General features: G+C 42.8%; 95 protein-coding genes, 3 rRNA genes, 4 pseudogenes, 2 CRISPR repeat arrays and 3 riboswitches (2 of these 107 only partly in view). Of the genes and pseudogenes, 19 read left to right on the plus strand and 83 right to left on the minus strand.

Annotated features, from left to right (window positions below):
- Both FNL97_RS15925 and FNL97_RS15930 read right to left on the minus strand, forming a co-directional pair.
- Positions 1-667: the 5' end (the start) of a TIGR02556 family CRISPR-associated protein gene (locus FNL97_RS15925; protein WP_143416154.1), read on the minus strand. The gene continues 1,304 nt to the left of window position 1, outside the view; only the first 667 of its 1,971 coding nucleotides appear in the window; it begins with the start codon at positions 665-667; the stop codon falls past the left edge of the window.
- Between the two features lie 297 nt (positions 668-964).
- On the minus strand, positions 965-2,146 hold the full coding sequence (locus tag FNL97_RS15930) for an IS701 family transposase (RefSeq protein ID WP_143416155.1): 1,182 nt from the start codon (positions 2,144-2,146) through the stop codon (positions 965-967).
- Between the two features lie 172 nt (positions 2,147-2,318).
- Positions 2,319-2,682: direct repeats of the CRISPR family, unit length 30 nt; unit sequence GTTTCAATTCCTCATAGGTAAGATAAAAAC.
- Between the two features lie 171 nt (positions 2,683-2,853).
- Between FNL97_RS15930 and FNL97_RS15935 the strand changes: the two genes are divergently transcribed.
- The gene (locus FNL97_RS15935) at positions 2,854-3,744 is read left to right on the plus strand and encodes a transposase (RefSeq protein WP_143416156.1); all 891 of its coding nucleotides are present in this window, start codon (positions 2,854-2,856) and stop codon (positions 3,742-3,744) included.
- Positions 3,745-3,809: 65 nt separating this feature from the next.
- Positions 3,810-4,637: a CRISPR direct-repeat array (repeat unit 30 nt; unit sequence GTTTCAATTCCTCATAGGTAAGATAAAAAC).
- Positions 4,638-4,911: 274 nt separating this feature from the next.
- Here the strand turns inward: FNL97_RS15935 and FNL97_RS15940 are convergent.
- The 5 genes from FNL97_RS15940 to FNL97_RS15960 form a co-directional block, all read right to left on the minus strand.
- Complete coding sequence (locus FNL97_RS15940; protein ID WP_012749048.1) at positions 4,912-5,949, minus strand: DmpA family aminopeptidase; 1,038 nt, start codon at positions 5,947-5,949, stop codon at positions 4,912-4,914.
- Between the two features lie 344 nt (positions 5,950-6,293).
- Positions 6,294-7,571 carry a TIGR02679 family protein gene (locus FNL97_RS15945; RefSeq protein ID WP_143416157.1) on the minus strand — a complete coding sequence of 426 codons (1,278 nt, stop codon included), beginning with the start codon at positions 7,569-7,571 and terminating at the stop codon, positions 6,294-6,296.
- Positions 7,568-11,698 (minus strand): TIGR02680 family protein, encoded by a 4,131-nt coding sequence (locus FNL97_RS15950; RefSeq protein WP_143416358.1) that lies wholly within the window; start codon positions 11,696-11,698, stop codon positions 7,568-7,570. The genes FNL97_RS15945 and FNL97_RS15950 overlap by 4 nt, the downstream gene beginning before the upstream one ends.
- On the minus strand, positions 11,688-12,854 hold the full coding sequence (locus FNL97_RS15955; protein ID WP_012749045.1) for a TIGR02678 family protein: 1,167 nt from the start codon (positions 12,852-12,854) through the stop codon (positions 11,688-11,690). The genes FNL97_RS15950 and FNL97_RS15955 overlap by 11 nt, the downstream gene beginning before the upstream one ends.
- Entirely contained in the window at positions 12,844-14,355 is a 1,512-nt protein-coding gene (locus tag FNL97_RS15960; protein ID WP_143416158.1) for a TIGR02677 family protein, read from the minus strand. Before FNL97_RS15960 ends, FNL97_RS15955 begins: the two co-directional genes overlap by 11 nt.
- Before the next feature lie 144 nt (positions 14,356-14,499).
- Between FNL97_RS15960 and FNL97_RS15965 the strand changes: the two genes are divergently transcribed.
- The 4 genes from FNL97_RS15965 (at position 14,500) to FNL97_RS15980 (ending at position 18,106) form a co-directional block, all read left to right on the plus strand.
- Positions 14,500-14,940 (plus strand): hypothetical protein, encoded by a 441-nt coding sequence (locus FNL97_RS15965; RefSeq protein ID WP_143416159.1) that lies wholly within the window; start codon positions 14,500-14,502, stop codon positions 14,938-14,940.
- Positions 14,941-15,408: 468 nt separating this feature from the next.
- Positions 15,409-16,299: a glycine betaine ABC transporter substrate-binding protein gene (locus FNL97_RS15970; protein ID WP_205729504.1), complete on the plus strand. Its 891-nt coding sequence runs from the start codon at positions 15,409-15,411 to the stop codon at positions 16,297-16,299.
- A 29-nt stretch (positions 16,300-16,328) separates the two neighbouring features.
- A complete protein-coding gene (locus tag FNL97_RS15975) occupies positions 16,329-17,456 on the plus strand; it encodes a betaine/proline/choline family ABC transporter ATP-binding protein (protein WP_143416161.1) in 1,128 nt (375 codons plus the stop codon).
- Positions 17,457-17,470: 14 nt separating this feature from the next.
- A complete protein-coding gene (locus FNL97_RS15980; RefSeq protein ID WP_012749040.1) occupies positions 17,471-18,106 on the plus strand; it encodes an ABC transporter permease in 636 nt (211 codons plus the stop codon).
- Positions 18,107-18,193: 87 nt separating this feature from the next.
- Here FNL97_RS15980 and FNL97_RS15985 read toward each other — a convergent pair.
- From FNL97_RS15985 to gatC, 9 genes and pseudogenes are all read right to left on the minus strand, one after another.
- Positions 18,194-19,175 (minus strand): annotated as a pseudogene (locus tag FNL97_RS15985) (pre-toxin TG domain-containing protein).
- On the minus strand, positions 19,172-19,486 hold the full coding sequence (locus FNL97_RS15990) for a DUF5082 domain-containing protein (RefSeq protein WP_143416162.1): 315 nt from the start codon (positions 19,484-19,486) through the stop codon (positions 19,172-19,174). Before FNL97_RS15990 ends, FNL97_RS15985 begins: the two are co-directional and overlap by 4 nt.
- 520 nt (positions 19,487-20,006) lie before the next feature.
- On the minus strand, positions 20,007-20,855 hold the full coding sequence (locus FNL97_RS15995; protein ID WP_012749036.1) for a MurR/RpiR family transcriptional regulator: 849 nt from the start codon (positions 20,853-20,855) through the stop codon (positions 20,007-20,009).
- A 43-nt stretch (positions 20,856-20,898) separates the two neighbouring features.
- On the minus strand, positions 20,899-22,281 hold the full coding sequence (locus tag FNL97_RS16000) for an aspartate aminotransferase family protein (protein WP_062755904.1): 1,383 nt from the start codon (positions 22,279-22,281) through the stop codon (positions 20,899-20,901).
- Between the two features lie 131 nt (positions 22,282-22,412).
- Positions 22,413-24,401, minus strand: coding sequence for a TRAP transporter permease (locus tag FNL97_RS16005; RefSeq protein ID WP_143416163.1), 1,989 nt, complete (start codon positions 24,399-24,401; stop codon positions 22,413-22,415).
- 161 nt (positions 24,402-24,562) lie between these two features.
- Positions 24,563-25,576 carry a TAXI family TRAP transporter solute-binding subunit gene (locus FNL97_RS16010; RefSeq protein WP_143416164.1) on the minus strand — a complete coding sequence of 338 codons (1,014 nt, stop codon included), beginning with the start codon at positions 25,574-25,576 and terminating at the stop codon, positions 24,563-24,565.
- A gap of 357 nt (positions 25,577-25,933) precedes the next feature.
- Positions 25,934-27,364, minus strand: a complete 1,431-nt coding sequence (gene gatB, locus FNL97_RS16015; RefSeq protein WP_062755908.1) for an Asp-tRNA(Asn)/Glu-tRNA(Gln) amidotransferase subunit GatB — start codon at positions 27,362-27,364, stop codon at positions 25,934-25,936.
- 13 nt (positions 27,365-27,377) lie between these two features.
- Positions 27,378-28,838, minus strand: a complete 1,461-nt coding sequence (gatA, locus tag FNL97_RS16020; protein WP_143416165.1) for an Asp-tRNA(Asn)/Glu-tRNA(Gln) amidotransferase subunit GatA — start codon at positions 28,836-28,838, stop codon at positions 27,378-27,380.
- A 13-nt stretch (positions 28,839-28,851) separates the two neighbouring features.
- Complete coding sequence (gatC, locus tag FNL97_RS16025) at positions 28,852-29,142, minus strand: Asp-tRNA(Asn)/Glu-tRNA(Gln) amidotransferase subunit GatC (RefSeq protein WP_012749030.1); 291 nt, start codon at positions 29,140-29,142, stop codon at positions 28,852-28,854.
- 192 nt (positions 29,143-29,334) lie between these two features.
- Between gatC and FNL97_RS16030 the strand changes: the two genes are divergently transcribed.
- Complete coding sequence (locus FNL97_RS16030; protein ID WP_143416166.1) at positions 29,335-29,856, plus strand: coiled-coil domain-containing protein; 522 nt, start codon at positions 29,335-29,337, stop codon at positions 29,854-29,856.
- Positions 29,840-30,637 carry a VOC family protein gene (locus FNL97_RS16035; RefSeq protein ID WP_143416167.1) on the plus strand — a complete coding sequence of 266 codons (798 nt, stop codon included), beginning with the start codon at positions 29,840-29,842 and terminating at the stop codon, positions 30,635-30,637. Before FNL97_RS16030 ends, FNL97_RS16035 begins: the two co-directional genes overlap by 17 nt.
- On the opposite strand, the gene hutU is transcribed toward FNL97_RS16035, so the two are convergent.
- From hutU to FNL97_RS16205, 33 genes and pseudogenes are all read right to left on the minus strand, one after another.
- Positions 30,563-31,393: a urocanate hydratase gene (gene hutU / locus FNL97_RS16040; RefSeq protein ID WP_502707771.1), complete on the minus strand. Its 831-nt coding sequence runs from the start codon at positions 31,391-31,393 to the stop codon at positions 30,563-30,565. The genes FNL97_RS16035 and hutU overlap by 75 nt on opposite strands.
- Positions 31,394-31,475: 82 nt before the next feature.
- Positions 31,476-33,002 carry a histidine ammonia-lyase gene (hutH, locus tag FNL97_RS16045; protein ID WP_143416168.1) on the minus strand — a complete coding sequence of 509 codons (1,527 nt, stop codon included), beginning with the start codon at positions 33,000-33,002 and terminating at the stop codon, positions 31,476-31,478.
- 113 nt (positions 33,003-33,115) lie between these two features.
- The gene (hutP, locus tag FNL97_RS16050; RefSeq protein WP_012749025.1) at positions 33,116-33,565 is read right to left on the minus strand and encodes a histidine utilization transcription antiterminator HutP; all 450 of its coding nucleotides are present in this window, start codon (positions 33,563-33,565) and stop codon (positions 33,116-33,118) included.
- Positions 33,566-34,019: 454 nt separating this feature from the next.
- Positions 34,020-35,243, minus strand: a complete 1,224-nt coding sequence (locus FNL97_RS16055) for an erythromycin esterase family protein (protein WP_143416169.1) — start codon at positions 35,241-35,243, stop codon at positions 34,020-34,022.
- 94 nt (positions 35,244-35,337) lie between these two features.
- Positions 35,338-35,721, minus strand: coding sequence for a DUF5367 family protein (locus FNL97_RS16060; RefSeq protein ID WP_143416170.1), 384 nt, complete (start codon positions 35,719-35,721; stop codon positions 35,338-35,340).
- A gap of 449 nt (positions 35,722-36,170) precedes the next feature.
- Entirely contained in the window at positions 36,171-36,797 is a 627-nt protein-coding gene (locus tag FNL97_RS16065) for a hypothetical protein (protein WP_143416171.1), read from the minus strand.
- Positions 36,790-37,659 carry an ABC transporter ATP-binding protein gene (locus FNL97_RS16070; RefSeq protein WP_143416172.1) on the minus strand — a complete coding sequence of 290 codons (870 nt, stop codon included), beginning with the start codon at positions 37,657-37,659 and terminating at the stop codon, positions 36,790-36,792. The genes FNL97_RS16065 and FNL97_RS16070 overlap by 8 nt, the downstream gene beginning before the upstream one ends.
- Positions 37,643-39,667, minus strand: coding sequence for an ABC transporter permease (locus FNL97_RS16075; RefSeq protein WP_143416173.1), 2,025 nt, complete (start codon positions 39,665-39,667; stop codon positions 37,643-37,645). Before FNL97_RS16075 ends, FNL97_RS16070 begins: the two co-directional genes overlap by 17 nt.
- Before the next feature lie 744 nt (positions 39,668-40,411).
- Positions 40,412-40,513: pseudogene (locus FNL97_RS18590) on the minus strand (hypothetical protein); the annotation flags it as partial.
- Positions 40,514-40,591: 78 nt separating this feature from the next.
- Complete coding sequence (locus tag FNL97_RS16085) at positions 40,592-41,056, minus strand: PH domain-containing protein (protein WP_044895066.1); 465 nt, start codon at positions 41,054-41,056, stop codon at positions 40,592-40,594.
- Between the two features lie 368 nt (positions 41,057-41,424).
- A complete protein-coding gene (locus FNL97_RS16090; RefSeq protein WP_044895065.1) occupies positions 41,425-41,823 on the minus strand; it encodes a thiol-disulfide oxidoreductase DCC family protein in 399 nt (132 codons plus the stop codon).
- 37 nt (positions 41,824-41,860) lie between these two features.
- Positions 41,861-42,637, minus strand: coding sequence for a CPBP family glutamic-type intramembrane protease (locus FNL97_RS16095; RefSeq protein WP_143416174.1), 777 nt, complete (start codon positions 42,635-42,637; stop codon positions 41,861-41,863).
- Positions 42,638-42,805: 168 nt separating this feature from the next.
- Complete coding sequence (locus FNL97_RS16100) at positions 42,806-43,405, minus strand: sporulation delaying protein family toxin (RefSeq protein WP_052659530.1); 600 nt, start codon at positions 43,403-43,405, stop codon at positions 42,806-42,808.
- 117 nt (positions 43,406-43,522) lie between these two features.
- Positions 43,523-44,479, minus strand: a complete 957-nt coding sequence (locus FNL97_RS16105; protein WP_044895063.1) for a sporulation-delaying protein SdpB family protein — start codon at positions 44,477-44,479, stop codon at positions 43,523-43,525.
- A complete protein-coding gene (locus tag FNL97_RS16110; protein ID WP_044895062.1) occupies positions 44,467-44,985 on the minus strand; it encodes an SdpA family antimicrobial peptide system protein in 519 nt (172 codons plus the stop codon). The genes FNL97_RS16105 and FNL97_RS16110 overlap by 13 nt, the downstream gene beginning before the upstream one ends.
- 239 nt (positions 44,986-45,224) lie before the next feature.
- A complete protein-coding gene (locus tag FNL97_RS16115) occupies positions 45,225-45,896 on the minus strand; it encodes a response regulator transcription factor (RefSeq protein WP_143416175.1) in 672 nt (223 codons plus the stop codon).
- Between the two features lie 25 nt (positions 45,897-45,921).
- Complete coding sequence (locus tag FNL97_RS16120; protein ID WP_143416176.1) at positions 45,922-48,186, minus strand: ATP-binding protein; 2,265 nt, start codon at positions 48,184-48,186, stop codon at positions 45,922-45,924.
- A 6-nt stretch (positions 48,187-48,192) separates the two neighbouring features.
- A complete protein-coding gene (gene comX, locus FNL97_RS16125; RefSeq protein ID WP_013144165.1) occupies positions 48,193-48,348 on the minus strand; it encodes a competence pheromone ComX in 156 nt (51 codons plus the stop codon).
- A 19-nt stretch (positions 48,349-48,367) separates the two neighbouring features.
- Complete coding sequence (locus FNL97_RS16130) at positions 48,368-49,039, minus strand: polyprenyl synthetase family protein (protein WP_286173408.1); 672 nt, start codon at positions 49,037-49,039, stop codon at positions 48,368-48,370.
- A 483-nt stretch (positions 49,040-49,522) separates the two neighbouring features.
- Positions 49,523-50,434 (minus strand): hypothetical protein, encoded by a 912-nt coding sequence (locus FNL97_RS16135; RefSeq protein WP_035502515.1) that lies wholly within the window; start codon positions 50,432-50,434, stop codon positions 49,523-49,525.
- A gap of 6 nt (positions 50,435-50,440) precedes the next feature.
- Positions 50,441-50,923 (minus strand): hypothetical protein, encoded by a 483-nt coding sequence (locus FNL97_RS16140; protein ID WP_003253294.1) that lies wholly within the window; start codon positions 50,921-50,923, stop codon positions 50,441-50,443.
- A gap of 444 nt (positions 50,924-51,367) precedes the next feature.
- Positions 51,368-53,125, minus strand: coding sequence for an ABC transporter ATP-binding protein (locus FNL97_RS16145; protein WP_143416177.1), 1,758 nt, complete (start codon positions 53,123-53,125; stop codon positions 51,368-51,370).
- Positions 53,122-53,376 (minus strand): annotated as a pseudogene (locus FNL97_RS16150) (MerR family transcriptional regulator); the annotation flags it as partial. The pseudogene FNL97_RS16150 and the gene FNL97_RS16145, both read right to left, overlap by 4 nt.
- A gap of 45 nt (positions 53,377-53,421) precedes the next feature.
- Positions 53,422-54,504: an RNA-guided endonuclease InsQ/TnpB family protein gene (locus FNL97_RS16155; RefSeq protein WP_015863580.1), complete on the minus strand. Its 1,083-nt coding sequence runs from the start codon at positions 54,502-54,504 to the stop codon at positions 53,422-53,424.
- A 316-nt stretch (positions 54,505-54,820) separates the two neighbouring features.
- A complete protein-coding gene (gene pruA / locus FNL97_RS16165) occupies positions 54,821-56,368 on the minus strand; it encodes an L-glutamate gamma-semialdehyde dehydrogenase (protein WP_143416180.1) in 1,548 nt (515 codons plus the stop codon).
- 135 nt (positions 56,369-56,503) lie between these two features.
- Entirely contained in the window at positions 56,504-57,751 is a 1,248-nt protein-coding gene (locus tag FNL97_RS16170) for an RNA-guided endonuclease InsQ/TnpB family protein (protein ID WP_143416181.1), read from the minus strand.
- 176 nt (positions 57,752-57,927) lie between these two features.
- The gene (locus FNL97_RS16175; RefSeq protein ID WP_089096766.1) at positions 57,928-59,091 is read right to left on the minus strand and encodes a CamS family sex pheromone protein; all 1,164 of its coding nucleotides are present in this window, start codon (positions 59,089-59,091) and stop codon (positions 57,928-57,930) included.
- Positions 59,092-59,101: 10 nt separating this feature from the next.
- On the minus strand, positions 59,102-61,114 hold the full coding sequence (gene ligA, locus FNL97_RS16180) for an NAD-dependent DNA ligase LigA (protein WP_143416182.1): 2,013 nt from the start codon (positions 61,112-61,114) through the stop codon (positions 59,102-59,104).
- Between the two features lie 17 nt (positions 61,115-61,131).
- Positions 61,132-63,330 carry a DNA helicase PcrA gene (gene pcrA / locus FNL97_RS16185; protein ID WP_143416183.1) on the minus strand — a complete coding sequence of 733 codons (2,199 nt, stop codon included), beginning with the start codon at positions 63,328-63,330 and terminating at the stop codon, positions 61,132-61,134.
- 60 nt (positions 63,331-63,390) lie between these two features.
- The gene (pcrB, locus tag FNL97_RS16190) at positions 63,391-64,077 is read right to left on the minus strand and encodes a heptaprenylglyceryl phosphate synthase (protein ID WP_097354049.1); all 687 of its coding nucleotides are present in this window, start codon (positions 64,075-64,077) and stop codon (positions 63,391-63,393) included.
- Positions 64,078-64,170: 93 nt separating this feature from the next.
- On the minus strand, positions 64,171-64,506 hold the full coding sequence (locus FNL97_RS16195; RefSeq protein WP_062755932.1) for a YerC/YecD family TrpR-related protein: 336 nt from the start codon (positions 64,504-64,506) through the stop codon (positions 64,171-64,173).
- A 13-nt stretch (positions 64,507-64,519) separates the two neighbouring features.
- Positions 64,520-65,467, minus strand: a complete 948-nt coding sequence (locus tag FNL97_RS16200; protein WP_286173409.1) for a DUF3048 domain-containing protein — start codon at positions 65,465-65,467, stop codon at positions 64,520-64,522.
- Positions 65,468-65,552: 85 nt separating this feature from the next.
- Entirely contained in the window at positions 65,553-67,298 is a 1,746-nt protein-coding gene (locus FNL97_RS16205) for an adenine deaminase C-terminal domain-containing protein (protein WP_143416184.1), read from the minus strand.
- Between the two features lie 93 nt (positions 67,299-67,391).
- On the opposite strand from FNL97_RS16205, the gene FNL97_RS16210 reads away from it, so the two are divergent.
- Entirely contained in the window at positions 67,392-67,637 is a 246-nt protein-coding gene (locus FNL97_RS16210) for a YgaP family membrane protein (RefSeq protein WP_041269786.1), read from the plus strand.
- Positions 67,638-67,687: 50 nt separating this feature from the next.
- Positions 67,688-67,792, plus strand: a complete 105-nt coding sequence (locus FNL97_RS18780) for an EYxxD motif small membrane protein (RefSeq protein WP_353620314.1) — start codon at positions 67,688-67,690, stop codon at positions 67,790-67,792.
- Here FNL97_RS18780 and purD read toward each other — a convergent pair.
- From purD to purE, 12 genes are all read right to left on the minus strand, one after another.
- The gene (purD, locus tag FNL97_RS16215) at positions 67,746-69,038 is read right to left on the minus strand and encodes a phosphoribosylamine--glycine ligase (RefSeq protein WP_143416185.1); all 1,293 of its coding nucleotides are present in this window, start codon (positions 69,036-69,038) and stop codon (positions 67,746-67,748) included. The genes FNL97_RS18780 and purD overlap by 47 nt on opposite strands.
- A 15-nt stretch (positions 69,039-69,053) precedes the next feature.
- Complete coding sequence (purH, locus tag FNL97_RS16220; protein WP_012749009.1) at positions 69,054-70,592, minus strand: bifunctional phosphoribosylaminoimidazolecarboxamide formyltransferase/IMP cyclohydrolase; 1,539 nt, start codon at positions 70,590-70,592, stop codon at positions 69,054-69,056.
- Complete coding sequence (purN, locus tag FNL97_RS16225; RefSeq protein ID WP_108430249.1) at positions 70,592-71,176, minus strand: phosphoribosylglycinamide formyltransferase; 585 nt, start codon at positions 71,174-71,176, stop codon at positions 70,592-70,594. The genes purH and purN overlap by 1 nt, the downstream gene beginning before the upstream one ends.
- Entirely contained in the window at positions 71,173-72,213 is a 1,041-nt protein-coding gene (purM, locus tag FNL97_RS16230) for a phosphoribosylformylglycinamidine cyclo-ligase (protein WP_143416186.1), read from the minus strand. Before purM ends, purN begins: the two co-directional genes overlap by 4 nt.
- A gap of 16 nt (positions 72,214-72,229) precedes the next feature.
- Positions 72,230-73,642, minus strand: coding sequence for an amidophosphoribosyltransferase (gene purF / locus FNL97_RS16235; RefSeq protein ID WP_143416187.1), 1,413 nt, complete (start codon positions 73,640-73,642; stop codon positions 72,230-72,232).
- Positions 73,618-75,846, minus strand: coding sequence for a phosphoribosylformylglycinamidine synthase subunit PurL (purL, locus tag FNL97_RS16240; protein ID WP_143416188.1), 2,229 nt, complete (start codon positions 75,844-75,846; stop codon positions 73,618-73,620). The genes purF and purL overlap by 25 nt, the downstream gene beginning before the upstream one ends.
- On the minus strand, positions 75,830-76,516 hold the full coding sequence (gene purQ, locus FNL97_RS16245) for a phosphoribosylformylglycinamidine synthase subunit PurQ (RefSeq protein ID WP_012749004.1): 687 nt from the start codon (positions 76,514-76,516) through the stop codon (positions 75,830-75,832). Before purQ ends, purL begins: the two co-directional genes overlap by 17 nt.
- On the minus strand, positions 76,513-76,767 hold the full coding sequence (purS, locus tag FNL97_RS16250) for a phosphoribosylformylglycinamidine synthase subunit PurS (RefSeq protein WP_012749003.1): 255 nt from the start codon (positions 76,765-76,767) through the stop codon (positions 76,513-76,515). The genes purQ and purS overlap by 4 nt, the downstream gene beginning before the upstream one ends.
- Complete coding sequence (purC, locus tag FNL97_RS16255; RefSeq protein WP_143416189.1) at positions 76,755-77,483, minus strand: phosphoribosylaminoimidazolesuccinocarboxamide synthase; 729 nt, start codon at positions 77,481-77,483, stop codon at positions 76,755-76,757. The genes purS and purC overlap by 13 nt, the downstream gene beginning before the upstream one ends.
- Positions 77,484-77,560: 77 nt before the next feature.
- Positions 77,561-78,856: an adenylosuccinate lyase gene (purB, locus tag FNL97_RS16260; RefSeq protein WP_062678387.1), complete on the minus strand. Its 1,296-nt coding sequence runs from the start codon at positions 78,854-78,856 to the stop codon at positions 77,561-77,563.
- A complete protein-coding gene (gene purK / locus FNL97_RS16265; RefSeq protein WP_205729477.1) occupies positions 78,853-80,007 on the minus strand; it encodes a 5-(carboxyamino)imidazole ribonucleotide synthase in 1,155 nt (384 codons plus the stop codon). The genes purB and purK overlap by 4 nt, the downstream gene beginning before the upstream one ends.
- A complete protein-coding gene (gene purE / locus FNL97_RS16270) occupies positions 79,991-80,479 on the minus strand; it encodes a 5-(carboxyamino)imidazole ribonucleotide mutase (protein ID WP_012748999.1) in 489 nt (162 codons plus the stop codon). The genes purK and purE overlap by 17 nt, the downstream gene beginning before the upstream one ends.
- A gap of 115 nt (positions 80,480-80,594) precedes the next feature.
- A riboswitch (purine riboswitch) is annotated at positions 80,595-80,696 on the minus strand.
- Positions 80,697-80,844: 148 nt separating this feature from the next.
- Here purE and FNL97_RS16275 point away from each other — a divergent pair.
- A complete protein-coding gene (locus tag FNL97_RS16275; RefSeq protein ID WP_012748998.1) occupies positions 80,845-81,282 on the plus strand; it encodes an Hsp20/alpha crystallin family protein in 438 nt (145 codons plus the stop codon).
- Between the two features lie 368 nt (positions 81,283-81,650).
- On the opposite strand, the gene rrf is transcribed toward FNL97_RS16275, so the two are convergent.
- The 5 genes from rrf to FNL97_RS16300 form a co-directional block, all read right to left on the minus strand.
- Positions 81,651-81,767: ribosomal RNA gene (gene rrf, locus FNL97_RS16280) — 5S ribosomal RNA — on the minus strand.
- 309 nt (positions 81,768-82,076) lie between these two features.
- Positions 82,077-85,011 (minus strand): 23S ribosomal RNA (locus FNL97_RS16285).
- A 509-nt stretch (positions 85,012-85,520) separates the two neighbouring features.
- Positions 85,521-87,079 (minus strand): 16S ribosomal RNA (locus FNL97_RS16290).
- The 16S, 23S and 5S rRNA genes sit together here, the layout of an rRNA operon.
- 494 nt (positions 87,080-87,573) lie before the next feature.
- Positions 87,574-89,004 (minus strand): HAMP domain-containing sensor histidine kinase, encoded by a 1,431-nt coding sequence (locus FNL97_RS16295; RefSeq protein ID WP_003253339.1) that lies wholly within the window; start codon positions 89,002-89,004, stop codon positions 87,574-87,576.
- Entirely contained in the window at positions 88,991-89,692 is a 702-nt protein-coding gene (locus tag FNL97_RS16300) for a response regulator transcription factor (protein ID WP_003253340.1), read from the minus strand. The genes FNL97_RS16295 and FNL97_RS16300 overlap by 14 nt, the downstream gene beginning before the upstream one ends.
- 332 nt (positions 89,693-90,024) lie before the next feature.
- Between FNL97_RS16300 and FNL97_RS16305 the strand changes: the two genes are divergently transcribed.
- From FNL97_RS16305 to FNL97_RS16320, 4 genes are read left to right on the plus strand one after another with little or no spacing between them, the layout of a single operon-like run.
- Positions 90,025-90,723: a lantibiotic protection ABC transporter ATP-binding protein gene (locus FNL97_RS16305; RefSeq protein ID WP_012748992.1), complete on the plus strand. Its 699-nt coding sequence runs from the start codon at positions 90,025-90,027 to the stop codon at positions 90,721-90,723.
- 14 nt (positions 90,724-90,737) lie between these two features.
- Entirely contained in the window at positions 90,738-91,484 is a 747-nt protein-coding gene (locus tag FNL97_RS16310; protein ID WP_003253344.1) for a lantibiotic immunity ABC transporter MutE/EpiE family permease subunit, read from the plus strand.
- Between the two features lies 1 nt (position 91,485).
- Positions 91,486-92,274, plus strand: a complete 789-nt coding sequence (locus tag FNL97_RS16315) for a lantibiotic immunity ABC transporter MutG family permease subunit (RefSeq protein ID WP_143416190.1) — start codon at positions 91,486-91,488, stop codon at positions 92,272-92,274.
- Positions 92,275-92,326: 52 nt separating this feature from the next.
- Positions 92,327-92,770 (plus strand): NisI/SpaI family lantibiotic immunity lipoprotein, encoded by a 444-nt coding sequence (locus FNL97_RS16320; protein ID WP_012748989.1) that lies wholly within the window; start codon positions 92,327-92,329, stop codon positions 92,768-92,770.
- Positions 92,771-92,876: 106 nt separating this feature from the next.
- On the opposite strand, the gene FNL97_RS16325 is transcribed toward FNL97_RS16320, so the two are convergent.
- From FNL97_RS16325 to FNL97_RS16350, 6 genes are all read right to left on the minus strand, one after another.
- Complete coding sequence (locus tag FNL97_RS16325) at positions 92,877-93,419, minus strand: GNAT family N-acetyltransferase (protein ID WP_143416191.1); 543 nt, start codon at positions 93,417-93,419, stop codon at positions 92,877-92,879.
- Positions 93,420-93,505: 86 nt separating this feature from the next.
- A complete protein-coding gene (locus tag FNL97_RS16330) occupies positions 93,506-94,831 on the minus strand; it encodes an NCS2 family permease (RefSeq protein ID WP_143416192.1) in 1,326 nt (441 codons plus the stop codon).
- A gap of 98 nt (positions 94,832-94,929) precedes the next feature.
- Positions 94,930-95,031, minus strand: a riboswitch (purine riboswitch).
- A 94-nt stretch (positions 95,032-95,125) separates the two neighbouring features.
- Positions 95,126-96,664 (minus strand): glutamine-hydrolyzing GMP synthase, encoded by a 1,539-nt coding sequence (gene guaA, locus FNL97_RS16335; RefSeq protein ID WP_143416193.1) that lies wholly within the window; start codon positions 96,662-96,664, stop codon positions 95,126-95,128.
- A gap of 61 nt (positions 96,665-96,725) precedes the next feature.
- Positions 96,726-96,827: riboswitch (purine riboswitch) on the minus strand.
- A 40-nt stretch (positions 96,828-96,867) separates the two neighbouring features.
- The gene (locus FNL97_RS16340; RefSeq protein ID WP_012748985.1) at positions 96,868-99,054 is read right to left on the minus strand and encodes a DUF4129 domain-containing transglutaminase family protein; all 2,187 of its coding nucleotides are present in this window, start codon (positions 99,052-99,054) and stop codon (positions 96,868-96,870) included.
- A complete protein-coding gene (locus FNL97_RS16345; protein ID WP_143416194.1) occupies positions 99,048-100,238 on the minus strand; it encodes a DUF58 domain-containing protein in 1,191 nt (396 codons plus the stop codon). Before FNL97_RS16345 ends, FNL97_RS16340 begins: the two co-directional genes overlap by 7 nt.
- Positions 100,239-100,246: 8 nt before the next feature.
- Entirely contained in the window at positions 100,247-101,197 is a 951-nt protein-coding gene (locus tag FNL97_RS16350; RefSeq protein ID WP_062677493.1) for an AAA family ATPase, read from the minus strand.
- 152 nt (positions 101,198-101,349) lie between these two features.
- Between FNL97_RS16350 and FNL97_RS16355 the strand changes: the two are divergent.
- A pseudogene (locus FNL97_RS16355) lies at positions 101,350-102,027 on the plus strand (Nramp family divalent metal transporter); the annotation flags it as partial.
- A 263-nt stretch (positions 102,028-102,290) separates the two neighbouring features.
- Positions 102,291-103,280 (plus strand): cation:proton antiporter, encoded by a 990-nt coding sequence (locus FNL97_RS16360; protein WP_286173410.1) that lies wholly within the window; start codon positions 102,291-102,293, stop codon positions 103,278-103,280.
- 260 nt (positions 103,281-103,540) lie between these two features.
- Here FNL97_RS16360 and groL read toward each other — a convergent pair whose 3' ends face one another.
- Entirely contained in the window at positions 103,541-105,160 is a 1,620-nt protein-coding gene (groL, locus tag FNL97_RS16365) for a chaperonin GroEL (RefSeq protein WP_143416195.1), read from the minus strand.
- Between the two features lie 82 nt (positions 105,161-105,242).
- A complete protein-coding gene (gene groES / locus FNL97_RS16370; RefSeq protein ID WP_043903404.1) occupies positions 105,243-105,527 on the minus strand; it encodes a co-chaperone GroES in 285 nt (94 codons plus the stop codon).
- 282 nt (positions 105,528-105,809) lie between these two features.
- On the opposite strand from groES, the gene FNL97_RS16375 reads away from it, so the two are divergent.
- The gene (locus tag FNL97_RS16375; RefSeq protein WP_143416196.1) at positions 105,810-106,544 is read left to right on the plus strand and encodes a CPBP family intramembrane glutamic endopeptidase; all 735 of its coding nucleotides are present in this window, start codon (positions 105,810-105,812) and stop codon (positions 106,542-106,544) included.
- A 46-nt stretch (positions 106,545-106,590) separates the two neighbouring features.
- Positions 106,591-106,731 carry a YdiK family protein gene (locus tag FNL97_RS16380; RefSeq protein WP_375781777.1) on the plus strand — a complete coding sequence of 47 codons (141 nt, stop codon included), beginning with the start codon at positions 106,591-106,593 and terminating at the stop codon, positions 106,729-106,731.
- Positions 106,732-106,745: 14 nt separating this feature from the next.
- Here the strand turns inward: FNL97_RS16380 and tatC are convergent, their stop codons facing one another.
- The 4 genes from tatC to moaC are packed head-to-tail and all read right to left on the minus strand — an operon-like array spanning position 106,746 to position 108,832.
- A complete protein-coding gene (gene tatC / locus FNL97_RS16385) occupies positions 106,746-107,492 on the minus strand; it encodes a twin-arginine translocase subunit TatC (protein WP_012748977.1) in 747 nt (248 codons plus the stop codon).
- A 20-nt stretch (positions 107,493-107,512) separates the two neighbouring features.
- Entirely contained in the window at positions 107,513-107,668 is a 156-nt protein-coding gene (locus tag FNL97_RS16390) for a twin-arginine translocase TatA/TatE family subunit (protein ID WP_012748976.1), read from the minus strand.
- Positions 107,665-108,321 carry a redox-sensing transcriptional repressor Rex gene (locus tag FNL97_RS16395; protein ID WP_062677489.1) on the minus strand — a complete coding sequence of 219 codons (657 nt, stop codon included), beginning with the start codon at positions 108,319-108,321 and terminating at the stop codon, positions 107,665-107,667. Before FNL97_RS16395 ends, FNL97_RS16390 begins: the two co-directional genes overlap by 4 nt.
- On the minus strand, positions 108,311-108,832 hold the full coding sequence (gene moaC, locus FNL97_RS16400) for a cyclic pyranopterin monophosphate synthase MoaC (RefSeq protein ID WP_012748974.1): 522 nt from the start codon (positions 108,830-108,832) through the stop codon (positions 108,311-108,313). The genes FNL97_RS16395 and moaC overlap by 11 nt, the downstream gene beginning before the upstream one ends.
- A 124-nt stretch (positions 108,833-108,956) precedes the next feature.
- Between moaC and FNL97_RS16405 the strand changes: the two genes are divergently transcribed.
- The gene (locus FNL97_RS16405; protein ID WP_012748973.1) at positions 108,957-110,891 is read left to right on the plus strand and encodes an ABC-F family ATP-binding cassette domain-containing protein; all 1,935 of its coding nucleotides are present in this window, start codon (positions 108,957-108,959) and stop codon (positions 110,889-110,891) included.
- Between the two features lie 245 nt (positions 110,892-111,136).
- On the opposite strand, the gene FNL97_RS16410 is transcribed toward FNL97_RS16405, so the two are convergent.
- The 5 genes from FNL97_RS16410 to tsaE form a co-directional block, all read right to left on the minus strand.
- A complete protein-coding gene (locus FNL97_RS16410; protein WP_143416197.1) occupies positions 111,137-112,384 on the minus strand; it encodes an RNA-guided endonuclease InsQ/TnpB family protein in 1,248 nt (415 codons plus the stop codon).
- A 385-nt stretch (positions 112,385-112,769) separates the two neighbouring features.
- Complete coding sequence (tsaD, locus tag FNL97_RS16415; RefSeq protein WP_097354104.1) at positions 112,770-113,783, minus strand: tRNA (adenosine(37)-N6)-threonylcarbamoyltransferase complex transferase subunit TsaD; 1,014 nt, start codon at positions 113,781-113,783, stop codon at positions 112,770-112,772.
- Positions 113,780-114,232, minus strand: coding sequence for a ribosomal protein S18-alanine N-acetyltransferase (rimI, locus tag FNL97_RS16420; RefSeq protein ID WP_143416198.1), 453 nt, complete (start codon positions 114,230-114,232; stop codon positions 113,780-113,782). Before rimI ends, tsaD begins: the two co-directional genes overlap by 4 nt.
- Complete coding sequence (gene tsaB, locus FNL97_RS16425; RefSeq protein ID WP_081189578.1) at positions 114,192-114,932, minus strand: tRNA (adenosine(37)-N6)-threonylcarbamoyltransferase complex dimerization subunit type 1 TsaB; 741 nt, start codon at positions 114,930-114,932, stop codon at positions 114,192-114,194. The genes rimI and tsaB overlap by 41 nt, the downstream gene beginning before the upstream one ends.
- Positions 114,929-115,343, minus strand: partial view of a tRNA (adenosine(37)-N6)-threonylcarbamoyltransferase complex ATPase subunit type 1 TsaE gene (tsaE, locus tag FNL97_RS16430; protein WP_012748968.1) — the 3' portion only. 44 nt of this gene lie beyond the right edge of the window; the window shows 415 of its 459 coding nt (coding positions 45-459); its start codon lies beyond the right edge, outside the window; its stop codon occupies positions 114,929-114,931. Before tsaE ends, tsaB begins: the two co-directional genes overlap by 4 nt.

The following is a 115,343-nucleotide window of genomic DNA, read 5'->3' on the forward strand; positions in this document are numbered from 1 at the left end:
CAAAGGCTTCTTTGTTCGTAAGGGCGCAAACTCCCTTTTTCGCATCTTCAAATACGCTTAGTTTTTCTGCGATAACAAGCCGTTCATATTCTGGCTGCGAAACTACGAGCTGTCCATTAATGGCGAGGGAATACAAAAGAACATCCTTTATATTGACATTAGCCTCTTTTTCCATAAAAGCTTGAAATTGTTTCGCTACTTCCTTAACGGCCTTTTTCCCCTCTGTTTCGGTCAACTCACCGCCGACATATGCCGGATTGAAAACATAACGGTATCGTTCATCCGATTTTTTTGCCGCGCCAAGATCCAGAAAAAAAATGTCTCGTGCTTCCTTTAGGAGAGAATAGTAGGAATCCTCTTGATTCCAACGCTCAAGGAGATTTGGAATTGTTTGACTAAGCAAATATTCGACGTTGCTCACCGTTCCATACCATTGTGGACTCGCTGCTCCATCAGCCGTACCAATCCATAACAATTCTAAAGATGTCGACTCTCCTATTTCTTTTGGTGTTAGTCTTACTCTTTTATCTGCAATAGAAAAATCAATATGAATGACATATTTGGTTGCACCATCTGACTTTGCGATCGGTAAGGTAATCGCTTGAATCATAGATGGGTTTTCCTCTGTTAAATATTTACTTCCAAGAGTGTAGATTGTTTTAATCACCGGCTGCACCTCCTTTAAAAGAAAGTATAAGTTTTTCTAAATCCGTGACTAACTTCGCTACAATTATTAAAAATGCCTACACTTCAACGTTTCGGCTCATTTTCGTCTTTTCATTCAATAGGTGAGGAAGAAACATGAAACTGCTTGGCTCAATGGACTTCTTGAGGAGTTGAGCAATATTTCATCACGGATTTAAGTATTTATTTAAATTTTACCAGAATTTACTGTTATCTCACTGTAGTTGAGCAATTTTCATTACAATAATTACCATGTAAAAAGAGACAAACGGAGTACCCCTTATGCCACATGAAGCTGTTTTTTAACGACATCAATGGGAATATCTTGTTTCGCTGCATCGTAAATAAACTCCACGAGGCTATGTCCTTTCTTCTTTCGAAGGAAGTCAAGCCCGGTAGAGAAATCGCTGTTGGATTCGACCATACTGTACACATAAGCGAGTTGCACCAAGATCCAATACCGTTTCACCGCCCGACGTTGACGAACGCGGTACCCATCGAGCTTCAGCTGGTCTTTCGCTTGTCGAAAAAAGCATTCGATCGACCAGCGTTGGGCATAGTGGAGCAAGATGTCTTCATCGCTTAGCTCCCGGTCGGTGCTCAAGACGCAGTGAAGATGTTCCGATGTCATCGGCTGATTGGCTTTCCAAGCGAGCAGCACCACCGCATGGTCGAGACCGTTGAGCGCTCCTTCGTAACGATAGACGCGATAATGCTCTTCTCCCACCGTGACGAGGTGAGTGTCATTCGGTTCGATGGAGCGGGCCAACTGCTTCGCTTGGACGGCAACGCCGTTCGGATAGAGAATCCGGTTCGTCTTGAGCATCGCGATGACGTGGAATCCTTTTTTCAGACAAGCTTCCACGAGCGCTTTCGATGGATACCACGAATCCATCGGCACATAAACGGGACGGCGTACATCCAACGAAGAAAGCATCTCGATCGCGAGTTCCCCTTTGCTTTTTCCCGCCGTCTTGTCGTAGAGGCGGAAGGCAAAGGGAAACGCCTGGGTTGCAGTATGAACCATGAACCAAACAAGAGAATGGCCCCAAATCGATTTTTTCTCTGAGTGAGAGTAGTGCCAATCACATCCCTGAATCGCGTGTGTTGCCCGTGACGAAGGCTTGGTTTTTTGGCAAATCGTATCATCGATCGAAACAAACAAGGGTTGATTCTCCTGTTTGGCGATGCGTTCGACACGACGAAGGATCCACTGCTGGAGTTTGCGAAGCAGTGTCTCTTCCTCCCACGGACTTTTCGTGAAAAAATGGCTGAGTGTCGTGCGGTGGTTCGGATGAAAGCTCCCATGATGAAGATCGGTCAATGTTCCCGAAAAGCCCTTCGTGATCATCGCATCCACGATATGAACGAGATGCTTCATAACAGGTTTTGAAAAATAAAGGGCCAACCCCAACATCGTGAAAAACTTGTGAATTCCTTGATGATGTGCTAATCTATTCATGAGACATGAACCTCCTTGTGAATGGTTTGGTGACACATCTATTCTAATCAAGGAATCGGGTTCATGTCTCCTTTTTTTGTATGGATGTAAATTTATGTTAGTGAATTTGCTCATCTACAGATAGGTAAGATAAAAACCTTTTCGCAAATTCCTTTTGCGAAGGCGGTCTAAAGTTTCAATTCCTCATAGGTAAGATAAAAACGTTTTTTGTTCCACACAATACGTCTGGTCACACCGGTTTCAATTCCTCATAGGTAAGATAAAAACACGGCTAATGCAACAAAAGCTGTCTCGTCGTGGACGGTTTCAATTCCTCATAGGTAAGATAAAAACGACATATATCGAGATGAAAAAGAGATGGGAGAAAGAAGGTTTCAATTCCTCATAGGTAAGATAAAAACGGCGACGCCGAGACTCGAGCAGAAGCGGATATGGTGTTTCAATTCCTCATAGGTAAGATAAAAACCCCAATTCCTTTTTACCTACATATTACCACATTTATATAGTTTCAATTCCTCATAGGTAAGATAAAAACAAGAAAATTTACTGCTAGAAAATCAGATTCAAAGATGTTTCAATTCCTCATAGGTAAGAACGTGTTGCAAAACGCATAACGAATGCATAAATGCACATAAAAAATCCACCACCTTGGAAATCATATACAGTGATCAAAAAAAAAAACAACTCTCCAAGGGGTGGACACTATTATGATTTCCAATTGGAACAGCGAACATGCATGGACTTATGAAATTGACCCAATTTTAGAAGCATTATTTCGGTATATCGACTCGCTATCATTGCCGGAAACACCGTATGTGACAGGAAGACCGCCGGTGTCGAAAAAATCGTTGTTGAAATGTTTCTTTTTGAAAACCTATTTTTCCATTGATTCCTTGCGAAAATTAGTGCGCATCCTGCAGCGTTTTCGCTGTTTTCAACGGGCCTGTGGGCTTGGTGAAGTCCCTCACCTTTCTACGTTTTCCCGTGCGGCGAAGTGGTTCCGGGAACAAGGATTTCCTGTTTTTCATGCACAGCTGCTCAAAGATCTAGAAGTACGTTATCCGCAAATCGTGCTGATCGACAGCACAGCCCTTCGAAGCAGTCTTTACGATTCACAGGCGAAGTGGGGAGTGTCCACCCGATATCACTGGTTTAAAGGATATAAATTCCATCTCTGCACCACCGCCGAGGGAATCATTTTATCTCATGTGTTGACCACAGCGAATCGAAATGATGCGGCAGTAGCACCAGAATTGCTTGTTTCTTTAAAGCAGTGGGATATCGAATTGGTATTGGGCGATGCCGCGTATGACAGTGAAAAGGTTCGTCAAACAGCAGAGCAGTCAGGAATCCTATTCATTTCCCCTATCAACCGCCGCAATAGCGAGGAACGAAAAGATGCCTATGGCCGGGTTCTTCCTGTCTTTTTGAAAACGAGATTTGGCCAATGGCTGTTTGGACTTCGTTGTGAGATTGAACGAGTATTTAATGAGTTAAAGAGTGACGGGTTGGAACAGCCAAGATGGTATGGATTTCATCGATATGTACTGCATGTGTTATGTTGCATCCTTATGCATAACTTCGAGTTTTTACTCTAGTTTTGCAACACCATCAGGTAAGATAAAAACTGTAGCTCTTTAAAACTGTCAAAATCGTCAACCGTGTTTCAATTCCTCATAGGTAAGATAAAAACATTCTCGCTCGTTATTTCTTCAATCTTTTTGCCGGTGTTTCAATTCCTCATAGGTAAGATAAAAACGCACAGGACGCGGCACAAATCAAATTGACGTTCGGGTTTCAATTCCTCATAGGTAAGATAAAAACCCTCATCTTGCTTCAGACTGTCAGGCAGTATATCGACGTTTCAATTCCTCATAGGTAAGATAAAAACCGTTCCGACTGGCGCGACATTAAGTGTAAAGGCTTGTAAGTTTCAATTCCTCATAGGTAAGATAAAAACTGCTCCAGCAATCGTTGCAGACCATTCGATGTCCGGGTTTCAATTCCTCATAGGTAAGATAAAAACTCTCGTATGTTTTGATCGCTTCCGTCACACGTGAATCCGGTTTCAATTCCTCATAGGTAAGATAAAAACCATGGATGAAGCAATGCGTGAAGCGGCTTATGCGTTGCGGTTTCAATTCCTCATAGGTAAGATAAAAACTATCAGCGAAGTCATCTACACTCTTGCCGGTTGCTTGTTTCAATTCCTCATAGGTAAGATAAAAACAAAGTATTAGCAATGGTTATCACGCGTCGATTACACGTTTCAATTCCTCATAGGTAAGATAAAAACGCCAACAAGCTTGTCTAGTGCCACAACAATGCCGGGTTTCAATTCCTCATAGGTAAGATAAAAACTCCATCAATAGTGCGATTTTCCAAAGCTAATGCCAGTTTCAATTCCTCATAGGTAAGATAAAAACTAAACAATGCATCGAAAGATTGAATGAATTGCAAAGTTTCAATTCCTCATAGGTAAGATAAAAACCCCAAAAAATCATTGATAAATCAACATTTTTCAAAATAGGTTAAGTCCAGTATAAAACATTTATAAAATTGCGTCAATAGAGTGGATCCTTGATGCCTGTAAGCAGGAGGGCGAAAAATAAAGTGTCGTCGATCCCCCGCACTTTTTGCATGATTGGAGGTCGACGGCAACAAAAACAGACGTGGTGATTAACTAAACTAATAAAGACTAATTTCGATTTGTTCACCGGCCAACATGCCGATGTTGCCGATTCGTCTAGACATACCCTTTGTTGTCATTGAAAAAGGTCATACGGAATAGCCTCACCAATTCGCCCGTTCCGTCCGGTTGTCGTCTCTGCCATTGTCAACGAATTTAAGATGGCTTCCTCCGTTGACTCGATGGCTGCTTGAAACAGCTCATTCATCAATGGATCATCATCGCGAATGAGCGGCGGAAGTTGATAATAAGATGACTCAGAAAAGTGGGGGATAGTGTATCCGTTCGAAAATGCGATGATGATATCTCCGCTTCCATGGTGAATATGGCTTCCTGTTCGAGCGAGCCCGAAGGCTGCACGTTTTGCCAGCCGCTTCAATTGACGAGAGCTCAAAGGAGCGTTGGTTGCGACAATAATCATAATAGAACCATTCGGAATTTCTGTTTCATCAAATGATGGTTTTCGATACTGTGCAATGCACAACTCTTCCCTTTTGCCAAAATTGCTAAGAACCAATGCGCCAACGGTGTAAATCCCTCCATGGATGATTCGCGAAGAACTGCCAATTCCCCCTTTATAGCCGAAACACATCGTACCAGTGCCTGCACCCACCGCACCCTCTTCGACATCAAAAACAGCCTGCTCTATCGCTAGTTTTGCATGTTCTTTTTCGATGACAGGAAAATGAACCGTGTTTAGATAGCTGTCATTGCATTCACCTACTACGATATTCACTGAACTAGTCGTATCCCCTATTTCTTGATTTTGTTCCATTAAATATTCCAATGTTCCTTGCCAGACTGTGCCCACACTGAACGTATTCGTAAGCATAATCGGTGATTCCATAACCCCTAGCTCTTCCACTTGCACTAATCCCGCTGTTTTCCCAAATCCATTTAAAACAAAACACGAAGCAGGCACCTTTTGCAAAAAAATATTGCCTCCATGAGGAAGAATAGCCGTAACTCCTGTTCGAATGACCGTCTTTTCATCCAACTCTTTCTTTAATGTTACATGTCCTACCTTAACTCCAGGAACATCAGTGATCTGATTATGCTTTCCCGTTTCCAGCGATCCAATTTCAATGCCTAATTCCCGAATCTTTTTTCTCATCCTTTTATTCCTCCTGTTGGTTTCAAGGAACAACCAGTATCCATTTCATTTTCCATAATACCCCTGATATCTGTTTTCGTCGAGGTCAGCTGAAACCCTTGCGTGCAACTATTCTTTATAAGAAAATATTGATGGATGTAAGCAAGAGGGAGAAAAAGAAACTGTCGTCGATCCCCCGCACTTTTTGCACGATTGGAGGTCGACGACATTTTTCACCACGAATGATAGTTTATATATACGATCGCATATCGTTATCCGTCTGTATTATAGGTTACTAAACATCCTAAAAGCTATATCCCATTTTTGATGCCTGTAAACTTTCTTTGCAAAGAAAGACGGAGTGATTAACTTAACTCCGCCTTTTCCTTCTCTATATCTTTCCGAAGCACCGGCAAAATCGCCTCCTGATACCCCGCTTTCTTGCACCGCTCGATCTCCTGCTTTACTGGCTGCAGTTTGGGAGAGGAAATCGATTGGAGCTTAGCCAGCCGCTCCTCAGAAAGCGACACACTCGGCATCGAGGCAAAGTAGTCCTCACACGTGAAATGCCAAAGGGAAAGATTCTCGCCGTATCGCCCGGCAAGCCGATCGGCCATTTTCAGACCTTCTGGATCAAAGTCGCCCGAATAATAAAGATGAGCGCCCGACTCCACAAGCAAGTCAAGAAGCAATAGCGTCGCCAAATTGAGTTGGCCGTTTGTGCTGACAAGCGGCATCGCTTCGTCTAGCAGTTCAGAAAAAACGCCGGCGTTTTCTACGACAAAGACGGCATTTCCTTTCGCTGGATACGCGCGGGTTAGTGCCACTATCTCCCTCAGCGGCACATTCAGCGCCATATTCGTTTCACAAGCGGCGGAAAATACGGGATGAATGCCCTCTTTCGTTTCTGCCAAAATTCCCGCGCACGTCACGAAATTGAGGATGTCTTCGCGCAATATGCCGAACGATTGCAATAGTTCATTGACTTCTTCTACAGACGAAAGCTGATATTTTTTTCGAGAGTAAAATTCCAATGCGGATAGCAGCAGTTTTCCTTGAAATGTGTGTAAATCAAACGCGTGCGGGTCTCCGGTTACTTTTTGCGCGAATAGCGGCAGGCGTTCGTACGTTCCTTGCTTCGGAAGCTGGCGAAGCGCTTCGCAAACTGCGCAAATGGAAGCATACAGCTCATCGCGCTGCTGGGCGTACGCTTGGTGAAGAAGACGGTATTCGTTCGGATGCTCCAGCGCTGCCGTAAGCCATTCCGCCCCACTCGGGTAAGCGGCGATCAGCCGCTGGAAAAACGCCGCTTTTTCCTGCTGTTCCGCTTCACGCCTTTCTTTGTTTGCGACGAGTGGTTCCCCAAAATAATGGACTAACAGCTCTTCCAGCGAAATACCTGCAAATCTTGTCTTATCCAGTTGTTTAGCAAACGCCTGTAGCGAAACGCGCGCCATTTCCTTCCCAAAAAACGCCGCAATCGCTTCTTTTTCTTCTTTCGTAAAATTCGTAAGGGAAATGGTGCCGCCAATGCGGCCGAGCGATTCGTACTTCTTTTTCATTTCGCAAAAAAGGCGGTGAAATCCAGCTTCACCGCGAAAAAATTGCACCGCTTCCGCCGCTAGTTCCGGCAATGATTTCATTGTTTCACCACCATTTCTTGTTCGTCCCAATCTGTCACAAGCCGCTTCATCGTTCCGTTCCAATAATAGCGGATCACGGTGACGTGCGAAGCGTTTTTCGGGCGCACAAGCTCGCAAATCGAAAGAGCCGGCACGGTGTCGTAATCTCCCCACAGCGCCTGCGAGTTCATGATGTAATTAAAGCCGAGCGATTCAACAAGATCGAACATATCGCGAATATTATTTTCATCCACACCGGCGAACGCTTCATCAAGGGAAATGATGTATGGCGCCTCCTCACTTGCTTCTTGATAGCGGGCATACGCGGCCGCAAAGAGCGGAATGTACATCGCCATCGCTTTTTCTCCGCCGCTAAACTGATAAAATCGCTGGTTCGTTAATTCCCGTTTTGGCTCATTTGTTTTTTGATAATAGAGCGTAAACGTAAACCATTTCCGGTAATCGAGCACTTCTTTAATGACTTGATGGAGCGTGTTTCCTTGCCCTTTCTCCTCTAACATTTCACGGGCGCGGTTAATTTTGGACCGGAAGTGCATCGTGACCCGCTGCAAATCTTCTTCTTTTAACAATCGCGAATTCATCCGCAACAATTCAACAAGCTCTTTCGTATCCATTTCTTCTTCTGTTTCCGCTGTTTTCGGTTTCCATTGAATGGACAACAATAATCCGGAAGAAGCATCTCGCTGTTGCATGAGCGCGTTCATGTCTTTCACCCAGCGTTCGGCACGCTGAATGCGGCTGCGCAAAATACGTCCGACCGTTTTTAAAATAATATCTTCGTACAACTCGCGGTCTTGTTCATTAATGTATTCCCGCTGAAGGAGAATGTCTTTTTCCATTTCCTTTAATAAATAGAACGGAGTGACGCGCTGTCCTTTGTAATCAAGCAAAAGAATGATCCGATCCCGTTTTTCTTTCCAATCGCTCACCTTTAACTCCATTTCTTCGTCCAAATCGATACCAGCAAACGGATTTTCCTCTTCTAATGCGACAGGTTCTTGAGATAGGCGGTATTCCACTAAATTCGCGCTTTCTTGGAAGAATACGCTATTCAATTTAGCAATCACGGATGAACGCGTTTGTTCTTTTCCGATTGATCCGTAGCGGCGAACAACATCTTTTGCTTGTTCATGCGGATCTACATTCTCCGCTACTTCGACAAGACCGTGTTCCGCTTCTGCGATAAACGATCGCTTCCATACTGCTGCAAGCGTGCTAGCAAATTGAAGTTTTCGCTCTAACTCTTCTAGTTGACGGTGAGTGGATTTGATCGTTTGTTCGATGTGAGCTTGTTCGTTTATCTTTTCCGGCAACGCCTTGTTTACCCATTCAAGGCGATCGCGAACGCGGGAGATTTCCGCGCGAATGTCATCCGCTCCCATCTGTTTTAACATTTGTTCCATATGTTGTATTTCTAAAAGGAGGCGTTGTTGCTCGCTGGCTAATATATTGATTTCGCCTTTTGCTTCATCGATTTCCGCTTGGACGGTTTCAAGCTGGTCTTGATGATAGCGACTGACTTGCAATTGATGGAGAAACGAACGGTGTTCCAGCACCAATTCCGTTAAATGGTCCGTATACAATTTCATCCATCGCCGCGCCTCTTCATACCGCTCTTTTGTAAATTCAAGATCGAGTCCTTCCGCTTTTTCGCGAAGCGTTTGTTTTACTTGTTGCCAGTCGCGGGCGATGCTATTCAATTTTTCGCTTTTTCGTTCCACTTCTTGTTGTTTGCTTGTGATGGCGCGTTTTGTACGGTCCCATTCGTCAAAGGCCGCGCGAACATCGCGGTCAGACGGGAACGTTTGAAACGCTTCATGGATCGAGGCAATTGTTGCTTCCACATGCGCAAGTTGTTCCTTTTTTTGCTGAAGAAGTTCATCTAGTTGTTGAAGCTTTTCCTCGATTTGCGCGATTTGGGAAAGGCGCCACCGCTTGCGGGCGTTGCGGCCGATAAAGATCGCTTGTTCTCGTTTCGGAGCATGGCCTTGAAGGAGCCCAAACGAATAATGGCCCGACTCGTCCATCGCAAATCGTCCTTCTTGCGCCTCATCAGAAATAAGAATGCTGCGAAGAACAGATTCAATGCGCTCGGCGGAAACACCGAGGTCTTCATCCACATCGGGACGCAAATATTCGGCAAGCGTATGTGCCATTTCCACAGGATTTGGCTTGAGAATACGGTCATGCACGATGGAAACGTCTGTTTCGGTCACTAACGCGTCCAATAGCCCTGCGTGGTATAACGATGACTCGATTCGTTCGCGCAACGATTCTGGCACGTGGTCGTAAAACTCGACGCTTGCGTAAAATGGCACGTACGCAACCCCTCGTGCTTGTAAAGCCGCGCGGGCTTGTGCGGTTTGTTCGTCATGCTCTAATTCAGGGTCTTTTTGTTCTTTCCAGCGGCGCAGCTCTTCTTCTGTTTCTGCGATTTCTCGTTTTACTAGCTCGATTTCGTGTTCCCATCTCACTTTTTCCGCTTTTTTCTGGTCCAACGCCTCATAATATCGGTCGGCAAACGGTTTCTTTACATCTTCAAAATGATAGCGTTCATATAGCTCGTTTAAATAACGCAAAAACGATTGGATTGTTTCTTCATCGATCGGAATATCAGGATGTGCTTCTTTCCAGGCAAACACCGCTTCCTGCAGGCGCGATTTTTCCATTTCCAATAGCTCGTGCCATTTTTTCGCGTCATTATGGAGATTGTCTAGTAAACGCTGCTGTTCTCCAAGCTCGTGGTATGCGTCTTCGTATCGGTGCTTGAGGTCATCATGGCGCGTCCAAAGCGACAATATTTCCTCTAACCGTTTTTCATACGCTTCCGCTTCTTTTCGCCAAAGCGTAAAGTCAAACGGCTCGTTTCGATGCCGCTGAAAGTCTTCTTCATTTAGTTCATGTGAGGCAAAGGCGCTTTCAAGCGCGGCATAGCGCAATTCTTCCAGTTGTTCGTCGATCGTTTGCGCAGACTGGTGAAGAACGTCTTCGCTTTTGGCAATCTCTTGTTTCAACTTGCGCTCTTGTTGTTGTTTATCATCAAGATAACGTTCTTTTTTCATTATTTGATCTTGCACGTTCGCAAGGCGCTGTTTCGTTTCCCGATATTTTTCTTCGGCCCGAAACACTTCGTGGCTCGCTAAATCCAGCTCCCGTTTGCGAAGCACCGCTTGCTCATTTTGTAAGCCCTGAATTTCCGTTGCCAGCTCTTCTTTTCGTGCTGCATACCGCTCTTGATCGCGGAGGCACTGCTCGCGCTCTTCCGTTAATTTTTCCTCTTGTTTTGCTGCTTTGAGCCATTCGTTCGCTTTTTCCCATATCATATATTCGTTATATTGCTGATAGTGCTGGCAGAGTCGACGCAGCGACGCTTCATCCCGTTCCAACTGTTCCAGCTGCTGCTTTGCTTGGTCCATGTTTTCAATCGTTTCCGATAAATGTCGCAATTCGTCATCCGTCAACGCCGGCAGCGAGCTTTCGAGAATTTCGTAAATGACTGTCGGCTTGAAATCTTTCGATAATTTCGGACTGCGAAGCTGAATCAAAAGCTCGATCAATTCTTGAAACGCTTCGAGCGATTCGAAACGGAAAATATATTTATTGACAAGCTCCATATACTCTTTTTGCGTATCGACAACCGTTCCGCCGTCGCCAAGCACCGTGATTAATTCTCGTTTTGTCAGCGGGATTTTTTCGCCCGTTTTTTCCTTTTTGTACAATGTAATATCTTTACCGATGCGGCGGTTGTCAAAAATGACAAATCCCCAAAAATCCATGCCTTTCTGGCGTTTCGCCCTTAAACCGATTCCGGTTGTGATATAATGGTCGCTATGTTTTCGTTTATATTCTAAAAATAAATAGCCTGTCCGTTCATCACGATCAACTAATTCCTTTTCCCCAAGCAAATAATCTTCCATGCGGCGCGCCCGTGACCCAAACGGATCAAGGCGGTCAGGGGTTTTCTTTCCGTCAAGCAAAACAGGAATCAAGCTTTGCATCGTCACTGATTTTCCCGAACCGTTGCTGCCGCGGAGAAACAGCCTGCCGTCCGCAAAATGGAAATATTCTTCATCGTAATACCAAAAATTTAATAGTCCCGCGCGATGGAGCACCCATTTATTCGTCATCATCATCCATTCCTTTCTTCATAAAATCGGGAGGATAATGGCCAACTATCCGTCCGAGCAGTGGATATAGCATGATCATTCCCGTTTCTTTTTCCACATCCGCCATTTTCCACTGTTTTAATTCCTCCAACAGCACCGATGTTAGCTGCGCTGGAGTCATGTCGCGATACGTTTTTCCCCATCCTTCTCCATAGCGCTCCTTGCATATTGTAAGCAGCCGCTGAAAATCCGCTTGTGTCATTCTGATTTTCCCGTATTCGTCTGGTGGATAATCTAGAAGATGTTCACGGACAATAGAAGCGAAATGAAGAATAATATCTGACGTTCCTTTTTGGTTGGGAAACAGCGTATATACGTTTTCCCGTTCCGGAAGGGTGAGCAAAGCGGCGTTTTTATACAGTTCGTAGCGAAAATCGCTATGCGCTTCAATATCTTCGCGCAATCGATGGCGAAAGTTGCGCAAGTAATAAAAGTCAGGATCGTCTTTTTGTTGTCGATAAACAACTGGAGATAAAAACAGTTGCCGATAAATGCGGTGGCGCCGATAATCTTGCGGAGCGGTTTTCCACTCTTCTTCTAACAATTCTTCCATCGTTTTGTACTGCGTCAAATCTTTCGGATAGGAACGCATAAAATAACGGGAAAGCACGGGGACTTCATATAGCGCTTCATGGTCTTCCCGCTGGGCGAATCCTTCGATTTCGCCGTCCACCCGCTTCACGACCCCAAGTTCTTCAGCGGTTTTTAATACACGGATCAGCGCGCGCCGCTGCTGGTAGTTCGTCCAATCAAGCGGAACTTCCCCTGGATACATCGCTTTTATTTCCTCACAGACATCCGACAGCAAAAATTTTTCTTCCACTTCCTTTCCTTCTAAATATGCCATCAAGCAACAAAACAACGCGTAATCAAGCGGTTCTTGAAATGATTCAATTCCCATCCATGCCTCAGGTTCCGCCGGTATTTTTTCAAGTTTAGCAAAATAACGGTGAACAATGAGGCGATAACCGAATTTTTCTTGCACATAACGTTTTACGATATTTTCTCGTTCGCGAATCAGCTGAAACAATTCCGGGTCACGCTCGCGGGTAATCCAAAAGTTTTCCAGTAACACTTTTAGTGCTATTTTCGCCTTTTCATCAAAATCACGCTCCACTCACTAGCTCCTCCCTACTCTCAAGAAAATGAATTTCGTAATTCGGCATGATCATCGTTCCGTCTTCCGCGTGTAATTCAATAAATGAATCGTCTTTTTTGACAATTTTCACCTTCCAGCCAATTTCCGTTTTCACGACTCGATCTTCGCGCGTCATCGCTTTCGCAATCCAGCTTAATAACGTTTTGCGAACATGGGGAGCGACAACCGGCAACTCGCGTAAAATAATTTTGCCGTCTTGAACCAACTGTTTGAGCTCTTCTTCTTCACGCTGTTTTTGCTGTAAAAACTCCACCATTGTTTGTTTCTTTTTATTTTCATTGTCTACGATTGCCTGCGGCTTTTTCTTTTCCTGGTAATAGCGGACGCGCGGCTTCACCGTCCATTCGCTTGGTGCTTCTTCCCAAATGTCGCGATACATATCTTCGGTCGCATCATTGTCCGTCACCACATGTTTTGTGTGAAAACAGCCAAACACAACTGATGACAATTTATGCGCATCTTCTAGCGAATCGAGTTTAGAAAACCATTGTGCTAGATACAAATAATCTTTTTTTCGGCTGCGAAAATGATGGTGCCGCTCGCCAAGCCGCTGCACAACCCTTGTAATACGGCGGATCGCCTCGTTCGTTTGTTTCTGCAAAAACGCCAATTCACTGTCATGCCCGTTCCGGCCTAAAAACCATTCTTTTAAGCTGCGCCATGTTTCCATCCGTTCTTCCACCATCTGCTCTCTTGTAAGCGAAAGATCTTCCCAACGCGGAATCGTCATTTGATAGTCTACGACATGATGAACAAACTGACGTACTTCTTCTTCCTGCAAGTCTTCGAGCAGTTTTTCAATTTGCATCGATGTTTTTTGCAACGCGAGGATAAAATCCCGTAAATATGTCGTGAACTTTTCCTTGTATACGAGAAACGCATCCGACATCATTTGTTCTTCCATGTTTTCGCTGTTCAAGTAAGCGATATAGTCGGCGGAATTTTGAATGATTTTTTTGAAATAGTCAAATGTTTCTTCCCATACTTGGTTCATCTCATCTCGTTTTTCCGCAAATCCATTTTTGATAATTGTTTCAATGCGGACAAGCGAGGTATACAGGCGGTCAAATCGCGTTTTTTCCAATGACCCGCCAAACGAATCGCCAAGCTGCTCGAGCGCGCGGATCATACGCTCGATTTCGACCGTGTACGGGCTGCATTGATAGCGAAACCGTTTCTTTTTAAACTCTTCAATCGTGCGAATGTGCGTTGTTTCTTGTCTCGCAATCAAGTTTTTCCATTTGACGAGTTGATCTAAATCTTGCTGCAGATCGTCTTCTGTATAATCCCGAAATTCATCGTGCTGTTTTAAAAACGCATACACTTCTTCTGGAAACAAATATTGCCGCATCCGTTCGTGCTGTGTGTAAAAATAGCGCAAAATCGCGCGATAGCGATACGCATTGTCCACCGCTAAATACTTTACCTCCGAAATCGGCTTTAGCCAGGAAGCATCCATGTCCATTCTCCTTATCGTTCTTCAGATCATCTATTTCCATTGTAATAAATGTCGAACAATTACTCCACTAAAAATCTATTCCATTCGACATGGCATTTGTCGGAATGTTTAATGTATAATGAAGGATATAAAGGAGGTGAGTACATGGTAGAGGCGCTGCTGCAAGAAATTCTCCAAGAGGTCAAACTCACGCGCAACGATATCCAAACGTTAAGCAATCGTGTCGACAAATTGGAAAAGCGGATGAGCCGTGTCGAAGAGAGAGTGGCTACCTTGGAAAAAGACATGGCCAGCGTGAAGGAGCGTTTAGCAAACGTCGAAAGCACCGTTATTGTTCTTGATGAAAAAATCACCGAAACAAAAGCGATCAGCGAAGCCGTCCGCCATGGCCAAGAAGTCCTCACTGCAAAATATGACGCACTCTCACTTAACGTCCACGAATTGAAAGGAAAAGTCACTCACCTCACCAACGTGCTCGAAGACAAAGTCCTTCCTCTTCTCCATGACCATGAATCCGGCATTCAAGTTCTCAACAACCGCGTTTTTAAAGTCGAAAGCACGCTGCAACGGTTAGTCAGCCCGTAAACATTGTAAGCGGCATGACGCTTTTAGGCGCCATACCGCTTTATTTTTACATACATGTACAGCGAAGAATGGCAGCCGATTGATGGAGCAAGAATAATCATAAAAAAGTTGCCAACAAACTCGGGATGGCATTTTCACATTTTGTACTGCCATTCCTTATTTTCATGCATTGCTATTTTGTTTTTTTCTCATAATTCCTATCGAATCTTGAGGATACAGGAGCATATCGGAGCATTTCTAAGGATGCGGAATCTGCTTCTAGGTCAGCATGGCAAGTCCGTAAATATGCAAATATATAGTGCTATACCAAATTTGTAAACAACATCCAACTGACGATACAATATTGTCGTGACGGTTCCCACCCGTTATTTCCTGGCCTCTCCTTGCCGCTACATATCATTTCAGCGCAAATCTATATCAAGAACGTATGCACAATCACGTAAAGGAGGAATTTCATTGCGAAAATTCATGTTTCTATTTTTATCCGCTGCCATGCTGTTCATTTTAACCGCCTGCGGAGCTGGCGAAAAAGCGGAGACAGGGAAAATTGTTGTCACGGGCAAAAAGTTTACCGAACAGGTGATTTTAACCCACTTGCTTGCCGAATATTTGAAAGCGAACACCGATTTAGACGTGGAAGTAAAAGATAGTTTAGGAGGCGCGTTTGTGCTGCAGCAAGCCATGGAAAAGGGAGATGTCGATTTATACGTAGAATATACGGGTACTGGTCACTTAAACATCTTAAAAAACAAATACGACCCATCGAAAACACCAGAAGAAATTTATGAAGAAACGAAAAAGCAGTATAAAGAAAAGTTTAACATCACGTGGCTGAAGCCGCTCGGCTTTAACAACACTTACGCCCTCGCAATGCACAAAGAACTTGCTGACAAGCTAGGAGTAAAAACGTACTCCGACCTCGCCAAGAAATCTGATCAGCTTGTATTCGGCTCCGATGCGGAATTTTTTGAGCGAAGCGACGGGTATGACGGGTTAGTTGAGACATATGGCTTTAAGTTTAAGAAAACTGCCAACATCGATCCTGACTTGCAGTATGAAGCGGCAAAAAACGGCGATATCGATGTCATTACCGCCTATACGACCGATGCACGCATTAAAAAATACAACCTCGTTGTGCTGAAAGATGACAAACACTACTTCCCGCCTTATCACGCTGTGCCGATTATCCGTCAAGAAGTGCTTGATGCCAACCCTGGATTGGAGAAAGTTTTGAATAAACTCGAAGGTGTTTTAACCGATGAAAAAATGATGGAACTCAACGCGCAAGTAAATATGGAAGGAAAAAGTCCAAAACAAGTGGCCATTGACTTTTTGAAAGCAGAAGGATTGATAGATTAATGTTTTCTCATAGCAAAGGTGGGATGAAGATGATTCGCTTTGAAAACGTATGGAAACAATATGACGACGGTTTTGTCGCATTGAAAAATATTAATCTCGAAATTCAAAAAGGAGAATTGGTCACTTTAATCGGGCCAAGCGGATGCGGAAAAACGACGACGATGCGGATGATTAACCGCCTGACTGAACCGACGTCTGGAACGATATACATTGACGGGCAGGACATTGCAAAAATGAATCCAGTGGAACTACGACGCAACATTGGCTATGTCATCCAGCAAATCGGGCTGTTCCCTCATATGACGATTGCGGAAAATATCGCCTTAGTTCCGAAACTAAAAAAATGGGAGCCGTCCGCCTATCAAAAACGGGTTGACGAACTGCTTGATCTTGTCGGATTAGATCCAGCGATGTTTAAACATCGCTACCCGTCGGAACTTAGCGGTGGCCAGCAACAACGAGTCGGCGTTATTCGCGCCCTTGCCGCAGAGCCTGACATCATTTTGATGGACGAGCCGTTCAGCGCGCTCGATCCGATCAGCCGCGAACAGCTGCAAGAGGATATTGTGAAATTGCAGGAAGAAATTCGAAAGACAATTGTGTTTGTCACACATGATATGGATGAAGCGATTAAAATTTCCAACCGTATTGCAATTATGAAAGACGGAGAAATCGTGCAATTTGCTACGCCGGATCAAATTTTGCGCCGTCCTGTCAATTCATTCGTACGCGACTTTATTGGAGAGAACCGCCTTGCACAAAGACAAACGGCCGTGCCGACAGCGGAAGACTTAATGTCCCATTCCATCGCTACGATATCGCCGAAGCGCGGATTAGCCGAGGCCTTCCGGTTCATGAAAGAGAAAAAAGTAGACAGCTTAATCGTTACAGATAAAAAACAATCCTTTCTTGGTGTCGTGACATTAAAAAAACTAGAAAGACATTATCAGCAGGAACATCTTCTTGTGACCGACATCGCTGATTTCGATGTGACGACACTAACAAAGGATGCTGATGTGACGGAAGTTGCGGAAATTTTCCAACACCAAGACATCAGCGCCATCCCTGTATTGGCCGGGAATCGCCTTGTCGGCGTTATCACGAGATCGAGCATGATGCGCGGGCTGGCGGAATGGGAGTTTCAAAAGCAACCGTGAAGGTGGGATGAGAAATGAATTTGCTAGACATAATGATAGAACGAAAACAAGAGATCTGGATCGCTTTCCAAGAACATATTTTGCTTTCCGGAACCGCGATGATCATTGCGATTTTAGTCGCTGTTCCGCTCGGCATTGTCCTGACAAGGCATAAAAAGCTAGCCGAACCAATCATCGGCATCGCTGCTATTATTCAAACGATTCCAAGCCTCGCTTTATTAGGATTTATGCTTCCGATCTTTGGAATCGGAAAATTGCCGGCCATTATTGCGTTAACGTTATATGCATTGCTTCCGATTTTGCGCAATACGTACACAGGCATCCTTGGCGTCGATCCCGCGCTTGTCGATGCCGGCCGAGGAATGGGGATGACATCGCGACAAATTTTATGGATGGTCGAGCTCCCCCTTTCCTTGCCAGTGATTATGGCAGGCGTACGAACGGCTACTGTTTTGACGATCGGCGTGGCGGCGCTCGCGACCTTTATCGGCGCCGGCGGCTTAGGCGATCTCATTGACCGCGGACTGCGGATCGCCGATAAAAATTTGATTTTGGCCGGTGCCATCCCAGCGGCGGTTTTAGCGATTTTATTTGATCTTTTATTGCGGAAGCTAGAAAATAAAGTAACGCCAAAAGGCTTAAAATCGTAGCAAAAAAAGAGGAAGGGCCGTATTAGACTGCACCCATGCCGGGTACACTAAAAAGAGCCTCAAGGAAATCCTTGAGGCTCGAAGGATTTAATAAAGTATTTTTTCTAACACTTTTTCCAAGTTAAGAGCATTATCATTAAGTTCGATTAACATTGTATCCTCATCATCCGCAGGCTCGTAACCTATTATAACTTTAGGAATATCATATTTCATTTTTAATTTCACTAGATAATTAACTAACTTTTCAAACCTCGATTTAACTTCCTTTTTATCATCTACGAATATTTCGCTTTCTGGGAAGTTAAAAACGATATCTCCGTATTCCTCGTCGAAGGAGAAAACTATTACCACATCTTTTAGTGTTATCCCTAATTGCAATTGTTCTAGAACAATATTACCCGTTCCTTTTGGTGATAATATCTCTTTCATATTTTTCACTTGAGGAAGAAAGTTCTTCCATTGTTTTCTGAACGACGGATAGTTTCGATGATTGGTTCTTTGATGACTTGGTGATAGATCGTTTGGAAGAACGATTTGATTTTATCATAATGGAGGACGTTTTTCGTTTTTGAGATCCATTTCGAAACATCCGCTGTTATCCTGGCTGATTTCGCTCCTTTGATTCCCACTTTGCCAGCGATTCCTATCCCTTTGATCAGAGGAATAAAAGAAGCTAATAGCATTCCTCCCGCAAGCAGGCGGTCCCATCCGGATATCCGTTCTCCAGTAATTGGATCGTATTCTCCAAACAATCGCTGCAAGTCATACCAGCCAAGAAGCTCTAAGCCGAATTCTTTCATGTTCTCGGCAAGCGTTTGGTCTGCCTGGCGCATTGCCGCGGCCGTCCGATACAGCAGTTCCTCGGCTTCATTCAGCTTTTCTTCAGCCAATGAATCAGCTCGTCTTTAAGCTTATGGATGGCGGCAGAGTCGATTCCGGGAATCTGCACGGCTAAAGAAGGAAGTGTCCAAGAAAGAGATTCCTGCACACGCTGGCAAGCGTCTTCTGCATCGGGAACATGCTTCGCTACCGTTTCCAGCTCCTCTGGTTTGACTCGAATCGTCGTCATTGCCGTTCCTCTATCTTTTGGAGAATCTGGGCGATTTCCCTGCTTATTTCATGAAAAAGATCGTCTGCGGCCGCATAAATCCATGCCTCGATTTGCCGCAAGTCCCCGTATATCGACTCATACGCTGCCCTCGATTCTCCCTGCCAATGCGGAACATACTCGTCATTTGCGCGATAAAAGGCACGAGTGCCATCTTGAAATTCCTCGATCGCTTCTTCGACCTGCCCTTGATAGAACTCGAGGCAATCGATCATCGTCTCATAGGCCTTGCGTTTCAATTCTTTTTCTATCGATTCCAATAAAGACGACACCTTGATTTCCTCCCCCCATTTACACGCTACTTAAATGGTAGCACAAGGAAAATAAGGATATATCATGATATATTCCTGTTTTTCAGATGACGATAAGGACTTTTTTCTTATCTATCATTCTGACATGCTAAACATATTAAAGCTCTTTCGAAAATAATCTGTTTACGGAACAAACTTTTTGTGAAGAGAATGACTAGAAAGCCGGACGGCCATGGATGAAACGATGATGATATTGTTTTTCACCACATCTAATGGTTGACGGGACAGAACAGATTGTGTTTGCTGTATATGACGTTGACGAGAGAAAAGTAGCTGCATAAGCAAGAGTTTTTCCTTCTGTTTAACGCACCCGTTTTCTTGACATAAATGGCCAACGATATGAAGGCACGAAAATATATTTATCTGCTTTCCGGAGATACGGAAACAAGAAGCAATAGTACAACCGCGCATAATAGAAACGAGTCGAGCCGGTGAAATAAAAAGACCCATTCCAACATTCTTGGAATAGGTCCACATCATTTTACTCATAAAAAATATGGAATCTTTCCCAAATTTCTTCTAAATCAGATAAATGCTTTTCGACTTCGCTGCGCTTTCTCCGGCCGACTTCGGTAATGAGTGCGTTCACTAAACTTAACGGCGCAACGAACGAGTCAATAAACGACGGCATTTCCGTCGGAGCACATAACGTGACGTCTCCGTACGATACCAGCGGTGATAATAGATGGTCCGTAATGACAATAATTTTTGCGCCGCGGTCTTTGGCGAAAGCGACCGCTTCAATGGTACTTTTTGTGTAGCGAGCAAAACTTAAACCAATAACGACATCGTCTTTATTAAGGCGAAACAGTTTTTCCGATATGCCGTGCGGATTACGAATGAGCTCCGCATTCTCAAACAATATGTCGAAATAAAATTCTAAAAACAGTCCTAATGAAACCGCGCTTCGGTTTGCGATAATAAATATTCGTTTCGCGTCGGTAATGTATTGCACCGCTTGATAGAACAAATCCATGTCGATTTGCACCGACATTGCTTTAATTCTTTCGATGTCTTCTTGAAACATTTCGAAAATCGATTTGTCTTCCGAATCGTACACTTCTTCGGAAATTTTCAATCTCTCCACCGTTGTCAATTGCCGCTTCATCGATTCTTGCATCGCCTGTTGCCACTCTGGATATCCCGAAAATCCTAAAAACGTTGCGAAGCGGACAACAGTCGCTTCGCTCACTCCTGCCATTTTCGCAAGCTTTCCGACCGTGAAAAACGGAACCGCTTCAGGATTGTTTAATACGTATTTCGCGATTTTCCGCTGTGCTCGACTCATTTCTGGCAGTTTTTCGGCGATTAATCGATACACTTCATTCATCGTTTTCCAGCCCTTTTCTCACAACGATTTGTTGGTGTGTCCATTATAAACGATTTTTTACCTTTCGAATAGCTTTTTCATGCGCTTCTATCGTCCATGCGATATCTTCTTCCGTATGAACGACGGACATCGAATAGCGATTGCCAGGTTTCGTATACACGCCGTGTCCCAACAGTTCGTAATCGATTTCTTCCCGCAATTTCATATTTGCTTTTGTTAAATCGCGATAATTTTTTACATCTTGTTCGGTCAAGACGATGTTGAAGATGCTTCCTAATCCGACCGTTTTCATTGGTATGCCATAAGCACGGTACACCGCTTCCAATCCTTCGCGGAGCATGTTCGTCATTTGTAATAGACGCGGCATCGTTTCCGGCTGCTGTAAGACGTCTAATGTTGCCAGCCCTGCCGCTAAAACAGTCGGATGACCGTTATACGTGCCGCTATGGAACAGGACATCCCCTTTGTTCGCTTTATCTGTTTCTATTGACAGTGCGTCTTTGCCGCGACGAGGGTCCATTTGTTCCATAATTTCTTTTTTCCCTCCGACCACTCCGATCGGGAATCCACCTCCTAACACTTTTCCTAATGCGGTAAGATCAGGCGCGATGCCGTAAACCGTTTGTGCCCCTCCGTAAGTGATACGGAATCCCGTTTTTACTTCATCGAAAATAAGGACGATGCCAAGTTCTTTCGTTATGGCGCGAAGCTCTTTCATAAAAATTGCATCTGCCGGAATAAAGCCACCTTGAACCGGCTCTAAAATAACTGCTGCAAGTCGATTTTTATGTTTCCGCAAAATCGCTTCCGTTGCCTCAACATCGTTAAACGGCAAAATAATCGTTTCATCCGTATATTGGGGAGGGATTCCTTTCGACTCAGGCACCGCTTTCGGCTCTTTTTCGTCTCCCGCTTCGGTAACCGACGGATTTACACTAATTAACACTTGATCATATCCACCGTGATAATGTCCTTCGAATTTTGCGATAGCTGTTTTTCCCGTGAACGCTTGTGCTAAGCGAATGGCAAGTAATGTAGCTTCTAAACCGGAATTTGTATAACGAACCATTTCCATGCTTGGAAATGCTTGAATAATTTTTTTCGCCATCAACGTTTCGAGCATGTGTGGCGCGCCAAATACGGTCGTTCCGTCCGTAATAATCTGTCTCATGATCGATTCGATTACTTTCGGATGGCCATGTCCTAAAATAAGCGCACCGTAACAAAGTAAATAATCGACATATTCGTTTCCATCGACATCGACTAGGCGGCTGCCTTTTCCTCTTTCCATGATAATCGGGTGCGGCGCGAAATATTTAATATTTGCCGTGACGCCTCCTGGTATGACTTCCTTCGCTTTTTCATACAAATGAAAGGAGCGTTTCATGCTACTAGCAATCGCTTCTATCTGCTCGATTTCCACCATGAACACCTCTTTGAAATTTATTTTTCATTTTATAAAATTATATGAAATTTTTATTTCATATTACAGGATTTTTGCCTATATGTAAATAAAAAAAAGAGGATGATCAAAAATCACCCTCTTTCCCTTCAATACTACATGATCGCGGTGAAAAGGTTATTTGTTTCTTTCGGTCTTCTTGATTGAATCACAGCAACGGCAATTAATAGCACGCTTCCAATTACACTAAACGTAATATTTGGCGAGATGAGAAGAAAACCAGCGATAAATAAGACAATCCGCTCCCAAACATACGCCTTTCTGACAAGGTAACCAACCATGGCGCTGCTTACACCGATCATGCCAATAATCGCTGTGACCACGCAAATCGTTAAAAACAGCGGTTTAACGTCAATTAAAATCATTTGCGGGTTCATAACAAATACGTATGGGATGATATACGCCGCCGTCGCCAACGAAAACGCCCTTACTCCTGTCATAAACGGGTTCGCTCCCGCCAGTCCCGCACCCGCATATGCTGCCAAACAGACAGGCGGCGTAATATCAGCGACAATTCCGAAATAGAAGACGAACATATGAGCAGCTAAAACTGGAACGTCCAACCCTAATACTAACGCTGGCGCAACCATCGTCGCGGTTACGATATAGTTTGCCGTTGTCGGCAACCCCATTCCCAAAATAAGGCAGGCAATCATGGTAAAGAATAACGTTAAAATTAATGATCCTCCACCTAACGTAATAATGCCATTTGCTATTCTTCCGCCTAATCCCGTTTGGACGACAACACCGACAATAATTCCCGCGGCTGCACATGCTGCGATGACTGGAAGCGCGGTTCGAGCACCTTCCTCAAGCGTTTTTACAATTTGCCATGGTGTCATTCTTGTTTCTTTGCGTACTAAGCTGACAAGAAACGCGACTAAAATCGCCACTAAAGCAGCGCGCATCGGCGTTCTACCAGTCAGTAATGTGTAAAAAATGACTATAAGCGGCAAAATCAAATATCCGCGTTCTGTCATCAGTTTCCGAAAGCTTGGCAACTGCGATTTCGGTGTGCCGATAATCCCCTGTTTTTTCGATTCGAAGTGTACGCCTAAAAATACACCGAGGAAGTATAAAATGGCAGGAATGATCGCAGCCAACATGATTTGGCTATACGGCGTGTTTGTATACGAAGCCATAATAAATGCGGCCGCTCCCATTACTGGTGGCATAATTTGCCCACCGGTTGATGCGGAAGCTTCTACAGCTGCGGCAAATTCCGGCTTATAACCCGCCTTTTTCATCATTGGAATCGTAAACGCTCCCGATCCTACCGTGTTCGCGACAGAGCTTCCCGAGACCATTCCTTCCAAGGCGCTCGCAACAACTGCTGCTTTCGCCTGTCCTCCAATAAATCTTCCTGTTAACGCAAACGCTACGTCATTGAAAAATTGACCAACTCCAGTCCGAATGAGCATCACTCCGAAAAATAAAAACAAGAAGATAAATGTGGATGACACTTGAATTGGCGTACTAAATATTCCTTTTGTCGTTAAATACAAATCAGTTGCTAACTTTTCCCATGAAAATCCACGATGGGCAAACATTTTCGTTGGAATATGATTTCCGTATAACGCGTATAAAATTGCTACACCCGCTACTGCCACGATTGGCAAACCTACGCATCTTCTTGCCGCTTCAAGCACTAACAGTACACCAAGGGAAGCAACAATAATATCCATTTGCGAATACCCAAACACGATTTTTTGCGCTACAAGCTCCTCGTAATTAATCACATTATAATAGCCAACCCCGAGCGCTGTGAAAGCAAGCACGACATCATACCAAGGAACTCCCTTTTGTTTCCGATGCAATCCTTTTTTAATCGGATAAAGCAAAAAAATGAGGCCTAAAGCGGTTCCTAGATGTATAGGACCTTGAATTCTCGCTTCAAACGCGCCGCGATACCCTGTGTACAAATGGAACAACGTTAATGATACACCTAAAAAGAGGACAACCCATGACCATTTCCCGAGATTTTTTCTGTAGGAACTTTCTCGGTCATATTTTTCTAGTATTTCCTCTTGAGACAATTCTTCAAGCGGCTTTTCTTTCATATCTTTTTTTTTACGCCATTTCATCGTCATCACCACCTAAATGAAGTTAATTACTTGTTACCGGTTGAAATAGGCAACAGTAAAATCATAGGGAGCACATCGTTAAGATTAATGGAAAAACAAGAGATTTTGTGATAGGAGAATTATTGAAAAAAGGACCAGGACGCTTAGTCTGGCCCTTTTTATTACTTAAGGATACCAATTTCTTTATAGTATTTTTCTGCACCTGGATGAATTGGTAAATTTCCGCGTCCATTCAATGCGTTTTCTTTTGTCATATGTTTTGCCTGTTGGTGTGTGTTTTCATTTGCTTTTTCAATCATTACTTTCGCAAGCTGATACGCTGTCTCATCATCCACTGTATCTGTATTAGCGACTAAAATCGCAAACGCGGAAACAGTACTGACATCTTTTTTCAACCATTCATATGAACCGGCTTTCATCGTATATCGAGTGTAGCCGCTGTTCTTTTCAACATAAGCCAGTTCTTCACCAGTAATTTCTAAAAGTTTCACGTCTTTTACAGATGCTTGCAGTTCATCAATTCCGGCATCAGGCAGGCCAAGCAATCCGAACGATGCGTCAATCGTGCCGTCTTGCAGCTTCGCTTTCGCATCACCGAAGCCTTCTTGATAAGCTTCATAGTCACCGTCTTTAATACCGAAAGCTTCTAATACGATTTTTGCGGCTGATTGCGTACCACTTCCTGGCGGTCCGATTGCGATCCGTTTTCCTTTTAAGTCAGCGATAGAATTAATCCCGAAACTTTCTCTCGTCACAATTTGCAATACTTCTGGATAAATATGGCCGATAAACGCGAAATTCTCTACTTTTCTTCCTTTAAAATCTCCTTTTCCTTCGTAAGCATCATATGCCGGAAGGTTTACAGTCATCCCTAAATCGAATTCTCCATTAGCAATTTTGGCGAGGTTTTCAACAGAGGCACCAGATTCAGTGGATGTAACATTGATACTTTTAATATTTTTATTCCAAACATTGGCCATTTCTGCTCCAAGTGGATAATATGTCCCCCCTTGGCTTCCTGTCCCCATCAAGAGGTCAGCCGTATCTCCGCTTTTCCCACTGCTTTTTCCTTTATTTTCATTTTTCGCTTCATTGCCGCCACCGCTGCAAGCAGTAGCAATAATTAACATAATTGTACACAATAAAGTAAGCAATATGGATCTTTTCCTCAACATCCTCATCCCTCCTATTGTTATTTTTTTACATAAAAGTTAATAATTCTGCTTATAATATAGAATAACATAAATAGAAAAACTATTGTATATTTTTATAATATTCTTTTTTTATAAAATTTTTCTATCATTCCCAAGAACATTCCACGCTAACATTGGGTTTTAATAACTTGTTATTTAAAAGAAAAAAGACGAATTTATCATGAAAAATCCGACTTTTCCTTCCTATATCTTCTCAAAGCATCGGCAAAATCGCCTCTTGGTATCCCGCTTTTTTCGACTTCAAGCTTAACTGATTGTAGCATCATAAAATTAAGATAAAAATAAAAAGCTGGCTTGATGCAGCCAGCTTTAACTTGTTTATCGTTTGTTAATTTCTTCTACTAACAACTTATTGACAAGCGGCGGGTTGGCTTGTCCTTTTGTCGCTTTCATCACTTGGCCGACTAAGAAACCAAGCGCGCGGTCTTTTCCGTTTTTATAGTCTTCAACGGATTGCGGATTAGCATCCAATACTTCGATGACGATTTTGCGCAATGTCGCCTCATCGGAAATTTGCACAAGCCCTTTTTCTTTGACAATCTTCTCTGGGTCTCCGCCTTTTTCGACGAGTTCTTTAAACACTTTTTTCGCGATTTTCGACGAAATCGTGCCGTTTTGAATGAGCTTAATCATGCCCGCTAAGCTTTCTGGCGTCAGCGCGATCTCATGCAGTTCTTTTTGTTCTGCGTTTAAATAGCCAGATACTTCAACCATGAGCCAGTTGGACGCCAATTTCGGATCTGCTCCGTTTGCGACCGTCGCTTCGAAGAAATCGGCCATTTCTTTCGTCAGCGTTAATACTTTCGCATCGTATTCCGGCAAGCCAAGCTCTTCGATATAGCGTTTTTTGCGCGCGTCTGGAAGCTCTGGAATCGAAGCGCGAACGCGTTCTTTCCACTCGTCGTCGATATATAGCATAACAAGGTCTGGTTCTGGGAAGTAGCGGTAGTCTTCCGAACCTTCTTTGACGCGCATGAGCACCGTTGTTTTTGTCGCTTCGTCAAAGCGACGCGTTTCTTGCTGGATGACGCCGCCGGAAAGCAAAATTTTCTCTTGCCGCTTTGCTTCGTATTCGAGCCCCATGCGCACAAAGTTAAATGAGTTTAAGTTTTTCAACTCTGTTTTCGTGCCGAATTTGTCTGAACCAATTGGACGAAGGGAAATGTTCGCGTCGCAGCGAAGCGAACCTTCTTCCATTTTACAATCGGAAACGCCTGTATATTGGATGATCGATTTTAATTTTTCCAAATACGCATACGCTTCTTCTGGCGAACGAATGTCCGGTTCTGACACAATCTCAATTAATGGAGTGCCTTGGCGGTTGAAATCGACAAGTGAATATCCATCTCCGGTATGCGTCAGTTTCCCTGCGTCTTCTTCTAAATGAATGCGGGTGATGCCGATTTTTTTCTTTTTGCCGTTCACTTCGATTTCAATCCAGCCGTTTTTGCCAAGCGGCTGGTCATATTGCGAAATTTGGTACGCTTTTGGGTTATCCGGATAAAAATAGTTTTTACGGTCAAATTTCGTTTCGGTCGCGATTTCGCAGTTTAGCGCCATCGCTGCCTTCATCGCAAATTCTACCGCTTGTCTATTCAATACCGGAAGAACCCCTGGATAGCCTAAATCGATCACGTTCGTTTGCGTGTTTGGGGGCGCTCCGAACGCATTTGGACTACTGGAGAAAATTTTCGATTTTGTCTTTAGCTCAACGTGAACTTCAAGACCAATGACCGTTTCAAAATTCATCATGTTTCCCCCCTTATAACGCTGGTTTTTGTTTATGATAGTCAGTCGCTTGTTCAAACGCGTGAGCGACGCGGTAAATTGTGCTTTCATCAAAATGTTTGCCGATAATTTGCAAGCCGACCGGCAAGCCGTTCACAAATCCGCACGGTACGGAGATTCCAGGAACGCCGGCAAGGTTTACTGGAATCGTTAAAATGTCGTTTGCGTACATGGTTAACGGATCGTGTGTTTTTTCGCCGATTTTGAACGCTGGTGTCGGCGTCGTTGGTCCGATAATAACATCGTATTTTTCAAATACTTTTTCGAAATCTTGTTTGATTAATGTCCGCACTTGTTGCGCCTTTTTGTAATACGCGTCATAATATCCGGCGCTTAACGCGAACGTCCCAAGCATGATGCGGCGTTTCACTTCGTTGCCGAAGCCTTCGCTGCGCGTTTGTTTGTACATATCGATCAAGTTTTTCGCATTATCCGTGCGGTATCCGTAACGCACACCGTCAAAGCGGGCAAGGTTCGCGGATGCTTCCGAAGAAGCAAGCAAATAGTAAGTCGCCAGCGCATACTTCGAGTGCGGAAGTGATACTTCTTCCCATGTCGCTCCTAATTTTTCCAATACTTTTAATGCATCAAGGACGGATTGGCGAACCTCTTCCGCAACACCTTCGCCTAAATATTCTTTCGGCACGGCGATTTTTAAGCCTTTAATGTCGCCGGTAAGCGCCTCTACGTAATTTGGCACTTCTACGTTTGCCGATGTCGAATCCATTGGATCTAAACCAGCGATGACTTGCAATAAGTAGGCGTTATCCTCTACCGTACGCGTAATCGGGCCGATTTGGTCAAGTGAAGAGGCAAACGCGACAAGCCCGAAGCGCGATACACGGCCGTATGTAGGTTTCAGCCCGACAACTCCACAAAATGCCGCCGGCTGGCGAATCGAACCGCCCGTATCAGAACCTAAAGCAAACGGTACTTCGCCTGCCGCTACCGCCGCAGCGGAACCGCCGCTAGAGCCGCCCGGTACGCGCTCTAAATCCCACGGGTTGCGCGTGAGCTGAAAACCGGAGTTTTCCGTAGAAGACCCCATGGCAAACTCGTCCATGTTTAATTTTCCAATCGTAATCGCACCGGCTTCGTTTAAGCGCTCCATAACCGTTGCGTCATAAATTGGGTCAAAGTTATATAAAATTTTGCTTGCACATGTTGTGCCCAATCCTTTTGTTACAATATTATCTTTAATGCCAATCGGCATGCCAAAAAGCACGCCAAAATCGTTTCCTTCTTTCGCTAGCTTGTCATCTAACTCTTTCGCTTTCGCGCGCGCGTTTTCTTCATTTAGTGTTAAAAACGCTTGCACTTGTTCTTCCACTTCGCCAATGCGGCGGAATGATTCATCCACTAAATCGGAAACAGAAATTTCTTTTTTATGTAATAAACGATGTAATTCGGAAATTTTATGGTCAAATAATGACATTGCTTCCCCCTCCTTACTCTAAAATGGCTGGTACGCGGAATTGCCCGTCTTGGTGGTCCGGCGCGTTTTTCAACACTTCTTCAAGCGGGAGCCCTGGTGTTGGCACATCTTCGCGCATGACATTCTTCATATCAAGTACATGAGATGTTGGCGGTACGTTTTCTGTATCGAGCTCGTTTAATTGCTCAGCGAATGTAATAATCGCGTCCAACTGCTTTGTAAACATTTCTGCTTCTTCATCCGTAATCGCCAAACGCGCCAAATGCGCCACATGTTTTACTTGTTCGATGGAAATTCTTGACATCTTTTTCACCTCCAATGAGTTCGACCTACCACAATACTATGATGATACCAAACTTTCATTGAATGAAGCAACATTTGCCGCGCGTTCTGTGCAAGAATACAAAAACGGCTTTCCACCATATTCTTGATAGAAACGAACATATGTGCTTTAATATTTTTAAATAACCAAAGCATGTGTGAATGGGGGATTTTTATGGACGAAACAGTTCTCCAGCAAGTGCTTGACAGGCTTGGCAATATCGAAGGTACATTGCATAATCTTGTCGAAGGGCAAAAACGGTTAGAGGGAGAACAGCTGACTATCCGAAAAGAACAACAAACGATCCGCCGGGAACAACAAATACTGCTCCAAGGGCAAAAACGATTAGAAGAAGAACAAGCTTATTTGCAATCCGGACTAAAGGAACTGAACGAACTAATGACAGCGCTTCTTCACCGTCAAGATGAAACAGATTCCAAACTCGAAGCCCTCGCAACAGACGTACACAACATCCACGGTGAAATCACTTCTCTCAAACAAGGCCTTCACAAACTTGAGGAAAAAGTAGATTCCCACTATCAAAAACTGAATGAACAGCTAGACAATATTCAGCTTGATATCGATTTTGCCGTTCATAAAACGACGGAGAATGAGCGAGAGATATATAAAAATAAAAAGCAGGCTATTTTAAAATTTTTGCTAAAAAGGAGAAGAAAACATGAATGTCACATTTGATCATATCGTTCACTATACAGAAAATCCGGAAGAAGCAAAAACCGCATTTCAGCTTATCGGATTTCACGCTATAAACGGTGGAAAGCATCCTTCTTGGGGAACGTATAACTGCCTGAACTACTTTACCGAACTGCGCTACATTGAATGGATCGGCTTTATGGACTTTGATAAAGCAAAAACTTCCGACAATGTATTGATCCAGCAAATCGTCGCGGATTCCTATAAAGGAGAAGGCTTTTCGCAATTGGCATTCCGCACAGACGATATCTATTCTGTCATTGCCCACATTCAGGCAAAAGGGCTAAAGCCGATTGGTCCGTTTTCCGGGAGCCGAAAACGTGAAGATGGTAAAGTATTAAGCTGGTCGATGCTGTTTATCGAGGACAAACAAGATGACACATGCCGCTACCCGTTTTTTATTCAGTGGGGCGAACCGGAAGAAGCCCGCGCGACGGAAATGGCACCGCTTATGCAGCACAGCATCGGAACCCCGTCTCTTTCGTATATTGGAATAAATGTAAGCCGCCTTGACGAGTCGTTGCAAAAATATTGCCATTTATTCGATGTACCCCGCCAGTCTGTAACGCCAAGCAAGGATGAATTTGGCGCCTATTTCGAACTCGCTATCGGAAACATAGCGATCCGCTTATATGAAGCAAAAAGCCTCACCGCTCCAATCGACTATGCTCTTATCAACCGTCCGTTTTTATGCGGAATCACGGGGATGCCGGAAAACAAAACCGTCCATATAAAAAACGGGGTATATCAGTTTACCGTTTAAGTTGCTTCCACTCAACAAGAGGGAAGCCTTTTTGTTTTGATTCCGAATGATGCGGCGACTTCTTAGGTGCCGGGCACTATGAACAACACCGCGTTTTAACAGCTCATGATGCACTTCTACAGCATTGCCGACAAGTCCGATCGATAGCGGTTCGCCTTTTTCTTTCGCCTCATATGCCCAAAGAAGCGCTTCATCCAATGAATAGGTCATGCGATCGCAGTATTTTGTATCCAGCCGTTTTTGAATGCGGCTTGGGTCGACTTCAACCGCAATGACAACCCCTTCATTCATGGTTACTGCAAGAGGCTGCGCACCTCCCATTCCGCCTAAACCAGCTGTGAGCGTTAACGTCCCTTTTAACGTTCCGCCGAAATGCTTTTTTGCCACTGCAGCAAACGTCTCGTATGTTCCTTGCAAAATTCCTTGCGTGCCGATGTAAATCCAACTGCCCGCTGTCATTTGTCCGTACATGATTAATCCTTTTTTATCCAACTCACGGAAATGATCCCAGTTTGCCCATTTTGGAACAAGGACCGAGTTGGAAATAAGGACTCTCGGCGCGCGTTCATGCGTTTTAAAGACACCAACCGGCTTTCCTGATTGAATGAGGAGCGTCTCATCTTTTTCAAGCTCTCTTAACGTTTTTACAATCGCGTCAAACGCTTCCCAGTTTCGTGCCGCTTTCCCAATGCCTCCGTATACAATAAGCTCCTCTGGTTTCTCAGCAACTTCCGGATCTAGATTGTTATAGAGCATACGAAGAACAGCTTCTTGTTCCCATCCTTTGCACTCTAGCTCAAGACTTTTTTTGCTTTAATGTTGCGCATCATCGTTTCCCCTATGAATATTGATTGGTTGGTGTGATGGTTTGAAGAAAAAAGGGCCAGTCAACACCTTTCAACCATTGCGCTGTTGCTTCAATATCTTTGGAAAAGATGCGATCTTTTGTAATGGATGGAACGATATTTCGTACTGCTTCATAAAGCTTTCTCGTCTTCGGTGCCATGTTTTCCACACCGCGATACTCAACAGCTTGCATGGCACAAATCAGTTCAATCGCAAGCACCCGCCTTGTGTTTTGTAAAATGGCATACGCATGGCGGGAAGCGATCGTACCCATGCTTACATGATCTTCTTGATTCGCAGACGATGGAATCGAATCGACGCTTGCCGGATGAGCGAACGTTTTATTTTCAGATACGAGCGACGCTGCAGTATATTGCATAATCATCGCTCCTGACTGCAAACCTGGAGCCGGGCTTAAAAACGGCGGCAAATCATTTAATTGCGGATTTACCAGCCGTTCTATTCGACGCTCTGAAATGTTCGCAAGCTCAGCAATAGCAATTTTCATAAAGTCCATCGCAAACGCAATCGGCTGACCATGAAAATTCCCGCCGGAAATCACCTTCGCTCCTCCTTCAAAAATGAGCGGATTGTCCGTTGCTGCGTTGATTTCAATTTCCAGCTTTTCTTTTACATAATCAAGCACTTGCCAAGAAGCTCCATGCACTTGCGGGATACAGCGAAGCGAGTAAGCGTCTTGCACACGCAACTCGCCTTGTCTTGTCGTCAATTTGCTGCCCGCTAAATAATCGCGAATTCTTGCTGCTACTTCCACCTGCTGCCTGTAACCGCGGACGAGGTGCACATGTTCATCAAATGCATCAATAATGCCGCGCAAGCCTTCGATCGTCATAGCGGCAATCGCTTCGCTTTCATACGCCAGCTGTTCCGCTTCTAAATAAACCACCACTCCCATCGCCGTCATCGCCTGAGTGCCGTTAATAAGCGCCAATCCTTCTTTCGCCTTTAACGTAATCGGCGCAATGCCTTCTGCTGATAATGCTTTTATAGCGGGAACTCGCTTGCCTCGATAAAACACTTCTCCTTCTCCTAAAAGGGCAAGCGCCAGATGGGAAAGCGGAGCGAGATCGCCGCTTGCCCCAAGCGAGCCTTGTTGTGGAATGACCGGATGGATTTTGGCGTTCAATAAATCCAACAGCCGTTCAATAACGATTGGACGCACACCGGAATACCCTTTTAAAAGGGCATTAGCACGAAGAAGGAGCATGGCGCGAGACACCTCTTCCGGAAACGGCTCCCCCACGCCGCATGCGTGCGAATGAATTAAATTCCATTGCAGCTCTTCGACGTCGCCAGCGGCAATCAAGACGTCGCTGAACTTTCCGAATCCTGTATTAATGCCATACACCACATTTTTATTCGCCACAATCTCTTCCACCGCTTTTCTGCTTCGCTCCACCGCCTCCATACTCTCTTTGGAAGCAATGACCAATTCATCACGATACAATACCCGTTTTACTTCTTCTAGCGTTAACGTATGACCGGTTAAAACGACCATGTTTTCCCACCCTCTCCATCGCGCTTTAGCGAAATAAAGAAGGAGGCTATATCCGCAATACACACATTGCGAATGCAGCCTCCTCATAACTAAAAAACTATAGGCTTCCTATTTTAAATATGGTTGATTCCTAATCCAATCGTTTCATGTTCGAGCCCGCGAATCGGGGCGCCAATTGTACCATATAAGGCAACGGCGATCCATTCTCCTTCTTTGCTGTTTTCATACGGGTTTCCTCGGACAACAGCGAAACGAAGACCGACGGTTCTCATTAAATCTCCTAGCTCGACCTGTCCTCTCGTTACGCCTTGCACCGCCTCAACTACCGCATGATACAGCGCGTGCATTTCTCGATATAGCTCGCCGTTTACAACATTGTTTCGCTTCGCTGCCGTTTCAACGGAAGCAACAATTTTTTGCAGTTCCATTGAACCGACTTTACCTTTGCAATAACGCCATTGCAAGTTGTCTAAATGAGCGGTGATTTTTCCTTCTTCTTCCTCTTCAAAAAGCGCTAAGAGCACCGCATTGCGGCCAATTCTTCCTTTTGCCTGCTTCAACACGCAAATCAGCACCTATTTTTAAAATTTTCTAAACAAACTAATAACTTACTATTATTGTAACGGCTTTGTTTTTTTATTGTCAATTATTTTTTACCATATTTTAACAAGTTAGCAAAGTAATGAATTAACAAACTAAAAGGGAAGAAATTTGTATTGTATTGGCGAGGCTGGGAATTAACATGATGGAAAAGAAAACATCACTAAGTTAACGCCGACATCGGTGATCATAGTAAAGACCTCTTTTCTGTCATAGGCAGCAATATTTTTCTTGAGGACCTGGACATGTCGATCCTGAACCGTGAAACGCATGGCGAACAAATTTATTGTCCGATGGCGTTTTCATTCAAGGAAATGGCAAAAAAGCTTGCTCATGTCGGAATTTTAATCCAAACCTAACTTGCTGACAAAATGACAAAAGAAATGAATAACATGTAATGCGAAAAATCTTCCTGCTTTAATTTAGATTGATGTATTTTGGAGGAGATGTTTTCGCACAAACGACAAGTCCATCGTAACAAGCAATAGGCTTGATAAGATTTAATTGCTTCCCTTCATGCATCGTGTAAGTATGCTTGAAAAGCCAACGATTTTGAGGCACTTTTCTTTGCCGCGAGATATCTAAAAAGCCAATTTCATGTCCTACTTGCTTGATTCGAAACTCGATGCTGTCTTGATCAGGCTGCTGTACTTCATATACACTGCGATTATTTACCGCTGCTTGTCCACTATACATAAAAAACCCAATGGTATAGGAGAATTCCTTGATTTTGGGAGGTAAATAAGAAAATGTCGATAGAAACCCTAGTAATCTCCTAGATTGCTTCATTATATGCCCATTGTGCGCCCATATTATTATCTTCTCATTCGGAAACATCTCTTGTGCCAGCCACGAAATATTGTCAGCCATTGCCTTATTTCGGATTTTTATCGCTTTCATGAAATGAGAAGAGATCATCTGTATAAGGGAAATTCGGTTTTGCAAAATTCGGTTCACAAGCAAAAAAGCGTCTTTTCCAAACTTATTTTGTAATTCAAGACTGTTTTTATCTAATAAAAAGAGGAATTCTTGATAAAGAGCCATCAATTCTTTGCATTTTCGCTTACGTTCCTTTTTGGAAATTGACGGACTACGGGAATTGACATATTGGTAAAGCATTTCTTGTTCCAACTCTACTATTTTCTCACCATAGGCCTTATCCATATTTGAAAACATTTTTGAGAGAAATTTGCCAGTAATATGATCGTTTGAGGCAGGCTGAATATCCAATCCTGTTAAGATGAGAGGCTGATTGGATAATTGTGTTTCCTTCACATAATGAAAGAGAGTCTCGACTTCCTCCGTATGCCAGACTTTAAACAAAGAATGTTTCATCCATTGCCTTATATCCAGTTGATCTTGTTGATAAAAGCATATGCTGCAGTCACTAAAACTGCTTTCGAATGCTAAAACTCGAAACCCCAATTCTTTATGTAAGTACTTAATCATCTTTGTTTTAATCAGGCTATGTTCCGCCACACCGTGGCCATTCTCTCCCAAAAAAACGATCCGTTTATTTTGCAGTAAAGGTTTTAAAAAATACAAATCGGAATGACCATCTAATTCATGCAATTGTATACTGTATGTATGATCTTTTAGCCAATCGATTTCAGAAGAAATATTATTTTTACGGTAAAACATGTGTTTATCTCCTTTTTAATAAGTCATATATAATTATGTGAAAAGGTTCTACCCCAAAGCCTGTAAAACGGTCAGACAAACATCTTAAAAGTTTTCATTTGTTATCGTTCCTCTCTCGCTTTTTTAATGGAAGACCCGTTATCAAAATCAAACCGTATGCCCATAATAGCCATGAACCAAAATATCGATCAGATTCTACTGGTAAATTAGTAAACACATCTGTAAAGACAACTAATACAATCGTATCAATGAACATGCCAGGAAGTACGATAAATATAGCAGCTTTTAAACGCTCATCTTTTGTTAAACCTTTAAGTTTGTATAGAGGATACGTTAATAAAAAAATGAGTGGAACAACAAGCAGATAGGATAGCAAAAGAAGCAAAGCATTTTCTGGGTTGAAGAAAAAATGTCCAAACAATCGGAAAATAAGCGTGGCTCCTAGCCAAACAAGAAAGCCCCAAATGAAAAAATACAAAATACATGGACAACACCTCAGTTTCTATTTTTTGTTCATTTAATTTATGATTAAAAACTTGCGTAATGTTGGCCCCAATCTACGACGGAGAGGAATACAAAGCCGACAATGGTTATCTCACCACCCATCTCCTCTCCATTTGTTGAATTAGATTCCTGTTACTGATCATCAACCAAACTCAATTATCGGAGAATATTCATTTTCTCAATGCCCTTCAACGATTCCACCTATCGATAAACTTAGAATGTGAACTCTAAATGGTCTTCTAACGATAACGAGGCGGTGAAACATTTTTGATAAAGAAAACGCCGTTATGTGGTTTTGCAACACGTTCAAGAAGTCAATTAGCAAAAGAACTAAAAACTTTTTAAACTAATTGTTTTTTTGGATACTAAATTGATACTGATTAAACTTTAAGCGGAAACGATGTAACAGAACAGTCACTAGACTTATTTAAACTTCCGCCATAATTGTATTGCTGATAATAAAATGCCTACCCCTAGTGATAAGAAGGTAAGCAGAATCGAGATGTCACCGATGGGTTCCCGAAAAATAAATAGATGTGGCCATGGCATAAAAGTACCTTGCGTCGCTACTTCCATAAAGGTATAGGTCGCTACAATCGCTAGCGCAATATCTAAACTTTGGACGGCACTTAAAACCGCAATCCCTATAATTTGGTAAAAGATAAACAGCATGATGAGGTGCACAATTAAAGTACTGGTGAAGAAATCCGGCCCATTTATCCATACGGTCAAACCAACTAGCAGTGAAATAAAAATCGCGTGTAAGAGGGCGTAACGTATAATGTCGATGACGAGAACCTTGCGATAATAAACGATTAACGTCTCCCTTGCTCCTTCTTCATAAAGGCTGTTATACAGAAAGACCAAATGCCAGCCAGCTATCGGCACAGCGATGCCTTGCACGACGATATACGGCATAAATGAAGCATCGGATCGCGATCCGAAACTTAGCATGAGCAAAACACACAGCGCGTAAGCCACGAAAGGAAAGCTATATAAATAGCCTAGCAATTTTATATCAAATTTGAATAAATGAACGAGCTTATTCATAGGGGGCCGCCTCTTTTAAAAGGGCTAAATATCCATCCATTAACCGTGGGCTGACGCGCTGACCAACAGGCTCATCCGATAATACACGCACCACAACGTGAGAAGGTTCCTCGCTCATCTGTACAACCTCTTTCGTCGCCATGATTTCGTCGAGCTCTTCAAATGGAACATTGATTTCATATGTGCAATGGGTCGCTTTTTTCTTTAATTCCTCCGGTCCCCCTTCAAATAGAACTCTCCCATTTTCGATAATGCCGATTTTCGTGCAAAGAAACTCGATATCTTCGACAATATGGGAAGAAATAATGACCGTATGGCGCTTTCCGAGCTGCTTCAACAGATTGCGAAAACGCACGCGCTCCCGAATATCGAGCCCCGCCGTCGGCTCGTCAAAAATGAGAACAGACGGCTTGCGCAATAAAAGCTGGGCGATGCCGACCCGCCGACGCATTCCGCCGGATAATTCCCGCATTTTTTTATTCACATGGTCAGATAAATTGACTTGTTCGACCACTTCCTTGATTTGGTGGTGATACGAAGTGGAGGGCTTGCTTCCTTGAAGAATGGCGATATGCTCGAGCACCTCATACACGGTGAGTTCCGGGTAAATCATAAAGTCCTGGGGTAGATAACCAATATGGTCTGTTCGCCTCACGTAGGTGTTTGTGCTGATCAACTCCTCCCCGAGAAACACACGCCCTGCATTAAAATCCGTCAAACCGGCTAATATCTTCATTAAGGTCGTTTTGCCAGCACCGTTCGGCCCTAGCAACCCGTAAATCCCTGAAATAGAAAGCGTAACATTGGATAATATTTGTTTCTTTTTGATGACCTTCGTCAATCCCTCAATGTAAATATCCAATTGACCCCGACCCCTTTACTAATTCCAGTACTTGATTCCATGTCCACGTTTCGTCCATTTCTTGATACCACTGTCGTAGAAATTGCTGCTGTTGCTCTAGGCTTAATTGGTGAAAGTAATGATAAACGGATTCGATAAGCTCCTGTTGGGCTTTCGGTAAAACATCCGATTGGAAACTTCTTCCAGTAGGGATAAACGGCAAGCCTCTTTTTTGCATCAGAAATTGAGTTGCCATATGGATCCATTCACTATACATAATGTACGAACCTTTTCTTTGCAACGAAAGCCGAAGCATTTGTTCGTAAAAATCTTGTCCCATGTGGTATTTATCTATTGCATATGAATTTTGTGTGTTGTATACGAGGTGATCGTTCGCCATTAAAGAAGACAGACCGAAGCTAGAAAACACAATGGCTTTAGGCAACGATTGGACTGTTGTCGGCGCAAGCTGCTGCACTTCATGCAATGCCTTCTCTAATTGCGGTACCACCGTTGAAATCCTCTCTTCCATTTTGGGCCAGTCCGCCGGATACGTAATATGGTAATCCTCATATACCAACTGATTGCCTTGCCCCTTGATAAGAGTAACAGCTTGTGCTTTGCCGCTGTAAACCGTTCCGCGCCTCGGTAAATTGCAGAATAGCACCTCGTCATCCACTTCCAATGTAAAGAAATAGCTTTCTTCAGGCAAGAACCTCTCAGTTAATTCCATCGGCGATATGCGTTCATTTGTTCCATAAATTTTAAATTCATATATTTCATACATTTGCGATGCTCTCTTTTTCGGATACCATGCTTTATCTGCCAGAAGGGCAGTTCTGCCATTGGTATACGGCACAAAGTTTGTATCAACGATTTCGTAATGAAAGGTGAGGGAAGTCGTGCTTGCTGGCAAGTGAACTCTAAGGATATCTCCTTGTCTTTCAAACTTGACTCGTTTATGATCTGCTTTAATCCATTTCACCGGATAGGCATGATACAGTTGAAAGGTCGGCTCCACTGTGTCCATGCGGGAAAACTTCACCTGCACGGTTGCTTGTTTTTCTTTCAATGAAATCGAATATGATTCAATGTCATAACGCAAGTCAGTTTCCATTTCATTCATTTTCATCTTCCGATAGTAATTTATCTCCGTCGTATTGTCCGCTCTGCTAAAGGCCTTTGTACTTAACTCAACAGCGCCATAAGCTGTAGCGACAGTGAGAAATGGCAGCACCAGCAACACTTTGATGACAAGATTTCGCTCCCTAGTTGTAAGTGTCAAACGAAGCGACAAGATTAAAATGATTCCGGAAAGGACTAGAAACCATGTGATGAGTTTCAGCTCATTTCCCCAATGCACATCGAATCCAATATAGGAGTTATAAACATGCTGCACAGTATTCATTCCGATGAAAAGCAAAGATTTCCATTCATTCGCATGAACCATTTTAAAGAAATCAATAAATAATTCCGTATTCATACTTCCAGTGGCAATCCATACGACCAAAATAACAAAAAAGCTGCTCTTTTTTGTCCCAAGAAGCATCGCCACAATTAAGCCATACATCATACTGAGCAATAACGGGGCGAACATATATACCATTAAAAATCGAAACAAAGACAAATAAAAGCCCGAAGGCTCTATCCCAACAACGAAATAAATAACCGAAAAAATGCTATATGCAACAACTGCCATGACCCCTTGACACAAAAAATGGACGGCAAACATCGCGCTCATTTTCTCCATCATAATTCGGTAACCGTCCACAAAAAACGACTGGACGCCATAAAGAAGTTCCTTTGAATGAAGAAGATAGAAAAAAACAATGTAAAAAATCGATACCATTTGTACAAGCATGGCTATTTCATGCGGCAGTTGTCCGTAATCTTCCATATCATATGGATCTGAAAAGAACAAAATGAGCCTGCTGATTAGCAAAATGAAAAACAATACACTTGCCCCAATGTATAGCTTACTTTTAAATATTTGTTTGATATAAAAAATAAATAGACGCTTCCATCGCACTTCATTTCACCCGTTTCCCTAAAAGGTGCCTCAAAAAGATAAGAAATCTCCTCAAAAAAATAAGGAGAGGTATGTCTGTATGTTCCTATTATCAAACGTTCTACTTTCCTCAAATATGTGTCTTCTCTAAGTGATGCTTTTTGTATTCCATATTGGTTAAATCAGGGAAGTGCCGTAAGTTAATACGCACATCCCTGATTTAGCTATATTAATGATCATGTGTGTTATTATTGGACTGTTATTGTCACACTTCCTCTAGATCCAACTGTTTGACCAACGATTTGACCGTAATACTTATCTCCTTTTGTTTGAGTAAAATAGCTTCTTTCAGCTTGTCCCGGATTTAACCAGTTGGTAGATGCAACAGTACTATCTGGCCAGAAATCAATAGACCTATAACCATAACCCCTGGTTTGCGTGTTTGCACCAGTATTTGTAGCATAAATATTTCCTGAAGAACCATTAGTTGCAGTAATAGTACCTGCTTGAACCGTCTAAGGATGCCGATTTTGATGCTGCACCCACTGCACCAGCAGTTGCCATCAATGCCGTTACAAGTGATAAAGAGACCAATTTTGATTTCCACTTATTTTTTCTGTTCACTAGCATCTTTTCATCTCCTTCAATAAGTTCTGATTCCTTGTAATTGTTAGATGTTACTAGTAGATTTTTAATTAAATGTTTTCTATGAGCCATTACCTGCAGTAGAGATCCCTCAATTTCGTAAAATTACATTATCGGCAATACGTTTGGTTGAATGAAGAAGCCTTTGGAATCGTCTCCTTCGCCGCCTGTCATGAGTCTGCCTTCTTTCTTGCCGATTTCGATATATTCCATAATTTTGTTGTTGGTCGATAGGTGCCTAGCACCATGGCTAATGTACCGTATGTCCAAGTATACATTCTTATACATAATTTTGAGTTTTTACTCTAGTTTTGCAACACCATCTTGATTATCCAATTGTATTCGAGGGTTTACCTTTAGAAGCTGACGAATAAATTCTTCTTTGTTTTTCGGAGATATGGTGATAAATTCATATTTTCCGTAACTAATCTCAATCCTGTCCATAGATAAAGCAGGTGCTGTAAAGGGATTTTTGGTGTTACGTACTTTATTGATTTCATCTATATTAATAGTTTTTTTATAGGGACCGCTTTGAATCTCTAGTTTTGAGTTTTCAATTTTATAACCAGTTCCAAACCATATCCATGCTAATAATATAGCAGGAACAACCATTATGACTGTTGTAACCGGTTTAGTATCCAAAATTGATGGTAGCATGATGACTCCTATAGGTTCGATAGATAAGATAGGAGGTATGATACACGCTAATATGACTGACCAAATGATTATAGTCATCCATAAATCCTTTTTTGAAGGAAAAAACATTTTCTTTCTCCTTTCTTTTTATGATCCTCACGCCCTAGGTTAACTTTATGCGTCATTATACATTTTTTGTAAAATTAATACAGCGCCACGGGAATAATCATCATTACTTTGAATTCAATAATGAGAGATACTGTGTTTAGATATCTCAAAATGATTGGAGAGATTGCTTACAATTAGTTTTTTCCTTAACAATTCCAAGATGACTCTTCTCGTTGGATTTAAAATCGTTCTAAATAACAGAAGTTCTTGATAATTATCCAGATATGTAATTGTATTTCATTAGTAAAAATCATCAGTCAGGAAATTCTTAACCTAAAATACACTTTTTAATTGAACTATCCTATAAAAAAAGAGAAGCTTAAATATTCCTATTCTAGGATCTTTTCTCTTAATTTTCTTGAGGGGATTATACAATTATTCTGTTTTCCAAAAATTATATATCTGTATCTAGCAAACAAATCGTACATCCAGTCCCTAAACTTTCTAGGTATTAGACCAAAAATACCCGGTAATATTCCTAGTGCGTTCAATTCTTTCAGAATCATTAATATGGCATCTGATTTAAAATAGAATTTTTCGTTAGCATAAAGAATAATTGAATCAGGAATTCGAGGTTGATTATTTAGGGTTACTTTTGCAAAGGAACTATCTAAGTGGGCAAATCGTAAACGGTCATGTTTATCCTTTTTGATTAAATAAATGATAAACTTATTGCAAAATGCACAATCTCCATCAAAAAAAACGATTTGATACGATTTCTTGCTCATTGTTTATTCTCCTTTGTTTGAAAAGACTAACTGTAGTTTAAAAGGTCACTTTTAGTATAATTGGAAAGAGTACATGCAAAAACAAATCAGCTGCCATATGGGACAGAATTGCATACTCTAATCCTTTTTTCCAATAAAGATATCCAAACCATATTCCTAATATTCCATTAAGAACAACCGTTCTAAGAACAAGCATTAGACTCAGTTCGCCAAATATACCTATAACAGACGGTAAGTGTGATATTCCAAAAAATATCGCTATCCCTATAATTCCAATCCAATAACAGACAGAATGGATATTTGTCTCTTTTTGTCGAGTTACTCGAGCTAAAATCCATATAATAAGAGTCATACCAAACAAGCGCATCATAATCTCTTCTGTAATACCGCCATAAAACACGGCTAGCAGACCCTGCCACCAATTAGGAGGTTGTTTATCAAGTTCCTTTGTATCGATATTCGGCATAAATACATACATATCAAGAAGTATAATAAGAAGGCTACTAAAAAGCGTTACAAAAATCCCTATCCCCAGCCATCTCCATGAAAATGGAGGCTGTTCCGTTTTGCTCACCCATGCACGTAAATGAGGAATATCTAATTTAGTGCTTTTTTGTAGCCTGATTCCCAAAAAGGTGCAGACAAAAACAATGAATGTGTTCTGAAGCACTCCTAATATGGTAAGCATCATTAACTGTGAATCATCTAATTTAATGTTTTCTCTAAGCTTGGCAAGTTGATAAGGAATAATAGATATTACCCCTATCACTCCTAAAAGGGTTAATAAAAAAACCAATTTCCATTCATTTTTCATTCAATCTCCTCCATGATATGTTTGTATACAATTTTGCCTTTTAAATTTTTGGGATGATTATTAGTTTATTACATATATTGGATACAGAATTTCTCATAGAAAAAACGCAAAAAAGCTCAAACCTAAAAATAATTAGGTTTGGGCTTTTTTCGATATTTAATATTTCAATTAATGAGCTAATGTAGTTATAACATCATGAACCATTTTTTCATTTTCTAATTTATTTGTTGCAGAGGATAACCCAGGTCCTGCTGCCGCAGCCCAAAGATAGAAAGTCAATAATGCAGCGTGGCTATATATTGCCACCATGGTGATACCAGCAACAAGAACAGCTGTCAGTCCCTGAGCATGTGCATCACCGAGGTCTCCATTTCTTGCAATTTCAACTTTATTCTTCTCCTCGGCTATCTGAATAAATTTCTTGGCACCTTGGTGGAAGAGATTTTGAGTTTTTAAGTAGTCTTTACTATAGATAGCCTTTTTTAGCGAATTAAAGTAAGTAGGATCTTCCTTCTTCATTTGTTTTATGATATCATTTGTGAATTTAATATTCGCTTCATTGTTTGCCTGCTTACGAATTTCGTCAGGCCACATTTCTTTAAACATCTCAGCAACTGGCCCTTGTCCCAATAAAACTCCCCGAAATATTTCTTCTCCACTATAAGTTTTATCCATTTTTTTATTTAAAGCTGCATTAGTGTTAAAAGGAAAGCTTCCTATAAGTAAAGTAAATGCTAATAAAATCGATAAAATGTTCTTCTTTTTCAAAATCATTTCCCCCTTTCGCTTATTTAACAACAACAGAGATATTCAATAATTTGTCAAAAATCGATTTCCTATTTTTCGAAAATCACCTCCTTTATTTTAAAATTTGGAGGGAAGTAATTATGCAACTTCTTTATCAAACAAACCCTTCATTTTCCCCTTAAAGATCCTTTTTATTCCCTTAAAGTTAAATATTTCCTCAACCGGTCTAAGATACAAGATAAGAGCAGCAAACATGATCATCGAAAATGAGATTAAACCTAAGAAAATAGCAAATATTTCATGCATTAATATAGCCAATATTAGGAAATACCGCCAATACTTTTTTGGCGCGATCAAAGCTGCGAAAAGGAAGAATTGGAGTATAATAGTTCCCCAGGTCGGTACAACTATCCAAGGAGAAGCCAAAAACATCTTGAAGAAATCGAACATTACTGGATGGAGACCTAACATTGGGGATTGAACGTAATACCAAACAGCTGTACCATCTACCCATTCTTCCTGAGCTATTTTTGCTACTGTGGAATGTAAATATAAAATCGCCACCTGAAAACGTATAGCTACTAGAGAAACGAGTGCGATTAGTTTCATGTACAATATTTTGTTTTCTGTAATACCTTCATTGAAAGTTAATTGACTCCAGTGCCACTTTCTAGGATCGGTTAGCGTAATGGGTATTAGTAAAAAGGTGATTACAGCTGCAACATATTCTCCCCCATCTATCGTAGTGGCGGAATGCATGAAGCTAAAAGTTATCCACCAATGAAGAATTCCAGTGAATCGAGGACGCCAGCCAGAAGCAACTACCAACAGTAGAACAACGCATAGTAATCGAGTGGCATTTAAGTATATATAATCATTAGGTACAAAACAAAATATGCTGATCCCATTCTCGCATTTAGGATAATCTAGAGAGTCAGATGTAGGTCTAAAAAATATCCTGGCATCATTAAAGGCTAGAGTCATAGCTGTTGATAAAGCTAAGATACTTCTAGCTAACCCATATACATTAGTCCAAGGCATACTTAAACTTGTCCAATTTATTAAATACTTATTCAATTTCTCTATTTTTGACATATAACAGACACCCTTATCACTTTAGACGGCATATTAATTTTAGTTTCGGCTTTTGCCCATGCCCAAGGAATGGGCTGTTCGCTTGTTATCCCCCAATCCCCGCAAATAGTCGGGTTGGGAGTTGGGTTCTTAATTGTGAATTTTACCGGTATTTCATCTAAACATGATTTAACATCTTTATTACATTGTGAATATTCTGACTCAGGAATTTTGGCAATTAACGTACCTAACTCAATTCCTTGTGCCCTTCCAGTTCTACGGAGGCCAAACCAATTTTTCTGGTGCATGTTTGGCCAAACAAGATTTTCACCATCAGATTCTAGTGGATAAGCATTTAACATAGGATCTCTAGGGTCCTTACTGAAAAACCCCCATCCTTGTGGAAGAATTTTATGAATAAATCTTTGATGATCTTTAGTAAATGAGAGTGGGTTGGTTGGTAAAGCGGAAACTATGGAACTACCTAATAAAAGAAAATAAGAAATACAAACCCCAAAAAACACCATAACTAATCTGTACTTCTTGAAAATAGTAATCCCCCCTAGTCAATTAAAGATGGAAATAAGTTTTAAATATTATTGATCAATGTTTGTTCATTTTTATTTAGTGGTCACACCTTCATCTCTTATCCAAAATTATATAATCTACTTTCTCTTCTTTTTACCACCAACATCGTGTCGGAACCCCGCCATTTTTTGGCGGAATACCGACACGAGATGGAGGACTCCCAAAAAAGAAAACGCCCTCACCGATCCGATGAAGGCGTTAACAACATATGAAACTCTGGAATGAGCCCTAATTGTTTTGCTTTTTCCACGGCTTCTACCCTCGAAGATACATGCAGCTTTGTGAAAATGCGCGATAGATGCCGTTCTACACTTCGTTGGCTTATATAGTGTTTTTTAGCAATATCTTTATTGCTTAAACCGTTGGCGACCTCGAATAATATTTCTTGCTCAAGCTGGCTCAGCGCAACCTGTTTTTCATTTTCCTCCATACTTGCCCTTACTTCGCAAAGATGCAGTTGACGCAGTAAATGCACAGGAATGACCGCTTCATCTCTTAATGCACAGCGAATCGCCGTAATCAATTGTTCGCTTGTTGCCGTTTTGCTGACAAAGCCTGTAATGCCTGATTCAATTAAATAATTAAAAAAAGGAGCGACATCATACCCGGTATATATGACAATTTTCGCATTTGGCTGTTTTTGGAGAATCCGCCTGCTTAATTCGATACCGCTCATATCCGGCATACGCCAATCAAGCAAAAACACATCATATGTACGTTGTTCCATCATCTGTTCCGCTTCTGTGCCAGATGTAACAAGTTCTACTTGAAAATCTTGTTCGCTCTCGAGCATATTCTTTGTCCCTTCACCAACAAGGCGATGATCATCGACAACCAAAATGTGAATCATCTAGTCATTTCTCTCCTTCCTATGCTTATAATGGAATGGTGATCCGTATATCTAGCCCCTCGCCAAGTTGCGATGTCATCTCGCATGTTCCACCTAAGCCTTGCACGCGCTCTTTTATGCCAAACAAACCAAGCTTTCCATCATAATGATTTAATTTTTCCATGTCTATACCTATACCATTGTCAACGTAATGAAGTTGAACCTCCTCATTTTGAGCCTCCAATGTTAGTTGAATATACGATGCCTGCGAATGTTTCAGCGCATTGTTTAATAATTCTTGGATAATCCGATAAATAGCAAGCTCCTGTTCTTCTTCTAATTTGGCTAATAAATGAACATTCCATTCTACCTTTATATTCGCACGTAATTGGAACCGTTGGATTAACTGTACGATCGCTTCCTTTAATCCGATTTGACTCAAAAATGGCGGTCTTAATTCATGGCATATCTCTCTTGTTAAATCAATCATATCTACGATTTCTTCTTCGATGTCGCTTAGCTGCTTTTTCATTTCATCCATACGCATATTTTGAACGCGCAAACTCTCTACTTTCCGTTTTAAAACAATTAAATCTTGAAGAATCGTATCGTGCAAATCAATCGATAACTTTCTTCTTTCCTTTTCCGACCATTGAAAGATCAAACGAGTGAGCCAAATAGAATTTCTGCTTTCCTTTAGATTGTCTAACTCTTTTATTAAATCCTCTACTTTGGCCATATTTCCAATCGTGATGCTGGTATAATAGACAATAGTCGATAACCAATCTGTTTGTTCTGCCGTAAATGGAATAGGATGTTTCTTTTTTCCTATTAATAGTAAAGGACTTTGTCGGAACGAGCCTACAAAAACCGCAAACAAACGCTTATTTTCAATGATTTTTCCAATCGAAAGTGGTTGACCATCCATCTTTTTGGTTAATTTCATCCACTCTTTTTCATCGCAATGAAAAGGTGCTTGCATATTTTTAACCGCTAATTGTACAAGAACCAGATTCTCTATATCTAATACTTCCCTCACTTCTTTTTCCAGACATTGTATCACTTCTTGCATGTTTTTCTGTTTTTTTAACGTTTCACCGATCCGATATATACTTTCTTGATAAAAGTTTTTTTGTACATATAACTTCGCTCTTAATGTTCCATCAAAATATCCTTTTGAATAGAGAGCAAGGATATTTATTACATAAATCAGTAAAAACAACAAAGCGAGTTCAGCAAATCTCCTTGCTTCATTAACAAATTTGGCATAAAGCAATGTAACAAGAAAAGCCGGAAGTAATGATAAAAGAGCATAGTATACAAAGTGATTGATGGAAAACTGCAATCGAAATAGCCGATCCGTACAAATCAAATAAAGAAAGACGGATGGCAACACAAAAAGCGAAGTAACGGTTAATTCAGCTGGTAGTACCCATTTTCCAATGATTAGAACCGGGAGACTATAAAATAAAACAAATGGTGCGGCAGATAACCCAATGGCTAAAAGCAAACCTTTGACCGTATTTTGCTGTTCATCTTTTTTAAGATAAACGAATCCTTTTCCTAACAAAGCAAGAATGATAACTATATTGATAAAAAATGTAGTCAATAGCACTTCCACTTCACTTATCGAACGAAACGATAAAGATATGAGTGAGGCAACGAACATCACAAAGTTAAAACCATAAAGAGAAAAGACGATTTTTTTCGCAAACCATACTTTCTTTTCTTTTTCAAAATAATGATAAACGAAATGCAAAAAGACGGCAGGCAATATTAAAAATATACCGTTAAACATTTGCCGCCCAAACGGTGCATATTTCGCTGATAAGCTGGCACTTATATAACAAATCCCTATCAATAATAAAAAGCAAATAAGCACGGTTGCCGATTTGTCATCCGGCCGCAGACGAAGCAAAAAAATGCTTAAACTAACAGCGAATAGAAAAAAACCCGCCGGCAAGGCAATATAATACAGCCATTGTTCCGTTCCATGCGATTTATAGTCAACCGTCAATGTTTGGATTTGATTTTCTCTCTGAATCGTTATTGTTTTCGCTTGTTCAATTGTTTTGTATTTCCGGACAGTAAAATGGGAGAGCGGAGGCTTTCCATCCACTTTCAGCACTTGATCATTAATATGAATACCATGTTTTTTTGCCCAACCAAACTCGTAAATATCGTTAACAATAATATCACCATTCTTGTTTTCTACTACATCCATACCGATCAATGGATGCCTAACATTTAAAATGGTTAAATATAGCGCTACAATCAAAGCAACAATCATCGCAATGACTGTTCGATTCATCGTTATCTACTTCCAATATCCAAGCGGCTCCGTCGATTCACTAAATACCTTTACAACCGCTTTTACCTCTAACTCACTTAAACCTATCAAGCTCACCGTACCATTTTGTAATTTTTCGATGACTTCTGGATGTTCTACTAAAAAGCGAATGATTTCTTGCATCGCAGATCCCCCTCCAACATTACAAAATAATTGTTTTCAGTGCGGATTTGTACCTATCGTCTACATCCAGTTTCTCGATTTCTTGCAAAGCCTTTTCCTTGTAAATCTGGCTCATCACTTTAGCATAATAAAACGCTCCTTCCTGTTCCATTTGCTGAATCACTTTTTCTTTTTGGGCATAAAGCTCATTGTAATCAATATGATTGCTAAAATACTGTTTCAATAAGTTATCCCGTTTACTTGCCAGCATGTACAATACCGGAAGCGACTTCTTCTTTGCTTTGATGTCGTTCTTCTCATCCCAACGATACAACGCATCGATATCATTGTCGATTTGCGCAGCGATTCCTATATCATTGGCATACTTTTCAATGATGACAGTGTTTTTTTCAGCGCCTGCCAATGCAGTTCCGACGAAACACGCCATGGCTACTAGAGAACCTGATTTTTTCTTCAGCATCTGTAAATAATCCGTTTCCGTCTGTATGTCATTTGTGACATCCATATGCTGCCCATTTAAACTTTGAAGCAATCGAGATAAAATATATGACTGTGCCCTTACTTTTTTATCATCATCGATAGGCAAATCCGCAATTGCTTTTTGTCCTGCTAACAATAATCCGGTGGCCATATGAAGTGAGGTTGTAAGAGGTGCTTTGCTCCACGAGGTTTCCAAGCTGTCTTGATCCATGAGGTCATCGAGTATATATCTCCAGCCAGCATCAGCAGTTCTACAGCCGCTGCAATTCGTCCGCTTGTCTTCACGTTTTCAGAAAGCATCTGCATCTGATAATGCACACCAGCTAAGCGGCCGAAAAAATCGCTTTGTTTTGCGTGTCCTTCTATTGATATCCATACCGCTTCTTTTCAAGACGGCACAGAAAAAGATGATTCGGAAATCTCTTCCATTCCATCTTCATCGTTTCTTTTTTCATAATTTTTCAATATATTAATATAAATATTTCCAAATAGATAAATCAAAATAAAATTTGTAAAATTCCTTCTCCATATCGACAAAACCCCTTTGCCATTTGCAAAGAGGCCCTTAGGTTTTAACCATTCATACGCTATTTTTGCTTGGATGTGCATCTCATTTGAGTTAAAAAACCCATACCTTACAATACGATCCACCTACTTGATTAATTTTATAATGGGCTTTCATGAAACAGAATTGTTAAAAACTTTTGAATAACTTAGTATCTAAACTTTTATTAATTTCAATATTTTTTGTTTTTATTGATTCTTTAATGGTGCCTGAAGAATCAAAAACCTCCATTTGTATCATTATTCCAGTGTTTGGCTCTATATTTAATTTGAAAGTTTTTGCGTTATATCGTTTTGAATACTCACTATTCAGTTTACCTTCTATTACTACCGTCTTGACTCCTGCTATATTTTCCTGCCCTGTAATATCCCATAGTGTATCATCTGCTAAAAATCCCATTGCTATATCTTCTGGAAATAAAGAAGTCTTCGCTATCCCCATATAGGACGGATCTATTCTGTGTATGTAGGCTTTTTCTCCATCTACTGTAGTAATCCGTTCATGGATGCTTGCGTTTTTTAAATAATTACGTTCCTTTTCGCTTACTTTTCCCACTTTTACTACAACTTTTGTAGGAATATTGCTTTTAGTAACACTATTCGTTTGATAATCACTAGAACCACTATTGTAATTAATCAAATTTTCTCCATCATATACACTCACTTCATAGCCTGGTTCAGCTGCAGTAGTTATACCATTATTATTTTCTGTAGCCAGCCCTCGCACTTTTTCATAAGATTTGGGGCTGTCAGAAAGATCTGTTTGATAATCTACAATGATATGGAACTTACCTGATTCACTAAAATATTCAAACGATCCTTTTGCAGTTTTATAATGGTCAATAGAATTTAACATCAAGGTTTGAAGTTTAGTTTTTTGTTCACTTGTATTTTGCACTTTTACTTTTTGAATATTTGCGCTTGCCCGAGCCACGTTGTCTTGGTTTCCAGCAATATCTGTACCATTATATACCACCAATGAAACGGCTAATACCACACTAGCAACTCCAGCAATCAAAAATTTTTCCTTCAAAGCACTCACCCCTAATTAATAAGTAATTTTTGTAGCATCTGCTCCCACATTTCCTAACTTGGTAGTTAAAGATGTGTTAATTACAATCATATGATTCCACTCTTTATGGGTTTTAAGAAAATTCCAACCACCAGGTGCTGTATTTTGGTTAATATAAACAATACCACCAAACTCATCTATTTGATAAGCTGTTCTTGGATTTGTAAAATCTTTATTGTTTAAGTAGACATAATGAGCGGCATTTTTGTCGTGTGCATAAAATCTCCAAATATACGCATAATCAGTATCAAAGCCATTAACGGTTGCTGAAACGATCCGATAATCATTGTAGTATCCAGAACCTGTCTTGTAGGTCCAATTTCCCTTTTGTTCAGAGTATCCAGGGGCACTGCTTAAAGCATCATTATCAACGATATCAGTAGCTGCAAAAGTATTAGTTGAGAAGAAAGTGAATCCCATAACTAGCGAAAGAATAGATAAATAACCTTTTTTGAACATAAAATCCCCTCCCTTGTTCGTTTTTTTATGATTCCTATACTATAAATGTAAATCAAAACGATCATTTTTTCACCACCAACTTGTGGCGGAACCCCGCCATTTTTGGCGGAGTATGAGCACAAAATAGTGTTTTACGCCATAACATAAAAAAGCCCCTCCCTATAGCAACAGAGAAGGGCCAATCCGCGCTTTTAAACTTTTTCAAAAAGGAGGAAGCCTCGATAGGTTCATTAAATCACTTCATTGCGATCTCTTGGCTTGATCACCATATTCCAGGAAATGATTCGGAATCTTTTTTTGCAAATGATGCAGCGGGAGAATGCAATGGATTATCCATTGCATTGCTTAGCAATGAGAGTAAAAATTGAACATCTTGCAGTAAAGTGGCAGAAGAAGACTTGAGTATAAAAGTGTTTAACATGGAAGCCGCACCCGTCCTCCTTTTTATGGTTGCTCCAATATGGTTTGCAGTTGTTGTTCGGCCAGTTCTCTGTAGAGCGGATGGGTTTGCAGCAATTCGCTATGTGTTCCGACTCCGGTGATGGTCCCATTCTCTAATACAACGATTTGGTCTGCGTTGATAACGGTTGAGAGCCGATGAGCAATGACAAGTGTTGTTCTTCCTTCCATTAGCCGCTGCAAGGCCTTTTGAACAAGAACTTCTGATGAGCTGTCTAGGTTTGAGGTTGCTTCGTCAAGGAGAAGAATTTTTGGATTGCGGATAAGAGCGCGGGCAATGGCAATTCTCTGCCGCTGTCCACCTGATAATTTGATTCCCCGTTCCCCAACTTCCGTCAAATATCCGTTTGGAAGCCGCTCGATAAATTCCGCTGCATTTGCCAGTTTGGCTGCTCGTTCTATTTCTTCATCGGAAACGTCTCTATTGAGCCCATAACAAATATTGTCACGTATCGTTCCTGACATCATTGGACTTTCTTGTGAGACGTAGCTGATTTGACTGCGCCACGAATACAAGTCAAAATCTTCAATATTGGTTTCCCCTAGCAATATTTCTCCTTCATCTGGCGTGTAAAATCGTTCTAACAAAGCAAACAATGTCGTTTTTCCGGCGCCGCTCGGACCAACAATAGCTGTTGTTTTCCCTGAAGGAATAGTGAGCGTTACTTGTTTGAGTACAGGCTCCCCCTTTTTATAAGAAAAGGAAACATTTCGGAAATGTATGTCTTGCTCAGGATTTTGCACCGCAGGCAAGCTGCCGTTTGGTTCTTTCTCTAAGGATAAAATGCGTTGGATTCGTTCTGTTGCCCCCATTGCTTTTTGAAATGAGGTGAAAAATACAGCCATCTGACTAAAAGGGACAACGATTTGAACCATGTAAATAATGATGGCGACAAGAGAGCCGGATGAAAGCGTGCCTGAGGCTACACGAACGCCGCCATAACCGATCAAAATGACTAAAACAAACATCATCACAAATGTCATAAAAGGGGAAATGACAGCTTGTATTCTTGCTTCTTTTAGACCGAATTGAAAAAGATGAAGAATCCCTAGTTCCCCGTTTTTTTGCTCTTCTTTCTCTGCACAATACGCTTTTACAAGTCGAATATCGGATAACACTCTGCCAAGATTGGCTGAAAAACTGGCCATTTCATCTTGGGTGGCTTTTGAAATTTTGTACATTTTTTGCCCAAGCGGCCAGAGAATAAGGATTGAAACTGGGACAGCCGTCACCATCATAAGGGTCATTTTCCAGTCGATAATAAGCAGGATGCTAACAGCCCCTGCAACGGAAATGAATCCAGTCAGAAATGTAACTAAATGTTGGGTGATTAGCATTTTTACCGTGTTGGTGTCTTGAGTAATTCGGCTCATCGTTTCTCCAGATTGGTGATTGTCGAAAAAAGAAATAGGCAATAATAAAACTTGATTCCAAAGCTTTTTGCGAATTGCTGCAACCACATATTCTCCAATATAGGTGAGAAAGTAATAAGAAAATCCGGAAGTGATCGTTTGCAAAATAAATGAAGCCGCAAGTAAAATAATAATCGATGGTTCTACCGTAGATGCAGCGATCTGGTCAACAAGAGATTTCGTAAACCATGGTACGATGAGTCCAACCCCTGTCTCGATCAAACTAAGAGTAATAGCAGTGACAAAAACCCATTTTGGCGGATTCGTGCTCTTGATTAACTCCCAGAAAGATTGCCAATTGTCTATCGGCATATCACGATTCTTCTTCATTCCAATCTACTCCTTTTTTCTCTAAAAATATCTTCACCGCTTTTGCCACCCATTCCTCTTCTTCTTTGAAAAGCAAGCGATTCTTTTAAATCCCATTTCTCTTCTTGCATGAAACTTTTGATTTCTTCAAGGGAAAAACCTAAAAACTTCAGTGCCACAATCTTTTGCAATGCAATGATCTCATCTTCACTGTAAAATCGGCGTCCAGAACTCGATACATGCGACGGTTTCAAAATTCCTATTTCATCATAATAGTCAACTACCCAACGGGCTAAAGCCGTGGGCTTGCAACTAGCCTAATTGGCTGCCGCGTTCGGCTGGTTGACAGCAGCCCTGCGGATGTTTTCCGCAGCCACGTTGTCGGCAGGGGCAGCGTACCCACAAGCTCGACAACAAAACTGATCCCTTGACGGTCTGTTTTCTTTGGCCACATGTCCGCAAACCGGACAGGTGCGGGAAGTATTTTTTGGATGAACCAATACCACCGGCACGCCAGCGATCGCCGCTTTATACTCAATAAACTTTCTCAACTGATAAAAAGACCAAGAAGAGTGTTGACGACGCTGTTGCTTTTTAACCGTTTTCTCGGTGCGTTGGCGGATGCCCTTTAAATCTTCAAGGGCAATGCCGCATCCGAGTGCCTTTGCCTTTTCAACAATCTTCTTGCTAATGCAGTGGTTCACATCACGGGCAAATAGTTTTTCCTTCTTGGAACGCTTTTTAAGCAGGCGTTTCGCTGACTTGGTGCCTTTCTTTTGGAGTTTGGCGCGAAGTTTCGCATGGCGGCGGCGCAGCCCGTTGACCTTCGAGCCGGAAAATACCTCACCGGTGCTATCGACGGCGATATTAATGATGCCAAGGTCCACACCGATAAATCCGTTTTCGGAATTGGGCTGGCCTTCGGGAACGTCCACCACGAGCAGTAAATAAAAAATACCGTTTTGAAGGACTAAATCGGCTTGACCCCGAACACGGTTGCCGCACAGCAAACCTTGATGGTAGCGGCTAATGACCATAGGGATTTCCATTCTTCCTTGCAAGGTAAGGATGGAAGCATACTCTAACCCTTTAAAGGACAGGATTCTTTCATCATACACGATGGCACCGGTTTCTTTAAAGTTATGCAAGGTTTTTTTATCCAAACGATAGCTTTCCGACACTTTGCCGATGGCACGAACGGTCATTTGGGCAGAGAGGCCAAATTTTTCCCTGACGTCATAGTAGCAAAGCCGCTGGATTTTCGTTTTGGAAAAGGTTCTGGAGCGAAAAGCAATCTCGCTAATATAGTTGCATGCTTGGTTAAACCGTTTCATTGTTTCCAGCAGCGCATGAAACTGTTCAAGAGTTGGCATTAATTTAATCTTGAGAGTGCAGAGCATTCTTGATTCACCTACCTTTCTAAATCCAGTGTACTTATATTGAACAAAAAATTCAATATATACTGAAAATATAAACCCCGCCTTCCTTCCACAGCTAAAGCAGTGGGCTTCCGGCGGATGTTCTCGTGAAGAGTTCGTATTGTTTGGCCTGTTTTTTTCGCAAACTCACCGATTGGATACACCTTTTTCATCGTTCTCCCCCTTCTGACACTATCATAAAACTTCACGTAACGTTAGAATCAATAAAAAATGTTTAAATTCAAGGAACCGCACCAGCACAAAAAACCCTCCCTGCCTGCGCAGAGAGGGTTTTTCATTAAAACATTTCCGATACTGTTTTTGCTTGCATATGAAGAATTAAGTAATCAGGACCGCCCGCTTTCGAGTCCGTACCGGACATGTTGAAGCCGCCGAACGGTTGGTAACCAACGATCGCACCCGTGCAGCCGCGGTTGAAGTAAAGGTTGCCGACATGGAATTCTTCGCGCGCTTTTTCAAGGTTGGCGCGGTTGCGGGAGATGACGGCGCCAGTTAAGCCGTATTCGGTGTTGTTGGCAATTTCAAGCGCATGATCGAAATCTTTCGCTTTCGTAAACGCGACAACTGGACCAAAAATTTCTTCTTGCATGATGCGAGCATTTGGATCGACATCAGCAAATACGGTTGGTTGAATGAAGAAGCCTTTGGAATCGTCCCCTTCGCCGCCTGTCATGAGACGTCCTTCTTTTTTGCCGATTTCGATATATTCCATAATTTTGTTGTATGCCGATTGGTCGATGACTGGACCCATAAATGTGCTTTGTTCCGCTGGATCGCCGACTTTTAATTGCTTTGTCAACTCGACAACACGATTTAATACTTGATCATACACATCTTCGACGATAATGGCGCGCGAGCAAGCCGAACATTTTTGGCCGGAGAAACCGAACGCCGATGCGACAATCGATTGTGCTGCTAATTCTAGATCCGCTTCCTTGTCGACAACAATACCATCTTTACCGCCCATTTCGGCGATAACGCGTTTGAGCCAAATTTGGCCTGGATGCACTTTCGCCGCACGCTCATAAATGCGGATGCCGACATCTCGGGAACCAGTGAAGCTAATAAAGCGAGTGCGCGGATGGTCTACTAAGTAATCGCCAACTTCCGCACCGCTTCCTGGAATGTAGTTTAATACTCCCGCAGGAAGCCCTGCTTCTTCTAGTACTTCCACAAATTTATAAGCGACAACTGGTGTGGCGCTTGCTGGCTTCAAGAGAACGGTGTTGCCAGTGACAAGCGCTGCAACTGTTGTTCCCGCCATGATCGCAAATGGGAAGTTCCATGGTGAGATCACGACGCCGACGCCAAGCGGAATATAGAAGAAACGGTTTGTTTCCCCAGGACGGCTTTCTACCGGAACGCCGTCTTTTAATTTCAACATTTGGCGAGCGTAATATTCCATAAAGTCAATCGCTTCCGCCGTATCCGCATCTGCTTCTTTCCACGGTTTTCCTGCCTCTTTTACCATCAATGCCGAAAATTCATGTTTGCGGCGGCGCACAATCGCAGCAGCGCGGAACAAAATATCGGCACGCGCCTCTGGTTTGGTTTTGCTCCACCATTTAAACGCTTCATCGGCAACTTTCATCGCTTTTTCCGCAAGTTCTTTATTCGCTTTCGACACACGGCCGATTACTTCTGTCTTATTCGCAGGGTTAATTGAAACGATTTTCTCGTCGGTTGTAACCCGTTCACCGCCAATAATTAAAGGATAGTCTTTGCCAAGTTCCGCCTCGACTTTTTTCAACGCCTCTTCAAACGCTTTTCGATTCGCTTCTACGGTAAAGTCTGTAAGTGGTTCATGCTTATAAGGTTGTACCATCAATGATTTTCCCCCTTTGGTCAGATTACGAAAAAAGCGTTTACAGCCTACATCTATCATTCTAACGGGTGAACTACCCCCACTTAATTTCTAGCGAAAATTTGAAGTGGGGGCTTCCAAAGAAGTTTGACTGCTTTAAGCAATCCTTATTCTTTGAGGCGTGTCCACTTCGCCGCTAGAGCATAAGACACTCAGGTCTACAGCTTTACTTTTCTTTAAGATGTTTAATGCACCATTTACATCAGCATTGATTAGTTTGCCGGACTTTGTTCGATACAAACCTCGCTTAATACGTTTGCCACTGAACTTATATTCTTTTGGATTGTCGGCATTATATTCAGGAATCTCATCCCCGTCAAAAAAGCTGGCTTTAGACGTATATGACTCTTCCTGTTTGAAGAATTTAATGCCGTAAAATTTACAAAGATATTCTAGTTTTTCTTTTATGTTACCGAGAGGAATATTGACAAAGTTTTGATTTGTCTTTTTTCCTAGATTCATATTGCGCTGCAATGTTTCAGCATAGCCAATGACAAGTTTGCCAATTTGATTTTCAATACAGTAGTTTATGATGTAACGGCAAGTCTTGTTGATATAATCATTCACTTTATTATTGCGATTCATAGCAAGCAAAGCTTGTTTACGGGTTGTACCTTTGATTTTTTGCTTATCTTTAATGCTTTGAAGTCTGGCATTTTCTTTGTTAAACCATTGATTAATACTTTTTAATCTCCGCCCATCAATGATGAACGATCTGCCGTCTGATGTGACACAAGTGGTAAGATTATTCACTCCTAAATCAATCGCCAGTGCTTTTTGGTCATTTAATTCTCTTTGATCTTCAGGCATTTCATATTTGTACTGAATCTCAAAGAACCTGGCATGATGTTTAGGAATGATTTCAATCTGCTTAATCTTTTTGTCCAGTAACACAGGCGGAATCGTTATCGTGATAGGCTTATGAGTCTTTTTATACAGATTCGAATACGGTATCGTGAATTTGTTGCCGTCTATACGAATTTGACCAATGATTAGTGAATGAAAGCCATCTTTTTTAAGATATTTTGGGATACTGATAGCCTTGTAGTCATATTTGCCTTGTTTGGCTAGTTTTACTAAGCCAAAGAAAGATTTAAAAGCCTCATTAACCTTTTTTAAAATTTGCTGTGCCATGTTGCTGTTCAACAGCTTATAGTTTTCGTTCGTTTTTGCAAGATGATAGTTTTTCTCATAATTAAGAAATTCCTTGTGTTCAAAATAGTATTGTCTGACATTGTACAATCCGACGTTGTACATGTTCTTGGCAATATGGCACAGTTCTCGAAGAGTCAAGTATTCTTCTTTGGTCAAACCATTTAGCTGTTGTTTGATACAAAAATACATGTTTTCACCTCCCATCTAACTATATTATACTATATTTTACTGAATCTATCCTATTTTCAGCAAAATATAGTTAAGGCGATTCATCTCCCACTTACTCCGCTTCGCTTCGTTGAAGTGGGAGTCTTCTCGCCTAATTAAAAAGAAAAGTTATTCAATTTTTTGCAAAAGCAAAAAAATTATTGGTAAATATGAACAAACGGTTGATCTGCCTTCGCTTGACGAATAATAATGCTTTCCGGTCCACCTACAGAAGAAATATAGACGTTTACATTAATATAATTCGGAAACTTTTCCATGACCAAGCCTGTCACATATTGGGTAAATCCTATCACTTCCGCTTTTCCGTAAAACGGCATCGAGATGTTAATCGTCAGCTGTTGCAGTTGATCATTACGGTATAGCGCTTTTCCGACAACTCCTGTGTAATTTGGGAAAAATTCCTCAATATCCGATTTAAAATTGTTAAACTTTAACCAGTCATCCCGATGGTTTTTTTGCGCTTCATCGGATGGAAATAAATAGTACTCTTCATGAATGGCTTTCCATTCGTCAATCGTATCGCTTCCTTCATCCACATGCGCAACAGCGAAAAAGTTGCCTGGAATAACCGAAGATTTTGGCGCTTGTTTGAACAGCGCGATCGTAATCGGAACCTCTTTCAACTCTTTGATATGGCGAAGGCGGGAAAGAACTTCCGCTGCGATTCGTTTTCCTTCCTTTTCAATAACATCATCTTTGATTTTTACCTCGCGCGGATAGCCTTGTTCCGTTTCGTAGTAATGAACGGAATTTAATGCTAATCCAATGGCTACTCCGCCTAATTTTACTTTATTGTCACTCGTTTTGACTAAATAATCATGCTCCAAAATGCTTGCTAAATAAATCGGGCTTTTTTTATTTTTTTCTTCATTCGTTCCGCTGTCGCTAATAGGTGGATTTAAGCCGACGTTTTCGGAAGGCTTCATCTTTTCTCTTTTCAGCTGACTAGGAGTCCGTTCTCTTTTCAGCCAACGTTTCACCGTTTTTTTATCTAAATATTGCCCTTCTTGGAATAAATATTCTTCTGGAGAAAAGCGGTCTTGTGCTACACGCATAAGCCCTGTTTCAAATTCATCCACATCCAAACGGGTATTTAAATCTTCTACTACTTCTCCCCGTGCTCCTGAGACTTTAAACGGCAGCACAACACGGTAATAAGAATCGGAAATGTTATATTTTGGAATCACTGCTTTTTGCTCCTTATTGTCTTTCTTCTGTACTACCTCTTCCTCATCAAATTTTGGAGCGCAGGAAGAAAGGAAAAGAAGAAGTGCAGTGAATATGATCATCCGTTTCTTCATTTTTCCACACCTACTTATTTTGTTCAATTTCTTGAAGAAATCTCGCTTCATCCCAAATCTCGATGTTAAGCTGCTGTGCTTTCGCAAGCTTCGAGCCTGCATCTGCTCCGGCAATGACTAAATCTGTATTTTTGCTCACACTGCCAGTGACTTTGCCGCCAAGCTGTTCAATTTTTTCTTTTGCCTCATTGCGCGACAATGATTCGAGTTTTCCTGTTAATACAACTGTTTTTCCTGCAAAATATGAATGAACATCGCCAGGTTTTGGCGTTTTCGGGCCCTTGTATTCCATGTTGACACCGTAAGCGCGCAGTTCGTTTAGAAGTTCTTTTACTTCCGGTTTCGCAAAATACGTGACAATCGAATCAGCCATTTTTTCACCAATCTCGTGAATTGCCATTAATTCTTCTTTTGTCGCTGTTTGCAGACGATCCATTGTTTCAAAATGTTCCGCTAACACTTTGGCGGCTTTTGCGCCGACATGGCGAATGCCGAGACCGAAGAGAAGACGTTCTAGCGAATTTTGTTTGGACGCTTCAATGGCATGGAGTAAATTGGCTACCGATTTTTCCCCCATACGTTCTAAAGGGATGAGCTGCTCCTTCGTCAATCGATAAATATCCGCAACATCATGAATGAGTCCTTCACGGAATAGCTGGGAAATGACCTTTTCGCCAAGTCCCTCGATGTTCATCGCTTGACGTGATACGAAGTGAATTAATCCTTCGCGAATTTGCGCTGGACATTTCGGGTTAATACACCGGAGCGCCACTTCACCATCTAAACGAACTAGTTCACTTGCACATTCCGGGCAATGGGTCGGCATGACAAACGGCACTTCTTCTCCCGTCCGCCGGTCTGGCACGACATTCACTACTTCTGGAATAATATCCCCCGCTTTTTTGATGATGACCGAATCACCAATGCGGATATCTTTCTGGCGAATAAAATCCTCATTATGAAGGGTGGCGCGTTGTACCGTTGTACCTGCTACACGTACCGGCTCTAAAATCGCTGTCGGAGTAACGACTCCTGTGCGTCCGACGCTTAATTCGATGCCAATCAGTTTCGTTACCACTTCCTCAGCCGGGAATTTATAAGCAACGGCCCAACGTGGACTTTTCGCTGTCGCACCTAGTTGTTTTTGCTGCTCAAATGAATCCACCTTCACTACAATCCCATCGATTTCATAAGGTAGATGCGAGCGTTTTTCATGCCATTCATTCACAAATTGAATGACTTCATCGATATTAGCACAGCGGCGGCGTTCCGGGTTTGTTTTAAACCCAAGCTGCTGCAAATAATCGAGCGCCGCGCTATGAGAATCAATTCCTAATTCTTCCGCGTTGGCGAGACTGTATACAAATAAATCCAGGTGACGCGATGCGGCGATTTTCGGATCCAACTGACGCAAAGAACCTGCGGCGGCGTTGCGCGGATTGGCAAACAGCTCTTCCCCGCGATTGCGTCGCTGTTCGTTCAATCGCTCAAACGACGCTTTCGGCATGTAGGCTTCGCCGCGCGCTTCCAACGTCACGGGTTCGTTCAGACGAAGCGGCAAGGAACGAATCGTTTTTAAGTTCTCCGTAATATCTTCGCCGGTCACCCCGTCGCCGCGTGTCGCTCCTTGGACAAAATAGCCGTCTTCGTAGCGGACGGAAACAGCCAGCCCATCGATTTTCAGCTCGCACACATAGGCGACATCATCGCCGACTTCTTGACGCACACGGCGGTCAAAATCGCGCAAATCACCTTCGTTAAACGCGTTTGCGAGGCTTAGCATCGGCGTGCGATGTTCCACTTTTTGAAACGCATCTAACGCCTGCCCGCCCACGCGCTGCGACGGAGAGTCTTTCGTTTTTAAATCCGGATATTGTTCTTCTAATGCGATGAGCTCTTGCATCAGCCGATCATATTCCGCATCCGGTACAGACGGACGGTCCAGAACATAGTATTCATAATTGTATTTATTTAAAAGCTCTCGAAGCTCTTCGATTCGTTTCATCGCAGCTTGTCGGTCCATTTTCGGTTTCTCCTTTCTTACACCTTTGTAATCGGAGCAAATTTCGCAAGCAGCCGTTTAATACCAATCGGGCTTGGGAACGCGATGTCAAGCTCTTTATCATCTCCTTCTCCGCGAACGCTGACAACGGTGCCGATTCCCCATTTTTTATGTTCGACTTTATCTCCAACTTTCCAAGGGATCGCTTCTCCGCCAGTAGAAGAGGCGATTGCGATTTTACGGACAGTCGTTTGTTTTCCCGCCGCGGCCGATGTCCATGGCGTTCTTTTGTTTACCCGTTCCACTAGCTCTTCTGGAATTTCGCGAATAAAACGGGATACCGGATTTATATTTGTATATCCAAACAATGTCCGCATTTGCGCGCTCGTTAAAAACAGCTCTTCTTCCGCGCGGGTGATCCCGACGTAAGCGAGGCGACGTTCTTCTTCCATTTCGTCTTCATCGTCAAGTGAACGGCTATGAGGAAAAATACCTTCTTCCATCCCGATTAAAAAGACAACCGGAAATTCCAGCCCTTTTGCCGAATGGAGCGTCATTAACACTACCGCATCCTGATTTTCGCCGTTTGTTTCATTTAACTGATCAATGTCAGAAATTAATGCCAAGTCTGTTAAAAACGCAATTAATGACTTATCTTCGCTTACATTTTCAAAATGTTTCGTTACCGATAAAAACTCATCGATGTTTTCTAATCGGCTTTGCGCCTCCAACGTTTTTTCCGCTTTCAGCATCTCTCGATAACCAGACTTGTCCAACACTTCTTCGACTAGTTCTGTGACAGAAACATATTCTTGCAGCTGCGCCCATTGTTCGAGCTGACGTCGAAATTCGATCAATGAAGCAGCGGTGCGGGCAGAAAGTCCGATATGTTCTAGTTCACCGAGCGCTTCAAATACCGATAATCCGTTTTCGGAAGCATAGCTTACGATTTTATCGATCGAGGAAACACCGATGCCGCGTTTCGGCACATTAATGATGCGCAGCAAACTAATATCATCATTCGGGTTTGCAATCACCCGCAAATATGCCAAAACATCTTTAATTTCTTTACGGTCATAGAACTTCAAACCGCCGACAATTTGGTAAGGAATGTTCGACTTCAAAAGCACTTCTTCCATGACCCGCGATTGAGCGTTCGTGCGATATAAAATGGCAAAATCAGAATATCGGCGTTTTCCGCTGTCCACATATTCTTTTATTTTACCAGCGACAAATTGCGCTTCATCCGATTCGTTCATCGCTTCGTAATAGACGATTTTTTGTCCTTCCGGATTTTCCGTCCATAGTTTTTTCGGCTTACGGTTCACGTTGTGTTCAATGACTTCGTTTGCCGCTTGCAAAATCCGCTTGGTGGAGCGATAGTTTTGCTCAAGCAAGATGACTTTCGCGTTCGGATAATCTTTTTCAAACGATAAAATGTTTTGAATATCTGCTCCGCGCCAGCGGTAAATCGACTGATCCGCATCGCCAACGACACATATGTTTTTAAAACGCGACGCAAGCATTTTGACAAGCACATATTGCGCCCGGTTTGTATCTTGATACTCGTCAATATGAATGTATTGAAATTTATATTGATAATGTTCCAACACTTCCGGCACACGCTCAAACAATTGAATGGTTGTCATAATTAAGTCGTCAAAATCGAGCGCATGGTTGCGCAAAAGCCGCTTCTGATATTCTTCGTATACGTCGCTGACGATTTTTTCATAGTAGCTGCTCACCTTTTTCGCGAACTTTTCAGGGGTGAGCAATTCATTTTTCGCATTGCTGATCGTGCCGAGTATCGCGCGTGGATCAAATTTTTTCGGATCGATGTTTTTTTCTTTTAAAATATTTTTTAAAACAGAGAGTTGGTCGGTCGTATCTAAAATGGAAAAATTGCGGTCAATGCCGATGCGATCAATATCGCGGCGCAAAATGCGGACACACATGGAGTGAAACGTGGAAATCCAAATTTCCTCGGCTGCTCCGCCAAGAAGTCCCTGCACGCGTTCCTTCATTTCACGCGCCGCCTTATTTGTAAATGTAATCGCTAAAATATTCCACGGTGCGACGCGTTTTTCCGCCATTAGATAAGCGATCCGATGCGTTAATACACGCGTTTTCCCGCTCCCCGCCCCCGCCATAATGAGAAGCGGCCCTTCCGTCGTCTTTACCGCTGCTTGTTGCTGTTCATTTAAGTTAGCGAGTAATTTTTCCGACAAAAAATTCATATTGATCACCACCAGAAAACATATGTTCTATTTTACACCACTTTTTTCATATCGACAAATTTACTGTTTCACTGCTTTTACGGTCGCAAGCGCCTTTTTTATATCTTCGTAAATGACATTGCCTACGACGATCGTGTCAGCATATTGTGCCATTTCTTTTGCCTGTTTTTCCGTTTCGATTCCGCCGCCGTAAAACAATTGCGTTTGTTTCAACACTTGTTTTACGCGCTGTACTAGCTCAGGATTTCCGTATGAACCGCTATATTCTAAATAAAAAATTGGCAGCCGATACATATGCTCCGCTATGCGCGCATATGCAACAACATCATCTTCTTGAAGTTCCGTATTCGCATCCGTAAGCATTGCTGCTTTGCAATTTTTATGTAAGATGCAATACCCTTCCATAAAAATTTCATCCCAGTTCATTATGTCGCCAAATTGTTTTACCGCTTCATGATGCAAATCGATAATCCATTTCTTTTCGCGGCTGTTTAGTACCATTGGGACAAAATAAAAATCAAATCCCGGTGTCACTGACTCAAGATTTGATATTTCCAGGACACATGGAACGGAAAAACGGCGGATTCGCGCCAAAAGCTCCAGGACGTTTTCCAATGTGACATCGTCCGTTCCGCCGACAATGACTGCATCTGTTCCTGATTCACAAATGCGTTCAAGCTGTTCGTCACTAATTTCTTTGTTTGGATCTAACTTAAACACATGACGCCATTGGCGAATATCGTACATATAGAAAAACCTCCATTGATTTATCCATTTTTTCATTATAACAAATCGGCAAAAAGAAAAGGAGTTCCTTTTCTTTGGAAGGAATCTCCTTGCTTACTTCTGCTGTGCGTTATTTGCTTCTTCGGAATGTTGTTTCTCTTCTTCTTTAATGCGGTCTAACGCCATTGCATAAGCGTCGTTTCCATAGTTTAAACAACGTTTCACGCGTGAAATCGTCGCGGTGCTCGCTCCTGTTTCCGTTTCAATTTTATGATACGTATATCCTTCGCGAAGCATACGCGCTACTTCTAGGCGCTGTGCTAGCGATTGAATTTCATTGACCGTGCATAAATCGTCAAAAAAGCGGTAGCACTCCTCTAAGTCACGCAGGGAAAGAATCGCTTTAAACAGCTGGTCCACTTCCCTGCCGCGTAATTTATCGATTTGCATAACATCTCCTCCTTTACCACTTTACTATGTTTAAGTCCGGAACAACATTGATCCACGTTTTGCCTGGCATAAAGCCGACTGGTGCTCCATTTTCATATGGCAAAATGCGCCCGTTCACATTTTTCCATTCGATTTGTTTGACGATTCCGTTTTGAAATAAATATCCGCTTCCGCCAGAAACTAGATCAATACTGCGTCGCCCCGATGAATCGATAACATTATGCTTCGCCGCAATAACCAATACGTTTTGAATTTGGATAGGATCATGCGTATCATAATCAATGGTTTGTTCGCCCGCACTATAGCGGAAATAGCTTTTTTGATCCGGCACATATTTGTACTGCACTTGAGCATAGCCACGGTGAGAATAAATAATGTCGATCTTGTCCGCCTGTTCTCCTTTCGGGGCATCGATGCGAAACGGAAGCGGATCAATATGATCTTGAAGCAAATATCCTTTCTCAGCCGCCCCCTTTTTGATATTGGCAAACGTAATATATGAATTATGCGGCGCTGTTCGAAAGGAAACACGCTTAAACAATGTTCCGTCGTAGAACAAACCGTTTAAATAATCGGTTGTCCCTGATTCCAGCATCGCTTTTGCCTCTGGACTCCAACCGTGGCAAACGTAAAGAGCATGATAACCATTGCTAAGCTCGATATAGTAGTCGCGCGCACTGCGCACAGGGCCTACTTTTTTCGGAAATTCGCTTTGATATAACGCTAAAAGCCGTGTAATATCCCCTTCAGCGAGCACCTCATAAACGATATCTGCCTTTTGCAGTCCTGACTGCGGCCGCGCTTTTGGATGATTGTTCACCATTACCGCAATAACGCGATGGTTCACCGCTCCTTCCGCTGGCAGCCCGGTTAGCGGAAACACTTCCTGTGTGGAAATGTCCGGTTGTTTTGGTGTTTCCACGGGCGACGGATTCGGCTGAGGTGCTTTTACTTCATGCATACAACCGCCCATGAAAAGGCATAGTGCACTAAATAAAATAAGCCAATGTTTTCTCAACAGCCACACAACCTTTTTCTTTTCTATTTTAACGCATTATCGGCGGAAAGAGTACTGTTTTGTTCATTACATCATAAATTCCCCGTTGTGTAATACGCACATACGGCAAATGTGTCGATTGTAAAAAGAATAGCGAATAAATTGGGTCCACAAAACGATATCCGCGCTGTTTTAATAATTCAACGAACTTTTTCTCCTCATCGATCAACTCTTCTACGCTTTGTTTCGACATCATGCCATGGAGAGATAGCGGAATTTCATGAATGATTTCACCATTTTCCACCAACACAATTCCACCGCCGATTTCACGCATTCGTTGGAAAGCAAGAAACATATCCTTCTTGCTTTTTCCGATTAAAATAATATCCCCTGTAGTCGAATAAGAGCTAACAAGCCCGCGGACATTCGTAGCAAACCCTTTCAATATCGTATTGACACGCCATTTCCCATGGCGATCCATCAGTGCTAAAAAGCTTTCATCATGATCGGTGGACAGTTCGTCACGAGAAGTATCGATCGAAATTGAATATGGCTTCATAATCACCGAGTTTTCCATATACATTCCTATTGGCATCGAAAATTGTAGATCATCCATTGTTAAATGCCAAGATAAGCGAAGCGGCTCTATTCCATAGTCGCTCCACGAGATCGATGGCCATGTAATTGAGTCTTCTCCTTCTCGCTTTACCCATTGTCCTTTCGCAAGCACTTGCACAGGGGCCGGGGCTTCTTTCGCACGCAAAAAGTTAATGTTTGCTATTCTACCTGTCGCAATGCTGCCGTGAAGGTGCTCTATTCCGTAATGGCGAGCGACGTTCACCGTAGCCATATTGTATGCGTCAATAACAGGAACATCATGCTCCAACGCAATGCGAATCAAGCGGTCCATGACCCCTTCTTCATAAAACGATGGCGGCGATCCGTCTGTCGTGAGAATGAACTTATCATACTGATGAATGCCAAGTTCCTTTATTTCTTGTAAAAGCATCGGTAAATCCGGACGAATGGACGAATGGCGTAATGACACGGTATATCCGTGCAAAAGCCGCATATATACTTCTTTGCCTGTCATCGCTTCATGATCGCTATCAGCACCAAGAAGCATCATTTTTGTAAGCGTTTTCTCAGAAGCGCCAGGAAAATGCCCTTCAATTTTTCGTCTTAGCCGCTTTGCTTCTTGAATCCAATGAAGTATCAGATCATCCCCAGCAAGAAGCTTCGGCCAGCCTGTTAGCTCGCCACCTTGCAATACCGTTTCCTGTTCCAGCCACCGCTTTACTCTGGCGTTGGATAACTGTTCTTCTTCTTTCTCCAGCTCCGTCTGTCCATCCAATCGACACCACCAGTACATCGATGACGGAAGCGCATTCATTTTCTTTAAAAAAGAAAAGGCTTGATCATCTGATAAGTGCAACAAAAAGAATAAATTATCGTTAATCAATGTTGTCGTTCCATATTTCGATGCATAGTGCGCAAACGAATGGGGATTATATAATTGAAATGGATGTGCATGTGGTTCAATATAACCAGGAACTAATATATAACCGCCGCAATCGATGATTTCACATTGATCATCGACCCGATCGGGAAACCGTTCCCCGACATACACAATTCGATCATTGTATATCCAAATATTTCCTTTCAACCATTCACGAAAATACGAATGTAAATAAGTCGCGTTCGTTAACACTTTTGTCGGTGACTTTTTTCCATCAATAATCGCAACATGTTCACGCAATTCGTAGCTTTTCCAACGATAACGTTGTTCGCTCATCTATATCTCGTCCCCTTTTTTCCTAATCATGCCATGTAATCATTTTACCGCATTAAAGTCGCTTTCACAATGAAAAAGGAGGGAAAAATGGAGATGGCTAATATCGGTATCGTCAATGCGCTCATTCGTATTACTTTTGGTTTGACCATGCTTGCATGGGCAACGGCAAAAATGACAAGACGGCCTTGGTGCGCTTCTTATCTCATTGTTGCGCTGCTTGCCGCAATGAAAGTAGGAGAAGGGATTACACGTTTTTGTCCAATGACCGCTTTATTTGAAAATAATCGCCGTGAGCAATCGATACGTATAAAAGATGAAACGATGTTCAATCCTACTTAAAAAAGAGACTGGCGCTTGATGACGCCAGTCTTTCCGAAGGAGTGTTCGAAATGTTACTCGAATATATAACAGATATGTCATTTGTACTTGCATCCCTCATCGGCGGTATTATTGCCCTTGCATTTGTGTACGTGCGGAAAAAGCGCGTTCGATAGCTTTATTTCCAATGTCGCGGCGATAAAACAGCTGATCGCATGTAATATACGAAATTCGCTCATATACCGTTTGTTGTGCTTGCTTTAGCGTCTCCCCTTTCGCCGCAACAAGCAACACGCGTCCTCCGTTTGTGCATAACGCGCCGTTTTCCATCATCGTTCCCGCGTGGAACAACAGTGCGCTTTCTCCTAACTGTTCCCATCCTTTAATAACTGCTCCGCGCTCGTATTTTCCTGGATAACCTTTCGCTGCTAAGACAACGCCAATCACTGCTTCTTCTGACCATGTAAGCTCTATTTCACGGTCCGCAAGCAAGTCCAAAATCACTTGAATCAAATCGTTTTGTAAACGCGGCAAAACGACTTGCGCTTCCGGGTCGCCAAAGCGCGCGTTAAACTCGATGACTTTTGGTCCTTGTTTCGTTTCCATTAATCCAGCGTACAGCACGCCGGTAAACGGCCTGCCTTCCGCGGCCATCGCTTTCGCCATCGGCTTGATAATTTGCGAAAGCGCCGCATCAATCGTTTGTGCTGAAATTTGCGGTACAGGAGAGTATGCCCCCATTCCGCCTGTATTTGGTCCTTGATCATTGTCATATGCCCGCTTATGATCTTGGGCAATGACCATCGGATAAACGCGCTCTCCATGGACAAACGCCATGAACGAAAATTCTTCGCCCTCCAAATATTCTTCAATTACTACTTGCTTGCTCGCTTCGCCGAATCGTTTTTCGACCATCATCGCGCTTAGTGCTTCCATTGCTTCCGGCAGCGTTGCAGCAACGATAACCCCTTTTCCTGCCGCTAATCCGTCCGCTTTAATGACAATCGGCGCTCCTTTTTTCTCGACATACGCTTTTGCTTCTTCATACGAAGTGAAAGTTGCATGTTCCGCCGTTGGAATGCCGTACTTTTTCATCATCTCTTTCGCGAACGCCTTGCTTCCTTCGATCAATGCCGCTTCTTTGCGTGGCCCGAAAATGCGCAGCCCTTCCTCCACAAAACGGTCGACAATACCGGCAAGCAACGGGGCTTCCGGACCGACGATCGTAAGATCGATACCCTCTTGTTTTGCAAACTGAACAAGCGCTTCGACATCCTGCTCATCAATCGAAACGAGCTCGGCGACTTGAGCGATCCCCGGATTGCCTGGGGCGGCATATAACCTACTTACGAGCGGGCTTTGCGCGGCTTTCCAGGCAATCGCATGCTCCCTGCCGCCGCGTCCGATAATAAGCACTTTCATGTTATTCCCTCCAACTTAATGTTTAAAATGGCGGATTCCTGTAAAGACCATGGCAATTCCGTATTCATCTGCTTTTTTGATCGAATCGGCGTCGCGAATCGAGCCGCCTGGCTGGATGATTGCTGTGATTCCTGCTTTCGCTGCCGCCTCCACCGTATCATCCATTGGGAAAAACGCGTCAGAGGCAAGCACGGCTCCTTTTGCTTTTTCCCCTGCTTGTTCAATCGCAATTTTCGCCGCGCCGACGCGATTCATTTGACCGGCACCAATGCCGATGGTCATTCCGTCTTTTGCAAGCACGATCGCGTTCGATTTCACATGTTTCACCACTTTCCATGCAAACCGCAACGCTTCCCATTCTTGTTCCGTCGGCTCGCGTTTCGTTACAACTTTAATCTCCGCGTCATCGAGCGTATGCGTATCCGTTTCTTGAACAAGCAATCCGCCTTGTACGGAAACAAGCAGCTTCTCTTTCGTGTTTGGCGCCGTGAAATCAACGGTAAGAAGGCGAATGTTTTTCTTTTGTGTTAAAATATCAAGCGCTTCTTTGCTAAACGATGGGGCAATCACGATTTCTAAAAAGATTTCATGCATTTTTTCGGCAGTTTCTTTATCGACCTCACGGTTTAAAGCGATAATGCCGCCAAAAATCGAGGTTGGATCCGCTTCGTACGCTTTGGTGAACGCTTCGTAAATCGTTGCGCCAACACCGACACCGCACGGATTCATATGCTTCACCGCCACCGCGGCTGGTTCGGTAAATTCTTTGACGATTTGCAATGCCGCATTCGCATCGTTAATGTTGTTATATGACAATTCTTTTCCATGCAGCTGCATTGCTTGGGCAATCGAGAAAGATGCGCCTAACGGTTTTTTGTAAAACGCCGCAGTTTGGTGAGGGTTTTCCCCATAACGCAACGCTTGTTTTTTCTCGAAAGTGATCGTCAATGATTCCGGATACTCTTCTCCAGTTTTATTCGTTAAGTACTCCGCAATCATCGCATCGTACGCAGCTGTATGGCGAAATACTTTTGCCGCAAGCTTTAATTTCGTTTCTACCGAGACATCTCCGTGTTTTTTTAGTTCTTGCACTACCGTATCATAGTCGGCCGGGTCAACGACAACCGTCACATATTGATGGTTTTTCGCCGCCGCCCGCAGCATCGTCGGGCCGCCAATATCAATGTTTTCGATCGCTTCGGCAAACGTCACATCGCTTTTGGCGATCGTTTGTTGAAACGGGTACAAATTGACGACAACAAGGTCAATTGGGGTAATGTGATGCTCGCGAAGCTCGCTTTGATGGCGCTCATTGTCGCGAATCGCAAGAAGTCCCCCATGGATCATCGGATGCAATGTTTTGACGCGCCCATCTAAAATTTCCGGAAATCCGGTAACATCAGAAATGCCTATGACAGGAACTCCCGCTTCTTCTAACGTTTTTTTCGTTCCGCCTGTTGAAATAATTTCCACACCGAGTTCCACTAACTGTTTCGCCAATGATACGATTCCTTCTTTGTTCGATACACTTAATAATGCCCGTTTTACTGCCATTATTCTCGATCCTTTCTATCATGTTCGAGTAATGTTTTTAATACAGCTGGATATAGCTCATGTTCCACTTCATGAATGCGCTCCTCTAGCTGTGCTAGCGATTCTCCTTCGTGAATGGCAATCGCGCGTTGCGCAATGATTGGTCCTGTATCCATTCCTTCATCAACATAATGGATCGTCACACCAGTTATTTTCACTCCTGCGCGGTACGCCTGCCCAATCGCATCTTTTCCCGGGAACGCCGGCAACAGCGAAGGATGAATATTGACGATTTTCCCTTCATATGCATCAAGCAATGTTGGACCAATGAGCCGCATATAACCGGCAAGAGCGATAAATTCGATCTCGTGTTTTCGCAACTCAGCTAAAATCGCTTGTTCAAATTCGGCTTTTGAGTCGTAATCTTTCGGAGAAAAAACGAACGTAGGGATTCGCTCCCGCTCCGCCCGTTCGATCACTTTCGCTCCCGGCTTGTCGCATACTAATAACGCTACTCTTGCTGGCACAATTCCGTTTTTCACCGCGTCGACAATCGCTTGAAAATTCGTTCCGCTGCCGGAAGCAAATATGGCGATATTTTTCATGACATCGCCCCTCCGGCAAACGAAACGCCTTCTCCTTGTTTCACGCGGCCGATTAAATACGCTTTCTCACCAAGTTCTTCTAAGCGTGCGATCACTGGATGAATCATTTCACTATCTACCGCCAGCACCATGCCAATACCCATATTAAAAATCGAAAACATATCACGGCGAAGAAGGTTTCCTTTTTCTTGCAGGAGGTCAAAAACCGGCGGAATCGGCCACGAACCGTAATCAATTTCCGCACCTAATCCTTTCGGAAGCATACGTGGAATGTTTTCTATAAAACCGCCGCCAGTAATATGCGCCATTCCTTTGATTTCAAATTGTTTCATCACACGAAGAAGCGGCTTTACGTAAATGCGCGTTGGTTTTAATAGTTCTTCTCCTAATGGAACACTAAGCGGTTCATAGACGCGATCAAGCGCAAGTTTCGCCTGCTCGAAAACGATGCGGCGAACGAGCGAATAGCCGTTGCTATGAATGCCGTTTGATGCAAGTCCGATGAGAGCATCTCCCGCTTGAATGGCACTGCCGGTAACAAGCTTCGACTTTTCGGCAATACCGACCGCAAAGCCGGCAACATCATATTCATTTTCGTCATACATTCCCGGCATTTCCGCCGTTTCTCCCCCAATAAGAGCACAGCCGGCCTCGACGCAGCCGTCCGCGATTCCTTTGACAATTTGCGCGATTTTTTCCGGTATTGCTTTGCCGCACGCGATATAGTCAAGGAAAAAGAGCGGCTCTGCTCCTTGCACAACGATATCGTTGACACACATTGCCACACAATCGATTCCAATCGTATCATGGCAGTCCATCATAAACGCGATTTTCAGTTTTGTCCCCACTCCGTCCGTCCCGGAAATAAGCACCGGTTCGCGATAGCCGAGTGAAGATAAATCGAACATCCCGCCAAAACCGCCTAATCCGCTGAGCACTTCAGGGCGCATTGTTTTTTGCACATGCTGCTTCATCAAGGAGACCGCCTTATACCCTGCTTCAATATCCACACCCGCTTGTTTATATGCTTCTGCCACGTCGAGTCCCCCTTTTTTACTTTGTTGCCATAAACAGCGACCGCGCTTTATGAATATCTGTCGGATAGTTTCCGGTAAAACATGCCATACATTGCCCGCGTAATGGTAGATGAGGAGGGCGCCCAATCGCTTCTAACAGCCCTTCCTGACTTAAAAACGCCAAGGAATCTGCTCCGATGATTTGGCGGATTTCTTCTACCGTATGCTTAGACGCAATCAATTCCTCTTTTGTGGATGTATCAATCCCGTAAAAACAAGGATGAGTGATCGGCGGCGAGCTGATGCGGACATGCACTTCCGTCGCTCCTGCTTCGCGAAGCATCGCAACAATGCGTTTGCTTGTCGTGCCGCGCACGATCGAATCATCGACCATGACGACGCGTTTTCCCGCGACAACGCCGCGTACCGGGGAAAGTTTCATTTTTACTCCTTGTTCGCGAAGTGACTGGGACGGCTGAATAAATGTACGTCCGACATATCGGTTTTTAATGAGCCCAAGCTCATACGGAATACCCGTGGCTTCCGCGTAACCAATCGCAACGGAAATGCTTGAATCAGGCACGCCGGTGACAATGTCCGCTTCCACCGGAGCTTCAAGCGCCAGGCGTTTCCCCAGATTTTTTCTTGCTGTATGAATGTTGATGCCATCGACATTGCTGTCTGGACGAGCAAAATAAATGTATTCCATGCTGCAAATCGAACGTGATTGCGCTTGTGCAAATCGTTCAGAACGCATTCCTTCCGCACTGATGATGATTAGCTCTCCCGGTTCCACTTCCCGCTCATACGTCGCGCCAACGACATCAAACGCGCACGTTTCGGAAGCGATAACATATGCATTGCCAAGCCGCCCGATGGAAAGCGGGCGGAACCCATGCGGGTCGAGCGCCACGTACAACGCTGTTTCCGTCAATAGCAGGAAAGCGAACGCTCCTTCAACATACGTGAGCGCTTCTTTAATTTGCTCTTTGAATGTCGGCGCATGGCTGCGGCGAATGAGATGAGCAAACACTTCCGTATCCGATGTCGTTTGGAAAATGCTACCTTGCTCCTCCAGCTGAAGCTTTAAGTCCATCGCGTTGACGAGATTGCCGTTATGTGCAAGCGCAATGCTTCCGGTTTGCGAACGGAACAGAAGCGGCTGAATGTTTTCATAGCCGCCTCCTCCCGCGGTTGAATAACGAACATGACCGATGGCGGCCGATCCTTTTAGCGCTTGAAGCTCTCCGTTGCTGAACACTTCGGTAACAAGCCCTAATCCTTTATGTCCTTGCAACATTCCTTGATGGGCGACAACAATTCCCGCTCCTTCTTGTCCGCGATGCTGAAGACTATGCAAACCGTAATATGTTATTTGCGCCGCATTTTCGTGTCCCCAAATGCCGAAAACACCACACTCTTCGTTCAATCCTTTGATTTCAGCAAGCATGGAATAGCTCCTTTCCAAACGCTTCTCATTTGCTCGACTGAAAGCTGGATGACAACTTCTCCGCTCGCTCGTTCAACAAGAAGCGTGCCATCGTTTGTTACTTCGCCAATAAGCTTCGCTTCCACAAGCTTTTCAAACTTTTCTTGATTTTCTTTTTTCACGGAAACGATGAAACGAGATTGTGTTTCACTAAATAATTGAGACGTTATATCCCCGTCCACTGTTACTTTCGCGCCAAGGCCGTTTGTGCTCATCACGCATTCCGCCAGAGCGACCGCAAAACCGCCTTCTGCGATATCGTGCGCGGATGCGACGACTCCTGCTTGAATCGCCGTCAGCAATTCTTGCTGCCGCTTTGCTTCCGTTGCTAAATCAATTTCCGGCGCTTTTCCAAAAATGCGGCCTTCTAGCAATTTTTGCAGCTCGCTTCCGCCGAACTCCTGCTTCGCTTCCCCAATCACATAAATGAGATCGCCTGCTTGTTGAAACGCTTGTGTAGTAATATGACGAATGTCCTCCACGAGTCCAACCATGCCGATAACAGGTGTCGGATAAATGGCTTCTCCATTTGTTTCGTTATATAAAGAAACGTTTCCACTAATGACTGGAGTTCCTAACACTCGGCAAACTTCGCTCATTCCGTCAACGGCTTTTTCTAGCTGCCAAAAAATTTCTGGTTTCTCTGGATTGCCGAAATTTAAGCAGTCTGTAATCGCCAGCGGTTTCGCTCCTGAACAGACAATGTTTCGCGCCGCTTCCGCCACGGCGATTTTTCCACCCGTTTCTGGATCTAAATAAATGTAGCGCGAGTTGCAATCGGTCGTCATCGCCAGCGCCTTGTTCGTGCCGCGGATGCGCAAGACCGCAGCGTCCGATCCTGGGGCAACGACCGTATTTGTCCGCACCATGTAATCGTATTGTTGATACACCCATTCTTTGCTTGCAATCGTTGGCTGGGCTAATAACGAAAGCAGCGTTTCTTCATAGTTGGAAACAGCCGGAACATACGGTTCCATCGCTTGAAATTCGCGATAATATGCTGGTTCTTTCGACGGTTTATGGTATACTGGCGCATCTTTGGCTAAGGCGTCGACCGGGATTTCGGCGACGACTTCCCCACGAAAATAAAGGCGGAGCATTTTGTCATCGGTCACTTTGCCAATCGCTTTCGCTTCGAGCCCATATTTTGCAAACAACTCATAAATTTCTTGCTCGCGTCCTTGTTTGACGACAAGCAGCATCCGTTCTTGCGATTCGGACAGCATCATTTCATACGGAGTCATGCCTGCCTCGCGCTGTGGAACAAGATCTAAGTTCATCTCGATGCCAAAACCCCCTTTGCTCGCCATTTCCGCCGAAGAACTCGTCAAGCCCGCCGCTCCCATATCTTGAATGCCAACAAGCGCATCGGATTTTACTACTTCCAAGCACGCTTCAAGCAATAACTTTTCCATAAATGGATCGCCGACTTGAACAGCCGGTCGTTTCGCTTCTGATTGCTCGGTCAATTCCTCGGAAGCGAACGTCGCTCCATGAATGCCGTCGCGTCCTGTTTTTGCTCCGACGTACATGACCGTATTCCCTACACCCGATGCGATTCCACGCTGGATGTCTTCATGACGGATGATGCCGACACACATGGCGTTAACGAGCGGATTTCCTTCATAAGCCGCATCAAATTGCACTTCGCCGCCAACGGTTGGAATGCCAACGCAATTGCCGTACCCAGCGATTCCCGCAACGACATGCTCAAATAAATATTTTACGCGCGGAGAAGTCAATTCCCCGAACCGAAGCGAGTTTAACAAAGCGATAGGGCGCGCTCCCATCGAAAATACATCACGGATGATCCCGCCGACACCAGTCGCCGCTCCTTGATACGGTTCAATGGCGGACGGATGATTATGGCTTTCGATTTTAAACGCCACCGCCAGCCCATCACCGATGTCAACGATGCCCGCTCCTTCCCCTGGACCTTGAAGCACATGTTTTCCTTCCGTCGGAAACTTTTTTAGTACAGGTTTAGAATTTTTATAGCTGCAATGTTCTGACCACATGACCGAGAAAATTCCCGTTTCTGTATAGTTTGGCAGACGTCCAAGAATTTTCTCGATCATCGCGAACTCTTCATCCGTTAATCCCATTTCCCGATACAGTTTTTCTTCTTTAATCATTGTTGGGGTTGGCTCAAGCAGTAACGACATGTGTTTCCCTCCAATATTTCACGATCGATTGAAACAATTTTAATCCGTCAGCGCTGCCAAGAAGCGAATCAACAGCTCGCTCCGGATGCGGCATCATTCCAAGTACGTTCCCTTTTTCATTGACAATTCCAGCGATGTCGTCCAAGCTTCCATTTGGGTTTTCCCCATGATAGCGAAAGACGATTTGCCGATTTTCGATCAGCCGCTTCAGTGTTTGCTCATCACAGTAATAATTGCCTTCACCGTGGGCGATTGGAATCGTAATCACTTCCCCTTGTTTGTAAGCGGACGTAAACATCGTTTCGTTATTTTCGACTCTTAATGAAACCGGACGGCAAATAAATTTCAAACTGTTATTGCGGCGCATCGCTCCTGGAAGCAGTCCTGCTTCTAGCAAAATTTGAAACCCGTTGCATACGCCTAGCACCGGCTTTCCTTCATCTGCCGCTTTTTTCACTGCTTTCATGACATTGGAAAAGCGGGCGATCGCTCCGGAGCGAAGATAATCTCCATAGGAAAATCCTCCTGGAAGCAAAATGGCGTCAAATCGATCAAGGTTTTCCGCATCATGCCATACATATTCCACTTCTTCTCCTAATTCATCGGCAATCGCATGATACATATCGACGTCACAGTTGGAACCTGGAAACACAATGACCGCGAATTTCACTGTACGACTACCTCCTCAATTTCATAGCGGTAGTCTTCAATCACTGTATTCGCTAGGAGCTTTTCGCACATTTCACGAACAAGGACATCAATATCGCGCTCGCTTTTTTCGATGACAAGCTCCATAAATTTTCCGATTCGTACATCCTGCACTTCCTTATAAGACAAGCTATGGAGCGCTCCCTTCACCGCCGTTCCTTGCGGGTCTAGCACACTTTCTCGTAACGTAACATATACTTTTACTTTGTACATGCTGATTCTCCCCCTAATCGTTGTAAAATCGTTTCATAGGCATCCGTTAAGCTTCCTAAATCACGGCGAAATACGTCTTTATCAAGCTTTTCGTTCGTTTCCATATCCCACAAACGGCAAGTGTCTGGGGAAATTTCATCGGCAAGCAAAATCGCTCCTTCTGCATCAACGCCAAACTCTAATTTAAAATCAATTAATCTCACACGGCAGTCTGCGAAATGTTTCGTTAATACGTCATTCACTTTTAAAGCTAGTTCCTTCAAAACAGCAATTTGTTCTGAGGTAGCCAGCTTTAAAATCGCGATGTGATCTTCTAATAAGAGAGGATCACCGAGGTCATCGTTTTTGTAATAAAATTCAATGAGAGGCTTTTCCAAGCGGGTTCCTTCTGGGATGCCAAGCCGTTTTGCTAGACTCCCAGCAACAACATTGCGGACAACCACTTCTAGAGGAATAATCGTCACTTTCTTGACAAGCTGCTCCGTAGCAGATAATTTTTGAATAAAATGATTTGGAATTCCTGCTTCACAAAGCTTTGAAAATAATACACTTGTAATTTCGTTATTAAGACGCCCTTTCCCCGCAATCATCGCTTTCTTTTCCCCGTTAAACGCAGTGGCGCTATCTTTATACTCGACCCATAATACGTTCGCATCATCAGTCGTATACACTTTTTTCGCTTTTCCTTCATATAGCAATGCCAGCTTTTTGACCATCAAAAAGGCCCCCTAATCCAGAATATTGGGAATTTTTTTAGTTGTACATCGGCAAGGGATTCCTTGCCGATGTATCATTACGACAATCCTAACCGTTCAAAAATCGTATCCACATGCTTTAAGTGATAGTGATAATCAAAACAGTCATCGATTTGTTCTTTCGTTAAGCGGCTTGTAATCCGCTCATCCGCTTCAATGAGCGAACGGAACGGCACTTGTTTTTCCCATGCCTCCATCGCTTTTGGCTGCACTAAGTCGTACGCTTCTTCGCGCGTCATGCCGGCATCAATTAACGAGAGCAATACGCGCTGCGAATAAATAAGCCCTAATGTGCGATCCATATTTTTCTTCATGTTTTCCGGATAGACTTTCAAGTTTTTCACGATGTTCGTAAAGCGATTTAGCATATAGTTCAACGCGATCGTCGCATCCGGCAAAATGATGCGCTCAGCAGAAGAATGGGAAATATCACGCTCATGCCAAAGAGGCACGTTTTCATAGGCCGTTAACATATAACCGCGAAGAACGCGCGACATTCCTGTCATATTTTCCGAACCGATCGGATTGCGTTTGTGCGGCATCGCCGAAGAACCTTTTTGACCTTTGGCGAAAAACTCTTCCACTTCGCGTACTTCGCTTTTTTGCAAACCACGAATTTCAACAGCGAATTTTTCAATCGACGTCGCAATGAGCGCCAACGTCGCCATATAATACGCGTGGCGGTCGCGCTGCAACGTTTGTGTGGAAATCAACGCTGGTTTTAACCCGAGTTTTTCACATACGTATTGTTCAACAAACGGATCAATATTTGCATACGTTCCAACCGCACCGGAAATTTTCCCGACGCGCACCGTTTCCGCCGCTTGTTTAAAACGTTCTAAATTACGTTGCATCTCCGCATACCAAAGCGCCATTTTAAGACCGAATGTTGTCGGTTCGGCGTGAACGCCGTGCGTGCGCCCCATCATCACCGTATATTTATGTTCCTGCGCTTTTTCTTTCAATACTTGAATAAAGTTTTCTAAATCTCTCAACAAAATCTCGTTCGCCTGCTTTAACAAATACGATAACGCTGTGTCAACGACATCGGTAGACGTTAAACCGTAATGCACCCATTTTCGCTCTTCGCCTAGCGTTTCCGAAACCGCGCGCGTAAAAGCAACCACATCATGGCGCGTTTCTTCCTCAATTTCTTTGATACGCTGAATATCAAACGATGCATTTTTGCGGATAAGCTCGACGTCTTCTTTTGGAATTACCCCAAGCTCCGCCCATGCCTCACAAGCTAAAATTTCAACTTCAAGCCATGCTTTGAAACGGTTTTCTTCCGTCCAAATCGCTCCCATTTCCGGTCTTGTGTAACGTTCAATCATACGTGTTCCAGCCTCCGATCATTCCAAATTTGCCATGAATCAATCATTTTAAGTGCTGCATTGACATCTTCCGCGAGCACCGTTACGTGCCCCATTTTTCTTTTCGGTTTTGCTTCTTTTTTGCCGTAAAGATGAAGGTGAACGTGGCTTAGTTTTTCGATATTCTGAAGGATTGGTTCCATATGCTCACCTAAAATGTTCACCATCACGGCTGGTTTTAGCAGCTCTGTGCTTCCTAACGGCCAGTTGCAGATGGCACGGACATGCTGCTCAAATTGAGATGTCACACAAGCATTAATTGTATAATGACCTGAGTTGTGCGGTCTAGGGGCAAGCTCATTAATATAAATATCCCCTTCTTTTGTTAAAAACATTTCAACCGCTAACGTTCCGACGAGCCCAAAATAGCCAGCGAGCGTTTCCGCATAACGAACCGCTTTTTGCGCTATGTGCCCGGAAATTCGTGCTGGAACAATCGTTTCGTGCAAAATATTATCGACATGAATATTTTCCGCGACCGGAAATACGGCCATCTCCCCAAGTCCATTTCTTGTTACGATAACGGAAATTTCTTTATCAAACGAAAGCCAGCGTTCTAATACACAAGGGCCAACCGCTAATAAGGATAGCGCTTCCTTGACATCTTCTTTGTTGCGGATGACGAATTGTCCTTTGCCGTCATAGCCGCCGCGGCGTGTTTTGAGTACACAAGGAAGACCGACCGTTTCAATGGCCGAAACCAGCTCCTCTTTGGATTGCACTTCGACGTACGGTGCAACAGGAAGTCCCGCATCTGTAATCGCCTTTTTCTCCATCGCACGGTCTTGCGTAATGGCAAGCAGCTTGCTTCCTTGCGGCACATACGCGTGTTCCACGAGCCAATTTAAAGCATTCGCATCAATATTTTCAAATTCGTACGTAATGACATCACTCACCGCAGCAAGCTTTCGAATTGCTTCAAGATCGTTATATTCTGCCGTAATCTCGATATCCGCCACTTGGCCACATGGAGAATCTGGGGTTGGATCAAGAACGGCAACGCGAAATCCCATTTCTCTCGCAGCGATTGCCATCATCCGCCCAAGTTGTCCACCGCCAATAATTCCAATCGTTTGTCCAGGAATGATTTGTCGATTACACAAGTTGATCACTGCTTTCCATTACTTGTTTTCTTATCGTTTCCCTGCGTTTTTTTAGCGCCTCCATGTACTGCGGGTAATGAATGCCTAACATCGAGGCTGCTAAAAGCCCCGCGTTTGTAGCTCCCGCTTTGCCGATGGCGACCGTCGCCACTGGTACACCTCCCGGCATTTGTACAATGGACAAAAGCGAGTCTAATCCGTTTAACGCTTTTGACTGCACTGGCACACCAATCACCGGCAGCGTCGTTTTAGCAGCAACCATCCCTGGTAAATGCGCCGCTCCCCCTGCTCCGGCAATAATGACTTTAATTCCTCTTTCTTCCGCCGTCTCCGCATACTCAAACATGTAATCTGGCGTTCGATGGGCGGAAACTACTTTTTTTTCAAACGGAATTTGTAATTCTTCTAATATATCGCAAGCATATTTCATTGTCTCCCAATCCGATTGACTTCCCATGATCACACCAACAAGCGGCTGCATGTGGCATTCACCTCTTTGATTCTCTTCATATAAAAAACCAGAACGAACGTTCCTCCTATTGATAAGGGAAAGCATCGTTCTGGGCATACCTCGGCTATAAGGTGACGAAAAAAGCCAATACGATCCTTTCCCTCATAGTCCAATAATTTACGGTTATTGGGTAGAGACTTTTGGGCCATATTCCCAAAATTATATGAGGGTGATTCACTTTATGAAGTTACTATTATCTTACCAACCTTTTTCAGAAGATGTCAATATAAAATCGAACATTTAATTTATTTATACTATTAATGTTCGTGTTTTCTATTCATTCTCACAAAACGGTATAGAAAACATATGATGAAATAGCGGAGGAGGGAGTTGCCGTGAAGTCAAACCCGTTTAACTCGTTTCCCGAATGGACAAAACAATGGGAACAGTTTTTTCAAGGAGATTTTTGGGGGAGTTTCCAATCATTCTTACCGACAACGAAAAAGCAATCTGGCATGAATATATACAAAAAGGACAACGAGCTATTAATCGTTGTCAGTTTACCGGGATTAGAAAAAATGGAAGATGTTGAACTTTATGTGTACTATAAAACATTAGAAATTAAAGCAAATATTAATTTGCAATTCAAAGGGTTCGAATTAATCGAAGAAGGAATTTTTCAAGGAGAATGGGAAACAACGATCCCGCTTCCCTTTGCAGTAAAGGAAGATCGAATTGAGGCAACATATCACAATGGTCTATTGTTTATTCATCTTCATCGCCTAATTCCTGATGGGACAAAAAAGAAAATCGAAATCAAAAAAGGAGAATAGTTTTTTACATTCGACATGTTTTCAACTACCGTAAAAGCGCAATAAAAACATGATCATTCAAAAACAAACCAATCATTGGTAAGAAAATATGTATGATAAAAATGAGTTACAGTACATCGCTTTCCCTGCAAGTGATCACTCCTTTCTCCTTCTAAATATAAAAAAGGGAGGGTGTCCACAAATTTTTGGGACACCCTCTTTTCACAGCTTCCGTTTCCTATACTAAATCAAAAAGGGGGTCTAGGAAACGATGATAACGCTTCTAGTTTTGGGGGAGAGGATTTAAATGGCGTCATTAAAAACTCAATGGTTTTATATAAGCTGAGCAAAAAAATTAGAGAACTTGTCAGCTCTCTAATTTTTTGCCTGCCTAGCAACGACCTACTCTTGCAGGGGCGCTGGCCCCAACTACCATCGGCGCTGGAGAGCTTAACTTCCGTGTTCGGGATGGGAACGGGTGTTTCCTCTCCGCTATTGTCACTAGGCAAGCACTTCAATTGGCCACATATTATTATATTCCAATCATCACGTTTGTCAAGAGGGATTTCGTTCCCTCAAAACTAGATAACCGTCTGTTTGGAAGAAGCCGTTTTGCATAGGCGGCCTACGCTTTTCGCTTTGTCCAGCTCCGGCTCGCAGCGTGTCAGCTACTTAAATAAGCATCTTCGCTGACATGCGCCGAGTAATCGCAGGCGCAACTTGCGGAAAATAACCTTCCTCCGTCGACATGCAAACATGTCTCGTCGGAAGAACATTTTCCTTTTGGCGCTAAGCGCTCGCCTCCGCTTTTCCGCTTGGTTAAGTCCTCGATCGATTAGTATCCGTCAGCTCCACGTGTCGCCACGCTTCCACCTCGGACCTATCGACCTCGTCATCTTCGAGGGATCTTACTCGCTTGACGCGATGGGAAATCTCATCTTGAGGGGGGCTTCACGCTTAGATGCTTTCAGCACTTATCCCTTCCGCACATAGCTACCCAGCGGTGCCCCTGGCGGGACAACTGGTACACCAGCGGTGCGTCCATCCCGGTCCTCTCGTACTAAGGACAGCTCCTCTCAAATTTCCTGCGCCCGCGACGGATAGGGACCGAACTGTCTCACGACGTTCTGAACCCAGCTCGCGTACCGCTTTAATGGGCGAACAGCCCAACCCTTGGGACCGACTACAGCCCCAGGATGCGATGAGCCGACATCGAGGTGCCAAACCTCCCCGTCGATGTGGACTCTTGGGGGAGATCAGCCTGTTATCCCCGGGGTAGCTTTTATCCGTTGAGCGATGGCCCTTCCATACGGAACCACCGGATCACTAAGCCCGACTTTCGTCCCTGCTCGACCTGTCCGTCTCGCAGTCAAGCTCCCTTGTGCCTTTGCACTCTACGAATGATTTCCAACCATTCTGAGGGAACCTTTGGGCGCCTCCGTTACCTTTTGGGAGGCGACCGCCCCAGTCAAACTGCCCACCTGACACTGTCTCCCACCCCGATCAGGGGTGCGGGTTAGAATTTCAATACCGCCAGGGTGGTATCCCACCGGCGCCTCCACCGAAGCTGGCGCTCCGGCTTCTCAGGCTCCCACCTATCCTGTACAAGCGATACCAAAATTCCATATCAGGCTGCAGTAAAGCTCCACGGGGTCTTTCCGTCCTGTCGCGGGTAACCTGCATCTTCACAGGTAGTATGATTTCACCGGGTCTCTCGTTGAGACAGTGCCCAAGTCGTTACACCTTTCGTGCGGGTCGGAACTTACCCGACAAGGAATTTCGCTACCTTAGGACCGTTATAGTTACGGCCGCCGTTTACTGGGGCTTCGGTTCGCACCTTCAGCCTTGCGGCTTAAGCGCTCCCCTTAACCTTCCAGCACCGGGCAGGTGTCAGCCCCTATACTTCGCCTTTCGGCTTCGCAGAGACCTGTGTTTTTGATAAACAGTCGCTTGGGCCTTTTCACTGCGGCTCTCTCGGGCTCATCACCCAAGAGAGCACCCCTTCTCCCGAAGTTACGGGGTCATTTTGCCGAGTTCCTTAACGAGAGTTCTCCCGCGCACCTTAGGATTCTCTCCTCGCCTACCTGTGTCGGTTTGCGGTACGGGCACCTCTCACCTCGCTAGAGGCTTTTCTTGGCAGTGTAGGATCGGGGACTTCGGGACCGATGGTCCCTTCGCCATCACGGCTCAGCCTTTGCGCCAGACGGATTTGCCTATCTGGCAGCCTAACCGCTTGGACAGGCTATTCCAGCAGCCTGCTCGCCCTACCTTCCTGCGTCCCCCCATTGCTCAAACGGTGAGGAGGTGGTACAGGAATCTCAACCTGTTGCCCATCACCTACGCCTTTCGGCCTCGGCTTAGGTCCCGACTAACCCTGAGCGGACGAACCTTCCTCAGGAAACCTTAGGCTTTCGGTGCAGAGGATTCTCACCTCTGTTTTCGCTACTCACACCGGCATTCTCACTTCTAAGCGCTCCACGAGTCCTTCCGGTCCCGCTTCGGCGCGCTTAGAACGCTCCCCTACCGATGACCAATGGTCATCCCACAGCTTCGGTGGCACGTTTAGCCCCGGTACATTTTCGGCGCAGAGTCACTCGACCAGTGAGCTATTACGCACTCTTTAAATGATGGCTGCTTCTAAGCCAACATCCTGGTTGTCTGGGCAACTCCACATCCTTTTCCACTTAACGTGCACTTTGGGACCTTAGCTGGTGGTCTGGGCTGTTTCCCTCTCGACCACGGATCTTATCACTCGTAGTCTGACTCCCAAGGATAAGTCATTGGCATTCGGAGTTTGACTGAGTTCGGTAACCCGATGAGGGCCCCTAGCTCAATCAGTGCTCTACCTCCAAGACTCTTCCCTTGAGGCTAGCCCTAAAGCTATTTCGGGGAGAACCAGCTATCTCCAGGTTCGATTGGCATTTCACCCCTACCCACACCTCATCCCCGCACTTTTCAACGTGCGTGGGTTCGGGCCTCCAGTAGGTGTTACCCTACCTTCACCCTGGACATGGGTAGATCACCTGGTTTCGGGTCTACGACAACGTACTAAACGCCCTATTCAGACTCGCTTTCGCTGCGGCTCCGTCTCTTCGACTTAACCTCGCACGTCATCGTAACTCGCCGGTTCATTCTACAAAAGGCACGCCATCACCCATAAACGGGCTCTGACTACTTGTAGGCACACGGTTTCAGGTTCTCTTTCACTCCCCTTCCGGGGTACTTTTCACCTTTCCCTCACGGTACTGGTTCACTATCGGTCACTAGGGAGTATTTAGCCTTGGGAGATGGTCCTCCCTGCTTCCGACGGGATTCCCCGTGTCCCGCCGTACTCAGGATCCACTCGGGAGGGAACGAAGTTTCGACTACAGGGCTGTCACCTTCTCTGGCGGGCCTTTCCAGACCGCTTCGTCTACCCCGTTCCTTTGTAACTCCCATGTGAGTGGTCCTACAACCCCAAGAGGCAAGCCTCTTGGTTTGGGCTGTTCCCGTTTCGCTCGCCGCTACTCAGGGAATCGCGGTTGCTTTCTTCTCCTCCGGGTACTTAGATGTTTCAGTTCCCCGGGTGTGCCCTCCATACCCTATGGATTCAGGTATGGATACTGCCCCATTACGGGCAGTGGGTTTCCCCATTCGGACATCTCCGGATCAACGCTTGCTTACAGCTCCCCGAAGCGTTTCGGCGTTTGCCCCGTCCTTCATCGGCTCCTAGTGCCAAGGCATCCACCGTGCGCCCTTTCTAACTTAACCATGCGAAAACAGCTTCATGCTTGCCGCCTTCGCTTCTCGGCTTCTTCCTATGTCTAGCTTCGGCGCCTAGCTCTCTTGTGCCAAATAACCTTCTCCCTTGAAGTGCAAGCACTTCTGCAGGTGAAGAACATTTAGCTTCGAGAGCTGATCGCGGCGCCTCCGCTTTTCCTTCCGGTTATCTAGTTTTCAAGGAACGAAGCTACTACTTTGAGTTCGCTTCTCTGCAGCTTTGTGCCGAGGAACCTAACTCCCTCGAACCTGCTTGTAGACGCAGGCACAAGACTGCTTCTGACACAAAGCCTCTGTTTTGAAAGAACATTAAACATGTTCCCTCAAAACTGAACAAGGCTACTGCCTTGAATCTGCTTCTCTGCTGCCTTGTGTCGAGGAATCCTGCTTCCTCGAATTCACTAGCAGACGCAGACACAAAACGTTTGAAGGAATGGGTAATGTTCCTTCAAAACTGAACAAAACTCCGCGCCCACTATATTCACGTTTATCATCCTTAGAAAGGAGGTGATCCAGCCGCACCTTCCGGTACGGCTACCTTGTTACGACTTCACCCCAATCACTTGCCCCACCTTCGGCGGCTGGCTCCCTTACGGGTTACCTCACCGACTTCGGGTGTTGCAAGCTCTCGTGGTGTGACGGGCGGTGTGTACAAGGCCCGGGAACGTATTCACCGCGGCATGCTGATCCGCGATTACTAGCGATTCCGGCTTCATGCAGGCGAGTTGCAGCCTGCAATCCGAACTGAGAGCGACTTTTTGGGATTCGCTCCCCCTCGCGGGTTCGCAGCCCTTTGTACCGCCCATTGTAGCACGTGTGTAGCCCAGGTCATAAGGGGCATGATGATTTGACGTCATCCCCACCTTCCTCCGGTTTGTCACCGGCAGTCCCCCTAGAGTGCCCAACTGAATGCTGGCAACTAGGGGCGAGGGTTGCGCTCGTTGCGGGACTTAACCCAACATCTCACGACACGAGCTGACGACAACCATGCACCACCTGTCACCCTGTCCTCCCGAAAGGGAGGAACGCCCTGTCTCCAGGGTTGTCAGGGGATGTCAAGACCTGGTAAGGTTCTTCGCGTTGCTTCGAATTAAACCACATGCTCCACCGCTTGTGCGGGCCCCCGTCAATTCCTTTGAGTTTCAGCCTTGCGGCCGTACTCCCCAGGCGGAGTGCTTAACGCGTTAGCTACAGCACTAAAGGGTTTAACCCCTCTAACACTTAGCACTCATCGTTTACGGCGTGGACTACCAGGGTATCTAATCCTGTTTGCTCCCCACGCTTTCGCGCCTCAGCGTCAGTTACAGACCAGAGAGCCGCCTTCGCCACTGGTGTTCCTCCACATCTCTACGCATTTCACCGCTACACGTGGAATTCCGCTCTCCTCTTCTGCACTCAAGTCCCCCAGTTTCCAATGACCCTCCACGGTTGAGCCGTGGGCTTTCACATCAGACTTAAGGGACCGCCTGCGCGCGCTTTACGCCCAATAATTCCGGACAACGCTCGCCCCCTACGTATTACCGCGGCTGCTGGCACGTAGTTAGCCGGGGCTTTCTCGTTAGGTACCGTCACCGTACCGCCCTATTCGAACGGTACTTCTTCTTCCCTAACAACAGAGCTTTACGATCCGAAGACCTTCTTCGCTCACGCGGCGTCGCTCCGTCAGACTTTCGTCCATTGCGGAAGATTCCCTACTGCTGCCTCCCGTAGGAGTCTGGGCCGTGTCTCAGTCCCAGTGTGGCCGGTCACCCTCTCAGGCCGGCTACGCATCGTCGCCTTGGTGAGCCGTTACCTCACCAACTAGCTAATGCGCCGCGGGCCCATCCGTAAGTGGTAGCAAAAGCCACCTTTCAACCAAAGACCATGCGGTCTTCGGTGTTATCCGGTATTAGCCCCGGTTTCCCGGAGTTATCCCGGTCTTACGGGCAGGTTACCCACGTGTTACTCACCCGTCCGCCGCTAACCGAACAGAAGCAAGCTCCCGTTCGGTCCGCTCGACTTGCATGTATTAGGCACGCCGCCAGCGTTCGTCCTGAGCCAGGATCAAACTCTCCAAAAAGAAAGTTGATTGGCTTTTAATTCGACGCCGACACCGCAAGGTGTCGCTCGCCTTCGCTTTTCTATTTGGACGCTTCGTTTTGTTCAGTTTTCAAGGAACATTTGTTTTGTCCTCTAAAAGCGACTCTTATAACATATCATTTTCAGCTTAACATGTCAATATCTTTTTTATTTTTTTCGCCGCATCGAAGCGACCTTATTAATATAACATCGTTACTAGCAAAAAGTCAATACTTTCGTACTTTAGATTTTGAAGGACTGTATTCAGTATTCCAAGAGCCGTAAAAAAGAAATACACCTTTCGCGCTCTCCAACGAATTAAACCACCATCTGCTATAAGATATAGAGAGACTCCAAAAAGAAGGACAATGATGTCCTTCTGACAGACATTGCTGATAAAAAATATCCTTCTATAGAATTTTAGAACGATGATTCCAAAAAATAAAATTGATATCACAAACGACAGGGCTATTATGCTGCTTGCCAAAACAACAGCTAAAGCAGGGAATCGGAGAATTCTTTAATATAAAATTCAACGGTTGCCCCGCCCTTTTCGTTATTGTAAGCCCAAATCTCCCCACCATAATTGTTAACAATTTTTTTAGAAATATAAAGGCCTAAACCAATATGATTTCTATATTGTTTATCTTGATAAAACGCTTCAAACAAAATGGATGTATCCTTTTGCCTAAACCCGATTCCTGTATCCATGCATTTAAAATAAATTTTATTGCCATGTTCGTCCACTTCATCATGTACTTCAAGTTTAATTTCTCCACTCATTGTAAATCTTAGGCTGTTATATAAAATATTATCCAAAACCCTCCCTAACATTGACTCGTCAAGTAAATAAAATTGTTTATTTAAATTGATGTCAAACTTAATAGCTAAGTTTCTTTTATTATGAGCCACCGCTGATATCTCTTGCTTCTTCTCCATAAGCATTTTATTCAAATCAATCTTCTTAATATTTAATAAAAAATCCGCCTTTTCTACTTTATATAATAGCGATAAATTATCTGTAAGCATGACCATTTTATAACAATTATTGCGGATAATATCTAGATGGGGAGTGATATCGAAATTATCTTGGTTTTTCAAATCAGCAATCAAATCCATTTGTCCTTGGATCACGGTCAAAGGGGTTCTTATGTCATGGGCAATCGATGACACCATCATCTTGCGTTCATCATCTATCTTTGATAGATTTTCAATGGTTTCTTTCAGTGCGTTGATCATGGTATTGAAAGAATTTTGGATTTTGATAAATTCATCTCTTCTAAGCCCATGAACCTGAAAGTCAAAATCTCCATTCGAAATCTTATCTGCAGCCTGAAGCAATACTTTGATATTATTAAACAATGACTTATATAGTTTAGATGTAAATAAAATCAAATAAATAATAAAAAATAGTAATGGCGAGATCAGCAGTAAAATATAAATAAATACTGCTCCGGGATTGTCCTTTATATTATTAATAAAAAAACCAAAAGGGGCCTTAATGACATACACAGCTTGGATAGAATTATTATGCTGGACAGGTATATATCTATAAACATACTTTCCTTTCACAATCTCATGATTGATGACTTTGCTGAAATCGATTCTGCCGTCTACAATTCCCTTATCCCCATACATATGATTACCGTTGATATCCAAAACTTCACCTTGGATATTTTCATGATAGGACTTTAAATCAATTAATTGTCCCTTTAAAATTGATGATGAATTTTCTTTGATCTTTTTTTCAATGGAATCGATGTACTTAACGTAATAGTTAGATGGCTTGATAGTATTGTTATTCGTTAGCACAAATATAAACAAAAATAAGCATACGTACGTGATAAACGTTGATATAAGAGTTGATAGGAAGACCTTAACAACCAATAAATAAAAATCTCTTTTTATCGTTTTATCCTTTTTCATATGTCACATCCCATTTATATCCTAATCCGTACAGTGTTTTTATATAAGAATGTTCCGGATCTAGAGAACGAATTTTCTTTCTAATGTTTTTGATGCTCTCTGTAACTGTTTCTAATTGACTTTCTGAATCCAATCCCCATACGCTTTCAAAAATTCTCTCTTTCGAAAAAACCATATTTTTATTCAACATTAATAGTTTAATAATTTCGTATTCTTTTTTTGTTAAATGTAATTTAACACCTTTACAAAAAACTTCATTAGCCAAAAGATCGATAGTAATATTTTTAGAGCTCAGAAGCTGTCTTTCATTCGATCTTATTCGCTCTTCCCGTCTTAAATGGCAATCTATTCTTGCCTTTAACTCCTTCAAGCTAAATGGTTTGCTAATATAGTCATCTCCACCCACGGAAAGGGCTTGAATTTTGTCTTCTTCCAACGTTTTTGCACTTACAAATATTATCGGACAATCCACCCTGTCGCGGATCATGCTGCACAATTCCATTCCATCAATGCCTTCCATCATAATATCCAATATAATTAAGTCAAAATTATTATTAATAATTCGTAGTAATGCCTCACTCCCGCTATGAACAGCTTCAACAAAGTAATGATAAAGCTCAAGGTATTGTTTTATCGTGAGGCAAATATCTTCATTATCATCAACGACTAGGATTTTCTTTTTATTCATCTCCCGACATCCTCACATGTAGACCGATTCATTAGGATCGTTCCTCAATTATAACATCCCAGCGGCTATTTCTCTAAAAACAATACCGAACATCTTTGCAATCTAAAATATAAATAGAAAATCTAATGTTTTTCTAATATTTTTTATATTCCATAAGAAAATAATAAAAAATCATCATTCATTATAAAATCTTTATAATTGCAGACTAATATCAAGCTGTACATCTAATAAATCCATACAGCAGGGGCAAGTGAGGAAATTAAAAAACTATGGGCGTGCTTAAACTAATACAACATGTTTGCAAATTTCCAAGCCATGAAAGGGGAATAGAAATGGAAGAATATATTTTGCAAACCAATAAATTAAGTAAATCTTTTGGTAAACAGTTAGCAGTAGACAATGTTTCTTTAAAAGTAAAAACAAACACCATCTACGGACTGCTTGGACCAAACGGAGCCGGCAAATCAACGACTTTAAAACTGTTAACAGGGCTTTTACATCCTACATCTGGCGAAATTATATTTAACGGTCATCCATGGAGCAGAAAAGACCTTAAAGACATAGGTGTACTTATTGAATCACCGGCTCTTTATGGCAATTTGACCGCTTATGAGAATCTTCTCGTTCACACAAAAGTATTACATTTACCAGAATCAAGAATACAAGAAGTGTTGAAAATAGTTGGTTTAGAAAACACCGGGAAAAAGAAAGTATCGCAATTTTCTTTCGGTATGAAGCAAAGATTAGGCATTGCCAAAGCACTTTTAAATCATCCCAAGCTTCTTATTCTCGATGAGCCAACAAACGGACTTGATCCACTAGGTATACAAGAATTGCGCAAGCTTATAAGATCCTTCCCGTCACAAGGAATGACTGTCATTTTATCAAGTCATATTTTATCAGAAGTAGCACAATTGGCAGACCACATTGGCATCATTCATCATGGAAAACTCAAATATCAAGGTGAAATAGAGAAAAACAAAGATTTAGAAAAACTGTTTATGGATGTAGTCAGTGAAAAAGCGAAATAGGGAGGAGTTAAATAATGCTAAATATGATACAATCAGAAAACTTAAAATATAAGCGTACATTTACTAAAAAAATTGTATATATTTCCCCCTTATTTTTTATATTATATGCCATTATTACAATGCCTTCTATTCATTCAAAATATAATTACTTTGAATATACGGTATTCAATTGGTGGCCATTAATATTTATGCCGTTAGGGACAGCGCTGATATCTTCACTTTCTGCAATGAGGGAAAAAAAGTCAGGAAACTATAGAGTTTTGCGATGTCATGATATCAGTATCGCACATATGTGGTTCAGCAAAATCATTGTAGTTGCCCTTTATACACTGTTATCATCTATCGAACTCATCCTCTTATTGTTCATATTAAAATTTTTTCTGCCAAGCAGCATTACATCAGCAGTCGTAGTAATACAAGCAAGCCTTGCTGTTTGGGTCACATCTTTAGCATACATCCCTATAGGCTTGTTTTTCGCAGAACGATTCGGAACAGCAATTTCGATTATTGTTAATGTTTTAGGCATTGTCATAGGAGTAGTGATGGCCCCAGAGCCTTATTGGATTTATATTCCGTGGAGCTGGGGAATGAGACTGATGTCTCCCATTGTTGGTGTTCACCCAAATGGAACCCCGCTGGAAACAGGAAGCCCATTGTTAAATCCTTCCGTCATTCCATTGGGAATTGCCGTCTCTATTGTATTTTTTATTATGCTGTCATTTGCAACAGCGATTTGGTTTTCGAAAAAAGAGGTGAACTGAATTGTCATTTCTTCAAGTTCTATCTTCCGAATGGGTAAAGACGAAACGTACATCGATTAGGCTTATCGTGTTTGCCATACCAATCGCTTATCCAGTTTGTATGTTATGGTATTTTTCTAAATACAATGATCCTTTATCATGGCAAATGAAGATATACAGCGGCTTTTTTGAGGTGCTAACCGTCTCGTTACCTGTCATTGTTTCTCTGCTTACAGGTCTTATATCGCATCAGGAAGAAAAAGCAGGAAATTTTGTTGGCCTGTTAGCAGCACCTGTTTCAAGAGCACAACTTTATGTCAGTAAACTAGTTTTGCTGATTTTATTAGCAATTATGGATATATTTTTGGCAACTTCCCTTATGCTGTTAGGAATGGATTATATATTACATGTAGACAATGTTTATTGCGGATTATTTTTGCAAGGGGCACTGTTATCTGTGATTGGTTCACTCATTCTTTTTTCCATGCATATATTCATTAGCTTTGCATATGGGATGGGAGCATCTATAGCTATTGGCGGAGGCGGTTTCCTTGTTTCAGCTATCATTGGAGCAACTGTGGTGGGGGATGACATTTGGCCATTTATCCCTTGGGCTTGGGCTGTCAGACTTTCGAAAATCCCCATATTGTTGATGCCTGAAGCAAAGCTGGCAGATGGGATACAACCATCAGAGCTCTTTCTTCAAGAACTGGTAAAAGGCATTATGCCATCGATAATATGTTTTGTATTGGTAACAATCGGTGGAATCATGTGGTTTAATCGGTGGGAAGGAAACAAGTCGTACGAATAATAACAAAAATAATCTTGTTAAGTATTATGAAACAGGAAAGGAGAAATATGTATTGAAAATAAAAAATTCTATATTATCTCTTTTATTGATCGCTTCAACCTCCTTAGGAGGGTGTTCGCTTATCAGTGAGCTGAAACACACAGCATCAAAAAATATGGCGATTGATAAAAGATTACCGATATATGAATTAAACAAACAAAACTTTAAGGAAATAACCTACAAAGATAAGACTTATATTATCCAAAAATCAGTCATTAAACCTGGCAGTTTACAAAAACCTATTGGGAGAGTTTCCCAAAGCATTACAATTAATGAGAAAAATGAAATACTAAGCAAAAAAGAACTTAGGGAAGTGGAAATTCTCCCAAATAAAAAAGAAGAGAAAAGGTTTCATTTAAACTTTGGCTGGGTATATAGCATAAAAAATATAAGCCCAGACGAAAAAATTGCAGTTGTAGTCAATAATGAATATCGTGTCGCAAAAATAAAAAAATAACTGTACTGGTTTTGCGGACACTTTTTTTATATCGTCATCAAACAGTTTTTCTTCGTCAAAAAGGATGCCACAAAAGATCATCGTGTGACATCCTCTTCTTATTCGCTTAATGTTTCCATTCTCTTGCAAGCATTCCATACACCACATGGTCGACGAAATGGTCGTAAAGCCATTCTGCTTCCCGGATCGTCCCTTCGTTTGTAAACCCTAATCGCTCAGGAATTGCCCTGCTTCGTTCATTTTCCACTGCGCAACGGATTTCCAAACGATGCAATTTCAATTCATTAAAGGCATAGTCGATACACGCTTTGCACGCTTTCGTCATTAATCCAAGCCCTTGAAACTGCTCCCCCAGCCAGTAGCCAATGCTTGTTTTTTTATTCGCGCGATCAATATAATGAAGTCCAATGACTCCCGCTAATTGTCCTTTATGCCAAATCCCTGCTTCAAAGCCGTTTCCAGCGGCAAATTTCTGCAATCCCCCCGCGATAAACGCTTTCGAATCCTCTACTGTTTTTGTTGAATCCACCCACGGAAGCCACTTCCGCAAATGCGGACGGCATGAATCAACTAACGCAAATAACCGTTCTGCATCTTCCACTGTAAGCAACTTCAGCCACGCTTCTTCATCCAGGCGGTGGATAAACATAGCGTCCCCCTCCCAGTTTTATAAATTTTTTCTACTATTATACCAAATCCAAATAAAAAAGCCCGCCGTTTTGGCGGACTCTTTTTCTATTCCCTTAAAAAGACAAAGTATAAGATAAAGATGACAAATAGCGCATATAAAATCGGATGAACTTCTTTGCCGCGTCCTTTTAAAATCATCGTAATTGGATAAAAGATGAATCCAACCGCAATCCCTGTCGCAATGCTATACGAAAGCGGCATCGTAATTAACGTGAAAAACGCCGGAATTGCAACTTCGAGTTTTTTCCAATCGATTTCTCCAATCGAAGATACCATTAACACACCAACAATAATCAACGCCGGGGCGGTGACAGGCGCGGTAACAACACTTAATAACGGCGAGAAAAATAGCGACAGCAAAAACAAAATTCCTGTTACTACCGCAGAAAAACCGGAACGGCCGCCAGCCGCGACCCCTGCCGATGATTCGACATAAGAAGTCGTCGTCGATGTTCCAAGCACGGCGCCAACCATGACCGCCGTTGCATCAACAAGCAATGCTTTCCCCGCGCGAGGCAGTTTATTATCCTTTAACAGCCCTGCTTGATTCGCTACTGCTAATAGCGTCCCTGTTGCGTCAAAAAAGTCGACAATGAAAAAGGTTAAGATGACTCCGAGCATTTTCAACGAAAAAATGTCCGGTAAATGCTCAAGCGCAACGCCAAACGTCGGAGAAATATCCGGAATGGCACCGACGATTTGATCGGGCACTTTAATTAAACCGAAAATCATGCCGACAATCGCGGTAATGACCATACCGTAAAATACGCTGCCATTTACTTTTTTGACCATCAATATTATCGTCACAAACAAACCAAAAATAGCTAATAGCGTATTTCCGTCTTTCAAATCGCTCAAACTTACTAGTGTTGCCGGATTATCTACAATGATTCCCGCATTTTGCAGTCCGATAAACGTAATGAACAATCCGATTCCGGCGCCGACAGCGTATTTCAGCTCCACTGGAATCGCATCAATAATTTTTTCGCGGATGCCTGTCAAAGATAAAATCGTAAAAATAACCCCTGATACGAATACTCCCGCCAACGCCGTCTGCCATGGGATTTGCATATGCAAAACAACTGTGAATGCGAAGAATGCATTTAGTCCCATCCCTGGCGCTAGCGCAATCGGGTAACGCGCTAAAATCCCCATTAAAATACATCCATACGCCGCAGCAAGCGCGGTCGCAACAAATACCGCACCTTGGTCAATCCGCAGTTCGTCTGGAAAATCTTTTACTGCTCCTAATGACAGCGTAAACGGGTTAACAAACAAAATGTACGCCATCGACAAAAACGTTGTAAGCCCAGCGATGATCTCTGTACGGTAATTCGTGCCGAGCTCTTCAAACTGGAAATACTTTTTCATTTACTATCCCCCCTATAAAAATAAAAACGCTTCTAGTAAGCTACCAGAAGCGTTGACTAAAGAGGGATAATGAATATAGAGAGGACAAAAAATGCACTCTCTACCCCATTATACCTCGTAGTCAAGCTATTTACGGTAGCTTGGTAGAAACTCCCGAGCCATATTCCCGGGATTATACGACGTATTTTGACAATATTCGTGTTTTATGTACATTTTATCAACAGAATAACTATATGTCAATAAAAAAGACGAACATTTAACGATAAATGTTCGTCTTTTGTTCGTTTTTAGAAATCATTCCCATTCGATTGTTGCCGGCGGCTTACTTGTAATATCGTATACAACTCGATTGACATGCGGCACTTCATTGACGATACGCGTAGAAATTTTCTCAAGCACTTCCCAAGGAATGCGCGCCCAATCCGCTGTCATGCCATCCACCGATGTAACAGCGCGAATGCCGACCGTATAGTCATATGTGCGGGCATCACCCATCACACCGACGCTGCGAATGTCCGGAAGCACCGTGAAATATTGCCAAATTTCCCGATCAAGTCCCGCTTTTTTGATTTCTTCCCGTAAAATCGCGTCCGATTCACGGACGATTTCTAATTTTTCTTCTGTCACTTCGCCAAGCACGCGAATGCCTAATCCTGGTCCTGGGAACGGCTGCCGCCAAACAATTTCGTCTGGAAGGCCTAATTCCGTTCCGAGTGCGCGCACTTCATCTTTAAACAGCGTATTAAGCGGTTCGATGAGTTTGAATTTCATATCTTCCGGCAGACCGCCGACATTATGATGAGACTTGATCGTCTGTGCTGTCGCCGTGCCGCTTTCGATAATATCCGTATAAAGCGTCCCTTGTACTAAAAACTCTATTCCTTCTAATTTTGCCGCTTCATCGTCAAATACGTAAATAAACTCGTTTCCGATGATTTTCCGTTTTTGTTCCGGATCGGTTACCCCTTTTAATTTTGATAAAAAGCGTTCTTTCGCATCCACTTTAATAACGTTCATATGGAATCCTTCGCGGAATGTTTTCATGACGCTTTCTGCTTCTCCTTTGCGAAGGAGCCCGTGATCGACAAAAATACATGTGAGTTGATCGCCGATGGCGCGGTGCACAAGCACAGCCGCCACGGAAGAATCGACACCGCCGCTTAACGCGCAAAGCACTTTTTTATCTCCAACAAGCTCGCGAATTTTGCGCACTTCGCTATCGATAAAGCTTTCCATTGTCCAATCGCCTTTACATTGGCACACGTCAAATACGAAATTTCTTAAAATATCGTTTCCGTAAACGGAATGGCGCACTTCTGGATGGAATTGCACCGCGTAAAACTTTTTCGCCTCATTGCTCATTGCCGCAATTGGACAAGAAGCGCTAACAGCATCTACAGTAAATCCCTCTGGCGGAGCAGTGACTAAATCGCCGTGGCTCATCCAGACCACTTGCTCGTCTGGGAGACGCTCGAAAAGCGCTGAAGTGTTCTTTACTTGAATCGTTGCCTTTCCGTACTCGCGATGTGTCGCTTTTTCCACTTTTCCGCCTAAATGATGGGTCATTAGCTGCATGCCATAACAAATTCCTAAAATCGGCAGCCCAAGCTCAAAAATTTGCGGATCACACGTAAACGCATTGTCGTCATATACACTGTTTGGGCCGCCGGAAAAAATGATTCCTTTTACATTCATTTCTCGAATTTTTTCCGCTGTAATCGTATGCGGATGCAATTCGCTGTATACCCCAAACTCGCGAATGCGGCGAGTAATTAATTGGTTATACTGGCTTCCAAAATCTAGAACAATAATCATTTCCTGTTTTTGTTCCATGTCATCACCTCATCGCAAAATAAAAAACTAGAATCGCCCCCGACAACTATAAAGGCAAAATTCTAGTTAATTCCGCCTTCATAGTCGGGTCGTTTACGGCGACCCGGTAGAGACTCTCGGACCATATTACCGAGGATATATGAAGGTACATATGATGATTTCATTAAATTTTAATCCATTCTATCAACTCTATCTATCAGCGGTCAAGATGCCGTTTTTTTAATTAAATTTTCCCATAATTCTTTCACTTCCGCCCATTCAACCCGAACGGTTTCTTGTTGATAAATCACCTTTTCATATAACAATGTCAACTTCGTCATTTCCTTTGTTTGAAACCAATCGTCGACATATGCGGCGTATTGTCTTAGCGTTTGATCTTGTTTCCGTTTTAATCCATAATCATCCAAGTGACGGAGTAAAGAAAGATACGCTTTCGTAAATCGGTCATTACCCCGCTTGTATTTGAATAGAAACAATGTAACATACGGCCACCATTTCCGTCTCGTTTTGTACAGCACTAATGCACAAGCAAGCAATATAGACACTACAATCGTGATGCGCTTCCATGACCAAATGTCTAAAAAGCTGGCGAATGTTTCTTTCACACTTGATGAAGAAGACCGATCTTGCTCCATCACATCTTTTATAGGAACACGGCCTTGCTCGAGCCTACGCTGTCGAGGAACCGGCGCTGTTTCCGGCGTAGATTGCAAATCGGTAAACTCATATGGGTTCGCAAACCCTTGCGTTGGCTCAAACGGAACCCAGCCGATTCCGGAAAAATACACTTCCACCCATGAATGCGCATCCTTGTTCGTCACTTGATATACATTTTTTCCTTCTTCCTCTCCCAAAGTTGCTCCTTCTATTAGTTGCCCCGACGTATATCCCTTCACCCAACGTGCTGGAATACCAAGAGAACGTAGGAGCACAACCATCGAAGTGGAAAAATTATCACAATATCCTTTTTTTGTTTCAAATAAAAACTGATCGACGTAGTCATCCTTTTCCCCTGGAATAGCAACATCACTCGTTTCATACACATATCCGTTCATGTGAAAATATTGCTCAATTGCTTTTACTTGTTCATACTGTGTTTGCTTTCCTTTTACGATTTGTTTCGCCAAATCGCGCACTCGTTTCGGTACGCTTTCAGGAAGCTGCGTATATCGCTTTTTTAACCCCTCATCTTGCACTGGCGGTGCGGCGTTTAATTTATCAATGGAGAACGTCGGATATTCATAAGTAATATTATATGTCCTTAACATAATCGCATAAGCTGAACGATCAGTTGCATACATTTTTTCCGTTGCCGTGTCCAAACGAAACACAATGTCTTCAGGCGTATCTATTGCCTTTAGCCCAAGAGGGTAAACAATATGGAAATAAGGCTCCTTTATATGGATGCTAGCTGTCATCGTTTGTTTTTTCACCGATAGATTCCACCAAGAATAACCGATATCTGTATTTTTTTCAAATGTTTTTACTTGCACACTATCCGAGCTTTCCCATCCTTTTCCTGTATAAATATCTTTCGTTTCGACACGCCAATAATGCCGCTTTTGGTCTTCGGCAATAAAAACGACCGTATCATCGGCAATAAATGGACCGCCAAGCCGCGAATCATTTTGCCCATAGCCGATTTTTTTCACCTTCGCTAAAGCAGGATCATTCCGTTTTTCCTCTTGCGGGGCTGCATCACTTCTCACAAACGCCACCGGATCCGGCCATTTAGGCGGCAGTTTGGGACTAAAATATCCGCAGATGAAAGCTAGTCCAATTAGGCATAAGCAGAAAACCGTCCATTTTCTGATTCCGCCTGCAATCGATGCCTTTTCACGCAACCGTTCTATATGCAGGAAGCTTAAGAGGAAAAAACCAAAGACGACTAAACGAATAATCGCACCGTTTCCACGAAACATGGTAAACGTATCTAGTACCGTAATGTACGTAACAGTCAGGACATAAAAGAAAAACAGCCGTTTTTGCGTAAATAGCCAATAATGCAGTAAATACGCCATCATCCATAACAAAAGAAAAAAAAGAAAGCTGCGAAACGAGTTGGTCAGTTCCGCCCAACGCATCGAAAATAAAATAGGGACGTGATCAACAATTTCCCGAACAAGCAGCTTCAGCACCTGCAGATAAGAAACATGGTAAAACAATGTGTTTAACGCACAGACCATATATGCAATCTTTATAAAAGCAGAAAGCCACACTGGAATCCGCAACAAATAAAGAAGAAAACAAACAGACACAAACCAAATAAAGACTTGCACATTCCTGGTATCAGACACCGTTTCTAGCGGAAGAAGCCATTCGATCAGCAGCCAGCAAGCCAACCCATATATAAGCAGATTCTTCCCGAGATTTTTAATTGCATTCACCATTCATCCCTGCCTTTATGCAAGGTCGTCATTATATTTCGCGGCGATACGACCACAACATGGATTCCTTTGTGGCGCAGCGCTTCCATCCAGTTCCGCTCCTCTTTCGTCAAATCATCCTTGATAAGAAACACGGTTCCCTTATGGCGGCGTGCAGACATTTCGCCTAACGTGAAAACCAGCTCTTTCTGTAAATAAGAAGTAACATAGCAAAAAGCAACGGTCGCTCTCCAGTTTGCTCTTTCATTGGAAATAACGCGCGCAAATGGCTCATGACTATCACAAGCTGCTTTTGCTAAATGATAAAACAAGCGCTGTAGATGCTCCTCACCATTTCGAGCAGGAAAGATGGTGCGGTCGCTGCCAACGGATACAAGTCCTGTCTGCACCCCTTGTTTAATAGCGGCCCGCAAAAAAGAAGCAACAAATGTCACGATCTCTTCAAACAATGATGTTGGTGTACGATCAAGTACAACGATCAAATCATCCCGCTGCCGTTCTTCAAACTCTTTTGTCATCAACCGTTGCTTGCGGGCAGATGCTTTCCAATGAACCCATGAAAAGCGGTCGCCTGGCGCATATTCCCGAACCCCCACAGCCATCGTCATATCTCGATGAATCTGTAGCAAGGAAGCGGCCATTCCTTGGTCAAACTGTTGTCCCGCTTTTCGGTACATGATATCGATATAGCGAGGATATACTAAAATCGTTTCTTCTGCGAAATGGATCGAATTCTTTTCTATCAGTCCGAAAAAGTCCGTAGCGGTAAGGCGAAGCGCGGAAAATACATGTTCCCCTCGCGGCAGCTCGCGCAATTCATACGTGTAAGAAAACGTTCGTTTCCAAATAAATGGAATCGTTACTTTTGTCTGTTCCATCTTAAGTAAAGGAACATCGGCTTCCTCCATCGTCAACGCCACAAATGGAAACCAAATCGGAAAACGCACTTCGACCGTTGCCGTAAGCGAATCGCCGGCATGAAACTTCCGCTGATGAATCACTCGCCTCACAATGACGCGATGAAACGGATAGACGGCAATTGCTAGTGAATAAAGACCAAATGGAAGAAAACTATAAAACAAAAACCAACTGACAAAGCCTCCCTGAAACATCGCATATGAAAAAAGGATCACAAATAAACTACATAAACCAAAAACTTGCCGAATAAAGCGCGTTCGTTTTCTCATCCGTTTCACTACCTTTGAATTGGAACAGGAGTTCTAGCGATAATTTGGGCGACAATCTCTTCCGCTGTGAGCCCGTCAAACTTTGCTTCTGATTTAATAATCATGCGATGAGACAATACATATGGCGCTAAAAACTGCACATCATCAGGGACAACGAATTCCCGTCCGTGCATAAACGCATACGCTTGTGCCGCTTTCATCAGCGCAACAGACCCCCGCGGACTTACTCCTAGGTAAACGGACGCGTTCGAACGGCTTCGCTGCACGATGTCAACGATGTAACGCTTAATAGGATCGCTAACGTATACTTTCGTCACCTGCCGCTGCAGCTCCAGCAGCTCATCCAAAGCCATTACAGGGCGAATTCCCTCAATAGGCGGCGCTTTTTCCACTCGGCTTAATATTCCCACCTCTTCCTCAGGGGATGGATATCCCATGTTTAGCTTCAATAAAAAGCGGTCCAACTGGGCTTCCGGGAGCGGATATGTTCCTTCATATTCAATCGGGTTTTGCGTTGCCATGACGAAAAACGGACGCGGCAACGGTCTTGTCGCCCCGTCCACTGTAACGCTTCCCTCTTCCATCGCTTCCAAAAGCGCCGATTGCGTTTTCGGCGACGTACGGTTGATTTCATCGGCCAGCACGATGTTCCCCATAATTGGCCCGGGCTTGTATTCAAATTGCCTCTCTCTCGGGTTATAAATAGACACGCCTGTTACATCGCTCGGAAGCAAGTCAGGGGTGAATTGAATCCGCTTAAACTGCGCGTTGATCGATTTGGCCAGCGCGCGCACCAGCATCGTTTTGCCGACGCCGGGAACGTCTTCCAAAAGCACATGTCCTTTGGCCAGCAGTGCAACAAGGCTTAATATCGCTACGTTTCTTTTCCCCACAATCACTTTCTCGATATTTTCTACAACTTGTTCTATCGAAGGCTGTAACATTTCTTTTACCGTCATGAATGAAGCTCCTTTACTTTTAGGATGGCAGTCATATTGTTATGATGATAAAACTTTTGGCTGTGGACATTTCATTTCCTCAATTATTTAATATTATAATAACTAATATACATAATTTTTGAAATAATTTTTATTAAGGATCCCTCCTTTACGCGCTCGGATTAATCGGCGGCGTCGGCGGCTCGATTACAATGGCATCATACGGCTATTGGATTCAAGAAAACGGCTGGAAAGGACCCTCCTACATTTCGCCGATGCGCTATGATTCCGCTATCGCTTACATTGTAACAGCGATTTTTACGTTGTCGCTACTTGTGCTTGGTGCCGCCTTGTTATACGGAACAGACACAAGCATCAGCGGCGAGCAAGGGCTTGTCTCCTTCGCCTCCATTATGGGCAATGAGCTGCATCCGGCAGCGCGCTGGCTGTTTTTGCTTGGATTTTGGTCTGCCTCCTTTACGTCGGTAATCGGCGTATGGAACGGAGTGTCATATTTGTTCGCCGATTTTATCCGCAATGTACGAAAATTGAACATTGATAAAGAAAAACTCAATCAAACAAAAGCATTCCGCTTTTACGTCTTTTGGCTCACATTTCCACCGATGCTTTTGCATTTTATCGGCAAACCGGTTGGATTAATTATCGTCTACGGTGCGTTAGGAGCATTATTTATGCCATTTTTGGCGATTACACTACTGTGGCTTTTAAATTCGAAAAAAGAGCTACCGGAAGGAAGACGCAACCATTGGCTGTCCAACTTATTGTTGATTCTTTGCCTCGTCTTGTTTGCCGTATTGGCGGTGAACGAACTGCGCAACCTTTTTGCCTGAATAAAAAAACATCCTGGAGCTGCCAGGATGTTTTTTTCTATCGTCCACATAATGATTTTTTATTGTCTTTCGTGTAACGCAAAACAAAGGAAAAGATATAGAAAGGCGGGGCAACTGACATATGTATTTCCCTCTCGCCTGCCTTCAAACAGTCAACCAAGACAAAAACAGTGAAAAGAACCTTTTTTACTGTTATAATAACTATAACCCAAATAGATAACAGGAAAGGGACCATTTGTTGTAAGAATTAGATATAAACAAAAATGGTATTTAAGTCCGGAAAAAACATTGTAGTTGGTGGCACCATCTATGTCATAATGAACTTTGTTTTAGGATTGCTTTACGGCAAGGCCGTCGGAATGCCATGGATGGAAACGCTTCTGATTGCCGGGCTCCTCAGTGTATCATCAAGTGCCATCGTGGCTAAAGTGCTTGTCGATTTAAAGAGAACGGCCAATCCTGAAACAGAGCTCATTTTAGGGATGATCCTTTTTGATGATATCTTCCTTGCCTTATTTTTGACGACGATGTCAGGTGTTTTGCTAGCTGGCTCCACCTCCCTTTTTGGAATCAGCCTATCTGTTTTCACATCTGTCGCTTATATGTTGCTATTTTTTATCATCGCTCGAAAAGGTGCCCCTCTACTGAACAAATGGTTAAATATCAAATCCGATGAAATATTTATCATCGTCATCTTTGCTACTCTCTTCTTTGTTGCCGGTTTTTCCGAAACGATTCACGTCGCTGAAGCCATCGGAGCCTTACTGCTCGGGCTTGTCTTTTCGGAGACGGAACACCGTGATCGAATCGCACATTTAGTTGTTCCATTCCGTGACTTCTTTGGAGCGATTTTTTTCTTTAGTTTCGGTTTAAGTATTGAACCGTCAACCTTAATTCATGCGTTTTGGTTATCATTAGGGGCCGTTATCGTCACTCTAATAGCAAATATCGTGGCAGGGACGATCGCTGGGAGAAGGGCTGGATTGTCCTACAAAGCCTCTACAAACATTGGTTTGACGATCACTGCGCGTGGGGAATTTTCCATTATTGTTGCGAATCTGGGGATTACAGCGGGGTTAAACCCTATATTAACTCCTTTTACCGCACTTTACGTTCTCATGCTCGCGATATTGGGGCCGCTCTTTGCCAAAGAAAGTAAAAGTATATATAAACTACTCAATAAAGTATTTAAATGGGATAAGAAGGTAATAAAAGAGAAGCAGAAGGAACAACTGGAAACTGCAGAAAAATAATAGCATCTGCAACGCCTTCTTTACCATTCGCTTACTTCAGATCCATCTCTTATTTGCTTCCCCCCCGAGTGGACGCTCAGTTACCGGACAAGCGGCAACTCAGGGACGTATTCATGCAACCGATCGGTCTAAAAGATGTTTACATTCCAAAAGAAGACCTCTCTATGCAAATACTGTAGACTCCGTTTCTTCTCTTCCCTCTATCCAAAAAGAAAAGGAACACCGGGGTCACTCCCAGTGTTCCTTGTTTTTTATAGGGATTACATCATTCCGCCCATGTCAGGCATGCCTGGGTTGCCGCCTTTGTTTTCTTCTGGTTTGTCAGCAACAACTGCTTCCGTTGTTAAGAACATAGCGGCAACAGAAGCTGCGTTTTGAAGTGCAGAACGAGTTACTTTTGTTGGGTCAACGATACCAGCTTCAATCATGTCTACCCATTCACCAGTAGCAGCGTTGAAGCCGATACCAGGTTTTTCTGTTTTTAAGCGTTCAACAATGACAGAGCCTTCCAAACCAGCGTTTTGTGCGATTTGGCGAACTGGCTCTTCGATTGCGCGAAGAACGATTTTCACACCAGTTGCTTCGTCGCCTTCTGCTTCGATCGCAGCAACTTTATTGTATACGTTCATTAATGCTGTACCACCGCCGGCTACGATACCTTCTTCCACAGCGGCACGAGTAGAGTTAAGCGCGTCTTCAATGCGCAATTTGCGTTCTTTCAATTCTGTTTCTGTAGCCGCACCAACTTTGATTACCGCTACGCCGCCAGCTAATTTTGCTAGACGTTCTTGCAATTTTTCGCGGTCGAATTCCGAAGTAGTTTCTTCTAATTGCGCACGGATTTGGTTGATGCGGGCTTTAATGCGTTCAGAATCGCCAGCGCCTTCTACGATTGTTGTATTTTCTTTTGTTACAACAACTTTTGAAGCGCGGCCAAGTGATGCGATTGTTGTAGATTTTAAGTCACGGCCTAGTTCTTCGGAGATGACTTCACCGCCAGTTAAGATTGCAATGTCTTCAAGCATTGCTTTACGACGATCACCGAAGCCAGGAGCTTTAACTGCTACGGCAGTGAATGTACCGCGAAGTTTGTTCACTACTAATGTCGCAAGTGCTTCGCCTTCGACATCTTCTGCGATGATTAATAATGGTTTGCCTTGTTGAACTACTTGTTCTAAGATAGGCAAGATGTCTTGGATGTTAGAGATTTTCTTGTCTGTGATTAAGATATATGGATTTTCAAGCACTGCTTCCATTTTTTCAGTATCTGTAATCATGTATGGAGATGCATAACCGCGGTCAAATTGCATACCTTCCACAACATCTAATTCTGTTGTGAAGCCTTTTGATTCTTCTAATGTGATAACACCGTCGTTACCAACGCGTTCCATTGCTTCTGCGATTAATTGGCCAACTTCTTCGTCAGCTGCAGAGATAGCCGCAACTTGAGCAATCGATTCTTTTCCTTTGATTGGTTTGGAGATTGCTTTTAATTCTTCTACTGCCACAGCGACCGCTTTTTCAATACCTTTACGGATGCCCATTGGGTTAGCGCCAGCTGTAACGTTTTTCAATCCTTCGCGGATCATTGCTTGCGCTAAAACTGTTGCCGTTGTTGTACCGTCCCCAGCAACATCGTTTGTTTTGCTTGCAACTTCAGCAACAAGCTTCGCACCCATGTTTTCAAATGGATCTTCTAATTCGATTTCTTTCGCGATCGTTACACCGTCATTCGTAATTAATGGAGAACCGAATTTTTTCTCTAATACAACGTTACGGCCTTTTGGACCTAACGTTACTTTTACCGCATCAGCTAATTTGTCCACACCACGTAACATCGCACGACGAGCTTCTTCGCTGAATTTAATTTCTTTTGCCATACCCCGTTACCTCCTTATGAAATAGAATCGTTAAGTATTTTGTTAAGTATTATTTTTGCATATCTATGTTATCAACGCTATATTAACCAATAACAGCTAAAATATCGCTTTCACGTAAAATTAAGTATTCTTTGCCATCATATTTTACTTCTGTACCAGCATATTTCGAGAAGATAATACGATCGCCAACTTCTACTTCTGGAGCTACACGTTCACCGCTGTCAAGCACGCGACCTTTACCAACAGCAACTACTCTGCCTTCTTGTGGTTTTTCTTTCGCAGTGTCTGGCAATACGATGCCGCTTGCAGTTTTTTCTTCTGTTTCAATCACTTCAATGACAACGCGATCACCTAATGGCTTTAACACGGAAAACAACCTCCTTGATAATAATTTTCTCCGTTCTTATTAGCACTCGTCTTAACTGAGTGCTAACACACTTATAATATTAATGAACTTCTCTTTTTTTTGCAAGTGGGAAACACCAAAAAATAATATGTTTTTTCTCGTTTCCTGCCCTTTTTAATTATTTCACATTTCCACAAATCTAAACAACAACAATCCATTCTTTTTTTGTCATTTTTTATAGAAGATATGCTACAATACGGGAAGTATCACTATATTATTTTATCGGCAAAGGGGTAAGTTTCATTGAAACGACGCTACTGGTATGTCATTATTACGTATGTCATCATGCAGCTATCAGGTATTGCAGGGGTCCCATTGTTGCATTTTCTCGGTGTTGGAAAACACGCAAAAAATGACTTTGTGGCAACAGAGATCGCCTCTGGCTATTGGGCGGTTATCAGCTTTTCTATTGCCTTCTTCATCATTCTCTTTTTCTTGCGTGAAGATATAAAACAGCGGCACACCCGTTATAGCGTTCCGTTATCTGCAGCATGGATGTGGGCCATTGGCGGCGTCTTTTTAGCCTTGTTTGCCCAAAGCATTGCCGCCAATATTGAATGGCGCTTGCTCGGCATCGAGCCCGGTTCAGAAAATACAAAACGAATTGTCGAGATGATTCGAGTCACCCCATTATTGATGGTCGTTACTTCTATCATCGGACCGATTTTAGAAGAAATTATTTTTCGCAAAATTATTTTCGGAACACTATATCAAAAATATAATTTCTTCATTTCCGCACTAGTTAGTTCTCTTTTATTTGCGGTTGTCCATATGGAGTTCGAACACCTGCTGCTGTATGCGACAATGGGATTTACCTTCGCGTTTCTTTACGCGAAAACAAAGCGTATTTTCGTTCCGATTTTTGCCCACGTCACTATGAATACGTTCGTCGTATTAATACAAACGATATTTGCGGATGAGATAGAAAAAATGATGCGGCAAACAGAACAGATACAACTCATTATTGGAGGCTTTTAGTACGATGAAAAGGTCACCATTACAATTCGCTTTTTTCTATTTCCTTATGGGCATCTTATTCACTTACTTGTCGATTCAAAGTGCGGATGAAACCATTTGGAATTTTTTCACGATCGTTCTTGCGATAATAGCTACGCTTGATTTTGGAACTGCGATACGTCTGTTAGTACTTTACTTTAAAAAATGAACCTCCCGCCGCATTCACGGGAGGTTTTCTTGTTCCGTCTGCGCCAATAGCGCTTTGCGATAAGCTATTTTCGAAATCCAAATGCTCACTTCGTATAAAATCGAAAGCGGAATCATGACAATGACTTGTGACAGCACATCTGGCGGCGTAATGACCGCCGCTAAAATCAATAATGCTAAATAAGCATATTTGCGCACCTTTATTAATAGCATCGGTGTAATCAAGCCAAGCCTTGTTAAAAACATTACAACTACCGGCAGCTGAAATACAATTCCAAATGGCAAGATCAGATGAAGCAAAAATTCAAAGTATTCATTAATCCCTATCACCTGATGAATGCCGAGACGGGACGCTAAATTTTGCATAAAACGAACGACGAAAGGAAATAAGATGAAATACGCAAAACTAATGCCAGCTAAAAAGAGAAAGATCGAAATCGGAATGTAGCTTAACGTGACTCTTCGTTCCTTTTCATACAGCCCAGGACTGACAAACGCCCAAATTTGATAAAGCAGAACTGGCGCGGTAAGAACAAACGCAAGAACAAACGCAAATTGAAAATAAATTTTTATTGGATCTGTTAAACGAAAGGCGTTCATCGTTAATTCTTTCGCTTCGTCCGTTCGCTGCAAATATAAAATGACGGGCTCCACGAAAAAGAAACTAGCAATAAGGGCAATGACAAAAAACACAAGAACAATAATAAGTCGCTTTCGTAATTCTCCCAGGTGTTCATACACCGACATTTCTTTATCGTCCATACTTCAATCATCCTAACAAATCATAATTGGTCTGGTTTTTTTTCATCCTCGTCTGTTAATCCTTTAGTGGCATCCTTAAATTCCCGCAGCGATTGACCGAGCGATTTGCCCAGCTCCGGAAGTTTTTTCGTCCCAAACAATAATAAAATAACAAGCACAATTAACAAATATTTCACTTTTTATTCTCTCCTTTATCGGCCGGATAATTTTTTAAGAAATAAACTAATGATTGTAATTCAACCGCCAAATCAATATGATGGACACGAATATGTTTCGGTACGTTCAATCGAGCAGGTGTAAAGTTTAAAATTCCTTTAATCCCTTTTTGAACGAGACGGTCCGTAATCCATTGAGCGGCAGGAGCCGGTACGGTCAAAATCGCAACAGGAATTCCTTCGTGAAGGCGATTTTCCAATTCATCCAAATGATATACTGGCACACCGCCAACTTCTTTTCCTACTTTCTTTTGATCGACATCAAATGCCATCACAATTTTTGTATTATTATTTTTTGTAAAATTATAATTTAAAAACGCTGTCCCTAAGTTCCCGACTCCAAATAACGCCACTTCGGTAATTTCATCTTGATCAAGCGTCTTGCGAAAAAAAGATAATAAATAATTGACATTATATCCGTATCCTTTTTTGCCAAGCGCACCGAAATAGGAAAAATCACGACGAATGGTCGCGGGATCAACTTTTACTGCCTCACTTAATTCCGCAGAAGAAACTCGTTGTTTTCCTGAAGCATGTAAATTTTTCAAAAAGCGGTAATATAGTGGCAAACGTTTTGCAGTTGCTTGCGGAATTTTTGGTTGTTCATTGTTCATTCGCAAATCCCCCAACACTACTGTTTTCTCGTTGATAATGGCCTGATTTCCCACCTGATTTTTCCACTAAATAGGTTGGGCCAATCACCATCCCTTTGTCTAGCGCCTTACACATATCATACACGGTCAGTGCACAAACAGAAGCAGCCGTCAGCGCTTCCATCTCCACACCTGTACTTCCTTTTGTTTTTACCGTTACGGTGATCAGCAATTGGTAAAGCGCTTTTTCTTCCTCGACATGCCATGCAAATTGGATGTCGACACCTTTTAACATAAGAGGGTGGCACATTGGAATTAAATCAGACGTTTTTTTTGCGGCCATAATGCCGGCTACTTGCGCAACAGCAAGCACATCCCCTTTTTCAATCATGCGATTTGTCATTTTCTCGTAAATTTCTTTATTTACGGTCACGCTCGTTTGTGCTACCGCTACTCGAATGGTATCCTCTTTTTCCGTAATATCGACCATTTTTGCACGGCCTTGTTCATTAAAATGCGTAAATGATGACACACATATCTCCCCCATTTATAAACTATACACTATTTTTAGACATCTGTCTTTTATCGTTTTGTTTTATTGCGATAAGAAAACAAATTACGCTACACTATTATTGTTAAACGAGAGGTGAACAACAATGATTATTTTACAAGTCAATCAACTAACAAAATATTTCGGTGCTGACCTTATTTTATCGAATATAAAATTAGAAATACAATCCAAAGATAGGATTGCGCTCGTCGGAAGAAACGGAGCAGGAAAATCGACACTGTTAAAAATTATTGCTGGTGAGATGTCTTACGATAGTGGAGAAATCATCAAACCAAAAGAAGTATCGATCGGATATCTTGCTCAAGATAGCGGTCTACACTCCTCTTTATCCATTTGGGAAGAAATGATGACAGTATTTGCTCCTCTAAAAACAATAGAAAAACAATTGCGCCAGATGGAGCTGCAAATGGGAGACCCTGATCTAATCGCCGATTCTTCCCGCTATGAAAAATTATTGAAAGATTATGATGCATTGCAAGAACGCTATAAAGAACAAGGCGGTTATCAATACGAAGCGGATATTCGTTCGATTTTACACGGCTTACAATTTGCGAAATATGACTATATGACGACTCCCGTTCAATCGTTAAGCGGCGGACAACGAACTCGTCTGGCGCTTGGAAAACTGCTTTTAATGAAGCCTGATTTGCTTATTTTGGACGAACCGACAAACCATTTAGACCTTGAAACATTAACATGGCTCGAACAATACTTGCAAACATATCCTGGCGCTATTCTTATCGTATCCCACGACCGCTACTTTCTCGATAAAGTTGTCACCCAAGTATATGAGCTGTCACGGACAACATTGAAACGATACACAGGAAATTACAGCCGTTACTTAGAACAAAAAGCAGCCGAATATGAACGAGAACGAAAACTGTATGAAAAACAACAAGAAGAAATCGCAAAACTCCAAGACTTTATTCAACGCAATATTGCCCGTGCCTCCACAACAAGACGTGCGCAAAGCCGGAGAAAACAGTTAGAAAAAATGGAGAGAATGGAAAAACCAGCAGGAGACGAAAAAGTTGCTTCCTTTTCTTTTGACATCGAACGGCAAAGCGGAAATGACGTATTAATCGCTGAAGATGTCGCAGTCGGATATGATGAGAACAAGCCGCTCATTCGCAACATTCGTTTCCGCATCACGCGCGGGGAAAGCATCGCCTTGGTCGGACCGAACGGAATCGGAAAGTCAACGTTGTTAAAAGCGATTGTAAACAAACTTCCGCTGCAATCAGGACATTTCCGTTACGGTTCGAACGTGCAAATCGGCTATTACGACCAAAACCAGGCTGATTTGTCCTCGAATAAGCGCGTGCTCGATGAACTTTGGGATGAATACCCTGACAAAACGGAAAAAGAAATCCGCACCGTGCTCGGAAGCTTCTTATTCTCTGGAGACGATGTATTAAAACCTGTATCGGCCTTAAGCGGCGGTGAAAAAGCGAGACTGGCGCTTGCCAAACTGATGATGCAAAAAGCCAATTTCCTTATTTTAGACGAACCGACAAACCATCTTGATTTAGACAGTAAAGAAGTGCTCGAAAATGCCTTAATCGAATATCCCGGAACTATTTTATTCGTTTCTCACGACCGCTATTTTATTAATCGAATTGCCACGAAAGTATATGAGCTTTCTAGTGACGGAATTACCGAGTATTTAGGCGATTATGACTACTATGTCGCAAAAAAGGCGGAAATGCTGGAGCTAGAACGTCTCGCTTCCGAGAAACAAACAGGCCGTTCTCATGAAGAGGCATCATCGAAACTGAGCTACGAACAGGAAAAAGAGGCGAAAAAACTAGAACGACAGCGCAAGCGGCGCATTGAAGAAATTGAAACAGAAATTAGCGAATTAGAACAGCAAATCGCATACATCGACGAACAATTATGCGATCCAGAAATTTATCAAGACCATGAGAAAGTACAAAAATTAACAAAAGAGAGTGACGAAATGAAGGGAAAATTAGAAAAATTACTAGAAGAATGGGAAACACTTCATACATTACAATAATAATTGCGAAAAAACATCCACGGTTGTGCATACCCGTGGATGTTTTTTAGTTAGTCACATACCCACAAACTTATCCCCAATTTTTTTCCCACAATTTAAGTTATTCACGGATTTTTCCACATTATCCACAAAAAAAGCCGTTTTTATATGAAAAAATTTGTGGTTATTTCATCCCTAGTGAACTACCCCCACTTAATTTTCTAGCGAAAATTTGAAGTGGGGGCTTCCAAAGAAGTTTGACTGCTTCAAGCAATCCTTATTCTTTGAGGCGTGTCCACTTCGCCGCTAGAGCATAAGACACTCAGGTCTACAGCTTTACTTTTCTTTAAGATGTTTAATGCACCATTTACATCAGCATTGATTAGTTTGCCGGACTTTGTTCGATACAAACCTCGCTTAATACGTTTGCCACTGAACTTATATTCTTTTGGATTGTCGGCATTATATTCAGGAATCTCATCCCCGTCAAAAAAGCTGGCTTTAGACGTATATGACTCTTCCTGTTTGAAGAATTTAATGCCGTAAAATTTACAAAGATACTCTAGTTTTTCTTTTATATTACCGAGAGGAATATTGACAAAGTTTTGATTTGTCTTTTTTCCTAGATTCATATTGCGCTGCAATGTTTCAGCATAGCCAATGACAAGTTTGCCAATTTGATTTTCAATACAGTAGTTTATGATGTAACGGCAAGTCTTGTTGATATAATCATTCACTTTATTATTGCGATTCATAGCAAGCAAAGCCTGTTTACGGGTTGTACCTTTGATTTTTTGCTTATCTTTAATGCTTTGAAGTCTGGCATTTTCTTTGTTAAACCATTGATTAATACTTTTTAATCTCCGCCCATCAATGATGAACGATCTGCCGTCTGATGTGACACAAGTGGCAAGATTATTCACTCCTAAATCAATCGCCAGTGCTTTTTGGTCATTTAATTCTCTTTGATCTTCAGGCATTTCATATTTGTACTGAATCTCAAAGAACCTGGCATGATGTTTAGGAATGATTTCAATCTGCTTAATCTTTTTGTCCAGTAACACAGGCGGAATCGTTATCGTGATAGGCTTATGAGTCTTTTTATACAGATTCGAATACGGTATCGTGAATTTGTTGCCGTCTATACGAATTTGACCAATGATTAGTGAATGAAAGCCATCTTTTTTAAGATATTTTGGGATACTGATAGCCTTGTAGTCATATTTGCCTTGTTTGGCTAGTTTTACTAAGCCAAAGAAAGATTTAAAAGCCTCATTAACCTTTTTTAAAATTTGCTGTGCCATGTTGCTGTTTAACAGCTTATAGTTTTCGTTCGTTTTGGCAAGATGATAGTTTTTCTCATAATTAAGAAATTCCTTGTGTTCAAAATAGTATTGTCTGACATTGTACAATCCGACGTTGTACATGTTCTTGGCAATATGGCACAGTTCTCGAAGAGTCAAGTATTCTTCTTTGGTCAAACCATTTAGCTGTTGTTTGATACAAAAATACATTTTTTCACCTCCCATCTAACTATATGATACTATATTTTACTGAATCTATCCTATTTTCAGCAAAATATAATTAAGGCGATTCATCTCCCACTTACTCCGCTTCGCTTCGTTGAAGTGGGAGTCTTCTCGCCTAATTAAGATAAAATAAGGTTCTTTCTCTTTTTCTACAATATCCACAATTTGTGGATAAATATATTCACAATGATTATTTTTTGATAAAAAAATTTGTTTCTACTATTCCAAACAATTACAAGAAGACCTGTTCCAATAAATCTGTCCAAAACTGCTTTCCATCTCGTCCTTCCTTTCACTTCCATCAACGAGAATAATCAAATTATACAAGGACTTCTTTCAAAATATATCTGAAAGAAGCCCTTCCCACCGCTTAATCTAGCTCTAAACTTGGATCCGCGTTTAACGCCATATCTGCGCGTTTGCCTTGTTCAAACAAAACAGTTCCTGCCGCCGCAATCATCGCCGCATTGTCGGTACAAAGCGATAAAGGCGGAATAACCAATTCGATATGGTCTAATTCAGCCATTTTTCGCTCCAACTCCGCTCGTAATCCTCTGTTTGCGGCGACTCCGCCCGCAAGCAGCACTTGACGGACATTATATTCTTTTGCTGCGTTGACGGTTTTGGTCACAAGCACATCGATTACGCTCGCTTGAAAGCTGGCTGCCATATCTTTCGGGTCGATGATTTCTCCACGCTGATTCGCGTTATGAAGCGTGTTTAATACCGCCGATTTCAACCCGCTGAAGCTAAAATCATATGACCCTTCTTCCAGCCATGCACGAGGCAAATCAATGGTCGCCTTTCCTTCCTGTGCAAGACGGTCAATATGCGGTCCGCCCGGATAAGGAAGGTTTAATGCCCTCGCCACCTTGTCATACGCTTCTCCCGCCGCATCGTCTCTCGTTTCGCCGATGACTTGAAACTTGCCATGCCCCTCCATGTACACAAGCTCCGTATGTCCTCCTGAAACCACAAGAGATAACAACGGAAATTTCATTTCCGTAACAAGCCGATTCGCGTAAATATGCCCGGCGATATGATGAACGCCTACAAGCGGAAGACCATGGGCAAACGCTAACGCTTTCGCCGCGTTCACACCAATCAAAAGAGCGCCGACTAATCCTGGACCTTGCGTCACTGCAATAGCACTCAACTGTTGAAACGAAACATCCGCCTTACGCATCGCTTCTTCAATAACGAGCGTAATCTGCTCGACATGGTGGCGCGAGGCGATTTCTGGTACGACTCCGCCAAATCGTTTATGGCTTTCCATTTGGGAAGCCACAATATTAGACAAAATTTCCGTTCCATTTTTCACAACTGCCGCCGCGGTTTCATCGCAGCTCGTTTCAATTCCAAGAACATATATGTCATGATTCATGATAATTTCACCCACATTACAAGAGCATCTTCTAAATTATCTGGATAATAATGTCTGCGGATACCGCCATTAAGAAATCCTAATTTTCGATATAAAGATTGGGCTACATGATTAGAAACACGAACTTCTAATGTCATGGTGACAGCCCCAAGTTGCTTTGCTGTTTCCATTAATTTGCGCATTAGCGCTTCCCCTAATTTTTTGCCGCGATATTCAGGCAATACAGCTACATTTGTAATATGCGCTTCATCAATGACGACCCACATTCCCGCATAGCCAATGATGTGGCCGTTATGTTCCATTACGATATATTTGGCATAACGATTATAAACAAGCTCATTATAAAATGCTTCTCTGCTCCAAGGAGACGTAAAAGAAGCATGCTCCACTTGCAATACTGCATCAATATCATTTAAGGTCATTAAGCGAAATCGAATTTTCATCCCCATATTTGTTTTCCCCTTTTTGCTTGGCAAGCCATTTTGCTTCTGCCTCGGCAAGGCGAACGTAATTAGGCACAAAAGTATGAGTATTCTCTTTTTCTTTATTTTTTCCAAGCAGCGCTAACTCACCTGGGCGAGGCAATTGTAACGAAGACGGCGCAAATTCCGCAAAATCGCCAAGTTGTTGCTGAAACGTTTCTTTATATAAGGCGATATCGGCTCCGATAAATAACACTTTCTCCTGTCTTTCCTGCAGTTTGTGCGCCCATTCATCGGCCAAAACGATTCGGTCACTTTCTATACACTCTAGTTGTACGCCGTTATAGCGATATAATCCTGTATAAATTTGACCTCTTCTCGCATCAAAAAACGGAGCGATAACACCCGAAAAATACCTTCCGTTCGCTGCTAACACTTCAAGGCTAGATACTCCTACAATCGGGATCTTTAATGCCCATGCTAATGTTTTTGCAATCGTTACTCCGATGCGCACTCCCGTATAAGACCCGGGTCCTCTCGCAACAACAATTAACTCTAGTTCACTGGGAGATACACCGCAATCTTTCAATAAAGACTGGATTGCCGGCATTACGCGCGTGGAATGGTCTTTCTTTATATTTGTCACTATTTCTCCTTTTACGATATCGTCTTCCACTAATGCGACTCCCATTACCACATTTGATGTATCAATCGCTAATATTTTCATGACTCTAAAATCCCCTTACATAACTGTTCATATCGTTCTCCGATTGGTTCAATCACTAATTTTCGCTCATCATTCCCATGGTGAAACAGATAAATGTTCAATCTTTCCGGTGGTAGCTGTGGTTCGATAAGATGTGCCCATTCGATGACAGTGACACCATCACCATGAAAATATTCGTCAAAACCGAGATCCTCCATTGTATCTTCTAAACGATACACATCCATATGATAAAGGGGGAGACGCCCTTTATATTCCTTCACAATCGTAAAAGTAGGACTGCTAACCGTTTTCCTTACTCCCAATCCTTTGGCTAATCCTTTTGTAAACGTCGTTTTTCCCGCGCCTAAATCCCCTTCTAACGTAATGACATCTTTTGCTTTTAACTGTTCTCCAAATCTTGAAGCAAGATGC

The sequence above is a fragment of the Geobacillus sp. E263 genome, from assembly GCF_007197795.1.
GTDB classification, from domain to species: Bacteria; Bacillota; Bacilli; order Bacillales; family Anoxybacillaceae; genus Parageobacillus_B; species Parageobacillus_B toebii.

Bases quoted from the DNA above. Each gene is read 5' to 3' on its own strand.
- FNL97_RS15930 (WP_143416155.1), bottom strand. From the start codon at position 2,146: ATGAATAGATTAGCACATCATCAAGGAATTCACAAGTTTTTCACGATG.
- FNL97_RS15935 (WP_143416156.1), top strand. From the start codon at position 2,854: ATGATTTCCAATTGGAACAGCGAACATGCATGGACTTATGAAATTGAC.
- FNL97_RS15940 (WP_012749048.1), bottom strand. From the start codon at position 5,949: ATGAGAAAAAAGATTCGGGAATTAGGCATTGAAATTGGATCGCTGGAA.
- FNL97_RS15945 (WP_143416157.1), bottom strand. From the start codon at position 7,571: ATGAAATCATTGCCGGAACTAGCGGCGGAAGCGGTGCAATTTTTTCGC.
- FNL97_RS15950 (WP_143416358.1), bottom strand. From the start codon at position 11,698: ATGACGAATAAATGGGTGCTCCATCGCGCGGGACTATTAAATTTTTGG.
- FNL97_RS15960 (WP_143416158.1), bottom strand. From the start codon at position 14,355: ATGGATGCTTCCTGGCTAAAGCCGATTTCGGAGGTAAAGTATTTAGCG.
- FNL97_RS15965 (WP_143416159.1), top strand. From the start codon at position 14,500: ATGGTAGAGGCGCTGCTGCAAGAAATTCTCCAAGAGGTCAAACTCACG.
- FNL97_RS15970 (WP_205729504.1), top strand. From the start codon at position 15,409: ATGTTTCTATTTTTATCCGCTGCCATGCTGTTCATTTTAACCGCCTGC.
- FNL97_RS15975 (WP_143416161.1), top strand. From the start codon at position 16,329: ATGATTCGCTTTGAAAACGTATGGAAACAATATGACGACGGTTTTGTC.
- FNL97_RS15980 (WP_012749040.1), top strand. From the start codon at position 17,471: ATGAATTTGCTAGACATAATGATAGAACGAAAACAAGAGATCTGGATC.
- FNL97_RS15995 (WP_012749036.1), bottom strand. From the start codon at position 20,855: ATGAATGAAGTGTATCGATTAATCGCCGAAAAACTGCCAGAAATGAGT.
- FNL97_RS16000 (WP_062755904.1), bottom strand. From the start codon at position 22,281: ATGGTGGAAATCGAGCAGATAGAAGCGATTGCTAGTAGCATGAAACGC.
- FNL97_RS16005 (WP_143416163.1), bottom strand. From the start codon at position 24,401: ATGAAATGGCGTAAAAAAAAAGATATGAAAGAAAAGCCGCTTGAAGAA.
- FNL97_RS16010 (WP_143416164.1), bottom strand. From the start codon at position 25,576: ATGTTGAGGAAAAGATCCATATTGCTTACTTTATTGTGTACAATTATG.
- gatB (WP_062755908.1), bottom strand. From the start codon at position 27,364: ATGAATTTTGAAACGGTCATTGGTCTTGAAGTTCACGTTGAGCTAAAG.
- gatA (WP_143416165.1), bottom strand. From the start codon at position 28,838: ATGTCATTATTTGACCATAAAATTTCCGAATTACATCGTTTATTACAT.
- gatC (WP_012749030.1), bottom strand. From the start codon at position 29,142: ATGTCAAGAATTTCCATCGAACAAGTAAAACATGTGGCGCATTTGGCG.
- FNL97_RS16030 (WP_143416166.1), top strand. From the start codon at position 29,335: ATGGACGAAACAGTTCTCCAGCAAGTGCTTGACAGGCTTGGCAATATC.
- FNL97_RS16035 (WP_143416167.1), top strand. From the start codon at position 29,840: ATGAATGTCACATTTGATCATATCGTTCACTATACAGAAAATCCGGAA.
- hutU (WP_502707771.1), bottom strand. From the start codon at position 31,393: ATGCTCTATAACAATCTAGATCCGGAAGTTGCTGAGAAACCAGAGGAG.
- hutH (WP_143416168.1), bottom strand. From the start codon at position 33,002: ATGGTCGTTTTAACCGGTCATACGTTAACGCTAGAAGAAGTAAAACGG.
- FNL97_RS16055 (WP_143416169.1), bottom strand. From the start codon at position 35,243: ATGTTTTACCGTAAAAATAATATTTCTTCTGAAATCGATTGGCTAAAA.
- FNL97_RS16065 (WP_143416171.1), bottom strand. From the start codon at position 36,797: ATGAATAAGCTCGTTCATTTATTCAAATTTGATATAAAATTGCTAGGC.
- FNL97_RS16085 (WP_044895066.1), bottom strand. From the start codon at position 41,056: ATGTTTTTTCCTTCAAAAAAGGATTTATGGATGACTATAATCATTTGG.
- FNL97_RS16090 (WP_044895065.1), bottom strand. From the start codon at position 41,823: ATGAGCAAGAAATCGTATCAAATCGTTTTTTTTGATGGAGATTGTGCA.
- FNL97_RS16095 (WP_143416174.1), bottom strand. From the start codon at position 42,637: ATGAAAAATGAATGGAAATTGGTTTTTTTATTAACCCTTTTAGGAGTG.
- FNL97_RS16105 (WP_044895063.1), bottom strand. From the start codon at position 44,479: ATGTCAAAAATAGAGAAATTGAATAAGTATTTAATAAATTGGACAAGT.
- FNL97_RS16110 (WP_044895062.1), bottom strand. From the start codon at position 44,985: ATGGTGTTTTTTGGGGTTTGTATTTCTTATTTTCTTTTATTAGGTAGT.
- FNL97_RS16115 (WP_143416175.1), bottom strand. From the start codon at position 45,896: ATGATTCACATTTTGGTTGTCGATGATCATCGCCTTGTTGGTGAAGGG.
- FNL97_RS16120 (WP_143416176.1), bottom strand. From the start codon at position 48,186: ATGAATCGAACAGTCATTGCGATGATTGTTGCTTTGATTGTAGCGCTA.
- comX (WP_013144165.1), bottom strand. From the start codon at position 48,348: ATGCAAGAAATCATTCGCTTTTTAGTAGAACATCCAGAAGTCATCGAA.
- FNL97_RS16130 (WP_286173408.1), bottom strand. From the start codon at position 49,039: ATGGATCAAGACAGCTTGGAAACCTCGTGGAGCAAAGCACCTCTTACA.
- FNL97_RS16140 (WP_003253294.1), bottom strand. From the start codon at position 50,923: ATGTTCAAAAAAGGTTATTTATCTATTCTTTCGCTAGTTATGGGATTC.
- FNL97_RS16145 (WP_143416177.1), bottom strand. From the start codon at position 53,125: ATGAAGAAGAATCGTGATATGCCGATAGACAATTGGCAATCTTTCTGG.
- FNL97_RS16155 (WP_015863580.1), bottom strand. From the start codon at position 54,504: ATGCTCTGCACTCTCAAGATTAAATTAATGCCAACTCTTGAACAGTTT.
- pruA (WP_143416180.1), bottom strand. From the start codon at position 56,368: ATGGTACAACCTTATAAGCATGAACCACTTACAGACTTTACCGTAGAA.
- FNL97_RS16170 (WP_143416181.1), bottom strand. From the start codon at position 57,751: ATGTATTTTTGTATCAAACAACAGCTAAATGGTTTGACCAAAGAAGAA.
- FNL97_RS16175 (WP_089096766.1), bottom strand. From the start codon at position 59,091: ATGAAGAAACGGATGATCATATTCACTGCACTTCTTCTTTTCCTTTCT.
- ligA (WP_143416182.1), bottom strand. From the start codon at position 61,114: ATGGACCGACAAGCTGCGATGAAACGAATCGAAGAGCTTCGAGAGCTT.
- pcrA (WP_143416183.1), bottom strand. From the start codon at position 63,330: ATGAATTTTTTGTCGGAAAAATTACTCGCTAACTTAAATGAACAGCAA.
- pcrB (WP_097354049.1), bottom strand. From the start codon at position 64,077: ATGTACGATATTCGCCAATGGCGTCATGTGTTTAAGTTAGATCCAAAC.
- FNL97_RS16195 (WP_062755932.1), bottom strand. From the start codon at position 64,506: ATGCAAATCGATAAATTACGCGGCAGGGAAGTGGACCAGCTGTTTAAA.
- FNL97_RS16200 (WP_286173409.1), bottom strand. From the start codon at position 65,467: ATGCATGAAGTAAAAGCACCTCAGCCGAATCCGTCGCCCGTGGAAACA.
- FNL97_RS16205 (WP_143416184.1), bottom strand. From the start codon at position 67,298: ATGAGCGAACAACGTTATCGTTGGAAAAGCTACGAATTGCGTGAACAT.
- FNL97_RS16210 (WP_041269786.1), top strand. From the start codon at position 67,392: ATGGCTAATATCGGTATCGTCAATGCGCTCATTCGTATTACTTTTGGT.
- FNL97_RS18780 (WP_353620314.1), top strand. From the start codon at position 67,688: ATGTTACTCGAATATATAACAGATATGTCATTTGTACTTGCATCCCTC.
- purD (WP_143416185.1), bottom strand. From the start codon at position 69,038: ATGAAAGTGCTTATTATCGGACGCGGCGGCAGGGAGCATGCGATTGCC.
- purH (WP_012749009.1), bottom strand. From the start codon at position 70,592: ATGGCAGTAAAACGGGCATTATTAAGTGTATCGAACAAAGAAGGAATC.
- purN (WP_108430249.1), bottom strand. From the start codon at position 71,176: ATGAAAAATATCGCCATATTTGCTTCCGGCAGCGGAACGAATTTTCAA.
- purF (WP_143416187.1), bottom strand. From the start codon at position 73,642: ATGCTTGCTGAAATCAAAGGATTGAACGAAGAGTGTGGTGTTTTCGGC.
- purL (WP_143416188.1), bottom strand. From the start codon at position 75,846: ATGTCGTTACTGCTTGAGCCAACCCCAACAATGATTAAAGAAGAAAAA.
- purS (WP_012749003.1), bottom strand. From the start codon at position 76,767: ATGTACAAAGTAAAAGTATATGTTACGTTACGAGAAAGTGTGCTAGAC.
- purC (WP_143416189.1), bottom strand. From the start codon at position 77,483: ATGGTCAAAAAGCTGGCATTGCTATATGAAGGAAAAGCGAAAAAAGTG.
- purB (WP_062678387.1), bottom strand. From the start codon at position 78,856: ATGATTGAACGTTACACAAGACCGGAAATGGGAGCGATTTGGACGGAA.
- purE (WP_012748999.1), bottom strand. From the start codon at position 80,479: ATGCAGCCGCTTGTTGGTGTGATCATGGGAAGTCAATCGGATTGGGAG.
- FNL97_RS16295 (WP_003253339.1), bottom strand. From the start codon at position 89,004: ATGAAAAAGGATAAAACGATAAAAAGAGATTTTTATTTATTGGTTGTT.
- FNL97_RS16300 (WP_003253340.1), bottom strand. From the start codon at position 89,692: ATGAATAAAAAGAAAATCCTAGTCGTTGATGATAATGAAGATATTTGC.
- FNL97_RS16305 (WP_012748992.1), top strand. From the start codon at position 90,025: ATGGAAGAATATATTTTGCAAACCAATAAATTAAGTAAATCTTTTGGT.
- FNL97_RS16310 (WP_003253344.1), top strand. From the start codon at position 90,738: ATGCTAAATATGATACAATCAGAAAACTTAAAATATAAGCGTACATTT.
- FNL97_RS16325 (WP_143416191.1), bottom strand. From the start codon at position 93,419: ATGTTTATCCACCGCCTGGATGAAGAAGCGTGGCTGAAGTTGCTTACA.
- FNL97_RS16330 (WP_143416192.1), bottom strand. From the start codon at position 94,831: ATGAAAAAGTATTTCCAGTTTGAAGAGCTCGGCACGAATTACCGTACA.
- guaA (WP_143416193.1), bottom strand. From the start codon at position 96,664: ATGGAACAAAAACAGGAAATGATTATTGTTCTAGATTTTGGAAGCCAG.
- FNL97_RS16340 (WP_012748985.1), bottom strand. From the start codon at position 99,054: ATGGTGAATGCAATTAAAAATCTCGGGAAGAATCTGCTTATATATGGG.
- FNL97_RS16345 (WP_143416194.1), bottom strand. From the start codon at position 100,238: ATGAGAAAACGAACGCGCTTTATTCGGCAAGTTTTTGGTTTATGTAGT.
- FNL97_RS16350 (WP_062677493.1), bottom strand. From the start codon at position 101,197: ATGACGGTAAAAGAAATGTTACAGCCTTCGATAGAACAAGTTGTAGAA.
- FNL97_RS16360 (WP_286173410.1), top strand. From the start codon at position 102,291: ATGGTATTTAAGTCCGGAAAAAACATTGTAGTTGGTGGCACCATCTAT.
- groL (WP_143416195.1), bottom strand. From the start codon at position 105,160: ATGGCAAAAGAAATTAAATTCAGCGAAGAAGCTCGTCGTGCGATGTTA.
- FNL97_RS16380 (WP_375781777.1), top strand. From the start codon at position 106,591: ATGGGCATCTTATTCACTTACTTGTCGATTCAAAGTGCGGATGAAACC.
- tatC (WP_012748977.1), bottom strand. From the start codon at position 107,492: ATGGACGATAAAGAAATGTCGGTGTATGAACACCTGGGAGAATTACGA.
- FNL97_RS16395 (WP_062677489.1), bottom strand. From the start codon at position 108,321: ATGAACAATGAACAACCAAAAATTCCGCAAGCAACTGCAAAACGTTTG.
- FNL97_RS16405 (WP_012748973.1), top strand. From the start codon at position 108,957: ATGATTATTTTACAAGTCAATCAACTAACAAAATATTTCGGTGCTGAC.
- FNL97_RS16410 (WP_143416197.1), bottom strand. From the start codon at position 112,384: ATGTATTTTTGTATCAAACAACAGCTAAATGGTTTGACCAAAGAAGAA.
- tsaD (WP_097354104.1), bottom strand. From the start codon at position 113,783: ATGAATCATGACATATATGTTCTTGGAATTGAAACGAGCTGCGATGAA.
- rimI (WP_143416198.1), bottom strand. From the start codon at position 114,232: ATGGGGATGAAAATTCGATTTCGCTTAATGACCTTAAATGATATTGAT.
- tsaB (WP_081189578.1), bottom strand. From the start codon at position 114,932: ATGAAAATATTAGCGATTGATACATCAAATGTGGTAATGGGAGTCGCA.